Raw genomic sequence first — 115,018 nt, forward strand, 5'->3', positions numbered from 1 at the left:
CGCCGCGTGGTTTTCCTCGCCCGCGGCCGGGCGCCGCGCCCCCCCGCCCCCCCCCCGGCCCCCGGCGGGGGGGGGGCCGCGGCAGGGTGCGGGGGCCCCCGGGCTCGCGGGGAGGCCCCCCAGCGGCTGGGCGGGGCGAGGGCGCGGGGCGAGGGCGCGGGCCGTCCCGCGGTTGTCGGTGGCGGCTGGAAGGATCGCGCGCATGACACCCTTGCTCCTCTCCGACATCGAACGAGCCGTGCGCAGCAGCTGGAGCGCCGAGACCTGCACACCCGAGTACCGGTCCCGCTGGACCGGGGACAACCCCGCGCGGGACCAGTGCGGAGTGACCGCGATGGTCGTGAACGACCTGCTGGGCGGCGAACTGCTCCGCGGCGAGGTCCACGTCGACGGCCAGCGCGTGGACTACCACTGGTGGAACCGTCTGGGCATGGGCGTCGAGATCGACCTCACGCGTGAGCAGTTCGGGCCGGAGGAGACCGTCACCGACGGCATCGTCATCCCCCGCCCGCCCTTCGGCGAATGGAGCCGGCTCCACGAGGAGTACACGCTCCTCCGCACCCGCGTCCTGCACCGCCTCGGCCGGCCGGACGCGCCCGGTGCCGAGGAGGAGCGTCCGGCGTGACCCCCGGGAGGACCGACGTGACGGAGCTGCGCGTCCGTCTGGAGGAACTGGCCACCCCGTCAAGGGTGTTCGTGGCGTCCGGACGGTTCACCGAGCCGGATCCCGACCTGCCGGAGCTGGCGGTACGCATCCGGGCCCTGCTCGCCGAGACGGCGGCGGACGGGGCGTGGCGGCGCTTCCTCCCCGGGTACGTGCCGCCACCCGTCCCGGAGATCTGCGCCGCGCTGGAACCCCTGGAGGCGGCCGAGGCCGTTCCGTTCCTGACCACGCTCGCGACCGTCGACCTGATCTGGCCGAGCCACCGGCACCGGCCGGCCGACGCCGCCGCCCGCGCGGCCGACCGCGTCGTCGCCCTGCTCGGCCCGGAGGGCAGCTGGTGGACGAACCACGACGCCTCGTGCGGCGCGGTGAACGGACTCACCCCGCTCTTCGACAGCCTCCTCGCCGGGACGGACGGCCGCCGCTACGCCCTCGCCCTCCAGATCGCCGACGACTGAGGCGCCGGCCGACCGGGAGGGCGAGGGCGCAGCGGCCCCGCGTCGTCAGTGCATCAGCAGCAGTCGCGTGTTCGACACGAGCTTGCGGTTGACGCTGGTGCTCTGCACGAAGATGGTGAAGTCGGCGTTGTGGTCGGGCTTGACGCGGACCTCCTCGTCGGGGAGGCCGAGCAGCGCCCGCGCCTCGGGCCCCGTGTAGACGCGGTCGGTCTGCTTCTCCAGCACGGCGATCCGCTTCCGGGCCTGGATCTTCTCGGACTTGCTCAGCTGGTAGAAGGCGCACCCGGTCCGATACGTGTGCCCGGACTCGGTCACCCACTCGCGGATCGCCGCGTCGCGCGTCACCGGGAGCAGCTCGTACCCGGCGGAGTCCACCGGGGTGAGGCCGGCCGCGGCGATCGTCTTGCTGTTGACGGCCTCGGCGCCGACGGAGAACACCGCCCGCGAACCCCGGATGCCCTTGGTGCGGCCCACCATGAACTTCTCCGTGGCCTGCTGGATGACCTGCCCGGCCTCCTCCAGGCCCCGGGTGCTGGTGGCGTCCCAGATGGCGACGTTGTCCTTCGGGAAGCCGCAGTTCATGGCCTCGCGCTTGCCCATCTGGTCCGGCACCAGGACGGCCAGCGTCCAGTTGTCGTCCTGCTTCTCGATCATCTCGGCGACGGCCGCCACCAGGGCCCGCGGCTCCTTGCTCGGCGCGTCCGGGCAGCGGTGGCTGGCGTTCTCCTGGCCGTCCGTCAGCACGAACGTCAGGAAGCTGTGGTCGCCGTACAGCTGCGCGGTCTGCGCCAGCTCCCGCTGCGACTTCAAGGCGGCGGCGAGCAGGGCGGTCATGCCCCCGACCCGGTACATCTCCTTCAGGGACGGCATCCGCAGCACGTCCTTGTCGTAGATGACGCACTGCACCTTGTCCGCGAACACGTACACGGTGACCCGGGTCTCCTGGTCCAGCTCCCGCGACCGGCGGGCGAGGTACTCGATCTGCTGGTCGGCGACCTCGACGACCTTGTTCCGCAGGTGCGACATGGACGAGCTCGCGTCCAGCACGAGGGCGACGTGATTGATGTAGTTCTGGCTAACGGACACGGCGAAACTCCCCGTCTTTCTGCCGGCTTGATGGTCCTACCGTCTCACCCGCCACTGACAATCGACCGAGCTCACGAACCGCCCCCACCAGGCCTTCGAGCGTCCGCCCGCACGGGGAAGTCGGCCAGGGCGAGCCGTCGGACACGCACGGCAGCCCTCGTCGGCGGTGCGCGTCACCGGCCCGTCGCGGCGCCTGCGAGCCGGGCTGTCGTCACGGACAGCCAGAGGAGCCCGAGACCGGCGCCGGCCGTGAAGGCGGCGACGGACCAGGCCGAGGCCATGAAGCCCGCGAGGACGCCCACCGGTACGACCCGCGAGGCGATCGCCCAGGCCCGCAGCCCGGCGGCGGCGAACGACCTGCCCAGGACGACGAAGGCCGCGCACAGGGCGACGTAGCCGACCATCCCGGCGAGCATGTGCACGGTGCCGTGCCCGGTCATGACGGTCGCTTCCGGCGCGCCGACGGGGAACCCGGCCCCCGCGTCGGCGGGGAAGCCCGCCGCGACCCAGAAGGACACGCCGAACACCCCGACGAGAGCGGGCCCCCAACTGCCGCCCGGACGTCCGCGGAGCACCCGTCGAAGCCCCCACGCACCGCCGACCAGCAGCACCCCCGTGACGAGGAAGCTCACGGTCTGGATCCATCCCTCCGCACCGAGCGCGAGCTGGCTGAGGGCGTTCCGTCCGAACGAGAACCCGTCCCGCAGCACCCCCTGGGCGACGCCGGCCGCCAGGAACAGCGGCCCGGCCGCGACGCCGCACGCCGCGCCCACCCACCCTCCGGTCGAGGCCCGTGCGGACGGGCCGGCGGAGTCCGCGGCGCGGGGGACGGTGAGCGTCTCGGTCATGACGGAGCCTTCCTGGCGGCGATGGTGTCACTCCTCCGACCGACGGCACGGCCCGCACTCATCGCTCCGCCGCGAAGGAATCCCTCCGCCCGACTCACCCAGGGGTGCTCCGAGGGGCCCCTTGGGCGTCGTTGGCCTCGAAGACCTGGCCGGCGGCGCACGGTTCGCCCGCGAACCGGCCGGTGCTCCCTCCGCCGACTCCCACCCGGTCGCCCTCACGGGCGAAGAGCCTGCCGTCGGCGTCGTACACGGCCGCCTCGCCGTTCTCCTCGCGCACCGACCAGCCGTGGCCCCAGGCGACGGTCGTCGGCTCGTCGCTCCTGGGGGAGGACACGGCGACGCAGTGTGTGTCGGTGACGACGAGACCCCGAGAGGTGGGCGTAAAGGCCCGGGAATCGGTCCCCCGCGCCCCGGGTGATGATCCTCGCGGCGGACTTCCCGTGCGCCGCGGCCCGCGAGTCGGCGGTCGCGGCCTTCACCGGTGAGGGGACAGCCGCCTTCGGCCCCTCCGCGCCGGTCCCTGCGCACGCGGTGATCGCGGCGGCGAGGAGCGAGGCGCCCGCGAGGGCGGTGACGCCGCGGAGGAGGGCGTTTCGCCCCTGCCCGGTGGGCGGGGCCGGGGTGCATCCACCGATGGACATGGGGCTCCTGTCGACGACACCGGCTGAGTCATGGCCATGTGGCCGTGAACCCGCCCTGATGCAAGGCGAGTTCACGACCGACTCTACTTCCTGCGGGGGAGCCGGGTGGGGGCGTCGTCAGCGGCCTCCGGCCGCACGGCGGGCACGTTCCCCAGGGCGGGGCGGTCTCCTCGCGTACGGCGGGCGAGCGGCCGGACGACGAAGCCCCGGGGCACTCGCCCCGGGGCTTCGGACCGAGACGACGGTCAGCGCGCCGGGACACTCTCCGGCGTCGTCGTCACAGCGGCAGACTTGATACGGAAGACCTCAGGCGCGGGCGGTCCCGCCCGCACCCTCGCTGCGGGAGCGGGTCACGCGGCGCCGCCGGCGCCCTCGCTGTCGTCCAGCCCCTCGACGTCGAACGATCCGAAGTCGCCCTCGCCCTCGCCGAGCTCCTCGTCGGTCGGCATCATGGCGTCGGAGAAGGCGCCCATCAGCTCGTCGATCTTCAGATCGGTCGCTCCGGCGGGCGCCACCGGCGTGACGCCGGGGCTCAGCTTCAGCGAGAGGCCGAACTTGTCGACCTTCGCGTTCTCGGTGAGCGGGGCGAGGTCGACGTACACCTCCTTCAGCTCGCCGTTCTTGAGCGTGAAGTCGGCGGTGACCTTGCTGTCGGGGGCGTCCTTCAGGTCGCTGCCCGTGGGCAGCTCCACGCCGGGCGGCAGCTCCTCGGAGAGCGGACGGATCTCGTCGAAGAGGTCCGTGATCAGGGTGCGGAACGACGCCGTGGCCGAGATCCGCTCGGTGCCCTCCTCGCCGCCGGCCGTCTTGAACTCGACGTCACGCGCGACGACCGCGCGCAGGCCCTCCAGAAGCTTCTTCTGGGTCTTCGCGTCCAGCGTGGGCTCCGCCGACGGCTCGGCGCCGCCCGTCTCCCCGCCACCGGCCGCGTCCTCCGCCGGACCGCTGCCCGGGGCCGCGGCGAGCTCCTCGCCCGCCTTCTCCATCTCCTTGGTGTCGAACTTGACCCACTCGCCCTCCAGCAGCTTCTTGAAGGCGCCGGCCTCGGCCGGCAGCTCCTCGGCCGGCGGCATGGGAATGCCCATGGTCTCCGTGAGCTCGGTGACGTCGGAGCGGAGGTACGTGTGGTCGCCGACGACCCGGTACTCCAGCAGGTCGCCGCCGGAGGTGCTGACCTTCATCGCCACGCCGACGTAGTCCTGCTCCCCGGACTCGTCGAGCGGCTTCTTCGACTCCACCGTGACGTTGATCTTCGCCCCGCTGATCAGCTCGGCGACCTCGTCGGGGAGCTCCTCGCCCGGCTCCGGTGCCGACGCGGCGTCGATCTCCTTGAGGGTCCGGGTGTCGACGTCCAGGTCCAGCTCGAAGGAGAGCGACTTCGTCTTCCCCAGCTTCTCGAACGCCTGGTCCAGCTTCTTCCCGGCGGACAGCTGCTCGACCGTCCCGCAGGCGGCCGAACCCGCCAGGACGGCGCCGACGACGGCGGTGGCGGTGATGGTCTTGCGTATGGCGGTGATGATGGTCTCCTCGGTGATCCGACCACGACGTGATCACCGGCAAGACTCACAGCCCGCTCACAGGGTTGCGCGACCGTGACGGACATCACTTCTCAGGCTCGTGCGGCCGTCCGTCCCGTCCGCCTTGTGCGCGGAAGAGCCGTTCCCGGCCACCCCGAAGTGCCCGCGCCGGGGCCGCGTTACAGTACGGCAGCGTGGACCCACTGAGACCCGGCCAGGACCCCGCGCGCATAGGCGCCCACACCCTCCTCGGCCGGCTCGGCGCGGGCGGCATGGGGCAGGTGTACCTGGCCCGTTCGCCGGGCGGCGGGACGGTCGCGCTGAAGGTGATCCGGAACGAGATCACCGGACACCCGGAGGTCCTGGCGCGGTTCCGCCGGGAGGTCGCCACGGTGCGGGCCGTCCGCAGCCCGCACACCGCGCAGCTGGTCGGCGCCTCGCTCGACGAGGCGCCGTACTGGCTCGCCACCGAGTACGTCCCCGGGCCGACGCTCCGTCAGGCGGTCGGCAGGCGAGGCCCGTTCGCGCCCGAGGAATGCCGCAGCCTGTTCAGGTCGCTCGCCGTGGCGCTGGAGAGCGTCCACGCGTACGGGATCACCCATCGCGACCTGAAGCCGCAGAACGTCATCCTCGCCGCCGGAGGCCCCCGGCTGATCGACTTCGGGATCGCGCGCGGCCCGGACGACACGGCCCTGACCCGGACCGGCGCGGCACCGGGGACCCCCGGCTTCACCGCCCCCGAGGTGCTGCTGCGCAACGAGACCTCCGCCGCCGCCGACGTCTTCGCCCTGGGCGCCACCATGGCCTACGCGATGACGGGGCGCCCGCCCTTCGGGGAGGGCCCCGCCGAAGCCGTCTCGTACCGGGCGGTCCACGAGGACATCGACCTCGGTGAAGTCGGCGGCATGGACAGGGTGTTGGTCGATCTGGTCCGGGCCTGCGTGGCGAAGGACCCCGCGGACCGTCCGCGCACGTCGGAGGTGATCGCCCGGTGCGAGGGCCAGGGCCGAGCACCCCTGCCGCCGACCCGCGTCGACCCGACGGACGGGCCGGGCGCACCCACGGGTACGGACACGGGTGCGGTGCCGACTCCCGTACGGCGCAGCCGGTGGGGCGCGGTGGCGCTGGTCCTGGCGTTGGCGGGTGCGGCGGGCACGGTGGCCTGGCAGGAGCGGTACCGGGCGGACACCGGGAGCGGGGACGGCGTCGGCGCGACCGGCGTGATCCCGTCGTCGTCGCCCGGGACGGGGGACGCGGAGCAGCCCACCCGCCCTCCCGCGGAGCCCGGGCCGAAGCCCGCCCCGGAGGTCGCGTCGGACGTGCGGTGGGTCCGCTCGAAGGACCCGAAGCAGGCGAAGCTCGGGGCGGGGGAGTGTGACCGGCTCCCGGAGGCGGGGCCGTCCGGCAGCAGGTCCTCGACCTCGGTCACGTACCGCTCCGGCGCCCCGTCGGCCGATGTCAGCTTCTCCTTCTCCGGAGGCGAAGGAGAGACGTACCGCCTGGTCGCCGGAGTGAAGCCGCCCGGCACGAAGGGTTTCGGCCACACCTCCCGGCCGGTCCGGGTCGGCACGGCCGGGAAGTCGCTGACCTACCCGAAGGACTTCCCGGGAGCCCCGCCCGTCACCGCCAGGGCCGGTGACTGGACGGTGGTCGTGTACCGGGCCGACGGCGATGACAGATCCGCGTGGAAGCGCTTCGGCTGCACGGGCTTCCGGGCGATGTCCGCCGGCGGTCGGTGAGCGGGGGCACGGCCGGCCGCGAGCCGCCGTGCACGCCCGGCGCCCTACCCCTCGACGTCCAGGGCCGTGCCGTACAGACGGTCCACCTTCAGACGGACGACCACCCGGCCCTCCGCCACCAACTGCTCCAGGAACGCGGCCTCGTCCTGCGGTCGCGCCGCCTCCGGGATCATGCCGAGAAGCTCCCGGCCGACCTCGTCGCCGGGGACGGCCGTCCGCTCGGAGACCTCGGCGTCGCCCTCGGCCACGGCGAACGACCACACGTTCCCGCCCTGCACGTGCAGGGCGGCCCGCGGATTGCGCCGCAGGTGGCCGACCTTGACGCGGTCGGCCGTCGTCGAGAAGCGGACCGTGCGCTCCTCGGGGTCCCAGCTGTACATCATGGTGGTCAGGTGGGGGTGGCCACTGCTCCTGACGCTGGCCAGTGTGCCGAACTGCTGCCCGCCGAGCAGGGCGGAGAGGGCGTCGTCGGTGAGCGGGCGCGGCGCCGCGGGTTTCGTCATGCCGGGGTCAACTCCCGTACGTGCCGCACCATTCCCACCCCGCCGCACGTCTCCGGCCGCTCAGGCTTGCCCGGTGCCCGGTGCCCGACCACTCCCGGCCACTTGCCGCCTCCCGTACGAGCCGCCCCCACCGAGCCGCCCCCACCGAGCCTCCCCGCCCGGCAGCGGCCACGTCCAGGCGCGCCCGGCTGCTGGTCGGCGGGCCCGCGGCCCCGGGGTCAGGCGGCGTTCGGACCCACGTCCGACGGGGTCAGCGGGCGACGGACGGGCGCGAGGGCGGAGTACTCGTCGGCGCCGACGTCCCGGGCGCCGGTGCGGGAGTGCCCATCGGCGTCCTCCGCCACGGTGAGCGAGGTGAGGGTGGCGGCGTCGACGGCGGGGCTGCCGGCGGTGAGGCGGTGGACCCCGTCGGAGTCCTTGCGCAGCTGGGGGTCGACGCGGCGGAAGCCGCCGGAGGGAATCGTGCCGTCGGCGGCCGAGCCCCACAGGATGTTCCCCTGCCAGGTGAACCCGCCGGCGGCGCCGAGGTTCACCAGGGTGCCGCCGGTGGCGACGAGGATGTTGTCGGCGACGACCACGTCCCGCGGCTCGTACGTCCGGTTCTCGCCGGAGATCGTGGCGGAGTTGCCGACGAGCGTGTTGTGCGCGATGACGGCCCGGTCGCACGCGTCGTTCCCGCGCCGCTGCTCGGTGGTCTCGCCCGCGTGGTGGTCGCGGACGGTGCCGCTGCCGATGACGAGGCCGCGGGAGGTCGTCCCCGAGATGTGGTTGTTCACCACGAGGTGGTCGTTGCCGTACAGGCGCACGCCGTTCTCGCCGCCGAGGACGTGGTTGCCCTCGACGGTGGTCGCGTTGCCGTGCCGCAGGACGATGCCGCCCTTGCCGTCGCGGAGGGTGTTGTACCGGATCGTGTTGCCGGAGGACTTGACCGAGATGGCCTCGGGGTCGCCGTCGCAGCGCTCGAAGAGGTTGTGCTCCACCACGGCGTCGGCGGTCGACAGGGCGCGGTGGCTGACGCCGAGGCGGATCGCCTCGCCGCCGTTGGCGCCGGTGTAGGAGTGATCGGCGAAGTAGTTCCGGAAGATGTGGGTCCGCTGGGCCATGGCGGTGGTCCCGGGCCCGTCCACGACCAGGAAGATGCCCTGCGAGCTCCGGTGGTGGAAGTGGTTGCGGTCGATCTTGGCGTCGTCGCCGCGGACCGTCACCCAGTCGAGCCCGGCGGTGTCGGCGAGCCTGAAGTCGTTGCGGGTCAGCCGGATGCGGGGGCAGTCCGCGGGGACGGCGAGGGTGGTCGTCTGACGGAAGGCGAAGCCGCTGATCGTGATGTCGCTGGAGCCGGAGAACAGGAAGCTGACCGACCCGCTGAGCACGGCGCCGCCGCGACTGGCGGAGACGATGGTGATGGGGGCGCTCGTGGTGCCGTGCCGGTCGGTCACGCGGATGCCGGCGGACGGGACGGTGTAGGTGCCGTCGGCCAGGACGATCCGGTCCCCCGGGACGGCGGCGTCGATCGCGTTCTGGAGCGCCGCGATGCTGGTCACGGTCACCGTGCCGGCCGCCGCGGCGGTGCCCTGGGCCAGGCCGGACAGCGGCACGGCCGCCGCCGCGCCCATCAGCGTCCCCCTGAGGAACGTACGTCGTCGCATGGTGCCTCCTGAAGTGGTCGGCCTCCACCCTCGACGTCACCCCTGCCGTCTCGCTGACGCCCCGCTAACGCGCCCGCGCCGCCGGTATTCCGCGCGCGTGGGCGCGGACCGCTCAGGGCAGGCATGCCGGTCGTTCGGGGCACGGACGCGGACCGCCCGGAACGAACACGCGGGCCGTTCAGGACAGGGAAAGGATCACGTCAACGTCGGAATTCTGCCGGACAGTGGGATCCGCCCTCTGCTTGTCTGAACTCATGATCCACGCAAGCGATTCCTCGCTCTTCCGCTCCCTGCACACCCCCTCGCGTCCGCTCGCGCTCGCCAACGTCTGGGACGTCGCCGGCGCCCGGATCGTCGAGGCCGCCGGTGCCTCCGCGGTCGCGACCACCAGCGCCGGTGTCGCCTGGTCGCTCGGCGCCCCGGACGGGGACCGCGTCTCGCGGGACCTCGTGCTGGATCTCGTCGCCCGCATCGCGGCGGCGGTCGAGGTCCCGGTCACCGTCGACATCGAGGGCGGCTACGGCCGGACCCCCGCCGAAGTGGCCGACACGGTGGCCCGGTTGGTGGAGGCGGGCGTCGCGGGCGTCAACATCGAGGACGGTACGCGTCCGCCCGGCGACCTCGTCGACCGGCTGACGGCGGCCAGGGCCGCGGCGGAGCGCGCGGGCGCCGACCTCTTCCTCAACGCCCGCGTCGACACGTACCTCAAGGGGCTCGGGGACCCCGCGACCCGGCTCCGGGACACCGTGGACCGTGCCCGCTCCTACGTGGACGCCGGCGCGGACGGCGTCTTCGTCCCCGGCGTCACCGACCCCGCCCTGATCAAGGACCTGGCCGCCGCCCTCCCCGTCCCCCTCAACATCCTGGCGGGCCCCGGGGCCCCGACGGTGGCCGAACTGGGCGCCCTGGGCGTGGCCCGCGTCAGTGTCGGCTCCGGCGTGGCCCAGGCCGCCTACGCCGTCGCCCGCCGCGCCGCGGTCGAACTGCTCGGCACCGGGGGCTACGACTCCCTGCGGGACGGCATCGACTACCCGGAGCTCAACAGCCTCCTCACCCCCTCCGACTGAGGACGGGCACGGCGGGGGAGGCCGTGGGGCCGGCCGGCGCGTGATTCCGGATATCGGACGGACCGATGATCGTCCCGATATGCTGCCTCGTCGTCGAGGCCAGGAAGGAACCGCGCCATGAGCAGCACCACGACCTCCTCCCCGTTCCCCGAGCAGACCGAGCTGAGGGGGGAGGGGCTCGTCCTGCGGGAGTGGACGGAGTCGGACCTGCCCGCGATGCCGGACCTGTTCGAGGACCCCGACGTCGCCTACTGGACCCCGATCGTCTCGCCCTTCGACGCCCGGGCGGCCGTCACGCGCCTGGAGCGGGCCCGCACGCTGCGGGCCGACGGTGAGACGCTGCTCCTCGCGATCACGGTCGACGGCGGCGCGGCGCTCGGCGAGGGCATGCTGCGGCGCATCCCGGGAGGCGTGGAGCTCGGATACGCCATCGGGCCCGCCCACCGGGGGCAGGGCCTCGCCGCCCGCGCGGTGCGGGTCATGGCGGCGTTCGCCCTCGCGGAGCTCGGCGCGGAGCGGGTGATCCTGGAGCTGGAGGCGGAGAACGCCGCCAGCGTCGCCGTGGCCGCCAAGGCCGGCTTCACCCTCCTCGACGTCCCCCTGATCGAGGGGGAGGAGAAGGGTCGCCCCTTCGTCCTCCAGACGTGGAGCCTGCCGCACGCGTCCTGACCGCCCCGCAGCCCGGGCCGCGCGAGGCCGCCGGTTCCTCCCGCCCCTCGCCGTCCCCCGGCGGCGGCCGCGCGAGGCCGCCGGTTCCTCCCGCTCCTCGCCCCCCAGCGGCGGCCGCGCGAATCATCCGTCCCCGCCCGCCGCCCGCCAACGCCCCGCGACCGTCCAGGAGTCGGCCGGTTCCGCCCCGAGCCGGACGAGATGGTAGAACCGGTCCGGCCGCCCCTGCGCGAGGAGTCGTTCGAGGCGGCGCCGCCGGGTGACCGGCGGACGGACGGTGGAGCAGTGCGTGCGGAGAGGGGAACAGGCGTGACCGACGGGGGACGGAATCCGTATGCCCAGGGGGCCGGCGGCGGTCGCGGCCACGGCTACGGACACCCCGCCCGCCCGGCCTGGACGCCGCCCCCGCCTCCTCCCGGCGGGGGCATCCCGCCGCAGCCCGGGTACGCCCCCTCCGCCCACCGGCGTTCGGGCTGGGTCCGCTTCCGGGAGGGCGACTGGCCCGCCCCCATGGACCTGCTGCGGCGGGTACGTCTCCACGGCTGTGTCTGGGCGCTCATGCTGCTCTGCCTCTGGCCGTTGCTGCTGACCGCGCTCTGGTACCCGCTGGCCCGCACGGCGGCCCGCCAGGCCCACCGCAGGTTCCCCGTCCAGGCGTACCCCCGCGTGGTGGACCCGTTCATGAAGCGGGTCCAGGACGCCCGCGCCTGGGCCGCGCTGGCGGCGAGCTGTCTGATCCTCCTCGTCTACGGCACGGGACAGGATTTCGCGGAGCTCCAGGCCCAGTACCTCCTGAGGGTCACGACGACACCCTGGCTGGTGCTCCTCACGGCCCCGCTGATCATCCTGGCGGTGTTCCGCCTCGCACCCCCGTCGGCCCGCCCCTTCATGCGCTCCCACCTGGGCTCCTCGGGCCGCGCGGCGCTCTGGTACTTCGGCGCGTTCACGGCCGTGCCGCTGCTCTTCGCGACCATGGTGGGGCTGAGCGAGCTCTTCGGGTCCATCCGCCCGGTGATCATGATGGGCCTCCTGTTCCCGTGTGTCTGGATGCTCAGCTTCGTGGTCTTCGCCTCCCTCACCCTCGTCCCCTCCGTCTTCGGCCTCTCCCGCGTCCACGCCGCGCTGCCCGCCCTGGTCACCGGCGTCCTCGTCTGGGAACTGGCCGCCGTCAACCTGGCCTTCTCCGGCATGCCGCCGGGTCCCGTCCCCGTCCAGCTCGCCGCGATCGTGGGCGGCCCCGCCTCGGTCACGGCGATCGCCTGGTGGGAGCTCAGACGGCTCCGGGACCGGTACGGGGTACGGCTCCGCGCCGCCTAGGCCGACCCCGATGCCCCCGCTTCCCCACGAGTCCCCGCCCCCCGGCCGGGCCGCGCTGGACCGGCTCGACGCCTACCTGGAGGCCCTCTGGGACGGGACCGCGGAACCGGACGCCCGGCCTGGAGTCGAGGCGGGTGCCGGGCCCGGCGCCGAGGAGCCGGAGCGGCCGCCCGCAGAGGGGGAGGACGACCCGGACGGACTCCACTCCTGGGCCCTCGACCGCCTCCGGCGCCTTCCCCGCACACCCCGGGACGACTTCGTACGCCGGGTCGGCGGCCTGCTGACGGAGTTCCGCGGGCGCCGCGGCCCGTGGAACGCGGCTGCGCTGCGCCTGCTCGACGATCCCTACACCTTCGTCGCGGCCGGCCCCCGGCGGCACCGCGACTGGGCGGACGACGTCCGCGCGGTGATGCGGCGGTCCGTCCGTGACCCCCGGGGTTGGATCCGGCTGGACCGCGACCGTCTCGACGACGTCCGCCACAGCTTCCCCGACCACCCCTTCGACCCCCTGGCCATCGCCGAACTCCCCGCCCGCCTTCACCCCGTGGGCCTCGACACGGCGGTCGCCGCGCTCGCCGTCATGTCCGAGGAGTGGCAGGCGGAGCCCGCGCCCGTCCGCTCCCGTCCGAGTCCCGACCGGGCCAGGATCCTGGCGGACGCCCGTACCCTCCTCGACCGGTACGGCCCCGCCGCCGGCCTCTGGACCAACGCCACCGGGGCCGCGGACGGCGCGAGCCCCGACTTCGTCGCCGCGGGACTCGCGGGGACCCGCTCGCACCGCTGCGCCACCACCGAGTACGTCAAGGGGCTGGACATCGTCGACGACCTGGGCGTGATCGCGGTGAACGAGGACGAGGTCGGCGTCTTCTGGTCGTTCGGCGCCTGCTGACGGCGAAGCGCCGCACAGCGGGGAGGGTCCGCGGGGCCGGCGCGTCGTGCGGTCCGTGTCATCCGCACGGCCCCCGCGAGGATGCCCCGCGCGCCGGAAGTGGGCAGGCTGGTGCCTCGGACCGGCTCACGGGCGGGCGGGGAGAGGACACCATGATGGAGGCGCGGACGACGGGCCACGGGACGAACCGGGCCGCGCGGCTGTGGGCGAGGCTCGCCCTGCTCGCGGCGGCCGGTTCCCTGGTCGTGCTCGGCCTGGCCGTCGGCGAGGGCGGGCTGACAGTGATCCTGGCCGGGTTCCTCGGGATCGTGCTCTGCGCCGCCGGCGTGTGGTGGCTGGTCGCGCACCGGGGCGCGATGCGGCTGCTCGGGGTGCTCGTCGCCGTCGCGGCCCCCGTCGGCGTGCTCGTCCTCTTCGCCCGCGACGGGCTCTGGCTGACGGCCCTGGCCCTCGTCCTCTGCTGGGGCGTCGCTCTGGCCTGCGCCCGGGCCGCCCTGCGCAGGTCGCGCCCGCCCCGACCGACACGGGCCGTGCCCGCGACGCCGCTGGCCCGGCCCGTCCTCATCATGAACCCGAAGTCCGGAGGCGGGAAGGTCGACCGCTTCGGCCTTGTCGAACGGGCGGAGGCGCTCGGCGCGCGTGTCGTCCTGCTCGACCCGTCCGCGCCGGCCGATGTCGCCGAACTGGCCCGGGAGGCTGTGGCGGACGGGGCGGACCTCCTGGGCGTGGCCGGCGGTGACGGCACGCAGGCGCTGGTGGCGGCGGTCGCGGCCGAGCACGACCTGCCGTTCCTCGTGGTTTCCGCCGGCACCCGGAACCACTTCGCGATGGATCTGGGTCTCGACCGCTCCGACCCGGCGCGGTGCCTGGACGCGCTGACCGACGGCGAGGAGCTGCGGGTCGACCTCGGCGACGTCGACGGCCGGCCCTTCGTCAACACCGTCTCCTTCGGGGTCTACGCCGATGTCGTCCAGCGCCCCGAGTACCGCGACGACAAGGCCGGTACGGCCCTGGCCGTCATGCCCGACCTGCTCGTCGGCGAGGGCGTGCGCCGACTCGACGCGCGGGTCGACGACACGGAGCTCTCCGCCCAGCAGGCGCTGCTCGTCAGCAACAACCCGTACATCTCGCCGGACGAGCTGAGCGGCGGCGGCCGCCGCCCGCGGCTCGACGACGGCGAGCTGGGCGTGCTCGGCATCCGGGTGGAGGACGCGGCGCAGGCCGCCGACCTCGCCGTGCGGGGCTCGCAGTCCTCGGGCCTGACCGTCCTGTCCGCCCACCGCGTCGAGGTGACCTCGGAGGACGAGGAGATCCCGGTGGCGGTGGACGGCGAGGCGCTGCGGATGCCCACGCCGGTGGTGTGCACACTCCGCCCGCTCGCCCTGCGGGTCCTGGTCCCGCGCGACCGCCCCGGCGTCGCGCTCCCCACGCCGCCGGTGCGGTGGCGGCGGATCTTCGACCTGGCCTTCGGACGTACGGTCGCGGGCACGGGAGCGGGCACCGACACGGGAGCGGGCACAGGCACCGACACGGGCAGCGGCGAGGGAACCGGCACCGGTTCCCGGTCCCGTCCCGGTGGATCGTCCGGCGGGTCCGGCGCTGCTCCGGAGGGGTAGCGCGCAGGGGACCGGCGTCTACCGTACGCACATGACGACCGCGCTCTCCTCCTTCGCCTTCGTGCGCCACACCGACGGCCTCCGCCACCTCTTCACCCGCGACGGGGAGCACCACGGCCGCGCCGCCTTCCGCAGGACCGACGGGGCCGTCCGGTGCGTCTGGTCGCCGGCGGAGGGGTGGCACTGCGCGATCGGCGGCGGCCTCGTCACCGCGTACCCGCTCGACGGGCGTGCCGACGGCCCCGAGCCGCCGGCGGGAGTCTGGCGCAGCTTCAAGGGCGACCGCTCCTACCTCTACGACCTGCGGGTCCACGACCCGGAGGCCTGACGGGCGGTCGAGGAGCGGCGCGCGACCGGGGCCCGGACCGGGGTGACGAAAATTCCTTCGACATCCGTCCCCGAGATCGGGGAGGCTGCGCGCGATGACCAGAATCGACGACACACCGCCCGCGTGGGACGAGCGCAGCCAGCTCACCACGTTCCTCGACTACGCACGCGACACCGCCCGCGCCAAGTGCGACGGCGTCTCCGCGGAGGACGCCCGCCGGGCCCTTCTGCCCGGCTCTCCGCTGATGACCATGAGCGGACTCGTGAACCATCTGCGCTGGGTCGAGTACTACTGGTTCCAGGTGGTCTTCCTGGGCCACGAGGACGAGGGTCCCTGGACGGACGAGGACCCCGACCGCGAGATGCGCGTCGCGGTCGACTTCCCGCTCCCGCGGCTCCTCGACGAGTACGCCGAGCAGAGCGCCCGTCATCGCGCCCTCGTCGCCGGACACTCCCTCGACACCCGCGCGCAGCGCCCGGTCCGGAGTGGTGTCCACGTCGACCTGCGCTGGATCCTGCTCCACCTCACCGAGGAGACCGCCCGCCACAACGGCCATCTGGACATCCTGCGGGAGATGCTCGACGGCACGACCGGCTAGACGCGTCGATCACGAGCGTCGCCGACGCTCGTGATCAGCACACCTGAGGCCGGTACACGAACCCGTTCAGCGGGGCGAGGACCTTCCAGCCGAGTGTTTCGTACAGTGCTCGGCCCGGGGCGGTCGCGGCCAGGAGACCCGAGGCCGCCCCGCGCTCGACGGCGGCCCCGGTGAGCGCGCCCATCACGAGCGTGCCGAGGCCGAGGCGCCGGTGCGCCGGCTCGGTGACGATCCGGTCGAAGACGCAGACGTCGCCGGTGAGTCCGGCGAGTCCGGCCGCGGCGGGCTCCCCGCCGGCGCTGTGGACCCGCACGGAGGCGACGCCGCCGGCGACCTCGACATCGACGGCGTACCCCTCCGGCGCGCGCACACGCGCGGGGCGCAGCGGGGCGGCCATGAGGAAGCAGGGCTCGACCGGCTCCCAAGCGGACGTGAACCAGGGCCGCATGGCCTCGGACGTCATGAACGCCTTGACGCACGTGGTGGGTTCGGCGACGGCCCCGATCAGCCCGCGTACGGCGGCGTCATCGGCCCCGAGCAGCACGTGCCGCACCACCTGGGTGGGCTGCCCCACCTCGACCCGCAGCCCCCAGGGCACCTCCACCGGCGCGGCCACCCGCCGCGCGACGGCCCACCCCTCCACCCACGAGCGCCCTGTCTCCCGCATGCGTTCCCCCTCGCCGTCCGCCCTCGCGGGCCGTTCGCCCACCAAGCTACTTCGCGGTGGCCGCGGTGCGGGGGCGCAGGGCCAGGGCGAGCAGGGGACCGGCCGCCAGGAGGAGGGCGAGGACCGCGTAGCCGAACGTGAGGGTCGAGACCGTGGCGACGGCGGCCACGAGGAGCGGGCCTCCGGCGTCGCCGAGTTCGCGGCCGAGTTCGGCCGATCCCATGGTCTGGCCCATGCGTTCCTCAGGGGTGGAGGCGGCCAGGGCGGCGAAGCCGAGCGGGGTGATGAGGCCGGTGCCGGTTCCGATGAGCGCAGCGGCGAGGAGGACGCCGGCCAGGCCGGGCAGGGTGGCGGCCGCGAGGCCCGCGGCGGTGACGAGGAGGCCGGTGAGCAGCCCGGTGCGGGTGGTGAGGCGTCCGGCGTCGAGAGCGCGGCCGGCCCGGGGCTGGACGACGGCGGCGGTCGCGGCGAGGACGGAGACGGCGGCCCCGGTGGCGACGGTGCCGAGTCCGGCCGCGGCTCCGGTGACGGGCAGGAAGCCCACGCCGACCGAGAGGGCGGCCGTGGCGGCGGCGAGCGCCGCGGTGGGGGCGAGGAAGGAGCGGTCGGCCAGCCGTCGGGCGAGGTCGGCGACGGTCTGCCGCTCGCGGGGCAGGGGCGGTACGGCGGGTACGGCGAGCGCGGCCCAGACGGCGACGGCGGCGGCGCAGAGCGCCATGACCGTGAACAGCAGGCGCAGGCCGCCGGCCCAGACCAGCAGGCCGCCGAGCAGCGGGCCGAGGGTGTAGCCGAGGGATTTGTGGAAGCCGTACGAGCCGAAGGCACGGCCGCGTCTGGCGCCGGGGTTGAGGCGGGCGACCATGGCGGACGCCGAGGGGGAGAAGGCGGAGGCGGCGGCGCCCTGGCCGAGCCGGGCCGCCCACAGCCAGCCTGGGCTGTCGGCGACGGCGTACAGGGCGGAGGCCGCGGCGAAGGCGACGAGGCCGCCGAGAAGGACCGGCTTGCCGCCGACGCGGTCGGCGAGCGAGCCGAAGACGGGTTTGAGGAGGACCTCGGCGCCGTCGTAGAGGGCGAGCAGTCCGCCCAGGACGAGCAGGGAGGTGACGGCGTCCTCGGAGAAGCCGCCGAGGTTGGCGGCGATGCCGTGGGCGCCGAAGGCGGTGGTGAACCCGGCCGCGTACAGGGGCCACATGGCCCGTCGCGGTGCGGCGCCTGCCGGAGCGGGGGGCATCAGTCGGTCCTCGATTCCCACGGTCGAGAATGTAGCAGGCGTTACACACGTGGACCATCCGTCCGCGAACCGGATCGCGCGACTGCCGCCAGGGCAGCTCGGTGCCCTCCGCGCACCGGTGGGTGCCGCCCGAGGTCAGCGGCGAGCCGTGAGGCGGCCGCGCCGGATGCCGTAGGCGGCCGCTCCGAGGGCCAGCACCGCGGCGCCCGGGACCACCGAGGAGAGCGGCAGGGCGAAGGCCAGGACGAGGCAACCGGCCAGCCCGAGGACGGGGACGACCCGTGCGGGGCGGCCCTCCTCCGGGGTCAGGGTCCACGCGGAGGCGTTGGCGACGGCGTAGTAGGCGAGCACGGCGAACGACGAGAAGCCGATCGCCCCGCGCAGATCGGCTGTGGCGGCCACCGTCGCCACCACCGCGCCGACCGCGAGCTCGGCCCGGTGCGGCACCTGGAACTTCGGGTGGACCGCGGCCAGGCCGTGCGGCAGGTGACGGTCACGGGCCATGGCCAGAGCCGTACGCGAGACGCCCAGGATCAGGGCGAGCAGCGAGCCGAGCGCGGCCAGCGAGGCGCCGACGCGGACGACGGGGACGAGCGGGTCTGCGCCCGCGGCTCGTGCGGCGTCCGACAGGGGCGCGGTGGACTCGGCCAGCCGGTCCGGGCCGAGCGTGATCAGCACGGCGACGGCGACGGCGGCGTACACGGCCAGCGTGATGCCCAGGGCCAGCGGGATCGCCCGCGGGATCGTACGGCCCGGGTCGCGCACCTCCTCGCCCAGGGTGGCGAGGCGCGCGTAGCCGGCGAAGGCGAAGAAGAGCAGGCCCGCCGCCTGGAGCACCCCGCCGACGCTCGTGCCGGAGCCGACGTCCAGCCGCGCGGCGTCCGCCGACCCGGAGGTGAGGGTGACGACGACCAGGGCGGCGAGCACCGCCAGGACCGTGGCGACGATCACCCGAGTGAGCAGCGCGGACTTCCGCACCCCGGCGTAGTTCACCGCGGTCAGCGCCACCACGGCGGCGACCGCGACCGCGTGGGCCTGGTCCGGCCACGCGTAGGAGCCGACCGTCAGGGCCATCGCGGCGCACGAGGCGGTCTTGCCCACCACGAAGGCCCAGCCCGCCAGGTGGCCCCAGAAGTCCCCCAGCCGTTCGCGCCCGTAGACGTAGGTGCCACCCGACGCCGGGTACCGGGCCGCGAGCCGGGCGGAGGACGTGGCGTTGCAGTAGGCGACCGCCGCCGCGATCGCGAGGCCGATCAGCAGCCCGGAGCCAGCCGCCCGCGCCGCCGGGGCGAGCGCGGCGAAGACGCCGGCACCGATCATCGACCCCAGGCCGATCACGACGGCGTCGAGCAGGCCGAGGGTGCGCCGCAGCTCCTGGGCACCGCCGGCGGCCGATGGCTCGTTCATGGACGCGTCCCGCCTCCGGGCAGTTTTACGGGGGTTCTGGACACCTGTGCGTGCCCGGGTCGGCGTACGAGGCCGGGTATCGGGCTCACGGGGTCGCCTCGTCGGTGCTGTGGAGCGCGGTGAAGACCTCCTCGGCGTAGTCCTCGCACACCGCCACGCACTCGCGGAGGCGGGTGCCGGCCTCGGCGGCCTCCGGGGCGCCGAACACGTCGCGTGCGGTGAGGTCGCGGTGCCAGCGGCGCAGCCGTTCCAGGCTCTGCTCCTCCTCCTCCTCCAGCTCCGCCAGCGTGAACTTGGCGTTGCGGATCTCCTTGGCGATCTCGTCCTCGAGCTTGCCGCAGTCGGCGAGGAACTCCGCCCACTCCTCCGAGCGCGCGGCGGTGAACATCGCCTCGAAACGGCTGGCGTCCTCGGCGGTGCGACCGGCCGCCCGGAGGGTGACGGCCTGGCCCCCGGCGCCGTCCGCCAGGGCCAGCGCGCGCCGCACGCCGTCCGCGAAGACCGGTACGTCCGGCACCGCCCAGACGCCCTGCCCCAGGGAGAGGGCCCCGATCTTGCGCAGCTCCCGCCACACCGCGACACGATGCCGGGACGGGTCCGCGGGCAGCTTGATCACCAGGACCAGCCACGGAACTGTCTTCTCTGCTCTCGTCACAGAGGCGAAGCTATCAAGCGTCACATCTCCCGGCGTGACGGGACCGGAGCGGTGCGCGAGCGGTCAGGGCGGTCGGCACCTGCCCTGTCGGGGAGGAAAGTTGAGGCTTCGAGGGGTCGATTTGCACTTTTCGCACGGGTGTTGACTTCTCTACCGACCGGTACGGATGATCTCGGCCATGGCCGCTACCCCGGATGCCCTTCCGAAGTTCCCGCCCGGTTTCCTGTGGGGCGTGTCCACCGCCGCCCACCAGATCGAAGGGGCCGTCTCCGGGCGGTTGCCGTCCGTCTGGGACGCGTTCAGCGCCGAGCCCGGGCGGATCAGGGACGGGTCCACGGCGGAGGTGGCGTGCGACCACGTGGCCCGCTACCGGGAGGACGTGGCGCTCGTGCGGGACCTCGGGGTGGACGCGTACCGCTTCTCGATCTCCTGGCCGCGCGTCCTCGCGCCGGGAGGACTGGACTTCTACGACCGGCTGGTCGACGAGCTGTGCGCGCAGGGGGTGCGTCCGGTGCCGACCCTCTTCCACTGGGACCTCCCGCTGGCGGTCGAGGAGGCGGGCGGCTGGCTGGAGCGCGACACGGCCTCCCGCTTCGCCGCGTACGCGCAGACCGTCGCGGAGCGGCTCGGCGACCGCGTGAAGAAGTGGATCACCCTCAACGAGCCCGCCGAACACACCCTCCTGGGGCACGCCCTCGGCGAGCACGCCCCCGGCCGGAAACTCCTGTTCGACGCCCTGCCGGTCGCCCACCACCAGCTCCTCGCGCACGGCCTCGCCGCCGGCGCCCTGCGCGCGGCCGGCGCCACCGACATCGGCATCGCCAACTCGCACGGACCGACCTGGCCGGCCTCCGCGGATCCGGCCGACGCCGGCGCCGCCGACCTCTACGACATCATCCTCAACCGGCTCTTCTCCGACCCGCTGCTCCTCGGCCGCTACCCGGACGGGTTCGGCGAGCTCATGCCGGGCGCCGACGTGGCCGCCGACCTCAGGCTCATCTCCGAGGGCACGCTCGACTGGTACGGGATCAACTACTACCAGCCGACGAAGGTGGGCGCGCCGCGCGCCGAGGACGTGGAGTTCTCCGGCCTCACTCTCCCCGCCGAACTGCCCTTCTCCGTCCGGGAGATCGAAGGACACCCGCTGACTGACTTCGGCTGGCCCGTCGTCCCGGACGGTCTGACCGAACTCCTCACCTCCTTCCGCGACCGGTACGGCGACCGGCTGCCGCCCGTCGTGATCACCGAGAACGGCTGCGCGTACGAGGGCGTCGACGACCAGGAGCGGATCACCTACCTCGACGGGCATCTCCGGGCGCTGCACCGGGCCCTGGAGGCGGGCGTCGACATCCGCGGCTACTTCGTGTGGTCGCTCATCGACAACTTCGAGTGGGCCGAGGGCTTCACGAAGCGGTTCGGGCTCGTGCACGTCGACTACGCGACCCAGGAACGCACCCCGAAGGCGTCGTACGGCTGGCTGCGGGACGCCCTGCGGGCCCAGCGGGCATGACCGCCCTCGCCCTGGAGGAGCCGGCCGAACGGGTCGGACGCGGCTGGACGGCCACGCTGTCGCTGGCCAACGGCGCGATATGGGTCGGCTGGTACGGGCCGCTGCAGATCCTGCTCGCCCAGCAGGCCGAGGGGTTCGCGCCCGGCTCCGGCCTGTCGAAGGAGTCGCTGCTCGCCTGGGTGACCGGCGTCGGCGCGGTGGTGTCGCTGGCCGCGAACCCGCTGTTCGGGGCGTTGTCGGACCGCACCGTGTCCCGCCACGGGCGGCGCACGCCGTGGATCGTGGCGGGGTCGGCCGGCGGCGCGCTCTCCCTGCTGCTGCTCGGGGCGGCGGACGCGGTGTGGATGCTCTTCGTCGGCTGGTGCCTGGTGCAGCTGACGCTGAACGCGGCCTTCGCCGCCGTCACCGCCGCCGTGCCGGACCGGGTGCCGCGCGGCCAGCGCGGCGTCGTGGGCGGCTGGCTGGGTGCCGCGCAGATCCTCGGGGTGGTCGCCGGCACGGGTCTCGCGACGGCCGTCGGCGGGATCGGCGCCGGATACGCGGCCTGCGCCGTGTTCACCCTGCTGGGCGTGGCCCCGTACGTACTCCGCCACCCGGACCTGCGGCTCGACGCCGCCTACCGGCCCGCCTGGTCCTGGCGGCGCTTCGCGGCCGGGTTCTGGCTGAGCCCGCGCGCGTACCCCGATCTCGCGTGGGCCTGGCTGACCCGCTTCCTGATCAACCTGAGCAACGCGCTCGTCCTGCTCTACCTCTTCTACTACCTGCGCGACCGGCTGCACCACCCCGATCCGGGCACCGGGGTGCTGATCCTGACGGCGGTCAACGGCGTCACCCTCCTCGCCACCGTGGTCGCCGGCGGGGTCTGGTCGGACCGGATCGGGCGGCGGAAGCCGTTCGTCCTCTGGTCCGGTGTCCTGATGGCCGCGGCGACCGGGATGCTGGCGGGGTGGCAGACGTGGAACGGGGCGCTGGTCGCCGCCGCCCTCCTCGGGATCGGATTCGGCGTCTTCACCTCCGTCGACTTCGCGTTGATGACCGACGTCCTGCCGACCGCCCACGACCGCGGCAAGGACCTCGGCGTCATCAACGTGGCCAACGCCCTGCCCCAGGTGGCCGCCCCCGCCCTGGCCGCCCCGCTCGTGACCCACCTGGGCGGCTACCGGGCGCTGTACCTGGTCTCCGCCGCACTGGGGCTGGCCGGCGCGGTCCTGGTCAGGCGGATCAGGGACGTGGACTGACGACAGGCGCTAGCCGGCCCGCCGTCGGTGGAGGTGGCCGTCGAGGGGGAAGTCGGGTGGAGTGGCGGGCAGCGTGCGGTCGTAGGCGTAGCCGCACTTCTCCGCGACGCGGCAGGACGCCTCGTTGTCCACCTGATGGAGGGCTTCGAGCCACAGCAGGCCGTCGTCGGCGAAGGTGTCCACGGCCCACGTGGTGAGGGCGGCCAGGGCCCGGGGGGCCACACCCCGGCCACGGGCGCGGGCCGCCGTCCAGTAGCCCACCTCGGCGGAGGGCCTGCCGGGGGCGAGGTTCTTGAGGACGGTCCCGCCGACGAGGAGCGGGGACGTGCCGTCCCCCGTCACCTCCAGGACGGCGAAGCCGAACCGCAGGCCCCCGGCCCAGTCCCGCTCCTGCCCCCGGATCCAGCGCGCCCCCTCGTCCTCGCGTTCGAACGACAGGCTCGTCCAGCGGCGGAGGGCGGGATCCCCGGAGATCCCCACCAGGGCGGCGGCGTCCTCCGCGCACCAGGGCCGGAGAACGAGCGCCGGAGCGCGCGGAGTCGGGGCCACGTGGAGCGTCACAGGTGCTTGCATCGCTCGATCGTACGCGGCACCCCGCCCGCCGACCGGGTGGTTCGGCGGGATGAACGGCCGTCCACCGGACCGGTGGCCCGGGCGGCGGCCTCTACGGTGCGCCGGGCAGCAGGACCGTGACCAGGAGACCGCCGGCGGGGCGGGGGACCAGGGAGAGCGTGCCGCCGTGGGCGCGGACGATGCTGTGCACGAGCGCGAGGCCGAGGCCCACGCCCGCGTGCTCGCCGGTGCGGACGCGTTCCGTCCCCCGCTGGAAGGGCTCGGTGAGGGTCGGTACCAGCTCCGGCGGGAGCGGGGCGCCCGAGTTCTCGACCCGGATCTCGCTGACGCCGTCGCGGGCCCCGGTGCGGACCGTGACGGTGCCGCCGGACGGCAGGTTGTGCACGACCGCGTTCTGGACCAGGTTCGTCACCATCCTCAGCAGCAGCTCGGGGGAGCCGGAGGTCCAGGCGGCCGCGCCCGTCACGTCGAGCGCGATCCCGCGCCGCTCGGCGAGCGGGAGCAGCGTCTCGGCGGCCTCCTCGGCGACGAGGGAGAGGTCGACCCGGTCGCGGCCGACGAGTCCGCGGTCGCTGCGGCCGAGCAGCAGCAGCGCCTCGGTCAGGCCGATCGCGCGCGTGTTGGCGGTGCGCAGCCGCGCGAGGAGCGCGTCGCGGTCCTGGGCGGGATCCTCGCGGGCGAGGTCGAGCAGCGCCTGCGAGACGGCGAGCGGGGTACGCAGCTCGTGGGAGGCGTTCGCGGCGAACCGCCGCTGCTCGGCGACGTGCGACTCCAGCCGGTCGAGCATGGAGTCGAAGGCGTCGGAGAGCTCGCGGAACTCGTCCTCCCGGCCCTCCATCCGGATCCGGTGGGAGAGCGAGCCGGTCCCGGCCGTCCGCGCCGCGGCCGTGATCCGGGTGAGCGGCGCCAACATCCGGCCCGCGAGCAGCCACCCGCCGACGAGGCCGAACACGAGGAGGAAGCCCATCGCCACCGCCGCCGCGGGCGCGAAGGTCCGCACCAGCAGGTAGCGGTTCGGGGAGACCCCCAGGAGGCCCTGGGAGTTGTCGGGGACGTACCGCAGCAGGAACCCCCACACGACCGCCAGCAGGAGGGCGCCCGCGACGGTCAGGAAGCCGGCGTAGCTGAGGGTGAGCTTCAACCGGACGCTGAGGCCGGGGCGCCTACCCACCCGCGGGCTCCGGGCCCGGCGAGCCGGTGTCGATGCGGTAGCCGACCCCCGGCACGGTGGCGATGATCCACGGCTCGCCCAGCCGTTTGCGCAGGGCGGAGACGGTGATGCGGACGGCGTTGGTGAACGGGTCGGCGTTCTCGTCCCACGCCCGCGCCAGCAATTCCTCCGCGCTCACGACCCCGCCCTCGGCGGCGACCAGGACGTCGAGCACAGCGAACTGCTTGCGCGTCAGCGCCACGTACCGCCCGTCACGGAAGACCTCCCGGCGGAACGGATCGACGCGCAGGCCGGCCAGCTCGCGGACCGGGGGGCGCGCGTACGCCCGCCTGCGGTCGAGCGCCCGCAGCCGCATCACCAGCTCCCGCAGCTCGAACGGCTTCGTGAGGTAGTCGTCGGCGCCGAGCGCGAATCCGGACGCCTTGTCGTCGATCCGGTCGGCAGCCGTCAGCATGAGGATCGGGATGCCGCTTCCGGACGCCACGATCCGGCGGGCGACCTCGTCGCCGGACGGCCCCGGGATGTCGCGGTCGAGCACGGCGAGGTCGTAGGCGTGGACGGCGAGCAGTTCCAGGGCGGTGTCGCCGTCACCGGCGATGTCGGCGGCGATCGCCTCCAGCCGGAGACCGTCCCGGACGGCCTCGGCCAGGTCCGGCTCGTCCTCCACGATCAGTACACGCATGCCGGAAGCCTAGGGCCTGCCTTCGGACCCCGGTCCGCCGCGCGGCGCCACCAGCGGCGGGACGCGAGCCCGGCCAGGACGGCGCCGGCGGCGTTGACGAGGACGTCGTCGACGGACGACACCCGGTCCAGCCGGAGGACGTACTGCGCGGTCTCGACCAGCACCGAGCAGCCCGCCCCGAGCGCCAGGATCCTCGGCACCGACGCCAGGGCCGCGTACCGCATCGGCGCGAAGAAGCCGAGCGAGGCGAAGACCAGCAGATTGCCGCCGATACCGAGCGGGCCCATGGTGACCAGGTCCCGCAGGGGTACGAGGCTCACCCGCGGCGGCGCCACCCCGGCCCCGCCGCCCGGCATGAGCGTCAGCCACAGGAACGGCACCGTGCCGTGCACCATGCCCACCTCGGCCAGCGACCTCCGCCACGGGTCCGCGACCCCGGCGCCCCGTCGCACCCGCGCCAGGCCCCACGCCACCAGCAGGGCGACCGGCACCGTGACCAGCGTCATCAGCACCACGCCGTTGAACGTGCCCAGGCAGTGGTCCCACCGCCCGGCCACGCACGCGGGCGCGGACATCAGGAGCGGCCCGCGCAGCGCGTACAGGGCACCCGCCAGGCCCAGGAACGCCAGGCCCGCCCCCACGGTCGCGCGGGTGCGGCGTAGCGGGTCCGGCGGTGCGGTGTCGTCGTTCATGCGCCCATGGGACACGGCGGGGGGTTGCACCGACGTATCCGCTTTCCGATACGCCGGCGATAGGCGCCCCGTCCTCCCACACCGCCGGACGCGGCGCGCGTCAGCGCAGCCGGCGCGCCCGCAGCACGATGTCGTGGTGGTGGTGCGCGCCGGCGCCGCCGTCGGGCGCCACGCGGGGACGCTCCTCGTCCACCTCGACCCGCCAGTCGTCGCCGAGCAGCGCGGAGACCATCGAGGGCCAGACGTAGTCCGCGGGGTCGAAGCCGCTGTCCTGCTCCGCGTGGTGCTCGTCCATGCCCGCGTGGTGCACGACCAGCAGCACGCCGCCGGGGGCGACGGCGGCGAGCAGCGCGTGCTCGGCCGCGGCCTCCGGGGTGCGGAGCAGGGCCGGGTACTGGGCGGAGACCAGGTCGAAGGAGGCCGGCGGGAGCGCCGCGTCGGTCAGTCCCGCGTGGACCCAGCGCACCTCCGCACCGGCGTCCCGCGCGTGGACGGCGGCCCTGCGCAGCGCCACGCCCGAGACCTCCAGGGCGGTGACGTCCCAGCCGGAGCGGGCGAGCCAGATGGCGTCCGCCCCCTCGCCGCAGCCGACGTCGAGCGCCCGGCCGGGGGAGAGGTCGGCGACCTCCGCGACCAGGGCGCCGTTGGGCTGCCCGCTCCACAGCCGTTCCCGCTCGGCGTAGCGCGCGTCCCACTCGTCGCGCACGGCGGGGTCACCGACATAACCGTCGGCGATCGCGGGACTGTCGGAGGAGGGGAGGCGGTCGGCGGCGGGGGCGTCGGTGGCGATGTCATCAGGCATGGGCCCACCGTCGCCCAGCCTTCCGGGCCCGGGCCAGTCCTCTTGCCGAAACGGCAAAACGAGCCCCACGCGCGCACGTCCGGGTCGCGGCCCCGGCACGTCCCGGGGCGGTCGACCCAGGGACCCGCGTCGCGGGGCGGACGGGAGTTCGACGCCAGGACCTAGGGTCGGGCCATGACCGACGACGCGCTGCGGATCACCGTGCTCGGCTCCGCCACCCCCTTCCCCCGACCGGGGAACGCCTGCTCCGGCTATCTCGTCGAGGGCGGTGGCGCCCGGGTGTGGGTGGACGCCGGAAGCGGCACGCTCGGAGAGCTCCAGAGGTACGCCCACCTCGGCGAGATCGACGCGATCTGGATCTCCCACCTGCACGCCGATCACAGCGCGGACCTGCTCACCGCCTACTACGGACTGCTGTACGCGGGGCTCGAACTCGCCCTGCCCGTGCCTCTCTTCGGGCCGCCCGGCACCGCCGACCGGCTCGCGGCCTACCTCACCAACGGCCCCCGACGCAGCCCCGTCGAGCGGGCCTTCGCCTTCGAGGAACTGGCCGACGGGCACGTCGCCGCCGTCGGCGGACTCACCCTGCGGGCACGGGCCGTCGAACACGGCATGCCCGCGTTCGCGCTCCGCGTCGAGGACGCCGGGGGCCGCTCGCTCGTCTACTCGGGGGACTGCGAACCCTGCCCGGCGCTCGTCGAACTCGGCCGGGACTGCGACCTCTTCGTCTGCGAGGCCGACGGGGAGGCCGCCGGACACCACTCGGCCGCGCAGGCCGGGCGGAGCGCCGCCCTGGCGGGGGCGCGGCGGCTCGTCGTGACCCACGTGGGGCCCGGGACGGAGCCGTCCGAGGCGGTCGCGCGGGCCGCCGCCGGATTCCCGGGGGAGGTCCGGCACGCCGACCCCGGCGCGTGCTTCAGGGTGTGAGGCGCGCGGCTCTGGTCACGGTCTTGGCTACAGGCGTCCGAGTCTCCCGGCCCCTGCTCAAAAGGGCGTCCGAGTCTCTCAAGGGCGTCCGAGCCTCAGGGCCCCGGCTCCAGGAGCCCGAGCCTCAAGGCCCCGGCTCCAGTCGTCCGCGTCTCACGGCCCCGGCTCCAGGCGTCCGAGCCAGGCCGCGAGGAGGGGCTCCAAGGCCTCGGCCTCGTCGGGGGTCAGCAGGTCGAGGAGCCGGCGCTCGTTGCGCATGTGGTCGGTGAAGGCGCGGTCGATCAGCTCACGACCGGGGCCGGTCAGGGCGACGATACGGCCGCGCTGGTCGTCGTCCGCGCGGCGGCGGGCGACGAGGCCGGCGCGTTCCAGCCGGTCGATGCGCTTCGTCATCGCGCCCGTCGTGACCATGGTGTGCGCGGCGAGCTCACCGGGGGCGCGCTCGAAGGGGGCGCCGGCCCGGCGCAGGGCGCACAGGACGTCGAACTCCCCCTCGCCGAGCCCGTACCGGTCGTAGACGAGGCGCAGCTCGCCGTCGAGGCGGTCGGCCAGCCGGTGCAGCCGGCCGATGACGCCCTGGGGGGAGACGTCGAGGTCGGGGCGTTCGCGGCGCCAGTCGGCCTGGATGCGGGCCACGCGGTCCCGCGGGGGTGGATCGTCCATGGCCGCCATCATAGCTTCCGTGGAAGATATATATTGGCTTCCATGGAAGCCAATCGCTGGGTCGTCCTGACCGCCGTCGCGCCGGTGGCCTGGGGGGCGAACTACTTCGTCACCCACGAGTTCCTGCCCGCGGACAGCCCGTTCTACGGCGCCGCCCTCCGCGCGCTGCCCGCCGGAGCCGTCCTGCTGGCCCTGTCGAGGAAGCGGCCCCGCGGCGACTGGTGGTGGCGCTCCGCCGTACTCGGACTGCTCAACGTCAGCCTCTTCTTCGTCCTCGTGTACGCCGCCTCCCAGCAGCTGCCGACGAGCGTCGCCTCCACGGTCATGGCGGTGTCGCCGCTGGCGATGATGCTCATCGCGTGGGCGCTGATCGCGGAGCGGCCCGGTGCCGCCCACCTGGCAGGGGCCGTCGTCGGCCTGACGGGAACGGCCCTCATGCTGCTCACCGGGGACGGCACCGTCAGCACCGGCGGGATCCTCGCCTCCGTCGCCGCCATGCTCGTCTCGGCCTTCGGCCACATCCTCGCGAAGCGGTGGAGCACCGACGTCGACGTGCTCGCCTCGACCGCCTGGCAGCTCACCGCCGGCGGCCTGCTCCTGCTCCCGCTCGCCGCGGTCGTGGAGGGCGCGCCGCCCGCGCTGTCCCCCTCGGCGCTCCTCGCCTTCGGATACGTCTCCCTGGTCGCCACGGCCCTGGCCTTCACCGCCTGGTTCGCCGGACTGCGGCACCTGCCCGCCGCGACCGTGGGCCTGCTCGGGCTGCTCAACCCGGTGACGGGCGTCCTGCTGGGCGTGGCGGTCGCCGGGGAGACGCTGACCCTCCAACAGCTCGGCGGCCTGGGGCTCGTCCTCTGCGGCGTCGTCCTCGGCAGACCGGGGCGGGCCGGGCCCCGACGCGGCGGACGCGCCCCCGGACCGCCCTCCGCCTCCGACTCCCGCGCGCTCCCGGGGCCACGGCCCACCGGCCGGCCTCCCGCCGGATGACCACGGCGCGGACGGAGGCGGCGAACGCCTCGGGCGCCCGGACCGACGGGGCCGAGGGGACCGCATGGGCGTGGCGGCGGTTGTGGGGACCGCATGGGCGTGGCGGCGGCCGAGGGGACACCGCCGGTCCGATCGGCCGAGGCCCAGGAACCGCGAGCACCCGTAGGCCGGTCTCCCCGCCGTCCCGCCACTATCCTCGTCCGCTGTGACCGGCTCCCAGCGGCTCCCGCTCCTCTTCCTCGACGTCGACGGCCCGCTGATCCCGTTCGGCGCCGATCCCGGCCGGTATCCGACCTTCGCACCGGCCGAGCGCACACTCCACGGCGCCGACGTGAACCCGCTCCTGTCGAGGATCGACCCGGCGCACGGAGCCCGGCTCGCCGCGCTGCCCTGTGAACTGGTCTGGGCGACCACGTGGATGGACGACGCGAACACGTGCGTCGCCCCGGTGCTCGGGCTCCCGCCGCTCGCCGTCGTCGCCTGGCCGGAGCCGTCCGACGCCGACGCCGAGGACGACGGGCGCGAGGGACTCCACTGGAAGACCCGTCCGCTTGTCGCCCTGGCGGCGGGCCGGCCGTTCGTCTGGATCGACGACGAGCTCACCGACCGGGACCGGACCTGGGTCGGCGCCCACCACCCGGGCCGCGCCCTGCTCCTGCGGGTGGACGCCCGCGTCGGCCTCACGGACGTCGACTACGCGGCCTGCGACGCGTGGCTGCGCAGGGAGGGGGACCGGCCGGCCTGAGCGGCGGAGGACCGTCAGGCCTGTGCCGCGGCGGCCCGCGGTACGAGGAGGGGCGCCGCGGTGGCCGCGAGGACCTCCTCGACGGTGACGCCCGGAGCCCGTTCGACCAGGGCGAAGCCGTCGGGGGTGACGTCCACGACGGCGAGGTCGGTGATGACGCGCTGGACGACCGCGCGGCCCGTCAGCGGCAGACCGCACGTCTCGACGAGCTTCGGCGTGCCGTCCTTCGCGGTGTGCTCCATCAGGACGATGACCCGCCCGGCGCCGTGGACGAGATCCATCGCCCCGCCCATGCCCTTGACCATCTTGCCGGGGATCATCCAGTTGGCGAGGTCGCCCGCCGACGACACCTGCATGGCGCCGAGCACGGCGGTGTCGATGTGCCCCCCGCGGATCATCCCGAAGGACAGGGCCGAGTCGAAGAAGGAGGCGCCGGGCAGGGTCGTCACCGTCTCCTTGCCCGCGTTGACGAGGTCCGGGTCGAGTTCGTCCTCGGTGGGGTACGGGCCCACGCCGAGGATGCCGTTCTCCGACTGGAGCACGACCTCTACGCCCGGCGGGAGGTGGTTGGGGATGAGCGTGGGGAGCCCGATGCCGAGGTTCACGTAACTGCCGTCGGTGAGTTCCCGGGCGGCGCGGGCCGCCATCTGCTCGCGGGTGAGGGTCATCAGGCGTCGCCTTCCTGTCGGACGGTACGGCGCTCGACGCGCCGCTCTGCGGCGGGGTCGCCGGGCGTCACCCGGACCACGCGCCGGACGAAGACGCCGGGCAGGTGGACCTCGTCGGGGTCGAGCTCGCCCGGTTCGACGAGGTGGTCGACCTCGGCGATCGTGACCCGCCCGGCCATCGCGGCCAGCGGGTTGAAGTTCCGCGCCGAGGAGCGGAAGACGAGGTTGCCGTGGCGGTCGCCGACGGTCGCCCGGACCAGCGCGAAGTCCGTCGTGATGCCCTCCTCCAGGAGGTACGGTCGCCCGCCGAACTCCCGCGTCTCCTTCGGCGGGGACGCCACCGCCACGCTGCCGTCCGCCGCGTACCGCCACGGCAGCCCGCCCTCGCCGACCTGCGTCCCCGTGCCCGCCGGGGTGTAGAAGGCGGGGATGCCCGCGCCGCCGGCCCGCAGCCGCTCCGCCAGTGTCCCCTGCGGGACGAGCTCGACCTCCAGCTCGCCGCTCAGGTATTGCCGGGCGAACTCCTTGTTCTCGCCCACGTACGAACTCGTCATCCGGGAGATCTGCCCCGCCGCGAGCAGCAGGCCGAGCCCCCAGTCGTCGACGCCGCAGTTGTTCGACACGATCCTCAGAGCGTCGACCCCCCGCTGCCACAGGGCGTCGATCAGCGTGCCGGGTATCCCGCACAGCCCGAAGCCGCCCACCGCGAGGGAGGCGCCGCCGGGGATGTCGGCCACCGCCTCCGCCGCGCTCGCGACCGTCTTGTCCAGACCCATACGGACCCTTTCCCTCGGGCGACCGGGAGACCTCGCAGGTCAGCGCCGGTGGCCGATACGACCGATGGGCAGCGAGCCTAGGCAGGCGCCCCCCGGCCCGCCCATGGCTGCCGTCCACACACCGACCCCGGGGGAGATGGTGACGACCACCTTCCCCGGGTCGCCCCCCGCCCTCGGAGCTGGAGCGTCCCCCGACCCCGGGACACGGTCCGCCCCTCGGCCTCCGGACCCGGTCCGCCGCGCATCCGGTCCGCCCCCGGTCCCCGGATCCGGCCCACCGCGGACCCGGTCCGCCCCCCCAGGCCCCTGGACCCGCCCCGCTCCGCCCCGGCCTCCGGATCCGGTCCGCCCCCGACCCATGGACCCTGTCCGGCCCCGATCCCCGGGCACGAGACCGTCCGTGGGCGCGCCGGAGGCGGATGGTGCCGCCCACCACCACCGGACGGCCAGGAATGGGCGATACGCCCATGTGTCGGGCCGAAACGGCGTCGTAGCCTCTCGCGGGTCCCCGCAACCCGACCCCACGGAGGCACCCCGTGCGACTCTCGCCCGGCTCCCCACCCCGCGCCCCGCGCCGCAAGGCTCTCGCCGCCCTGGCCCCGCGCCGCAAGGCCCTCGCCGCCCTCGCCGTCGCCGTCCTGGCGGTCACCGCCGTTCCGGCGGCGGCCGTACCCGGTCCCACCGCCCGGGGAGGCGACGCCGGTCACTGCGCCCGCGTGCACCAGCTCCGCGTCCCGGGCGCCGAACTCCAGCGGGCGGCCTGTCTGGACGAACTGACCACGGCCGGCACCGTCGCCACCGGACACTCCGACCCGGCCGACTGGGCGGGACTCACCCCCAAGGACCTGCCCGTCCCCACCGGCGTCCCCGGCATCCAGATCGACGGCTACTTCCCCGACACCTCCACCACCAACACCAACCACGGCTGGAACCACGACGCCCAGTTCGTCATCCGCCTCCCCGACCGGTGGAACGGCGGCCTCGTCGTCGCCGGCACCCCCGGGAACCGCGAGCAGTACGCCAACGACCGGGCCATCGCGGACTGGGTGCTGGCCCGCGGCTACGCGTACGCCGCCACCGACAAGGGCAACACCGGCCTCGCCTTCCACCGCGACGGCCGCACGCCCGGGGACGCCGTCGCCGAGTGGAACGACCGCCTCACCCAGCTCACCCGCGCCGCCCGGTCGGCCGTCGCCCAGCGCTACCACCGGCCCCCGGCCCGCACCCTCGCCACCGGCATGTCCAACGGCGGCTACCTCGTGCGCTGGCAGCTGGAGAACCATCCCGAGCTGTACGACGGCGGCGTCGACTGGGAAGGCACCCTCTGGCGTGCCGACGGCCCCAACCTGCTGGACTTCTTGCCCAAGGCGCTGCGCGCCTACCCCGTGTACGCGGCCGGCGGCGACGGCGCCGAACAGGCCCGCCGCGACCTCCACGCGGCCGGCTTCCCGGCCGGCTCCGAGTTCCTGTGGCCGTACCACCACCAGGTCTACTGGGACCTCACCCAGCGCATCTACCGCGAGGAGATGGACCCCGGCTACGACGGCGCGACCGAGGCCGGGACCCCGTACTGCGCGACCGGCACCCCGGGCTGCGACACCGACTACGACTACGCGGCCAGGCCCGCCGAGGTACGCCGGGCCGTCGCGAAGATCGCCCTCACCGGCCGCATCGGCAAGCCCCTGATCACCCTTCACGGCACCCTCGACACGCTCCTGCCGATCGGCGAGGACTCCGACGTCTACGCCCGCATGGTCCGGGACGCCGGCCGGGGGCCGCTGCACCGCTACTACCGCATCGAGGGCGGCACCCACACCGACTCGCTGTACGACGTCTTCCCCGACCGGCTCAGGCCCCTCGCGCCCTGCCACCGCAGCGGCTTCACGGCCCTGGAGAAGTGGCTCTCCCAGGGCACCCGCCCGCCCGGCTCCAAGACCGTCGCCCTGCTCGCCGACGCGGACCCCGCGACGCTCGTGAACCACTGCCCGCTCGGCCGCTAGCGGCCGTCGACGGCGGGGCCGGCGACCGACGGCGCCGGGCCCCGTCCACCGGAAGTGGTGGACGCCACCACAGGAACGCCTCACTTTGTGGTGACCTCGTCCATGGGAGGGCCCCGGGGCGCTCCCTACTGTTTCCCGCCATGATGAACACATTTCCCACCCCGACCGTCCTGCCGGCCGGCGCGGCGACCGACCTGAGCGGACGCACCGCGCTGGTGACCGGCGGTGGCGGCGGCATCGGCCGGGCCTGCGTGCTGGCCCTGGCGGAGGCGGGGGCCACCGTGCACGTCGTGGACCGGGACGGCGCCGCCGCCGAGGCGGTCGCCGAGGCCGCCGGCGGAGTGGCGCACGTGGCCGACCTCGCGGACCGGGCCGCGATCGACCGCCTCCCGGCCGACGTCGACATCCTCGTCAACAACGCGGGCCTCCAGCACGTCGCCCCGCTCACCGAGTTCCCCCCGGAGCGCTTCGAGCTCATCCAGAAGGTGATGGTCACCGCCCCGTTCCTGCTCATGCGGAGGACGCTGCCGCACATGTACGGGCGGGGCTGGGGCCGTGTCGTCAACGTCTCCAGCGTCCACGGCCTCCGGGCCAGCGCCTACAAGGCCGCCTACGTCGCCGCCAAGCACGCCCTGGAAGGGCTCAGCAAGGTCGCCGCGATCGAGGGCGCCCCGCACGGCGTGACCAGCAACTGCGTGAACCCCGGATACGTCCGCACCCCGCTGGTCGAGGGGCAGGTACGGGACCAGGCCGCCGCCCACGGCATCAGCGAGGGCGACGTCCTGTCGAACGTCATGCTGGCCCGCTCGCCCGTCAAGCGGCTCCTGGAGACCGAGGAGGTCGCCTCCGCCGTCCTGTGGCTCTGCGGCCCGCACTCCGGCTACCTGACGGGCGCCTCCCTGCCCCTCGACGGCGGCTGGACCGCGGGCTGACCCCGCGCGCCCCGCCCCATTCCGCGCTCGCCCGGTCCCCGCCGTCTCCGGACGCTCGCGGAGTCCGACAGCCGACCACCGACACCCCCGCCCGGGCGTCCTCGGCGCCGGCGGACGAAGCCGGTCCCTCCCGGGGCAGGGCGGAGGGAACGGCTTCGGCCCTGTGCGCCGCGTGCCGCGTCGGATGCCCGACGCGGCACGCGTGCCGGTGGATCCCGCTGACCGGGGGAGCGGTCCGGTTACTTGGGCATCAGGACCGTGTCGACGATGTAGACGTTGGCGTTGGCCGTCTTGACGTTGCCGCAGACGACCTTGGAGGAGTCGTTCACGGTGAACTCCTGGCCGGAGCCCTTGGTGGTGATCATGCCCTTCTGGAGGGTCTCGAAGGAACCGCTCTCCAGCTGCTGGGGAGCGAGCTTCTCGCCGACGACGTGGTAGGTGAGGATCTTGGTCAGGGTGGCCTTGTCGGCCAGGACCTTGTCGAGGTCGGCCTTCGGGATCTTGGCGAAGGCGTCGTTCGTCGGCGCGAAGACGGTGATGTTCTCGGCGTTGTTGAGCGTGTCGACCAGACCGGCCTGCTTGACGGCGGTGACGAGCGTGGACAGGGCGGGGTTGTTGGACGCCGCCGTGGCCACCGGGTCCTTCGCCATGCCGTCGAAGGAGCCCGCGCCGTCCTTCGGCACACCGGCACACGCCGGGCCGAAGGGCTGGTCCATGGCCGTGGCGTCCTCGGTGGGAGCCTCGTCGGCCGTGCTGGAGGCGGCGGCCGAGGACGGCGCGGACGCCTTGCCCTCCTCGCCGGAGTCCGAGCAGGCGGCGAGGGAGAGGGGGAGGACGGCGGCCGCGGCCACCGCGACGGCGCCACGACGGATACGGAGAGAGTTCATGGTGGTGCTCCTTCGATGAATGATCTGGATGTGTACGACAGGGCTGGTCATGCTCCGTGGGCGCGGTCGCGCCCACGGTGGTCTAGGTGACGGTGACGAACACGCTGTGCCGGCCGCTCGCGCCGTCGGGGACGGTCCTGGTGCGTCGCTCGGTCTGGACCCGTCCCGTGCCGTCGGTGGCGCGGACGGTGAGGTTGTGTCCGCCGGGCGCGGCCTGCCAGCGGTACGACCACTGGCGCCAGGTGTCGACGGTGTCCTGTGCGGCGAGGTCGGCGTCCTGCCAGGGGCCGTCGTCCACCTGGATCTCGACGCGGGTGATGCCGCGGTGCTGCGCCCAGGCGACCCCGGCGACGGTCACGGTGCCGGCGGCGGGACGCGCGAACGGCTTCGGCGTGTCGATCCGGGACTGCGTCTTGACGGGGGCCCGGCGAGCCCACTTCCGCTTGACCCAGTAGGGGTCGTAGGCGTCGAACGTGGTGAGCTCGATGTCCTCGATCCACTTGCAGGCCGACACGTAGCCGTACAGGCCGGGGACGACCATGCGGACGGGGAAACCGTGGTCGAAGGGAAGGGGTTCGCCGTTCATGCCGACGGCGAGGATCGCGTCGCGACCGTCCATGACGTCCTCCACCGGCGAGCCGAGCGTCATCCCGTCGACGGAACGGGCCACGAGCTGGTCGGCCCGGCCGCCCGCCGACGGCGGTCTCACCCCGCACTCGGCCAGCAGGTCCGAGAGGCGGACCCCGAGCCACCGCGCATTGCCGGCGTAAGGGCCACCGACCTCGTTCGAGACGCAGGTCAGCGTGATGTCCCGCTCGATGAGGGGCCGGCCCAGAAGGTCGTCGAGCGTGTAGGTCCGGGCGCGGGGGACGCCCTTCCCGTGGATCCTCAGCCGCCAGCTCCCCGCGTCGACCTTGGGCACCACGAGCGCGGTGTCCACGCGGTAGAAGTCCTTGTTGGGGGTCGTGAACGGAGTGATGCCCGAGACCCTGAGCTGGACTCCCTTCGGCACGGGCGGAGCCGGCGAGGCCGGCGCGGGAAGCACGAGGCCCTGGCGGGAGGCGACGGCCCCCCGCGCCTGACGGCCGGTGAGGTACCTGCCGAGCAGCCCGGCCGACGTCGCGCCCACGGCTGTGACGCCCGCCGCGACGAGGAAGCCACGCCGGTTCCAACCCCCGCCGCCCCCGCCGCCCTCGGGGGCGAGGGGACGGGAAGCCTGGCCCGCCAGGACGTGAAGGACCAGCGCGCCGGCCAGCGCCCCGAGAAGCGACGGCAGGATGTCGCCGATTCCCCGGGAGTCGGGTCGACTCACGGCGGCCGTCGCCCCGACGAGCCCGAACAACAGGACACCGCATGAGCCCGTTCGCCGGTGCCGGAGGGCGACAACGCCCAGCGCGGCCGCGATCAGGGCCAGGACCACGAGGATGCCGAGCTGGAGGACCGTCTTGTCGTCCTCGCCGAACGTGCGGATCGCGAAGTCCTTCACCGCGGCCGGAGTCCGGTCGATGACGGCACCGCCGACGACCGTGACGGGCCCGGCGGCGGGCCGGACGAGACCCGCGACCAGCTCGGCGACGGCCAGCGCGGCGAACCCGGCGAGAAGCCCGGCCATGGCGCCCGGCGCGGTGCGGGAGAGGTTGCTGCGGAATCTGCTCACGTGCGGTATTCGGTGAGCTCCGCCGAACGGATTGGTCGGTCACCCGGATCGGTGACCGTCTGATGTTCTGTGCGACTCGGGTGCGAGTGGCGGCGGTTGCGCACCCGCCCGTGCGGCGGTCGCCGTCGCCACCGTCCCCGGTGGGACCGCTGAGCCCTCCTTTCTCGCGCGGGCCGAGCGGGCCGTCCGTGGCCCGGATCGGTGCGGGGAGCCCGGCGGCTCCGCGCGGGAACCGGCCCCTCGCGACGGCGGCTGCTCCACGCGGGAACCGGTCCGTCGCGGCGGCGGCCGCTCCGTGCGGGAACCGGTCCGTCGCGGCGCCGGGCACTCCGCCCTCCGCTCCGACAGGGCCTCGGTCCTGCCCGTCGGGGGCGAGGCGGCGCGCGGCAGGTTCACCCGGCCGGCGCAGGCGGGGCGAGGTCCGCTGAGCCGTGCGGGTGGCATTCCTCCCGGAACCCGGTCCGCCGCGACCGCGGTGACGAAGCCCTGACGAGTCCCGGCCTCCCGGCAGGGACCGACGAAGGAGTGACATGCGCAACCGCACCACCACCGCGGCCTCCGCGGCCGTTCTGGCCGCCCTGTGCGCGGCGCCGGCACTGGCCGCGGCTTCCGGCCCCGTTCCTCAGGTCCAGCCCGCTCGCGACCACAAGGCCCTGCACGCGATCGGCCTCACCGGGGACCAGCGCCTGGTCGAGTTCGACGTGCGCAGCCCGTCCAGGGCCTGGTCCCTGGGCAGGGTCTCGGGCCTGTCCGGTGACACCCGGCTCGTCGGGATCGACTTCCGGGTGCAGAACGAGAAGCTGTACGGCGTCGGCGACAAGGGCGGCGTCTACACCCTGAACACCGGTGACGCCAAGGCCAGGAAGGTCTCCCAGCTGACCGTCGCCCTGGCGGGCAGCACGTTCGGCGTGGACTTCAACCCCGCCGCCAACCGCCTCCGGGTCATCTCGAACACGGGCCAGAACCTGCGGCACAACATCGACGACCCGGCCGCCCCGCGCACGACCACCGTCGACGGCACCCTGACCAACCCGACGACGCCCCCGTCGACCGCCACGGGGGTCACCGGCGCCGCGTACACCAACAACGACCTGAACACCGCGACCGCGACCACCCTGTTCGACCTCGACACGATGGCCGACCGGGTCTCCCTGCAGTCCCCGGCCAACGCCGGCACTCTCGCCCCCACCGGCAACCTGGGCGTGGACGCCGCCCTCGACGCCGGTTTCGACATCCACCACGACCCGGCCGCCGGTACGAACCACGGTTTCGCGACCCTCCGGAGCGGTGCCTCTTACCGTCTCTACGCGGTCGACGTACTGACCGGCAAGGCCACCGGCCTGGGCGCCTTCCCGAGCAGGCTCCAGGTCACCGACCTGGCCCTGCCCATCGACCAGAGGTAGCGACACCCCGGTCATGCCGGTGGCCCCGGGTCCTTCGGGGAAGGCCCCGGGGCCACCGCCACCTCCGGTCGGCGGTGGCCGCCCCGGCATCAAGAACTCGTCAAGATTGCCGGAGTAAGGCAATGCGACCCTCGCCGTCGGCCCATCAGAATGGCCGAGGCGGCGATGGGGCGCTGCCAAGAATGCCGGAATCCGGAAGCCTCCCGGCCGTGCCGGCACTCTCCTGGCTGTTCGTCAGGTGCCTGTTCGGGCCGCGGCGCCGGGCGTTGCCCTCCGATCCGCGCCGGGGCGCGGTCGGTGGCGCTCCGTCAGGCCCGGATCCCGCGCGCACCGCCGTCCGAGCGGCGGGGTCTCCACTCTTCGATCGACACGGGGTTTCTCATGGATGCCATCACCTCGGGCATCGGCGTGCTCGTCGCCGTTGTCCTGCTCGCCGCCGTCGCGGCGCTGTTCATGGTCGGCAGACTGTTCCGCAAGGTGGAGCAGGGCAAGGCGCTGATCGTCTCCAAGATGCGGAAGGTCGACGTCACCTTCACCGGGCAGGTGGTCCTGCCCGTGCTGCACAAGGCCGAGGTCATGGACATCTCGGTGAAGACCATCGAGATCTCGCGGACCGGCCGTGACGGTCTGATCTGCCAGGACAACATCCGCGCGGACATCCGGATCTCGTTCTTCGTCCGCGTCAACAAGACCGTCGAGGACGTCATCAAGGTCGCCCAGGCCATCGGTACGGCCCGGGCGAGCGACCAGGCCACGCTCCAGGAGCTGTTCAACGCCAAGTTCTCCGAGGCGCTCAAGTCGGTCGGCAAGCAGATGGACTTCACCGACCTCTACACCAAGCGCGAGGAACTCCGCTTCCGGATCATCGAGTTGATCGGCATCGACCTCAACGGCTACAGCCTGGAGGACGCGGCGATCGACTACCTGGAGCAGACCCCGCTCACCCAGCTCGACGTCGGCAACATCCTCGACGCCCAGGGCATCCGCAAGATCACCGAACTGACCGCCGTCGAGAACGTGCGCACCAACGAACTGCGGCAGCACGAGCAGAAGGAGATCACCCGCCAGAACGTCGACGCCCGCGAGGCCATCCTGGAGCTGGAACGCCGTCAGGCGGACGCCGAGATCAAGCAGAAGCGCGAGATCGAGACGGTCCGGGCCCGCGAGGAGGCGGAGACGGCGAAGGTCGTGGAGGAGGAGCGGCTGCGGGCGCAGAGCGCGTTCCTGCGGACCGAGGAGCAGCTCGGTGTCCAGCGCGAGAACCAGGCGCGCGAGGTCGTCGTCGCGCAGAAGAACCGCGAGCGGGTCATCGCCGTCGAGAACGAGCGGATCGAGAAGGACCGCCTCCTGGAGGTCATCGCCCGCGACCGTGAGACCGAGCTGACCCGGATCGCGGCCGAGAAGGAGGTCGAGGCCCAGCGCCGGGACATCGCCGAGGTGATCCGGGAGCGGGTCGCCGTCGACCGGACCGTGGCCGAGCAGGAGGAGTCCATCAAGCGGCTGCGGACCGTGGAGGAGGCCGAGCGGGAGCGGCAGGCGCTGGTCATCGCCGCGGAGGCCGAGGCCCAGGAGAAGCTCGTCAAGGACATCAAGGCCGCCGAGGCCGCCGAGCAGGCCGCGATCCACCGGGCGGCCGAGGAGCTGACGCTGGCCGAGGCCCGCCACAAGGCCGCCGACATGGACGCCCGCGCGAAGATCCGGCTGGCCGAGGGGGTCCAGGCCGAGGCCGCCGCCGAGGGACTCGCAGCCGTCCAGGTCCGCGAGAAGGAGGCGGACGTCATCGAGAAGGCCGGCCGAGCCGAGGCCGACGCCACCGAGGCCCGGCTGCGGGCCGAGGCGGAGGGACTGCGGGCCAAGGCGCTCGCCGAGGCCACCGCCATCGGGGAGAAGCTCAAGGCGGAGGCCGAGGGCCTCAACCAGAAGGCCATCGCCGTCGCCGCGTTCGACGAAGCGTCGCGCACCCACGAGGAGTACCGCCTCCGCCTGGAGGCGGAGAAGGACATCCGGCTCGCCGGCCTCGACGTGCAGCGGCAGGTGGCCGAGGCCCAGGCCACCGTCCTGGCCACCGGGCTGGAGAACGCGGACATCAACATCGTCGGAGGCGAGTCCGTCTTCCTCGACCGGCTCGTGCAGTCCATCGCACTCGGCAGGTCCGTCGACGGATTCGTCGACCACTCCGCGACGGCACAGGCGCTCGCCGGCCCGTGGCTGAACGGGGAGGGCTCCTTCACGGAGGACCTGACCAAGGTGCTCGGATCGCTGTCCAGCACCGACGTGCAGAACCTCAGCGTCTCCGCGCTCCTCGCCAAGGTCATGAAGTCCGGTCTGCTGGACGCGACCGTACCGGCCACCGCGCCGACGGAGACCGCCGCGCTGAACGGCGCGGCCACGAACTGACCGCCCACGGGGGTGTGGTCAGAGCGGGCCCGGTGCCGGCGAACGGGGGAGTCACCGGCACCGGACCCGTCCCTCACCACGGTACAAGGAGCGCACGAGGATGAGCAGCGGAATCGACCAGGACACGTACAGGGTGCTGCGCGACCGCCTCACCGCCCGGTCCGGCGAACTCGCCCGCCGCGCCGAGGCCCTGAACGAGGCGCGGATCGCGGAGTTCGGATCGGGACACCTGACCCTCACGGGTACGGCCCGCCTCCGGACCGAGCGCGCCGGTCTGCCCAGGGACGTCGCCACCGTGGGCGACGGCCTGCTGCTTCTCGGCCGCCACACGCCGACCGCGGGCGGCGCCGAGCCGTCGGTGGCCGACGTCTTCACCCTGTACGACCGGGACCTCGCCCCGCTGCCCGAGGACGCCGTGCCCGGCCTCCTCGACGATCCCGGCTTCCGGCGCGAGTTCACGGCGCTGCACCGCTACTTCCGCGGTGCCCGCCTGCTGCGCCTGCGGCGGGTCGAGGACCGCCTGCTCGCCGTCTTCCGGACGGGCGAGAAGCCGGGCGACCTTCGCGTGTTGCGCTGGACGACCGGCTCCTCGGACGGGACGCGGTTCCTGGACGCCCAGGGCGAGCGGGACCACTTCATGCCCCCGTCCCAGGAGCTCGACTGGGTGGAGACGACGCGGGACGACCACGTGGCGGGCCGTTTCCCCCACATCGCGATCGACGGCCGGATCTTCGTCTCCACGGTCGGCGGAGCGCTGACGCTGAAGACGGAGGACGACACCGAGACCTCCGAAGGCGTCCACTCCGAGCCGGTGGACGAACCGCTCCAGTCGCTGGCCGACGCCGAGGTCGCGTACGCCACTGTCGGCCCCCTGACCGTCGTGCGCGTGCGCCCCTACAAGGAGCGGACCCGCAGGCATCTCGTGCTCAACGCCCTGACCGGGGCGGTGGTCCGTCTCGACGGCCTGGGACAGGCGTGCCTGAGGCTGCCCGACGACGCCGGCCTGGTGTTCCCCGGCGGATACTGCCTGGCCTCCGGCACGGTCAGGACGTTCGAGGGCGAGACCGCGGGCCTCGCCTTCGACCGCGCGATCCGCTCGCCCAACGGAGAGGACATCCTCTACGTCTTCCAGGACGAGTCCCAGGGCCGAACCCTGCTCCTTCCGTACAACCTCGTCCGCAAGGAGATCACCAACCCCCTCTCCGGTCACGGACACGCGCTGCTCGACGACGGGACGATGCTGCTCCTGCGGGACGGCGGCGGAGAACCCGCACGGGTCCACCCGGTGCAGCTCTGGCGGACGCCGTACGTCGCCGACACCCACGCGGCACCGGTCGAAGGCGGCCCGCTGAGCCGCTTCGGCAACGCCGACCTCGTCCGGGGGATCTCCGACTGCCTGTCGATCGCCCGGCAGGTCACCGAGCTCACGCCGGCCGGCGAAGTGTACGAGGCGCTGCGCGCCGCCTGCGTACGCGCCGGAGACACCCACCACTGGCTCGGCGAACCCGAGACCGGAGACCTGCGCGCCCCGCTGGACGAACTCCTCAGCACGCTCACGCAGGTGCTCGACGAGTTCGAGACCGTGTCGACCCTGCGCCGACAGGCCGCGGAAGCCCTCGCCGAGTCCACCGAGGACATGGCCAGGCTGGTCCGGCGCATCCAGGGCGAGACCCCCGCGACGGCCGAGGAGTGGATCTCCCGGATCACCGGACTGCGCCAGGCTCAAGGCCGCCTGACGACCCTCAAGGAACTGCGGTACGCCGACACGGACGCCATCGACGCCCTGGCCGCCGATGTCGGGTCCGACATCGCCTCCGCGGCCCGCCGGGCCGTCGCCTTCCTCGGCCGCGAGGACGCCTTCACCCCTCACCACGCCGAGGCCGAGAGCCTGGCCGCGCGGGCCGCGGAGCTCGCCACCGCGGCGGAGTCGGGCCCAGTGGCCGACCGGATCGACGAGCAGACCCTGGCCCTGCGGACCCTCAGCGAGATCATCACCGGCCTCGACATGGCCGACGCCACCGTCCGCACCGCGATACTCACCCGGATCGCCGATGTCCTCGGTGCGCTCAACCGCGCCCGCTCCGTCCTCACCGTCCGGCGGACCGCGCTGCTCGAACGGGAGGGCGCGGCGGAGTTCGCGGCCGAACTCGCCCTGCTCGGCCAGGCCGTCACCGGCGCGCTCGCCGCGGCCCCCACACCGGAGGCGTGCGACGACCAGCTGGGCCGCCTGACGGTCCAGCTGGAGAACCTCGAAGCCCGCTTCGGGCAGTCGGAGCGCTTCCTGGAAGCCCTCGCGGAGAAGCGAGGCGAGATCCGGGACGCCTTCACCGCGCGCGGGCAGTCCCTCCAGGACGCTCGTGCCCGGCGGGCGGAACGCCTCACCGAGTCCGCCGCCCGCGCGCTGGACACGATCGGCCGCCGCGCGTCGGACCTGGCCGACCTCGACGCGATCCACACGTACTTCGCGTCGGACCCGATGGTGGCCAAGGTCCGCCGCACGGCGACGGAGCTGCGGGACCTCGGTGACCGGACCCGGGCGGAGGGACTGGAGAGCCGCCTCGCCACGGCCCGTCAGGAGGCGGGCCGCGCACTGCGGGACCGTACGGAACTCTTCTCCGACGCCGGCGACACGATCCGCCTCGGCCGGCACCGCTTCGCCGTCAACCGCCGGACCCCCGAACTCACCCTCGTCCCGGACGGAGACGCCCTCGTCCTCGCCCTCACCGGCACCGACTACCGCGCACCCGTCTCCGACCAGGCCCTCGCCGGCGCCCACCGCTTCAGGGACCGGCCCCTGCCCTCCGAGTCACCGGACGTCTACCGGTCCGAGCACCTGGCCGCCCGCCTCCTCACCGAGCACGGAGCCGACCGACTCGCCGGGGAGGACCTCCACGCGCTCGCGCGGCGGACGGCGGAGAGCGCGTACGACGAGGGGTACGAACTCGGTGTCCACGACCACGACGCGGCGGTCATCCTGCGAGAGGTCCTCGGACTCCACGGCACCGCCGGCACACTCAGGCACTCCGGCCGGGCACGCGCGGCCGCCCAGCTCCACTGGGGCCTCACCCTCACCGCCGCCGACCGCGCCCGATGGACCGAGCGGGCGATCTCCCTGACGCACGCCCGCGACCTCTTCTGCGCGCCCTCCGCGCTCGACGGACTGCGCGGCACGCTCGCGCGGGAGACCGGGGATCCGGCCGCTGCGGCGTACCTCGTGGAGGAGCTCGCCACCGAACCCGCGGGCTTCGCCCTGTCCGCCCCGGCCCGCACCCTCCTGGAGAAGTTCCGCCGCGCCGTCGGCACCTCCCGGTACGACGACTCCCTCACCGCGCTCACGGCCCCGGACGTACGCCGACAGCACGTCGAGGCATGGCTCGGCGCCTACCTGGCGTCGTCCGGCGAGCCCCACGACGAGGACGTTCTCGCCGAGGCGGTCGCCGTCGAACTCTGCCCCGGTCTCGAACGGTACGACGTCGAGGGCCCGACCACGGCGCGCGCGACGGGCCTCCTGGGCGCCCACCCCCGGATCAGGGACCGCGCCCTGGCACTCCGGCTCGACGACTTCCTGGCCCGCACCGAGGCGTTCGCCCGCGAGGACGTACCCGCCCACCGCGACCACCGGCAGCGACGTACGGCCCTCGTCGCACAGGAGCACGCCCGGCTCCGCCTGGACGAGTACCGTCCCCGGACGACGGCGTCCTTCGTCCGCAACCGGCTCGTCGACGAGGTCTACCTCCCCCTGGTCGGAGACAACCTCGCCAAGCAGCTCGGCGCGGCCGGCGAGGCCGAGCGGGGCGACTCCCAGGGCCTGCTGCTGCTCCTGTCCCCGCCTGGCTACGGCAAGACCACACTGATCGAGTACGTCGCCGACCGCCTCGGCCTGCTCCTCGTCAAGATCGACGGACCGGCCCTCGGGCAGCGCACGGTCTCGCTCGACCCCCACGAGGCGCCCGACGCCACCGCCCGCCGCGAACTGGAGAAGGTCGCCTTCGCGCTCGCGGCGGGCGACAACGTGCTGCTGTACCTCGACGACATCCAGCACTGCTCGCCGGAGTTCCTCCAGAGGTTCATCCCGCTGTGCGACGCCACCCGGACCCTGAACGGCCGCGACCTGCGCGGCAAGCGCTTCGCCGTCTGCATGGTCGGCAACCCCTACACGGCGTCCGGGCACGCCTTCCGGGTCCCCGACATGCTCGCCAACCGCGCCGACGTGTGGAACCTCGGAGACGTCCTCACCGGCAAGGAGGACGTCTTCGCCCTCAGCTTCGTCGAGAACGCCCTCACCTCCCACCCCCTCCTCGCCCCCCTCGCCGGTCGCGATCCCGCCGACGTGGACCTCTTCGTCCGCCTCGCGGCAGGGGATCCGACCGCCCGCCGCGACCGGCTCACCCACCCCTACGCCCCGGCCGAGTCCGACCGGATCCTGGCCGTCCTGCGTCATCTCCTCACGGCCCGCGAGACCGTCCTGGCCGTCAACGCCGAGTACATCGCCTCCGCCGCCCGCTCCGACGCGACCCGCGCCGAACCGCCCTTCCGTCTCCAGGGCTCCTACCGCACCATGAACAAGATCACTGCCCGTCTCTCGCCCGCCATGAACGACGCCGAACTCGCCGCCGTCATCGACGACCACTACACCGCCGAGGCCCAGACCCTCACCACCGACGCCGAGGCCAACCTCCTCAGGTTCGCCGCTCTTCGCGGGACCCTCACCCCCCGGCAGGCCGACCGATGGGCCGAGATCCTCACGGCCCACGCCCGCACCCAGGCGCTGGGCGGCGCCTCCGACGACCCCCTGTCCCGGGCGGTCGCCGCCCTCGGCACCCTCGCCGACAGGATCGCCGCGATCGAGACCGCGATCACCCGGGCGTCCGACCCCCGCCGGTTCCTCGCCGCCCCCGCCGACCCGCCCGGCGCACCGGTCCCCGGAGCCGAAACCCCGCCGCCCGGCCGGAGCTGACCATCAGAGGGGGCGCGGACGGCGGCGCGTCACCCGGCTCCGCCCGGAGCGACGGCGGCGGGGGATGCGCGTCGCGAACCGCTGACCGTCCGTCCTTGTCGTGGGAGGGTGCTTCGCGTTGGATGGGGACAGCGCTGTCGGGCAGGAGGAGCAAGCCGTGGGACGCCGAAGCAAGTGGGCACTGTGGGGAGGCGTCGCCGTGGTCGCGGCGGCCGCGGTCCTGATGTGGTTCAAGCCGTGGGCACTGTGGGTGGACGAGACGGTGGACGAAGCCCTTCCCACGAGCGCGCCGACGACGCTTCCCAGCGAATCCGCCGGTGGTGAGCCGCCTTCGCCCGCCCCGGCGCCCGCCGGTCCGACGACCGTGGCGCAAGGTGAGTTCATCAGCCACGAGCACGAGACCGCCGGCACGGCGAAGGTGGTCCGTCTCGCGGACGGCACCCACACCCTGCGGATCGAGGGACTCGACACCAGCAACGGGCCCGACCTCCGGATCCTCCTGAGTGACGCCGCGGTGGTGGAGGGCACGGCGGGCTGGCACGTCTTCGACGACGGCCGGCACGTCACGCTGGCCAAGCTCAAGGGGAACAGGGGAAATCAGAACTACGCCCTGCCCGCCGATGTCGACTGGTCGGACTACAGCAGCGTCAGCGTCTGGTGCGACCGCTTCGACGTCTCCTTCGGAGCCGCGTCCCTGGCGCGTCTGTGACGGGGGCCTCCCGCGGTGCCCTCCGCAGGCCGTGCCGCCCCCCTGCGTCGATGGGGAGGTCCGTGACGAGCACGGCACGGCCCTCCCGACCGGGCGGGTCGGCGAGATCCGCGGGCGCGCCGAGGGCGTGACGGAGGGCTGCTGGAAGAACCCCGGAGGGCCGCAGCCCAGCCAGGTCGAGCGGTCCTCCTGAACTGCGGAGGTCGGCGGCGAGGCGTTCCGGGAGTTCGAACGTGGCGGAGGACGGCTGCTCACGTCCGGGCAGCCGTCCGGAGTCGCGCTCGAGCGAGGCCCGTCCCCGCCGACCGCCGTCGCCCGCCCGCCGCCCGGGGAGTTCCGCTCCGGGGGAGCCGGGCCGGTCAGCCCTGTGAGGCCTCGCCGAGCAGGTCGCGTGCCCACGCCGCCCGTCGTGTTCCGGCCGGATACGGCAGGGCCTCGGCCGATGCCTCGGCCCGGGCCAGCTCCTCGGTGCCCTCCGGGGCCCTGCCGAGCCGGTGCAGGGCCCTCCCCCAGGCGATCCGCGCCTCGACCTCTGCGAGCCGTTCGCCCGTGCGCTCGGCGCGCGCCGCCTCGGCCCGCGCCAGTCGCATCGCGATGTCGGGGCGTCCCGACAGGAGTTCCGCCCAGGCCACCAGGACCGGGGCGTCGTCGGCGTGGCCGTCCAGAGCCCGCAGCGCCTCCTCCGGGCGGCGCGCGTACAGCGCCAGTTCGGCTTGTGCCGTGCGCGCCTCGTGTCCCGCCTGCCGGTCCCCGAGCGCGGTGGCGACCACCTCTGCGTGGTGTGCCACCGCCGCCGCTTTCGCCGCCTCGCCCAGGAACGCCCACACGCGTGCCATCGTCGCCAGCGCGTGTGGAAGGCACCAGGCGTCGTACGCCTCGGCGCCCGACACGGCCTGCTCGGCCAGGGCCCGGGCCGGCTCGGGTTCTTCGAGCAGGAGACGGAGCTCCGCGAGGTTCGCCCGCTCGAAGGCGGCGGCGACCGGATCGCCGGACTGTTCGGCCAGGGCGAGTGCCCGGCCTCCGATCTCCACGGCCTCGCGCAGGCGGCCGGAGCGCCGCGCGTTCTCGCGCAGTGTCGACAGGACCGATCCGAGCAGAGTGGGATCCCCGTACGCCTCGGCCGGTGCCAGGGCCTGGTCGCCGGCCTCGCGTGCCTGGTCCAGGCGTCCGGCGAGGCCGAGACTGGCGGCCTGCAGGGCGAAGGCTCGGGCCGTCAGCCCCTGTCCCCGTGTTCCCGGGACCTTCCGCGCGGCCGTCAGGGCCTGCCGGGCGGCCTCCGCTCCGGCCGCGTACCGCCCCTGGGTGCAGCGGACGACGGCCAGGGCGAGGCAGTGGCCGGCCGCCGGTTCCGGTGCGGTGTCGGTGGTCACCGGGTGCTCGCGCAGCGTCCGGTCGGCGGCGCCGGGGGCCCGGGTCTTGGCGAGGGCCTCGGCCAGCAGGGCCGCGGCGAGGACCGTGTCGTCGGGGTCGCCGCGCCGCTCGAACTCGGCCAGGGCGAGCCTGAGGGCATCGGCGGCCTCCTCGAAGTGGCCCATCCTGCGCAGGACGTGGCTGTGCGCGAGGCGTGCGCGGGCGGCGTCGACGTCGAGGCGGGCGACGAGGTCGCGGTAGTAGCGGTCGGCGGTGTCGTTCGCGTACAGCGCGGCGGCACGTTCGGCGGCGCGGCGCAGGTACCCGGCCGCGCGTGGGTCGTCCGCGCGCGCGAAGTGCGAGGCGAGGGCGTCGACGGCGTCCGGCCGCCGGCGCAGGACCGCCTGGGCGAAGGCGGTGTGCAACCGTCGGCGGCGGACCGCGGAGAGCTGCTCGTAGCAGGTGAGGCGGACGAGGGGATGACGGAAGGCCACCCCCGCCTCGGGGCGTCCGGCCATGACCACCTGCCGTTCCTCGACGAGCGAGGCGGCGATGGCGCGCTCCACGGCGTCGGTGGCGGCGGCGCCGGACACCGGGGGGTGCAGGGCGTGTGCGGCGACGTCGAGCAGCTCGGTCAGCGCGGCCTCCCCGCCGGCGACGGAGAGCGCCTGGACGACCCGTCGCGTGTCCGCGTCGAGCCGGAGGAGCCGGTCGGCGACCAGTTCCCGCACGCTGTCGGGGGCAACGTTGTCAAAGGATCCGTCGTAGGGCAGGCCGCGGGCGAGTTCGAGGGCGAACAGCGGGTTGCCGAGGGAGAGTTCCCACACCCGGTGGGCCCGGTCGTCGCCGGTGACGTCGGCGGTCGCGTCGCGCACCATCGCCAGGCACGCCTCCTTGCCGAGCCGCCCCAGCTCCTCACGCGCGCAGAGCCGTTGGCGCGTGAGCGAGGCCATGACCGAGCGGCGCGCGTCGCCCTCGGGAAGTTCCTCCTCCCGGTACGTCACCAGGAACCGCAGCGGTGTGCCGCGTTCCGCCGCCCGCCGGGCGAGATGGCCGAGGAGTTGGTACGAACCGGTGTCGGCGGCGTGCAGGTCGTCGAGGACGACCAGCACCGGGCGGAGCGCGGCCAGGTCGCCGAGCAGGGCGGTGCTCGCCCGGAACAGCCGGTCCCGCTCCTCCTCCGGGCTCCGCTCGTCCGCCGCCCGAAGACGCCCGAGCGACGGCAGGAACGCCGCCAGCTCGGGATACTCGGCGCCGACCCGGGCGCGCTCCGCGGCGTCCCGTTCGGCCAGCCAGCCGTCCAGGGCCTCGGCGAACGCCCCGTACGGCGTGTGCCCCTCCGCTTCGTGTCCACCGCCCCACAGCACGGCCGTGCCGGACCGCGCGGCCCGCCGCGCGGTCTCGCGGGCCAGCCTGGTCTTGCCGACGCCGGCCTCGCCGGTGAGCACGGTCACCGGTGACCCGGCGGCCGAGAGCAGCCGCGCCAGCACTTCGTCGCGGCCCCGCAGCGGTGCCGCGGAGGGGGCCCGCAGGGGCGCCGGCAGGGACGGCGCGGGCAGGGTGGGTGCGGGGGCGTCGGTGAGTGCCAGCCGGTGCAGCCGTTCCGTCTCGGGCCTCGGCCGCACTCCCAGTTCCGTGTCGAGCGCCTCGCGGCACAGGTGGTACTGGCGCACCGCGAGCCTGCGCAGCCCCCGACGCAGGTACGTCTCCATCAGGATCCGGTGGGCGGCCTCCTCGGCCGGGTTCGCCGCGAGCACCCGTTCGGCGGTGGCGGCCGCTTCCTGATGTCCGTCCGCCGCGAGCTGGGCCGTCGCGAGCGCGAGCAGCACCCGTTCCCCGAGCCCCGCGAGCCGGTCGCGGCGGGTCGCCGCCCACGTGGCGTAGCGGTCCTCGGGCAGCAGCTCACCGGCGAAGTTCCGTACCGCGTCGGCCAGCGCGGCGATGTCCCCGGCGGCGAGGGCGGCGAGGGCCGTGTCCTCCGCGTGATCGGTGTCGATCCACACGGTCCGCGGATCGAGCAGCAGCAGTGAGCCGTCGGAGACCAGGTACGACGAGGCGGTGCGGGGGGCCAGCTCCGGTTCCAGTGCGTGGCGTGCGGCGTGCAGGGCGACGCGCAGACTGCGCAGCCCGGCTCGCGGATCGGCGTCGGGCCAGCAGATGTCCACGGCCTGGTCGCGGTGCAGGCGGTGTCCGGGCGTGACGGCGAGCAGCTTGACCAGGGTGCGGGCGCCGGGCCGTGGCCAGCGTTCGGTGAGGGCGGGGCCGTGGTCACGTGTGGCGCGAAAACCGCCGAAAAGGTGCAGCCGGAGCAGTGGAGCGGCGGATTCCGGCCGGTTGGTCTGTCGCTCGCTCATGTGGGCGCCACTGTAACCGAGCACGCCTGGGCCCCCCTGGGCGGTGTGCCAGGGAGGCCTCGGCGTCAGCGGTTCACCTCAGCGGGAGCTCAGGAGAGCTTGTACGTGGTGACCTGGTGGATGCCGTTGTCGGTGACGAAGTAACCGCCGCCGAACAGGGCGGCTGCACGGTCCCGTCCGTGGTCGTCGCTGTTGAGCGAGAGCAACTCGTCGACGCCGTCGCCGTCCAGGTCGCCCGCGAAGTGGTTGCGGGCACCCGTGAGGCCGATGCTGCCGACGGACGGAGCCCAGGAGTCCTCGGAGTCGAGGATGCTCGGGTCCCAGAGGTACAGGCCGCCTTCGGAGCCCGCTCCCAGGAGCTCACGCCCGCCGGGACCGGTCACGAAGCCACCGCCGTACGACTGCGGCGTGACGAGTTGCGTCGTGTCGTCGCCGTTCGCCCGGTAGCGCCGGAACGAGGCCGTACCGCCCTCGTACAGCACGCCGTCCTTGGCGAAGTAGCTGTTGTGCGTCCACAGGCCGCCCGCGAGTCCGGAGTGGAGCACCTCGCCGGTGCGGCCGTCGCGGATCTCGAAGAAGTTCTGCGGGCTGAGCGCCGCGGTGTCCCACTTGATGGGCGCGCTGACGGCCCACAGGTAGACCACCGCGTGCCCGTCGGCGTAGGGGATCTCCTTCGAGGCGAAGACGCCCTCGTTCGGGATGGCGGTGCGGATGCCGCCGACCGCCGTGGCGGGCGCCGTCGGCGCCACGGACCAGCGGACCTTGCCGGTGCGGGCGTTCAGCGCGACCGCGTTCGTCACCGGGGTGTCGAGGTCGAAGGCGTTCAGGCTCGCGTACGAGGCGTACACCCTGCCGTCGTTCACCGACGGGTCGGTGAACCGCACGTCGCCGGCCCCGGTGGGAGCGCGGTACGTCCACAGGGCGTGGCCGTCGCCGTGGTAGGCGCGGACCGCGTCCGTCGGGACGAGGAGGTCCAGTTCGCCGTCGCCGTCGAGGTCGGCCAGGGTCGTCGAGCGGACGAACTGGCCCTCGGGGGCCTCGACGGTGGTGAGCGTCCGGCCCGTCCTGCCGTCGAGGACGACCGTCGCGGTGTCGGCGGCGACGACGATCTCGGTCCGGCCGTCACCGTTCACGTCACCGGTCCGGATGTCGTGGACCGCGCCGGGGACGGTGGCCTGCCACAGCTTCCGCGGCTTGCCGCCGTCGACGAGCGACGGGCCCGAGTAGGCCCACACACCGTTGGACGAACCGCCCATGATCAGGTCGGACGTGCCGTCCTTGTTCAGGTCGGCGCTCTCGGCGTAGGCGATGTCGCCCTGCAGCGGCGTGACGTTCTCCGCCTTGCCGCTGCCCAGCTTGAACGTACGGACGTTCTGCGACTGGTCGACGACGCGCACATGCGTGCCCCGGGCGTCGGTGAAGACGTCCTGGTACATGGGCGCCGCGGCGACGCCCTTCGACTGCCACTTGACCGCGCCCTTCCCGGAGTACACGGTCAGCGAGGCGTAGCGCAGCCCGCCGCGGTTCTCGGCCTCGTCCATGGCGCGGTCGTCCTGGGCGGAGGTGATCAGGAAGCCGTCGGCCACCCGAAGACCCCAGACGCTGGGCGCGTCCCTCCCGTTGCCGGCGTTCCGCTTGATCGTGCTCGACCACAGGACCCTGCCCGCGTCGGTGCCGTCGACGGCGCGGACGGTGCCGGCACTGATGTACAGGTTCTCGTCGAGCGAGGACTCCGCGACGGCGTACTCGTCCCCCGCCTTCGCGCCGAGGTCGCCGACCGCGAGCGCGGTCGGCACCACGTTCTCCCGGCTGTCCAGCGTCGAGCGCAGCCCGGCCCTGAGGTCGTACGCGGCGACCTCGTAGCGCACGGCGTCGGTGGTGTCCGCCTGCTCGATCGCGACGATCCGCTCGCGGCCGGTGTCCACCCGCAGCTGACGGGCGTACAGCATGCTGTCGCTCTGCCAGGTCACCGAACCGTCCGCGGTGTCGAGCACGAGGACCCGGCCGCGGGCGGAGACACCGGTGGTCTTGGCGAGGTTCCAGGACACGGCGACCTTGCCCCTGCCCAGGTCCTGGATGTCCCCCCAGTTGGCGCGCCGGGCCTCGCCGGTGTCGTACGTCCATGTCCGGGCCGGGGTCAGGGTGCCGTCGGCGGCGGCCGAGAAGCCGATGCCGGTCAGGGTCATGGTGGCGGCGGCCGGGACGCGCGGGTCGCCGCTCATCCGGGGTGCGTCCGCGACCAGCAGGGTCCCGTCGACGATCTTCACCAGGGAGGCGCGGTTGTACAGCTTCGACCACAGCGTCCGGCCGGTCCTTCCGTCGAGGACGGTGACGAAGGTGCCGGTGTTCAGCGTCGAGCCGGGCACGGTGAAGGGGCGCGGGTAGGGGGTCGTGCCGACCTGGGCGGAGAACACCAGATCCGGGCTGCCGTCACCGGTCAGGTCACCGGTGGAATAGCCGGAGTCGGAGTTGGCCGAGAACGGCGAGACCGCGTTGTAGCCCATCAGGATCTGCGCCGGGTACGGCTCCACCCGCCACACCTGGGTCGGCTTGACCTGCCAGTCGGTGAAGAAGGAGCTGCTGGTGCGGGCCCACGTCTCGCTGCCGTCGGCGGCGTGACGCTGCACGTACCCCATGCTGTTGACGGTGAAGTACTCGCCCCTGGTGCCGATCGGCACGGTGGCGCCCATGCCGCGCACACCCTCCAGCGTGGACTTCGCGGTCATGGTGACCTTGGTGGCCGGGTCGACGGCGCTCGTCGACGCGTCGCCCGTCACGGAGCCGCCGGCCATGGTCTCCGGGGAGCTGTCGGCCCGCGGGGCGATCGTGTCGTCGTCGGCGGCCCCCTCGTACGGGTCCAGCGCGGCGCGGGCGGCCAGCGCCTCGGCCTCGGTGCTGCTCAGCTTCATCGCCGGGCCGCTGTCGTCGGTGGCGGCGGCCAGGGCCGTCGGGGCGATGCTCAGGCACAGGCCCGCCGCGACCAGGGCGGAGGCGAGCCGGAGGCCCCGCCGCGAGAGGTGGGTTCTCATCACTTGACTCCCTGCGAGAAGCGGACGGCGGTGCCCGCGGTGAGGACGGGCTGGTTGTACGCGTACTGGAGGGCGTCGGCGCCGGACTGGTCGGCGATGCCGACGGTGGCGCCCGCTCCCTTGTCCGCCACCGCCTTGTACTGGAGGGTCACGGCGCCGGTGGCCTCCTCGAAGACGATCTCGAAGGTGGAGCGGCCCGGCGTGCCGTCGGCGTAGGCGGCGTCGTTCCAGACGACGGCGAACCTGCGGTCGCCCGCGGTGCCGGTGGTGACCGTCTGCACGGACGACTTCCTGTCCAGCGTCAGGTCGTCCCACAGCGGGGCGACGATGCCCTTGACGCCGTTCGTGCCGGTCGTCGGCAGTGCGGTGTTGTGGTAGTCGCCGACGCGCGGGGAGAGGAAGTTGAGCAGGCCGTCGGTGGTGACCGAGGCGGAGGTGTACGAGACGCCGTAGTGCCTCACCGGGAAGGGCAGGGTGATCCTGGCGGAGTCCTCGTCACCGGTGAGCGCGACCTTCTTGGAGCCGGCGATCCAGGAGTACGCCGCCGGGGCGCAGCTGTTGCCGCTGGTGTCCGCGCGGTTCGGGACCCGGACGTTCTGCTTCAGGCCGGCGGTGCCGACGGTCACGGTGCCGTTGTGGACGCCGTTGCACAGGACCGGCGCGGCGGGCCTCACGATCAGGCGGTAGGAGCCCTCGGCGACCTCGGCGAAGCCGTACGCGCCCTTGGCGTCGGTGGTGACGGTGGCGAGCGGCGAGCCGTTCAGCTCGACCGTCGCGCCCGGCAGCGCCTTGCCGGTGACGTCGAGGACGGTCCCGGTGACCTGGTGCGAGGGGACCGCGGTCAGGGCGACGTCCTGGGTGAGCGGCGTGCCGGTGGTGAGCTGGACGCCGGTGACCGTACGGGGCGCGTAGCCGTAGCCGCTGAGTGCGAAGTCGTACGTGCCGGGGGCCAGGGAGAGGCGGTACGCGCCGTCGGAGCCGGTGCTGACCGAACGCGCGCCGGTGGCGGTGCTCGTGGCCTTGACGGTGACGCCGGAGACGGCGGCGCCGGTGTCCTCGTCGGTGACCTTGCCGGAGACGGTGACGGCGGTGTGCGGGGCCTTCTCGATGGAGGCGAGGATGTCGAGCTTGCCCTCGCCCCACACGTTGTTCGTGCCGGCGGTGCCGCCGCAGTGGGTGTCGTCGACGTCGCGGGCGCCCTGGTTCAGGAGCGCGCGGGTCGCGTCGATGTCGCCGATGAGCGAGGGGGCCGCCGACCAGAGCAGTGCGACCGCGCCCGCGACGTGCGGCGTCGCCATCGACGTGCCGTTGATGGTGTTGTAGGACGAACCCGGCCAGGTGGAGCGGATGTCGACGCCGGGGGCCGAGATGTTCGGCTTCATCGAGCCGTCGACGAGGGACGGACCGAAGCCGGAGAAGTTCGCGATCTTCCCGGAGACGTCGTACGCGCCGACGCCGTACGCCGGGGCCTGCGCGCCGGGGGCGCGGGTGGTGGAGCAGGTCGTGCCGTCACCGTCGTTGCCGGCGGCGAAGGCCTCGAAGATGCCTGCGGCGTTCCACGCTTCGACGATGTCCTGGTAGAAGGTCGTGTTGCCGCCGCCCCAGGAGTTGTTGACGATGTTCGGCGCGAGATCCGGGCGCGGGTTCCGGCCGTTGCGGTCGGTCGGCGCGAGGATCCACTGGCCGGCGGCGAGGAGCGACGCGTCCGAGCAGGAGGACGACTCGCAGCCCTTCGCGGCGATCCACTCGGCGTTCGGAGCGACACCGACGCCGTTCGCGCCGACCATCGTGCCCATGGTGTGGGTGCCGTGGCCGTTGTTGTCGCAGGGGACGCCGCCGGTGCCGCACTGGCCGGTCGGGTCGTACCAGTTGTAGTCGTGCGTGAAGCCGCCGTTGCCGTTGTTGCCGCGGTAGCGGGCGACCAGGTCCGGGTGGTCGTACTGCACGCCCGAGTCGACGTTGGCGATGACGATGCCCTCGCCGCGGTCGTCGTACCCGTTCCAGACGTCGTCGGCGTTGATGTCGGCGACGCCCCATTCCGGAGTGACGGCCGCATCGGCGGCCGAACCGGAGGAGGCCGTACGCGCCGTGGTGACCGGGCCGTCGGCGGCCTCGACGTCGTCGAGCGCGTACTGCTGCTCCTTGACGATCGAAGCGACGTCCGAGCGCTTCGCCAGCCGCTCCACGAGCTTCTGGCCGCCGTGCACCTTGACGGCGTTGGCGATCCAGTACGCCTCGTGCCCGACCTTCTCCCGGTCGAGAAAGGCCGTCAACGACTCCTGGGAGGAGTCGGCGTGTGCGCGCAGCTCCTTGTACGCGGCCTTGGCCTTCGCCGCGTGCGTCCGCTGCTTCCTGACGCCGGACAGGTCGGCCTGGTCCTTGAGGACGACGAAGAAGGACGCCTCACCGCCCTCGTCCACGGCGTCCAGCAGGGCGGCGTCCACCGTGGCGGACGGCGCGGCGTCGGCCGCGACGGCGGGCGGGCCGGTCAGGACGGCTGCGGCGACCAGAGCGGCCGCTGCCCAGGCGGTGGATCTGCGCAGGGGAGATCGTGGCAGGTGCATCGGGATGCTCCTCGGGGAAGGTTCGGGGAGCCCGGACGCTAGACAGCCGCCGTTACTCGGGAATTACAGCCCTCCGCCCGGGCCGCCCGGCCCGCGCGGGGGCATGCCGGCCGGGCGTCCTCGCCCGTACGCGCGCACCCCCGTCGGGCCGCGCGCCCTCGCGGCGGAGGCGATCGCCATGACCGGCACCCACGAGGGGACCAGTGCCCGAAGCTCGTAGGGCGTGATCGTCATGGGCGGGCCCCATGGCTGTCGACACATCGGGGTCCGTCATGCCCAGCACATGGACGAGGAACTCCGTCAGAGGCGAGGAAGCGACCGGATTGGCGTTCGTGGCGCCGGTGGAGGCGCCGACGCCGGCGAGCCAGGACAGGGTGCTTTCGCTGCCTCACCGGCGGCAGCCCTCGACCATCCCCACAACCGGCTCCGCCTACGACGCGCTGGAGCAGATGGCCTCGGTCCAGGTCGCCTGGAGGTCACGGCAGACAACGGCGAGAGTGCCCTCCCAGCAGGCGATCTCATGGCTGCAGCCGTCCTTGTGCGGCAGGATCTCATCGAGGATCACTGTCCCGAGGTCCGTTTCTCGGCCCTCGTCGACGGGATCGATGACGAAGCTGGACACCCCCGCGTAGCGGATCAGCAGGTCTTGGTCGTGCTTCCAGCAGTTGTGCCGGAACTCGATCTCCATGTCCTCGCCGCCGGCACCCCGGACGGCCCGAAGCGTCAGGTCCTTCACACATCGCCTGCTGTGGAAGTCGTAGTGGTCCGTGTCCATGGCGAAGGCCCGGGCGCCTGGCGGCAGGTCACCGGAGATCGAGGACAGACGGCTCAGGTAACGAGCCGGGTCCAGGACCCCTGACAGCTCACCGACCTGAGCATCGAGAGTGACGTACTTCATCGGCCTGCGCCCCCGCTCACGAGTTCCCACTGGCCGACGAATCGTCGCACGGACTCACCGAATGAGTTGACGTCTCGGAGGGCTACACGGATCAGGGGTTCCCCGGGGCGGGGGCGAGTCGGGCGGCGGCCGCTTCCCAGGCGGCGCCGTCACCTTGGGGGGTGTAGTGCCGCAGGTGCTGGGTGGAGGCGATCAGCCGGCGCATGTCGGCGAGGTCGCCGACCAGGCCGGCGGTGCGGGCCTGGACGAGGATGTTGCCCAGGGCGGTGGCCTCGGTGGGGCCCGCGACGACGGGAAGGCCGGTGGCGTCGGCGGTGAGCCGGCAGAGCAGGTCGTTGCGCGATCCGCCGCCGACGAGGTGGACGCGGGTGATGTCCCGGCCGGCGAGCTCGGCGGCCTGCCGCAGGACGCGGCGGTGGGCGAGCGCCAGGCTTTCCAGGATGCAGCGCACCACCGCGCCCTGGCTGCCGGGAACACGCTGCCCGGTGCGGGCGCAGTGGTCCCGGATGCGGGCCGGCATGTCGCCGGGGGCGAGGAACTCCGGTGCGTCAGGGTCGACGAGCGAGGCGAAGGGCTCGGCGCGGGCCGCGTCGGCGAGGAGCGTCGGGATGTGCGTGGGGAGGTTCTCCTTCTCCCAGGTGCGCCGGCACTCCTCCAGGAGCCACATGCCCATGATGTTGCGCAGGTAGCGGATCGTGCCGTCGATGCCGCGCTCGTTGGTGAAGTTCGCCGCCCGGGACTCCTCGCTCAGGACCGGGGCGTCCAGTTCGAGGCCGGCCAGGGACCAGGTGCCGCAGGAGATGTAGGCGAAGTCCGGCTCGGTCGCGGGCACGGCGACGACGGCCGAGGCGGTGTCGTGCGAGGCGACCGTCGTCACCGGGGTGCGCGGGTCGAGGCCGGTGTACGCGGCGACGTGGGGGAGCAGGGTACCGGCCGGGTCGCCGGGGGCGCGGAGCGGCGGGAACAGGGTGGGGTCGAGGGAGAGCCGGTGCAGGAGGTCTTTGGACCAGGTGCCGGTGCGGGCGTCGAAGAGGCCGGTGGTGGAGGCGTTGGTCTCCTCGGCTCCGATCGAGCCGGTCAGCCAGTGGATCAGCAGGTCGGGGATGAGCAGCAGGGTGCGGGCCGCGTCCTGCTGGGCGGTTCCTTGGGCGGAGGCGAGCTGGAAGACCGTGTTGAACGGGAGGTGCTGGAGGCCCGTGATGCCGTACAGCTCCTCGGGACCGACCCTGGCCCAGACGGAGGCGGCCGCGGCGTCGGTGCGGTCGTCGCGGTAGTGGTAGGGGTGGCCGAGCAGAGCGCCGTCCGTGTCGAGGAGTCCGTAGTCCACGGCCCAGGTGTCGACACCGATGGAAGCGACACCACCGCGGCGCGCGGCTTCGCGTAGTCCGTCGAGGGTGCCCTGGAAGAGGGCCAGGACGTCCCAGCGCAGCCCGTCCGGCAGCCGCACGGGTGTATTGGGGAAGCGGTGGACCTCGGTGAGGTCGAGGTTGTCCGGGCCCACGCGGCCGACGATCACCCGTCCGCTGGTGGCGCCGAGATCGACCGCGGCGAACGCGGACGCGAAGGCGGAGGACGGTGGAGTGGTGGTCACGTGGATACCTCTGTGCGACGGACGGGGCGTCAGTGAAGGACAGGGAAAGAGCGGACCGGCGGCACCTGGGGCACGGTGTCAGGGCCGGTTCCCGTACGGCTTCGCGCCGCCGGTCCGCGGGTGCGCCTGGGGCGAGTGCGTCAGTCACCCACCCCAGGCGCGGTCGAGGGGCCTTCAGCGCAGGAAGGCGGCGGCGACGCCGGCGTCGACGGGGATGTGGAGTCCGGTGGTGTGGGTGAGGTCGCCGCCGGTGAGGGCGAAGACAGCGCCCGCGACGTGCTCGGGGAGGACCTCGCGCTTGAGCAGGGTGCGCTGGGCGTAGAACGCGCCGAGCTCCTCCTCCTCGATGCCGTAGGTGGCGGCGCGCTGCGCGCCCCAGCCGGCGGCGAAGATACCGGAGCCGCGGACGACGCCGTCGGGGTTGACGCCGTTGACGCGGATGCCGTGCTCGCCGAGTTCGGCGGCGAGCAGGCGGACCTGGTGGGCCTGGTCGGCCTTGGTGGCGGAGTAGGCGATGTTGTTCGGCCCGGCGAAGACCGCGTTCTTCGACGCGATGTAGACGATGTCGCCACCGAGGCCCTGTTCGATCATGACGCTCGCGGCCTCGCGGGAGACCAGGAAGGAGCCGCGGGCCATGATGTCGTGCTGGAGGTCCCAGTCCTTGGCGGTCGTCTCCAGTAGGGGCTTGGAGATCGAGATGCCGGCGTTGTTGACGACGAGGTCGACGCCGCCGAAGGCGAGGACGGCCTCGCGGAACGCGGCGCTGATCTGCTCCTCGGAGGTCACGTCCACCGTGACCGCCACCGCCTTGTCCGGCCCGCCCAGCTCCTCGGCGACCGCGGCGGCGTTGTCACCGTTCAGGTCCGCGACGACCACGCAGGCGCCCTCGGCGACCAGCCGCTGCGCGATGGCCCTTCCGATGCCCGAGCCCGCACCCGTCACCAGCGCCACGCGGGTGGCGAGCGGCTTCGGCTTCGGCAGGCGCCGCAGCTTGGCCTCCTCCAGCTCCCAGTACTCGATGCGGAACTTCTCCGCCTCCTCGATGGGGGCGTACGACGACACCGCCTCGGCGCCGCGCATCACGTTGATCGCGTTGACGTAGAACTCGCCCGCGACCCGGGCGGTCTGCTTGTCCTTGCCGAAGGAGAACATGCCGACGCCCGGAACGAGGACGATCGCCGGGTCCGCGCCGCGCATGGCGGGGGAGCCGGCGGTGGCGTGACGGGCGTAGTAGGCGGCGTACTTCTGCCGGTACTCGACGTGCAGCGCCTTGAGCCGGGACACGGCCTCCTCCAGCGGGGCCGTCGGCGGCAGGTCCAGGACGAGGGGGCGGACCTTGGTGCGCAGGAAGTGGTCGGGGCAGGAGGTGCCCAGAGCCGCCAGACGCGGATGCCGGTCGTGGGCGAGGAAGTCCAGGACGGTCTCGGAGTCGGTGAAGTGCCCGACCTGGGGACGGTCCTGGGAGGCGAGGGCGCGGATCACCGGGGCGAGCGCGGCGGCCCGCTCACGGCGTTCGGTCTCGTCCAGCGCCGCGTAGTCGTCCAGCGGGGCGCCGAACGGCTGCTCCTTGCCTCGCTCGGTGAGGAACGCCTCCGCCGTGCGGATCATCCACAGCGCGTTGGCCTCGCACTCCTCGGAGGTGGCGCCCCAGGCGGTGATGCCGTGCCCGCCGAGCACCACGCCGACGGCCTCGGGGTGGGCCTCCTTGATCGCCGCGATGTCCAGGCCGAGCTGGAAGCCGGGCCGCCGCCACGGCACCCAGGCCACCTTCCCGCCGTAGCACTCCGCCGTCAGCTTCTCGCCGTCGGCGGCGCAGGCCAGCGCGATGCCGGAGTCCGGGTGCAGGTGGTCCACGTGCGCGGCGTCCACCAGGCCGTGCATGGCGGTGTCGATGGACGGAGCGGCCCCGCCCTTGCCGTGGAGGCAGTAGTCGAACGCGGCGACCATCTCGTCCTCGCGCTCGACGCCCGGGTACACGTCCTTCAGGGCCCGCAGCCGGTCGAGGCGGAGGACGGCGAGGCCGTCCTCGGTGAGGGTGCCGAGGTCGCCCCCGGAGCCCTTCACCCACATCAGCTCGGTGTCGGATCCGGTGACGGGGTCGGTGACGGCGCCCTTGGCGGAGGCGTTGCCGCCGGCGTAGTTGGTGTTGCGGGGGTCGGAGCCCAGCCGGTGTGCGCGCCCGAGGAGGGCTGCGACTTCGGGATGCGTGGCCATGGGAGATCGGTCCTTCGGTGTGAAGCGTGCGGAGGAGGAAGTGAGGGGCGCCTGATCGGCGCGAGAGCCGTTCAGATCGGCGGGCCTGCGGGAGGAGCAGCGTGCTCAGGCGCCCCAGCCGGCCTGTTCGCCGCCGACGCGCTCGGAGGCGATCCGCTCCTGCCACCCGGACGCCGCGTACGCGGCGACGGGGTCGGGGTCCAGTCCCTGCTCCTCGCGGACTTCCCGCAGCAGGGGGCGTACGTCGGTGTTGTACGCGTCCATGAGCACCGCGTTGGCGGCGAGGACGTCACCTGCGGCCTGGGCGGCGATGAGCGCGTCGCGGTCGACGAGGAGGGCCTTGGCGGTGGCTTCCTGGACGTTCATCACGGAGCGGATGACGGCCGGGATCTTCGCCTCGATGTTGTGGCACTGGTCGAGCATGAAGGCCACGTTCGTCTCGGACCGCAGTCCACCGTTCCTGGCGACCTCATGCATGATCCGGAAGAGCTGGAAGGGATCGGCGGAGCCGACCATCAGGTCGTCGTCGGCGTAGAAGCGTGAGTTGAAGTCGAAGCCGCCGAGTCGTCCCTCGCGCAGCAGCAGGGCGACGATGAACTCGATGTTGGTGCCCGGCGCGTGGTGACCGGTGTCGACCACGACCTGTGCCTTCGGGCCGAGCTTGAGGCAGTGGGCGTAGGCGGTGCCCCAGTCCGGCACGTCGGTGGTGTAGAAGGCCGGCTCGAAGAACTTGTACTCCAGCAGGATCCGCTGGTCGTCGCCGAGCCGCGCGTACACCTCGGCGAGGGACTCGGCGAGCCGGTCCTGGCGGGCCGTGATGTCGTCCTGGCCGGGGTAGTTGGTGCCGTCGGCGAACCACAGCTTCAGGTCCGTGGAGCCGGTGGCGTCCATGATGTCGACGCACTCCAGGAGATGGTCGACGGCCTTGCGACGCACCCGCGGGTCGGGGTGGCAGACGCTGCCAAGGCGGTAGTCGTCGTCCTGGAAGGTGTTGGAGTTGATCGCGCCCAACTCCAGGCCGCGCTCCTGCGCGTACGCGGCGAGGCCGGCGTAGTCGTCGACCCGGTCCCACGGGATGTGCAGGGAGACCTTCGGCGCGACACCGGTGAACTCGTGAACCTTCGACGCGTCGTCGAGCTTCTCCCACGGGGTCCTCGGGACGCCGGACTGCGCGAACACTTTGAAGCGGGTGCCGGAGTTCCCGTAGCCCCAGGAGGGGGTCTCGATGCGCTGGGCCTTGAGCGCGGCCTTCGCGGCGTCCCGTACGACAGTCATTGGGCAACCTCGGAACCAGGGCCGCGCGCTGTGCGACGGCGTTATGAATCGTTTCACCTCTACCGAAGCATCGAATCGATCGCTGGTCAAGGGTCTGCGATCAACTCGATGTGAAACGATTCACCCAGTCATGTGACGGCACTCTAGGATGTCGGGCATACGGATTTCGATGCGAACGGATGGTCGGCAGTGGTGGGCATCAAGGACGTGGCGCGCCAGGCGGGGGTGTCCGTGGGGACGGTCTCCAACGTCCTGAACAGGCCCGAGCGCGTCTCCCACGAGATCCGGGCCCGTGTCCACGCGGCGATCGACCTGTTGGGATATGTCCGGAGCGAGTCCGCGCGGCAGCTCCGCGCGGGCCGCAGCCGCATGCTGGGGCTGTTGGTCATGGACACCGGCAACCCCTTCTTCGCCGTCCTCGCCCGAGGAACCGAACGGGTGGCCGCCGAGGCGGGCCTGGGAGTGATGGTGTGCAACAGTGCCGAGAGCGCCGCCGCCGAACAGGGCTATCTGTCGCTCTTCGTCGAGCAGCGTCTTCGCGGTGTCCTGTTCGCGCCGGTCGCGTCCGACGGTGAACCGTGGCAAGCGCTGCGGCGCGCGAACATCCCCTTCGTCGTCGTCGACCGAGCGGTCGACACGCGCACCGCCTGTTCAGTGGCCGCTGACGACGTCCTGGGAGGCAGTCTGGCGGGCAGGCACCTGCTGGCCGCCGGTCATCGACGCATCGCCTACGTACACGGTCCAGGCCATCTGCGGCAGGTCCGGGACCGGCGCGAGGGGCTTGCCCGCGCGGTGGAGGAAGCGGGGCTGGGCAGCGACACTGTCGTCGACATCCCTGCCGAGAAGCTGGACGTCAGCGCCGGCCGGGACGCCGGAGCACGGCTCCTCGGGCTCTCCCCCCGGCCGACGGCTGTTTTCTGTGCGAACGACCTCCTGGCCCTCGGTGTCATGCAGACGACCTTCGACGCGGGCGTACGTGTCCCGGACGACCTCGCCGTCGTCGGCTACGACGACATCGAGTTCGCGGAGGCGAGCCTCATCCCGCTGACCTCGGTACGCCATCCGGCCGCGGAGATCGGCCGCCTCGCAGCCGGGCTCCTGCTGCAGGAGATCGAGCCGTCGGACCCGGAGCGCGACCATCAGCACACCGGCATCGTGCTCCAGCCGGAGCTCGTCGTCCGCAGGTCGAGCATCCCGCAGCCCTGATCTCAGATCCTGCTCGCCCTCTCCCCGGAGCGTCAGGCGGCACCGCCGGTCCGCACGGGCCCGCGCTGGGCGAGGCGGGAGAGGACGCGCAACACCTCGTCCCACTCCTCGTACGGAAAGACGGCGAGCAGTTCACCGTTGATCCTTTCCGCGGCCGGAGCGAGGGCGGCATGCAGGTGCTTTCCCTCATCGGTCAGGGCCAGCAAGGTCCGCCGTCGGTCCGCCGGGTCCTGCGTGCGGCTGAGGTGGTTCTGGTCGCTCAGCCTGCGCACGATGTGATGGGCCGTGGACCTGTCCAGCGATGTCAGCTGCGCGACGGTGCTCTGGTCGATTCCCTCCCTTTCCCGCACTGCGTTGAGCACGGCGAACTGCTGCGAGGTCACCGTCTCGGAGACGAACTTGCTCCAGAGCGACGTGTGGACCTGCTCGGCGCGCCGGATCAGGTGGCCGGCGTAGCGGTCGAGATCGAGGGCCCCGCTCATGCTTGGCTCCTGTGGGGACGAACTTACGCGGGGCGGTGCCGGACCGACCTTTCGGATTCGGCTCCGCCCCGCGCGGGACATGGACGTGTCACCCGCGGCGGTGCCCGGGGCGGGACGCGTACGGGGTGGCCCGGGATCCGTCCACTCCGACTTCGAGCCTGCCGATCCTCTCGATCTCGACGACGACGCGGTCCCCGTCGCCGAGCGGGCCGACTCCGGCCGGGGTGCCCGTCGCGATCACGTCGCCGGGGTACAGGGTCATCACCGAGGAGGCGTAGGCGACCAGCTCGCGCACGCCGAAGATGAGGTACTCGGTGTTGGTGCTCTGCCGGGTCTCGCCGGCCACGTCGCAACGCAGGTCGAGCCGGTCGGGGTCCTCGATCTCGTCGGCGGTGACGATCCACGGGCCGAGGGGGGTGAAGGTGTCGAAGGACTTGCGGGTGGAGCGGTCCTCGCCGGAGCGGACGGTGATGTCCAGCAGGCAGGTGTAGCCGAAGACGTGGTCGAGGGCCTCGTCGGCGCCGATGTGCGACGCGGTCCGGCCGATGACGACGGCGAGTTCGCCTTCCTGGTCGGTGCGGACGTCGGCGTAGGGCAGGACGACGTCCTGGTCCGGGCCGATCACGGACGAGTTGGCCTTCAGGAAGACGCCGAGGTCGGCGATGGAGGTGGGGTAGTCCATCTCGGCCTTGTGGTCGAGGTAGTTGACCGGGGCTCCGATGATCTTGCCGGGGCGGGGCAGCGGGGCCTCCAGTGACACGTCCGCGAGTGCCAGGCGGCGCCCGACGGTCGGGTCGAGTACCGGACCGGAGGCGTCGGACAGCGCCTCGATGTACTGCTGGAGCGCGCCGGCCGGACCGGCGGGGGAGCGGGTGACCTGGTCGGTCACGTCGGTGAGGGTGTCGCCGTCGACGACGCCGAGGCGTCCCTTGTCGAACAGGGCAAGGCGCATCGTGGCCTCCTTGGTGGTGGGGAAGAAGCAGGGGAGTGATCAGGCGCCGGGGTCGGTGCTCTCGCTGCGGTAGAGGCCCAGGGACCGCATCACGGGCTCGTCGCTGTACGAGAACAGGACCGCGTCGGCGGACTTCGAGGTGTTCAGGTGCCGGTAGGAGGCCCAGCCCGGGATGGCGAAGGTGTCGTTCTCGGCCCAGTCGAGGCGCGTGCCGTCGACGATGGTGGCGCCTTCGCCGCGGACGACGCTGAAGACGGTGGAGGCGGTGTGGCGGCTGCCCGCCCCCTGGAAGCCGGGGCGCAGCCGTTGGATCCGGCAGGCGATGGTGGGCATGACGGGGCCGCCGGTCCAGGGGTTGGTGTACTCCAGGACGATGCCGTCGACGTCGCTGCCTTCTGCGGTGTCCGCGATGGCCTCCAGGGCCCGGCTGGTCTCGGTCCAGGTGTAGCGGGTGACGGGTGAGTTCGGCCCGTCGGGCGTGATCCAAGCGGGAGTCAGGCGGCCGTGGAGGAACTGGCGGCTGCCGGCGTCGTCGGGGCGGGTCACGGGCTGGAGTCGCTGCGGGTACTTCTCGTAGAAGCCCGCTTCCAGCGCGTTGACCAGGGGGTAGTCCAGGGCGTCGAGCCAGATCATGGGCGCGTCGCCCTCGTGGGTGTGGTCGTGCCAGTGCCAGCCGGGGGTGAGCAGCAGGTCGCCGGGGGCCATGAAGACGCGCTCGCCGTTGACGGTGGTCCAGGCGCCGTCGCCCTCCAGGATGAAGCGGAAGGCGTTGGAGGTGTGCCGGTGGGCCTGGGCGGTCTCGCCGGGCAGGATGATCTGCAGGCCTGCGTACAGGGTGTTGACCGTGGCGGGCGGGTCGGTGAGCCCGGGGTTGACGAGCATGAGGACCCGGCGTTCGGCCTCGTCCAGGGACAGGGTCTGCGAGAAGTGCAGCAGGTGCGGCCGCAGCTCCTTCCAGCTCCACCGGTAGGGGACGGCCCTGCTGCGGGGCTGGGCGGGGAACAGGTTGCCGTAGAACCGCCACAGCGGTGCGGCGCCGAGCTTGTCGAGGGCCTGGTAGGCGGGGTCGTCGGTCACGGTGTCTCCTCGCGGTGGTCGCTCACGGGGTGGGTGCGGGCCGGGGGTCGCCGGCGGGGGTCCACACCCAGGCGATGTCGTCGAAGTCCTCGGGGGTGCGGTCGGACAGGAGCTGGTTGCGCAGGAAGGCACCCATGCCGTCCAGGTGGCAGATCTCGCCGAACCGTCGCGCGTTCGTCTGGATCGACGCGGCCCGCTCGGTCCGCAGGGCGGCGTACGACGCGAACGCCTCCTCCGGGCGGCCGTGGTCGCGCAGGGCGCGGCCGAGGGCCACGGCGTCCTCCAGCGCCTGGCAGGCACCCTGGGCCAGGTACTGCAGCATCGGGTGCGCGGCGTCCCCGAGCAGCACGATGCGGCCGTGCACCCAGTCCGTGATCGGGAGCCGGTCGAACAGCGGCCAGCGCCGGTCGCGCGCGATGAGCGGCAGCGCGTCGCGCACGGTGTCGCAGGCGCCGGTGAACCGTTCCTCCAATTCGGCCTCGGTTCCCCAGTCGTCGGAGTCGGGGTCGTAGTGGTCGCTTTCGAAGACGGCGACCTGGTTGTAGAGCTCGCCGCGCCGTACGGGGTACTGCACGAGGTGCATGCGCGGCCCGGCCCAGACGATGACCGACTCCGTGGTGGCGTGCCGCGCCATCGCGCCCGTCATGCTGCTGACGGGCAGGGCGCCGCGGTAGGCCACGTACTTCGAGCAGACGGGGGCGCCGTCTTTCACGAGGCTCTGCCGGAGCCGTGAGTGCAGGCCGTCGGCGGCCACCACGGCGTCCGCCGCGAGCCGTTCCGGCGTCTCGGCGAAGTGCAGGCGCACCTCGGCCGGTGTCTGGACCGCGTCGGTGACGGTGTGTCCGGTGCGCAGGGTGATCGACGGGTGCTCCTCGCAGGCGGCGAGGAGGGCGCCGTGGAGGTCGGTGCGGTGGGTGACGAGGTAGGGGTGCTCGAAGCGGCTGCGGTAGGCGTCGCCGCCCAGGTCGAGGGCGGTGATCTGCCGGCCGGTGAGCGCGTCCATCATGACGAGCCGGGGCGGGGCGACGGCGGAGCGCCGCACGGCGTCGAGGACGCCGAGTTCATCCAGTGCCAGTGAGGCGTTCGGGGCCAGCTGGAGGCCGGCGCCGATCTCGCCGAACCGGGCGGCCCGCTCCACCACGGTCACGCGATGGCCGGAGCGGGCTATGGCGAGGGCGGCGGCCAGGCCGCCGATGCCGCCGCCGACGACGGCGATGTGCAGGGGCGAGGACGTCATGGGCAGGTGCCTCCTTGATGGGCGGGATCAGTCCGCCTCCCGAAGCAAGAGGTTCTGCGTCGGGATCATTGGTGTACGGACGGCCGGGGCGGGAGCGGGCCCTCGACGCGGGTCCGCGCGCGGACCCGCGGGGGTGTGGCAGCGGTCAACAGGCAGCTGTGGCGCTGCCGAAGTGCACGGGTGCCCCGGTGCGGGCATGAATGTCCTCGACGGTGACGCCGGGTGCGGTCTCCACCAGGGCGAGCCCGCCCTGGGTGACGTCGAGGACGCCGAGATCGGTGATGATCCGGTCGACGCAGGCCCGGCCGGTCAGCGGAAGGGTGCACTCGTCGACGATCTTCGGGCTGCCGTCCTTGGCGGTGTGTTCCATCAGGACGATGACCCGGCGCGCTCCATGGACGAGGTCCATGGCCCCGCCCATGCCCTTGACCATCTTGCCGGGGATCATCCAGTTCGCCAGGTCACCGGTGGCGGAGACCTGCATGGCGCCGAGGACTGCGGTGTCGATGTGACCACCGCGGATCATGCCGAAGGAGAGGGCGGAGTCGAAGAACGAGGCGCCGGGCAGGACGGTGACGGTTTCCTTGCCGGCGTTGATGAGGTCGGGATCGACCTCGTGCTCCTGGGGGTAGGGGCCGGTGCCGAGGATGCCGTTCTCGGAGTGCAGCACCACATGTACGTCGGCCGGCACGTAGGCGGGGATGAGGGTGGGCAGGCCGATGCCGAGGTTCACGTACGAGCCGTCGGCCAGTTCGGAGGCGGCTCGGGCTGCCATCTGGTTGCGGTTCCAGGCCATCAGGCGCGCACCGTCCTCTTCTCGATCTGCTTGTCGGCCGCCTGGGCGGGAGTGAGGGGCACGACGCGCTGGACGAAGACGCCGGGCAGGTGGACCTGGTCGGGGTCGAGGGCGCCGGGTTCGACGAGTTCCTCGACCTCGGCGATGGTGACGCGGCCGGCCATGGCGGCGAGCGGGTTGAAGTTGGCGGCGGCGCGACGGAAGACGAGATTGCCGTGCCGGTCGCCGCGCCAGGCGCGGACGAGGGCGAAGTCGGTGGTGATGCCGTGCTCCAGGACGTGGGGGCGGCCGTCGTACTCCCGGGTCTCCTTGGCCGGGGAGGGGAGGGCGACGCTGCCGTCGACCGCGTAGCGCCAGGGCAGGCCGCCGTCGGCGACCTGGGTGCCGACTCCGGCCGGGGTGTAGAAGGCGGGGATTCCGCAGCCGCCGGCCCGCAGGCGCTCGGCGAGCGTGCCCTGCGGGACGAGCTCGACCTCCAGCTCTCCGCTGAGGTACTGGCGGGCGAACTCCTTGTTCTCGCCGACGTACGAGCCGGTGACCCGGCTGATGCGGCCGGCGCCGAGCAGAATCCCGAGTCCACGGCCGTCGATGCCGCAGTTGTTGGAGACGACCTGGAGGCCGGTGGCGCCCTGGGCGTGCAGGGCGCGGATCAGGGTCTCGGGGATGCCGTTGAGCCCGAACCCGCCGACGGCGAGCGAGGCGCCGTCGCGGATGTCGGCGACGGCATCGGCGGGTTTCCGGATGACCTTGTCCACGGTTCCGCGTGTCCTTTCAGGTGAGGGGGCCCGGCAGTACGGCGGACCATCCGCCGTCGGCGACGAGATGGGCGCCGGAGACGTAGGAGGCTTCCTCGGAGGCGAGGAAGGCCGCGACCCGGGCGATGTCCTGAGGGGTTCCGAGACGGCCGAGGGGGATGTGCCGGGCGGCGTGGCGCAGGGGATGGGTTTCTGCGAGAAGGTTGTCGCGTGCGCCCTCGGTGTCGATCAGGCCCGGGCTGACGCAGTTGGCGCGGATGCCGTGCGCGGAACCCTCGGCGGCGAGCTGGCGCGTCAGGGCGATCACCCCTCCCTTCGCGGCGGAGTGTGCGGTGCGGTGGTTGGACAGCGAGGCCCTGATTCCGGCCGTCGAGCCGATGGTGACGATGCATCCGCGGCTGCGGGTCAGGTGGGGCCACGCGGCGCGGGCGGTGAGCCACACCGAGTCCAGTTCGGAGCGCACGGTGGTCATGTAGTCGGCATAGGGCTGCTCGGTCAGGGATCCGAAACGCACCGAGCCGGCGTTGGTGAGGACGATGTCGATGCCGCCGAACGCCTCGGCCGCTTCCGCCACCCAGGTCTCGACGGATTCGGGCCGGGTGACGTCCAGGGGCCCCGGAGTGAGCGCGGTGCCGCCCTCACGGCCGATCTGCCGCTGCGTCTCCACCGCCTCGTCGTGCAGCAGGTCTCCGCCGACGACCAGAGCGCCCTCGGCGGCGAAGTGGAGCGCCACGGCCTTCCCAAGACCGCGGGCGGTACCCGAGATCAGAGCGACCTTGCCCTCCAGCCGCTTCACCGGACCGACCCGTCGAGCAGTGCGTCGGACACCGACTTCACCCCGCCGTGTGAGGTGAGGCCGCCGTCGACCGGTATCTCCGCGCCGGTGATGAACGACGAGTCGTCGCACAGGAGGAAGACCACCAGAGGGGTGACCTCCTCGACCGTGCCCACACGGCCGAGGGGTGTCTCGCGGATGTTCGACTCCCGGAAGGCCGGTGCGGCGGAGGCCGTCATCTCGGTCTCGATGAATCCGGGGTGGATGGTGTTCACCCTGATCCCCCGTGGGCCCAGCTCCAGAGCGGCGGTCTTCGACAGCCCGCGCAGCGCCCACTTGCTCGTGGTGTACGCCACCGGGTAGTGGGCGGTGAGCGCGGCGGAGGACCCCACGTTCACTACGGAGGAGCCCGGCGGCATCAGGGGAGCGAGGTGCTGGATGCCCAGGAGCGGGCCGTTGACGTTGACGGCGTGGACGCAACTCATGTCCTTGGCGGTGACCTCGTCCAGCCGGGCACGCCAGGTGATGCCGGCATTGTTGACCAGGCCGTGCACGGCGCCGTAGGTGTCCCGGAGATGGACGGCCAGGTCGGCCCAGTCGTCGGCCAGGGTGACGTCGAGCCGGCGCACGCCCTCTCCGCTGTTCACGTCCGTGGCGATGACCGTGGCACCCTCACGCTCCAGGGCTGCCACCTCGGCCGCGCCCTGGCCGCGGGCGGCGCCCGTGACGACGACGACCTTTCCCGCCAGGCGCCCGCCGTTCACGGCCGCTCCCGGTTGCGGCGCCGGCCCTTGGGCAGCGCGACCGGCTCGGTGCCGGGAACCACTCGGCTGGTGAGGGAGCCGATGGCCTCCACCGTCAGCGTCACGGTGTCGCCGGGCTTGAGTGGCGGCGGGACCTGCTCGCCGTTCCGGCCCCACAGTTCGGCGAGGCAGCCGCCGTTGCCGCAGGTGCCGGAGCCCAGGACGTCGCCGGCGACGATCCGGGTGCCGCGCGAGGCGTAGGTGGCCATCTCCTCGAACGTCCAGCTCATGTTGGACAGCAGGTCGCTGCCGACCTTCTCGCCGTTGACCTCGGCCGTCAGCGCAAGCCTCAGGAAGCCCTCGCCGTCCCGGTGGGGCTCCAACTCGTCCGCGGTCACCAGGTACGGTCCGAGGGTGGTGGCGGTGTCCTTGCCCTTGCACGGGCCGAGCCCGACCTTCATCTCGGCGGACTGCAGGTCCCGCGCCGACCAGTCGTTGAAGATCGTGTACCCGACGATGTGCTCCCGCGCCTGCTCCGGGGTGAGGTCACGGCCCTCGCGGCCGATGACGGCCGCCACCTCCAGCTCAAAGTCGAGCACGGACGAGCCGGGGGGCATGGGGACGTCGTCATGGGGGCCGAAGACGGCGTGGGGGTTGGTGAAGTAGTAGGTGGGTGCCTCGTACCACTGGGCGGGCACACCGGACTCGCCGCTGACGGAACGGCGCACGCCCTCGACGTGCTCCTCGAAGGTCACGAAGTCCCTGATGGAGGAGGGCTGGAGCGGCGAGAGCAGCCGGACCTCGGAGACGTGCGGTCCGGGCGGGACGTCCAGGGCCGCGGCCCCGGCGGCGAGAAGGCCCGGCAGACCGTCGGTGTCACGGATCAGGTCCGTGAGCGAGGTGACTCCGGGCAGCGGGAACAGCGTGCCGTCGTCCTCGACGACGGCGACGCGGTTCCGGTGCCGGTGTTCGTAAGCGGCGAAGCGCATGGTGCGGCTCCCAGATGGAGGAACGGGGGACACGGGACCGGGCCGTCCGGGACGGAGAGAAGGCCCGTTGCCGGCCTTCTTCGGGCGGCCCGGTCCCGTGGACCGGGGCCGGGAACACGACGGTGGCAGTCAGGGCGGACATGGTCCGCCGCGTTCCCGGGGATCGGGCGGCCGGAGGCCGGGCCGACTGGACGCCGGCTGCCGGCCTAGACCGGCGGGGCGAGGAAGCAGCCGCGGTCGGGGTCGTTGAACGACTCCTTCGCGACGAGCTCGTTCATCGCGTTGGCGGTGCCCCACTGGTCGGTGACCTCGGGCTGCGAGAAGTCGTAGACGTGGGGGTGCCAGGTGTCCTCGTCGAGGTTCTCCAGCTCGGTGGTGTACTCGACGGTGTTGCCGTGCGGGTCGAGGAAGTAGGTGAAGGTGTTGTCACCTGCCATGTGCCGGCCCGGCCCCCAGATCTTCGTGTGACCGGCCCGCAGGACCCGGCCCGAACCACGCATGTACTCGTCGATGCCGCGCATCTCGAAGGAGATGTGGTGCAGGGAGGTGTGCGGGCCCTTCGCCAGCGCCATCGAGTGATGCTGCGAACTGATCCGCATGAAGTGCATGACCTCGCCCATGTGGGGCGAGCTGAGCGTGTCGGACAGCCGGAAGCCGAGGTGCCGCTCGTACCAGGCGCGGGTGCGCTCCAGGTCGGGGGAGTTGAGCACGACGTGCGACAGCTTGACCGGGATCGCCTCCTTCTCCTCGATCCTGCGGTGCCGGCGGACCGCGACGTCGGCGGAGACCTCGATGGTGCGGCCGTCGACGTCGAAGAAGCGGAAGCCGTAGCCGCCGCCGGGGGTGTCGACCGTGCCGGGCTGCGAGATCAGCTGCACCCCGCCGGCCAGGAGCTGCTCGGCGAGCGTGTCCACGTCGGCCGGGGTCGCGGCGCCGTAGGACACCAGGTCGAGACGCTTCTCGTCGGCCTTGCGCAGCCGGACGACGTACTGCTCGGGGCTGCCCTCGGCGGCGAGGAAGGAGATGCCGGAGTCCTCCGCGACCTTGGTCAGCCCCCACACCCCGGCGTAGAAGTCGAGCTGCTTGTCGTAGTCGGGCACGGCGAGGTCGACGTGCCGCAGGTGGGTGAGCAGGCGGTTGTTCGTCATGGGATGCCTCCTCAGGCGGGGGAGAGGTTGAGCAGGGCGGCGGCGTTGCCGCCGCGGACGGCGTGGAGGTCGGCCTCGGACAGGTCCGCCGCACGCAACGCGCCGACGGGGTCGTCGGACCCCATGTCGAAGGGGAAGTCGGAGCCGAGCACCACCCGGTCCGCGCCGACCGTTTCGATCAGCGCCCGCAGCACCTTCGGGTCGTGCACGAGGGAGTCGAAGTGCAAGCGCCGCAGGTAGGTGCTGGGCAGCTCGGCGCAGCCGGCCGACGCGTCGGCCCGGGCCCGCCAGGCGTGGTCGCTGCGCCCGATGTGGGTGGGCAGGTATCCGCCGCCGTGGGCGGCGACGATCTTCAGCGCGGGGTGCCGGTCGAGGACGCCGGAGAAGATCAGGTGCGAGAGGGCGACGGCGTTCTCGGTGGGCTGGCCCACGGTGTTGGACAGGTACCAGCGGTCGAGGCGCTCGTCGAGGGTGCAGCCGAAGGGGTGCAGGAACACGATCGCTCCGGTCTCCTCGACGCGCGCCCACAGCGGCTCGTAGACCGGATCGGACAGCTCCCGGCCGGGGGCGTGGCTGGAGATCTCCACGCCGGCGAGCCCTTGGTCCAGCGCGTGTTCCAGGGCGGGAACGAGGAGCTCGGGGTGCTGGAGCGGAACCAGTCCCAGCCCCTTCAGCCGGTCGGGTGCCGCCGCGATGTGTGCTGCGGTCGCCTCGTTGGCCAGGCGGTGGATCTTCTCCGCCGTATCCGCGTCCGCCCAGTAGTGGTAATGCGACGGCGAGGGACTGACGAGCTGCACGTCGACGCCCTGCGAGTCCATCCGGGCGAGCCGGACGGCGGGGTCGGTCAGGGCCGGAATGCGGTCGCGGACCATGGGGCCGCTGACGGCAAGGGCATCGGGACCGTTGCGGCGGGCGTCGAGCGCCTTGGCCTCGGCGTGCCCCGGGAGGCCTGCGACGAGGGCCTCGATCTGCGGCAGCAGGACATGGGCGTGGACGTCCACGGTCGGCGCGGTCACGGGAGCTCCCTGAGCATGGTCATGGTGCGGGCCATCAGCCCGGGCACGTCGGCATCACGGACGCCGTCGAGCTGCCACTGGCCGATCTGTACCGAGCCCTCCACGACCGGGCGGACCCGTGCGATCCGGCGTTCGTAGTAGGCCTGGAGCAGTGCGTCGTCCCAGGTGTCCGCGGCGATCAGCATCTGGGCGAGGACCCAGGAGTCCTCCAGGGACAGCGCCGCGCCCTGTGCCATCGTGGGCGGGCAGCAGTGGGCGGCGTCCCCGACGAGCACGACCCGCCCGCGGTGCCAGGCCCCTTCCACCAGCAGCCGGTCGAACCACGTGTAGTTGACCTTCGCCGGGTCGGTGATCGTCGCGGTGATCTCCGGCCACGCGCCCCCGTAGGCCGAGGCGAGGCGGGTCATCTCCTCGGCGTAGGACTCGGGGGGTATGGAGGAGCGGTCGCGGTTCTTCTCGACGACGTACGCGTACAGCGTGGTGTCGCTGGTGGGGCAGTAGCCGGCGATGAACGCGGGGCCGCCGTAGGCGAGGTCGGTGTGCTGGACCTCGGCGGGCCGGGGGGCGGCGACGCGCCAGATGGCCATGCCGGTCGGCTCGGGCTTGTCGGTGATCCCGATCCGCGCCCGCGTGGCGGAGCCCAGCCCGTCGGCGGCGATCACCAGGTCGTAGCGGTGCTCGCTGCCGTCGCCGAACCGGACCGAGACACCGGCTGCGTCCTGGTCCACGATCGTGGCGGTCGTGCCCAGGCGGACGTTCGCGCCACTGGCGCGGACGGCGTCGATCAGGATCTGCTGGAGCCGGGGGCGCTGCATGCCGAGGGTGGCGGGCAGGTCGTCGCCGCCGGTGCGCAGGTCGCGCTGGACGTGCAGGACGGTGCCGTCGGGGGTGGTGATGCCGACCGATCCGAAGGGGAAGCCGGAGGCTTTCACCTCGTCCCAGACGCCGAGTTCACGCAGGACGCGCAGGGCGTTGCCCTGGAGGGTGATGCCGGAGCCGGCGGTGGCGTTCCAGTCGTCCTTCGCCTCGACGAGGTCGACGTCGATCCCGGCGCGGCGCAGCAGGATCGTGGCGGCGTTACCGGCCGCTCCGCCTCCGACGACCAGGACTCTGCGGGGGGTGCTGCTCATGGGGAACTCCCTTGTTCCTCGGGCTGTGGGCCCCGGGACTACTTGACGGCGACGGGGTTGACGGGAGACCCGACGGCTCCGGTGATGGGCAGGGGGGCCGCGGTGAGCCAGAACTCATACACGCCGTCGGCCGCGCAGTCCTCGGCGAGGGCCTCCAGGTCCCACATCTCGCCGATCAGCAGGCCGATGTGCGGGATGACGACCTGGTGCAGGGGCTGGAAGGCGTGGTCGAACTCGTTGGGCCGCACCTCGAAGCCCCAGGTGTCGGTCGCGATCGCCGCGATCTCGCTGCCGTGCAGCCAGGACGCGGTGGTGAACGACAGACCGGGGGCGGCGCCGCCGGCGTAGTCGCCCCATCCGTCCCGCCGTACGCGGGCCAGCTGGCCGGTGCGGACGAGGACGATGTCGCCGCGCCCCACCGTGACGCCGTGGGCCCGGGCCGCGGCCGTCAGGTGCTCCTCGGTGATCGCGAACCCGTCCGGCAGCTCGCCGTCCTCGCCCGCGACGCGACCGACATCGAGGAGCACGGCACGGCCGGCGATGTGCGGGGCCATGTGCTCGATGCCGGTGACCTGGTCGCCGTCGGAGGTGACGACCTGCTCGGCGGGACGCCCGTTCCACGCCTTGCCGTGGTCGAAGATGTGGCCGAGCCCGTCCCACTGCGTGGAGCACTGCAGCGGCATCGCGATCACGTCGTCGGCGCCGCCGATGCCGTGGGGGAGACCCTGGTTGCCCAGGGCCGCGTCCGTTCCGGTGTCCAGCATGGTGTGGACCGGGTTGGTGCGCCGCCGCCAGCCCTTCTGCGGGCCGTTGATGTCGAAGCGCTGCGAGAGCGAGAAGCTGACGCCGCGCCTGACGAGCGCCGCACCTTCCCGGCGCTTGGCCTCGTCCAGGAAGTTCACGGTGCCCAGCCGGTCGTCCCGCCCCCAGCGGCCCCAGTTGGAGCACTCCTCGGCGGCCTGGGCGATCGCGCCCTCGGGATCGGTACGGTTCACGACTCCTCCGCGAGACATCGGGTGCGCTGAGCACCGAGACCGGTGATGGACGCGTCCATGACGTCGCCGTGGCGCAGCAGTCGGCCCCAGTGCATGCCGTTGCCCGCGGGGGAACCGGTGAGCACGAGGTCGCCGGGCAGGAGCCGCGCGCTCTGAGAGGCGTAGGAAACCATCCGGGCGACGTCGAAGATCATGTCCTTGGTGGATTCGTCCTGCATGACCTCGCCGTTGAGCTTGAGGGTCAGTTGCAGGTCGCCGGTGTCGCCGACGGACTCGGCCGGCACGATCCACGGCCCCAGCGGGGTGAACCCGGGCGCGTTCTTGCTGCGCAGCCAGTCCGTTCCGATCTGCGGCATGTCCCTGCGGAACACCGTCGCCCGGTCGGTCAGGTCGTTGGCGATCGTGTACCCCGCGACGTACTCCAGCGCCTCCTCGACGGAGACCTGATGGGCGGGACGGCCGATCACCGCGACCAGCTCCAGCTCCCAGTCGGGCTTCGCCGCCCACGCCGGCAGGGTGACGTCGTCGTAGGGGCCGGTGACCGAGCTGGGCAGCCCGATGAACACGTAGGGCAGGTCCTCGGCGGCGCGGCGGTCCATGATCTCGGCCGCTTCCGCGCGCCGCTCCTCCTCGGAGCGGTCGTCGTCCGGTGCCCGGTGAGCGACGTGCAGGTCGATGACGTGCCGACGATAGTTCGCGCCGGACTGGAAGATCTGCCGCGGCGCGACGGGCGCGAGCACGCGAAGGCCCTCCAGCGGGCACCGTACGGGCCCGGTGTCGGAGGCCAGCTCGCGCAGCCGGGGGAGAACGTCCGTCCAGCGCTCCAGCAGACCCCGCATCGTCAGCGCCGGGTCGGACAGAGCCGTCCGCAGGTCCAGGACCTGCCCCTCGCGGTCGATGAGACCAGGGAAAGCCGGGCCGCCGGCGGCCGAGAAAGTACCGAGAGCGAAAGGCCCCGAGAAAAGCTCGGAAGCGGATTCAGGTTTCACCGACATGTCCTCCTGATTGCGATGGGACTAATCTGGACCCGCCCTACGCAATCAGGGAAATCGATTATATGGATCCTTGGCATTCACCCAACAAATAGTCGCTGACCGACTCGTACCCAAGGGAGGCAATCCCGTGAATCTCGCCCGCCTCGACCTCAACCTCGTCGTCGCCCTCCGCGCCCTTCTCGAAGAACGCAACGTCACGAAAGCGGGACAGCGCGTCGGCCTCAGCCAGCCCGCCATGAGCGCCGCCCTGGGCCGGCTGCGCCGCCACTTCGGCGACGAGCTCCTGTCCAGGGTGGGCAGCCAGTACGAACTCACCGCCCTGGGCCAGGTCCTCCTGGACCGCACCGCCACCGCCTACGACGTCCTCGAACGGCTCTTCACCAGCCAGGCCGCCTTCGACCCGGCGACCGAGACGCGCGAATTCCGCCTCGTCGCCTCCGACTACGCTGTCGACGTCTTCGGCGTGGAGCTCGCCCGCGTCATCCACGACGAAGCCCCGGGAATCCGCCTGCGCTTCACCCGCACCCCCATCACCGTCGTCGATGACACCGCCAGCCTCCTCAGCGCCACCGACGGACTCCTGATGCCCCACGGCGTCATCAGCGACTTCCCCGCCACCGACCTCTACGACGACCGGTGGGTCTTCGTCGTCGCCGACGACCACCCCAGCGTCGAGGACCGCCTCACCCGCCAGGACCTCGCCCGACTTCCCTGGGTGACCTACCAGCGCACCTACGACGCCCCCGCCGTGCGCCAGCTCGGCATGCTCGGCATCGAACCCCGCGTCGAGGTCTCCGTCGACAGCTTCCACGCCCTGCCCGCCCTCGTCGCCGGCACCCGCCGCATCGCCCTCGTCCAGGCGCGCCTCGCCCGCCTCATGGCCCCCCTGGCCCCCGTCCGGCTCCTCGAACCCCCATACGAGGCCGTCCCCCTCCGCGAAGCCCTGTGGTGGCATCCGGTCCACACCCACGACGCCGCCCACATCTGGCTCAGGGAGACCGCGGCCCGTGTCGGCCGACGCATCGCCGACACCTGAACGGCCGGCACGGACGAAACACACCCATGGCTCCGAAAACCCTGGTCAACCCCCATCCACCCGGTGGATCCGACCCATCGTGAACATGGATGACCAGGGGGGTGGGCACCACGCCCACCGGCACGCATAGTCGAGGGCACCTCCGCCCCCGGTCCCGGCACCTCTGCGCCGACCCCTGCCGTCACCGACCGGGCGCCCCCGCCTCCCTCGCGCTCTGGAGTGCCGTCGTGCCCGCACCGCTCGCACCGCCGTCCCCCGACCGCCTCGGCGCCCCCGCCGGGCGCCTCCCCGCCGCCGTCCTCATGACCGGCAGCTGCCTGCCCGTCCTCGGCGCCGTCCTCCTCGCCCCCGTCCTGCCCCGCATGCAGGACCACTTCGACGACGTGCCCGGCAGCGCGGCCCTCGTCCCCGTCGTCCTGACGATCCCCGCGCTGGCCCTCGCCCTCCTCGCCCCGTTCGCCGGCATGATCGTCGACAGGCTCGGCCGCAAGCGTCTCCTCATCGCCGCCACCGCGCTCTACGCGGTCTTCGGCACGGCGCCGCTCTGGCTCGACTCCCTGCACGCCATCCTGATCAGCCGCATCCTCGTCGGCGTCACCGAAGCCGCCATCATGACCGCCTGCACCACCCTCATCGGCGACTACTACAGCGGCCAACTCCGCGACCGCTACCTCGCCCTGCAGACCATGTGCGCCTCCGCCTCCGCCACCCTCTTCTTCCTCCTCGGCGGAGCCCTCGGAGCCGCGAACTGGCGCGCCCCCTTCTGGCTCTACGCCGTGGGTCTGCTCATCGCCCCCGTCATGGCCCGCGTCCTGCCCGACCCCGCTCCGCCCGCCCACGACGGCAAGCCGCAGCCGCAGGCCGCCCCCCGCTCCTTCCCCGTACGCCGCATGGCGGGCATCTGTCTCCTCACCGTCTTCGGAGCCGTCGTCTTCTACACCGTCCCCGTCGAGATGGCCTACCTCCTCGACGACCTGGGCACGGACTCCACCGGCACCATCGGCGCCGTCACCGCCGTCGCCAGCGCCGCCACCGTCCTCGGCTCGGTCCTCTTCACCCGCCTCGCCCCGCACCGGCGGCCCATGCCGGCGCTCCTCGCCCTGTGCGCACTCGGCTTCCTCCTGATGGGACTCGCCGACGACCTGCCCCTGCTGATCGCCGGCGCCGTCCTCAACTGCGTCGGCACCGGCATGCTGCTCCCCTCGCTCGTGACCCGAGCGATGGCCCGGCTGGACTTCGCCGACCGCGGCCGCGGCATGGGGTTGTGGACCGCGGCCTTCTTCCTCGGCGAATTCCTCTGTCCCCTGGCTCTGCTGGCCGGCAAGGAGGCGGTCGGCAGCCTCGCGGCCGCCGTCGGCGTCCTCGGTGCGGTGACCGCCCTGCTCGGCGCAGCCCTGCTGCCCCTGGCCCGACGCCCAGCACACTCGGTCGTACCGGTCGGCGACCGGTGATGACGCTGTCCTGCGACGCAGGCGCGCCCAGTCCAGAGGGCCGTACCGCGATACCGGGCGCCGGCACTTCGTGAGCGTGAACCTGATAGCCCGTCCGGGCCGTCTGCTCCGTGAGCAGACGGCCCGGAAGCATGCCCGCTCCGTCTGCGGGCTCCCGTACCGGCAGCCGCCGCACCGGCGCCGGCGGAGACCCGGCGTCGGCCCGTCGCGGCGGCCGGGCCCGTTCGGGGCAGGTCCGTACCTAGCGCATGCGCGGGGCCCCGGTGCTGCGTCGCACCACCAGCCGGGGAGTCATCGTGGTCCGCATGGCCCGGTCCCGCCTTCCTTCGACCCGCTCGATCAGCATCCTCGCGGCCGTCGCTCCCATGGTGTGTCCGGCCTGATCGACGCTGGTGAGCTGGACAGGCGCGAGCGAGGCGATCGCGGTGTTGTTGTAGCCGACGAGGGAGACGTCCGCCGGGATCGACAGGCCCAGTTCGTCGGCGGCGCGGTAGACGCCGAGCGCCGCGACGTCGGCGCCGGTCAGGATCGCCGTGGGCCGGTCGGGCCCGGACAGCAGGGCGACGCCGGCCGCATGGCCGCCGTCGTCGGAGTACGCGGCGTGGTGAACCCGTGCGTGCCCGGCGAGACCATGACGGTCCATCGCCCGCAGGTATCCGTCCGCCAGCGCGATCTCCGGAGTCCGCTGCCAGCGACCGGTCTTGCTGCCCGCCGCCGCGACCAGGGCGATGTCCCGATGGCCGAGCGCGACGAGGTGGTCGACCACCAGCCCCGCGCCGACATCATCCGCGTCGACGACGGAGTCGTGGACGTCGGAGGCATCGTGGTGACCGATGACCACCGTGGGTGTCACCTGTGCCGTCGCCAGAACCTCGGCACGCGGGGTTCCGGGGGCGATCAGGACCAGGCCGTCCATCTGACGGTCCACCAGCGAGCGGATCGTGCGCGCCTGTTCGTCGGCGCCGAATCCGGCCGCACCGATCAGCACGGTGTACTCGCTGTCCTGCAGCTCCTCGTGGATGCCGTCCAGGATGTCGGCGAAGAAGGCGTTGCGGACGTTGTCGAGCAGAACGCCGATCGTGTACGTCCTGCCGCGCATCCCCCGCGCGGCGGCATGGGGCCGGTACCCCAGCTCCGCCATCGCCGTGCGGACCCGCTCCTGCATGGCCGGGCTCGCGCCGTAGGCGTTGCGCATGACCTTCGACACGGCGGCGGTGGACACGCCGGCATGGCGCGCGACATCGGTGATCGTCACCCGCTTGGTGTTCCTGGACGAGCTGTCCGGAGTCATGAAGGACCCCGCCTCCTTACACGTAGTGCAACGTTCTACACGCTTGGTCCTGAGGGGATCCCCTCATTCGGCCAGGCAAAGGCGATGTTACGCGTCTGTGTCTTGACGGCGCCAGAGGGATGGCGTCATGGTGTTGCCAGTTCAGATGGAGAACGTTCTACACGCTCCGTCTCTGCGCGGCCGGTTTCCCCGCCGCCCCTTGCGCCCGCTGAGCGCCCCTTCTTCTCTCACGATCCTGGGAGTCTCCAGTGCCCCACCGCACGATCCGCGCCCGCCGCCTCGCCCTCGCCTCGGCCGGCGTCATGTCCCTGACCCTCCTCGCCACCGCCTGCGGCGGCAGCGGCGGCGGCAGCTCCGCGGCGCCCAAGGACTTCAAGTACCTCAGCGTCACCGAGAACACGACCACCCGCACGGCGCTCACCACGCTCTCCACGAGCACCTGCAAGGCCGAGAACGAGGCGCTCCCCCTCAAGGTCGAGACCATCCCCCAGGCGCAGCTCGACCAGAAGCTCCAGCTCCTCGCCGGCCAGGACGCGCTGCCTCCGATGTTCGCCGCGGGCAACGCCCCCGCGCTGACCAAGCAGCTGGCCAAGGGCAACAAGGTCGCGGACATCGAGCTGGAGCTGAAGCGTCTCGGAGTGCTCGACCAGCTGGAGCCGGCCGCCGTCTCCACGATCAAGGCGCTGTACGGCGGCAAGCTGATGGCACTGCCGTACGAGTACAACATCGAGGGGATCTTCTACAACAAGAAGCTCTTCCAGGAGAACGGCATCGCCGTCCCCGGGACGTGGGACGCGCTCCTGACCGCCGCGGACAAGCTGAACGCCAAGGGCATCCAGCCGTTCTCCGCCTCCGGCGCCCAGGGCTGGCCCCTCACCCGCCTCATCAGCGGCTACCTGTACCGCAGCCTCGGGCCGGACGCCCTCGACAAGGTCGACGCCGGCACCGCCGAGCTGACCGACCCCGAGTACGTCAAGGCAGCTCAGGAAGTCGCCGCCCTCGGCAAGAAGGGCTACTTCGGCAAGGGCGTCGGCTCCATCGACTACGACACCGCGATGAACCAGTTCCTCACCGGCAAGTCCGGGATGTTCTACATGGGCAGCTGGGCCCTGGCGAACATCGCCGACCCCAAGCAGAACAAGGTCGGCGCCGAGAACGTCGGCTTCATGCCCTTCCCCGCAGTCAAGGGCGGCAAGGGTTCCATCGACCAGTACCCCTCCAACATCGGCCTGGCCGTCACCCTCGGCTCCAAGAGCTTCGACGACAAGACCGGCGCCTGGGTCGGCTGCATCGCCAAGAACTTCGGCAGCACCGCCCTCAAGAACCACGGCACCATCACCGGCTTCAAGGTGAACACCCCGGTCAAGGACACCAGCGAGGTCGCCGGCACCGTCCGCAGGACGATCAGCGGCTCGAAGCAGAACGTCCTGTGGTTCGAGGCGCTGTTCAGCACCAAGGCCACCACGATCAGCAACACCAGCGCCCCCGGCCTCGTCAACGGCAGCATCAGCCCCCAGAAGTTCATGGAGACCGTCCAGGACGCGCTCGGCAGCCAGTGACATCCCTTTGAGGCGGGCGGCCCGCCGGCCCAAGGCGCGCCGCCCGTCATCGTCTGGCCGGCCCTTCACAGAAACGAAGTGGACACCACTCATGCACCGCGTACTCGGTGACCGCAGGGCGATCATGATCCTGCTCGGTCCCGCACTCCTCCTCTACACCTTGATCATGCTCGTCCCGATGGTGTGGTCGCTCGGGTACTCCTTCACCGAGGGCAACTCCATCGAGGGCTTCACCGGCAGCGGCCTGGACAACTTCACCCGGCTCCTCGACGACCCGGCCGTCCACGACGCCCTCTGGTTCACCCTCAAGTACGCGGTCATCGTCACCGCCGGCCAGGTCATAGCCGGCTACCTCCTGGCCCTGCTCTACGTCTTCTTCCTCAAGAAGGCCTCCGCGCTCATCCGCACCCTGGCCTTCTTCCCCGTCATCCTGCCCACCGTCGCCGTCGGCCTGCTCTTCCAGAAACTCTTCCAGGTCGCCCCCCAGCCGGGCCCCGTCAACTCCCTGCTCAACGCCTTCGGCCTGGAGTCCATCGACTTCTTCGGCAACGCGGGCAGCGCCTTCTGGGTCCTGATCATCATGGACATCTGGCGGTCGATGGGCTTCTACGCCGTCCTGCTGTTCGCCGGGCTCGTCGACATCCCCGACGAGGTCCTCGAATCCGCCCGCCTCGACGGCGCCTCCGGCCTCCGTCTGATCCGCCACATCGTCCTGCCGCTCTCGCTGCCCGTCCTCATGTCGTCCCTGATCTTCAGCGTCAACGGCACCCTGAAGGTCTTCGACTCCGTCGTCGCCCTCACCAACGGCGGTCCCGGCACCGGCACCACCCCCCTGACCCTGTACATGTTCCAGTCGTCGTTCACCTACAGCGAGTACGGCTACGGCAGCACCATCGCACTGCTCCTCACCGTCGTCTGCCTCCTGGTGAGCCTGGCGGTCTACCGCGTCTCGCGGCGCGACAACACGGAGAGCTGAACGCCATGGCCATCGACACCCTCCACAGGACCACCGGCACCGGCCACAAGCGCCCGAAGCAGCCGCCGCTCCGCGCCGCCCGCAAGGCCGGCGGCCGGCTGTGGGTCCGGCTCGCCGTCGCCCTCCTCCTCGTCGTCGAGGTCTACCCGCTGATCTGGATGTTCCTGACCTCGGTCAAGTCCAACAGCGACTACCTCGACAACTCCACCTGGAGCCTGCCCACCACCTGGGAATGGGGCAACTACGCCGAAGCCTGGACCACCGGCAACATCGGCCTCTACGTCAAGAACAGCCTTCTGGCCGTCGTCCCCGCACTCGCCCTCATCCTCCTGCTCGGCACCGCGGCCGGCTTCGCCCTGCAGATCATGGTCTGGAAGGGCCGCAGCCTCACCCTCCTCGTCTTCCTCGCCGGCATGATGATCCCCCCACAGATGATCCTGCTGCCCCTGTTCACCATCTACTTCCAGACCGGCCTCTCCGGAACCCTGTGGCCGCTGATCCTCACCTACACCGGCACCGGCCTGCCCCTGACCGTCTTCATGATGGCCACCTACTACAAGACCGTCCCGCGCGAACTCTTCGAGGCCGCCACCCTCGACGGCGCCGGCATCCTGCGTGCCTTCTGGACCATCAGCCTCCCCGTGGTCCGCAACGCCCTCCTGACCGTCGGCCTGGTGCAGTTCTTCTTCATCTGGAACGACCTGCTGATCGCCCTCACCTTCACCAACAGCCAGGACCTGCGCACCGTCCAGGTCGGCCTGCTGAACTTCACCGGCGACTTCGGCGCCACCCAGTACGGCCCCCTGTTCGCGGCCATCTGCATCAACGTCTTCGGCACCCTCGTGATCTACCTCTTCCTCAACCAGAAGGTCATGAAGGGGCTCACCTCGGGAGCGGTCAAGGGCTGAGCACCCGCCCACCGGCCCACCTCCCGAGCACACGAAAGGCCCTTTCCCTTGCACCCCCATCCGCCCTCCCCGGTGCGCTTCGAGCACCTCACGGACGGTCTCGGCATCGGCACCGCCGCCCCCCGGCTCTCCTGGACGCCCGCCGCCGAAACCGGCGACCAGCACGCCTACGAAGTCGAAGTCGAACGCCACGGCCACACCCGCCGCACCGGCCGTGTCACCGGTTCCGACCACGTCCTCGTCGCCTGGCCCGCCGAGCCGCTCGCCTCCCGCGAGCGCGCCGTCGTCCGCGTCCGCACCTGGTCGGCGGGCGACGGCGAGCCGTCCGCGTGGAGCGAGCCCAGCTCCGTCGAGGCCGGTCTGCTCGCCGCCACCGACTGGTCCGCCGTCCCCGTCGGCGCCGCCTGGGAGGAGGACCCCACGGCGGAACGCCGCCCGGCCCGCGTACGCAAGCACTTCCGCGCCGACGCCAAGCCGATCCGGCGCGCCCGCCTTTACATCACCGCCCACGGCCTGTACGAGGCCGAAGTCAACGGCGTCCGCGTCGGCGACGAGGCCCTCGCCCCCGGCTGGACCGTCTACCCCCACCGGCTCCGCTACCGCACCCACGACGTCACCGCCCTCCTCACCCCCGGTGCCAACACCGTCGGCGCCTGGCTCGGAGACGGCTGGTACCGGGGCAAGTACGGCTTCGACGGCGGCACCCGCAACATCTACGGCACCGACCAGTCCCTCATCGCCCAGCTGGAGATCACCTACACCGACGGCACCACCACCGTCGTCGCCACCGATCACACCTGGCACGCGGCTCCCGGACCCCTCCTGACCAGCGGCCTGTACGAGGGCGAGACCTTCGACGCCCGCCTCGACGACGCCGACTGGGCCACCCCGACCGCCTCACCGGACGGCTGGACCCCCGTACGCACCGGTGGCAGGGACCCGGGGACCCTCGTCGCACCCGACGGGCCCCCGGTCCGCTGCACCGAGGAGATCGCACCGGTCTCGATCACCCGCACCGCCGACGGCCGCCACCTGCTCGACTTCGGGCAGAACCTCGTCGGCCGCCTGCGTGTCACCGCCGACGGCCCCGCCGGCACCACCCTCACCCTCCGGCACGCCGAGGTGCTCCAGGACGGGGAACTCGCCACCCGCCCCCTGCGCGAGGCCTACTCCACCGACACCCTGATCCTGCCCGGCACCGGCCCCTACACCTGGGAGCCCCGCTTCACCCTGCACGGCTTCCGGTACGCCGAGATCTCAGGATGGCCCGGCGAGCTCGCCCCGCAGGCCGTCACCGCCCGCGTCCACCACACGGACATGCGCCGCACCGGCTGGTTCGAGTGCAGCGACCCGATGGTCAACCGCCTCCACGAGAACGTCCTGTGGAGCATGCGCGGCAACTTCGTCGACATCCCCACCGACTGCCCCCAGCGCGACGAACGCCTCGGCTGGACCGGCGACATCCAGGTCTTCGCCCCCACCGCGAGCTTCCTCTACGACTGCGCCGGCATGCTCGACTCCTGGCTCACCGACGTCGCACTCGAACAGCTCCCCGACGGCACCGTCCCCTGGTACGTCCCCGTCATCCCCGGCGAACCGATGTGGACCCCCATCCAGCCCGGAGCCGCCTGGGGCGACGTCGCCACCCTCACCCCCTGGACCCTGTACCAGCGCTTCGGAGACCTCGAACTCCTGCGCCGCCACTACCCCATGGGCAAGCGATGGGTCGACCTCGTCGAAAGACTCGCAGGCCCCGACCGGCTCTGGGACACCGGCTTCCAGCTCGGCGACTGGCTCGACCCCGCCGCCCCGCCCGACGATCCCGCCGCCGGCCGCACCGACCGGTACCTCGTCGCCACCGCCTACTTCGCCCACTCCGCCCGCCACCTCTCCCGAGCCGCCCGCGAACTGGGCGACACCGCCGACACCGCCCGCTACACCGCACTGGCCGATGAGGTCACCACGGCCTTCCGTCGCCGCTACCTCCACCCCGACGGCCGCCTGACCAGCGACAGCCCCACCGCCTACGCCCTCGCGATCACCTTCGACCTCCTGGACGCGAGCCGACGCCAGACCGCCGGCGACCGCCTGGCCGAACTCGTCGAACAGGACGGCGCCCGCATCGCCACCGGCTTCGTCGGCACCCCCCTCATCTGCGACGCCCTGACCGACACCGGCCACCTCGACACCGCCTACCGACTCCTGCTCCAGACCGAGTGCCCGTCCTGGCTCTACACCGTCTCCCTGGGCGCCACCACGATCTGGGAACGCTGGGACAGCCTCCGCCCCGACGGCACCCTCAACCCGGGAGGCATGACCTCCTTCAACCACTACGCCCTCGGTGCCGTCGCCGACTGGCTCCACCGGGTCGTCGGCGGCATCGAAGTCACCGCACCCGGTGCCCGGACCCTCGTCTTCCGGCCCCGCCCCGGAGGCGGGATCACCTGGGCACGCACCCGCCACGAGACACCCCACGGCACCGCCTCCCTGTTCTGGGAGACCACCGCGGACGGGATGAAGGCAGAGATCACCGTCCCCCCGAACTGCACGGCCCTCGTCGACCTGCCCGGCGGCGAACCCCGCACGCTCGCCCCGGGCACACACATCCTCCACCCCTCAGACGCCACTCCGAAATAGCGAGCGATATCTCAAGAATTCGAGCGCGCCCGGCATGGATTTCTCACCATGCCGGGAACGCGTGTATGGGCACGGAAAGAGCGTGGCTTCATCCATGCGATCGATGAGGGCTATTCGGTAGGTGCATGGTGATGTGGAAGTGTCTCGGCAGGACCTCGCTGAAGACTTTTACTGCCTTGAACGAGCGGGGTGTCTGTGCAGCTCAGAGTGTCTGTGCCGAATTAGTGGAACCTCACGGGTTGACCGGGGATACCCGTGGTCATATTTTTCGGCTTGCGTGAAGTGCTGATTGAAGCGCCTGAAATTCCTGGAGGCTCCCGCGGGACTCGGGAAGGCTTTCCAGGAGGGTGCTCAGCAGCCTGGCGTAATACCCACGGGCTGGAGAACAGCAGCCGATTCTGCGGCGCCAGCCCCTCCGCCCCCACCGTCCGGAGAGTCGCCGTGAACCGACGTACCTTCCTGTCCGCCGCCATCGCCACAGCGGCAGTCGCCACCCTGACACCTGGAGCCACCATTCAGGCCTTCGCCGCCACCGATCCCCGCGCCTTCGACCGCGCCGACGCCCTCCTCGCACGGATGACGGCCGCCGAGAAGGAGGCGCTCGTCCGATGCGACTTCGCCTCGCTGGCCCACCTCGGCATCCCCGCGCTGGCCATGGTCGACGCCTCCGCCGGACTGCGGGGCGAGCAGAACGTCACCGCCTTCCCCGTCCCCCTCGCGCAGGCCGCGGCCTTCGACGAGGACCTGGCCCGCCGCATCGGCACCGCCATCGGCACCGAAGGACGCGCCAAGGGCTACAACACCCTCCTCGGCCCCACCATCGACCTCACCCGCACCTGGCACTTCGGCCGCCAGGCCGAGAGCCTCGGCGAGGACCCGCTGCTCGCCGGCCGGCTCGGCGCCGCCCTCACCACCGGCATGCAGAGCCGTCAGGTCACCGCCACCGTCAAGCACTTCGCCGCCTACACGCAGGAGGTGAACCGCTTCTTCACCGACACCCTGGTGTCCGACCGGGCCCTGCACGAGACCTACCAGAGGCCCTTCCGCCAGGTGATCGCCGCGGCCCCCACCACCTCGGTGATGATGGCCTACCCGAAGATCAACGGCACCTTCGCCACCGAGAGCCCCGCACTCTTCGCCGATGTCAAGAACCGCCTCGGCCTGCAGGGCTACACCGTCCCCGACTTCTGGGCCGGCGCCGACCAGGTCGCCGCCGCCAAGGCGGGCATGGACCTCGCCGGCCTCGGACCCGCCGGAGTCAAGCTGGCCCCCGGCGCGCTCACCGACGGCTCCATCCCGGCCGCGCGCCTGAACGACGCCGCCCGCCGCATCCTCCTCACCATGTTCGCCAACGGCCTCGTCGACAACCCCCTCCCTGCACCGGCCCAGGACGTCAGCACCGCCGAACACAAGAGCCTCGCCCACGAGGCGGCCGTCGGCTCCACCGTCCTGCTCACCAACCGCGCCGCGGCCCTTCCCCTGCCCGCCACCCTGAGGTCCGTCGCCGTCATAGGCCCCGCGGGCACCGACGCCCTCACCGGCGTCGCAGGCTCCACCTACGTCGACCCCGGCGCCTGGACCACCCCCCTCCAGGCCATCAAGGCCCGCGCCGGCAGCACCATCACCGTCACCCACGCCCAGGGCACCACCGGCGACATCCCGCTCACCACCGTCCCCTCCACTGTTCTGCGCACCCCCGGCGGAACCGCCGGCCTCACCGGCCGCTACTACGCCTCCGCCCAGCCCACCGGCACCCCGGTCGCCGCTCGCACCGACGCCGTCGTCGACTTCACCAGCACCCCGGTCGAGAGCCTTCCCACCGTCTGGTCCGCGACCTGGTCAGGCACCCTGACCCCGACCCACACGGGCCTGCACCGCTTCTCCCTCCTCCCCGCCGGCACCGCCACCCTCAAGATCAACGGTGTCACCGTCGTCTCCGGCTCCCGAGGCACCCGCCGCTTCTTCCTCGGCACCCACGACTACCCCCTCCAGGGCACCATCGAGCTCACCGCCGGCCGGGCCGCGACCGTCGAGCTCACCTACGACAACGCCGACGCCGACCCGGACGCCATGGGGCAGAGCACCTGCGGACTCACCCTCGGCTGGCAGCCCGTCTCCCTCATCCCGGCAGCGATCCAGACCGCCCGCGCCGCCGACGCCGCCATCGTCTTCGTCAACCGCATGGCGGGCGAGGCGATGGACCACGAGCAGCTCACCCTCCCCGCGGACCAGAACCGACTCATCACCGCCGTCGCCGCCGCCAACCCCCGCACCATCGTCGTCCTGAACACCGACGGCCCGGTCGCGATGCCCTGGCTCGGCGACGTCGAAGGCGTCATCCAGGCCTGGTACGGCGGCCGAGGCATGGGCACCGCGCTCGCCGCCGTCCTCTTCGGCGACAGTGACCCCTCCGGCCGGCTCCCCGTCACCTTCCCCGCCGGCACCGCGCAGGGCCCCGGCGCCACCCCCGCGACCTACCCCGGCAAGAACGCCACCGTCTCCTACGACGAGGGCACCGCCATCGGCTACCGCTACTACGACGCCAAGGGACAGCAGCCCCTCTTCCCCTTCGGGCACGGCCTGTCGTACACCTCCTTCGCCCACGGCTCCCTGGAAGCCTCGTACGACACCGTCGCGAAGACGGCCACCGTCTCCCTCACCGTCACCAACAGCGGCACCCGCCAGGGCACCGACGTCGTCCAGGTCTACGCGACCCTCCCGGCCGCGGCCGCGGCGGAACCGCGCCGCCTCGTCGCCTTCCGCAAGATCGCCCTCGCTCCCGGTGCCAGCCAGCGCCTCACCTTCACCATCCCCGCCGACGACCTCACCATCTGGAGCGCCGGCACCTGGAAGCTCGTCCCCGGCCTCCACACCTTCGCGAGCGCCCGCGACTCCCGCACGATGACCGCACAGCGGGCTGTCGCCATCGACTGACCGACGCGGAGGGCCGGCGGGCCCGACAGCTGACGTCTGCCGGCCACCTGCCGACGTCAGCTGTCGACGCCCGGCCGTAACGCCTCAGCGCCTCCGGCCTTCGTGACCGCGCGCTCAGCGACTTCAGGCCGGCACCGACCCGGCACGGGAACAAGCATCACCCCCCGAAGCAGGGCGCAATGCGCATACGCGGCACCGGCCCGCGGAGGGCGGGCCGGCGCCTGTGCGCAGCCCTGGCGGGGAGGGCATGGTGGTGGCCCGCATGCCGGGGCGGTGAACTATGGTGTGCAGCCACATACACGCGTGACCAGGGGGTTTCTACGGTGTGGCGACACGAACACGTCCCCATCACCTGCTCGGAAGTGGTGCACATGGCCGCCGCAAGACCCACTGCCACGTCCCCCGGATCCATCAAGCGCATCGTCGCCGCCAGCCTCATCGGCACCACCATCGAGTGGTACGACTTCTTCCTCTACGGATCGGCCGCCGCGCTCGTCTTCAACACGCTGTTCTTCCCCAGCGCCGACCCGCTCGTCGGCACCCTGATCGCCTTCATCACGTACGCCATCGGGTTCGCCGCCCGTCCGCTCGGCGGCATCGTCTTCGGGCACTACGGGGACAAGATAGGCCGCAAGAAGCTCCTCGTCCTCAGCCTCCTGATGATGGGCGGCGCCACCTTCGCGATGGGCCTGCTGCCCACGTACGAGACGATCGGCATCGGCGCGCCGATCCTGCTGACCGTGCTGCGCCTGATCCAGGGCTTCGCGCTGGGCGGCGAGTGGGGCGGCGCCGTCCTCATCGTCTCGGAGCACGGCGGCGACAAGCACCGCGGCTTCTGGGCGTCCTGGCCGCAGGCCGGCGCCCCCGGCGGCAACCTGCTCGCGACCGGCGTCCTGGCGCTGCTGGCCGCCGTCCAGTCCGAGTCCGACTTCCAGGCGTGGGGCTGGCGCATCCCGTTCCTGCTGTCCGGCCTGCTCGTCGTGATCGGCCTGTGGATCCGCGTCTCCGTCTCCGAGTCCCCGGTCTTCCTGGAGGCCCAGGCGAAGGCCGAGGCCGCGGCCGCCTCGGGCGTCAAGGAGGAGGCCCCGGTCGTCGAGGTCTTCCGGCGCAGCTGGCGCGAGGTGCTGTCGGCCATCGGCACCCGCTTCGGCGAGAACATCTCGTACTACATCCTCACCTCCTTCCTCCTCGTGTACGTCACCCTCCACCTGGAACTCCCCAAGAGCACCGCGCTGAACGCCGTCCTCATCGGCTCCGCGATCCACTTCGTCACCATCCCGCTGTGGGGCGCGCTCTCCGACCGCATCGGCCGCCGCCCGGTCACGCTGATCGGCTCCGTCGGCATGGCGGTGTGGGCGTTCGCCTTCTTCGGCCTCGTCGACTCGAAGTCGTTCGTCGTGATCACCCTGGCCGTCACCGCCGGCCTGCTGCTGCACGGGGCGATGTACGGCCCCCAGGCCGCCTTCATCTCCGAGATGTTCGACACCAAGGTCCGCTACTCCGGCGCCTCGATGGGCTCCCAGCTCGCCTCGATCGTCGCCGGAGCCCTCGCCCCGATCATCGCGGTCGAACTGCTGAAGGAGTACGACTCCTCCACCCCCATCGCCGTCTACCTCTGCGTGGCGGCCGTGGTCACCACCATCACCGTCGCCGTCACCCGCGAGACCCGCGGCCGTGACCTGGCCCGCGGCCGGGACGAGCAGCCGGCGGCAGCGCAGCCCGTCGTCACCGCGGGCGACCGCGCCTGACCCCGCGGCACCACGGGCCCGGTCCGCCGCCCCCTCCCGGGAGGGAGGACGGCGGACCGGGCCGTGCGTCCCCCCACTTCCTTCTCCGCACCCCCATACCTCCACCCTCACACCCCCTGGCATCACCGCGAGGAGCCCCATGACCACCGGCCGCCGCACCGACGCCCGGACGTCCCCGTCCACCGAGGCGGCCCGCCGCATGCTGGACCTGCTCGCCGCCGACGCCCCCGCCGAGACGGTCGCCGCCCAGCCAGCCCGCTCCCGGGCCGACGGCGCCGGCCCCGCGGAGCTCGCGTGGATCGAGGAGACCACCCAGGTCGCCCTGTCGGTCCGACGCGTCCTCGACCAGTACCGCCGCCGCGAGGCCGAACTCGTGGCGCTGTTCGACACCGCCGGCGACCTCGCCCGGCTGCGGGACCTCGACGCCGTGCTGCGCGCCATCGTCCGGCGGGCCCGGACGCTCCTCGGCTCCGACGTCGCCTACCTCACCCTCAACGACCCGGCCGCGCGGGACACGTTCATGCGCGTCACCGAGGGCTCCGTCTCCGCCGCCTTCCAGCAGCTCCGGCTCGGCATGGGCGAGGGCCTGGGCGGCCTCGTCGCGCAGACCGCCCGCCCGTACGCCAGCACCGACTACCACGGCGACCGCCGCTACCGGCACACCGGCGCTATCGACGACGGCGTGGCCGAGGAAGGGCTCCGCGGCATCCTCGGCGTCCCGCTGCGCCTGGGCGAGGAGGTGATCGGCGTCCTCTTCGCGGCGGACCGCACCCCGCGCGAGTTCACCCCCGACGCGATCGCCCTCCTCGCCTCCCTCGCCGACCACGCCGCCGTCGCCATCGACAGCGCACGCCGACTGGAGGCCACCGGTTCCGCGCTGGCCCGGCTCGAAGCCGCCAACGCCACCGCCCGCGCCCACAGCGAGGCCCTGCACCAGGCGTCCGACGCCCACGACCGGCTCTCGAAGCTGGTGCTGCGCGGCGCCGGCACCGACGAGGTCGCCGCCGAGATCGCGGCCCTGCTCGGCGGGGGAGTGGCCGTCCACGACACGGACGGCAGCGAACTCGCCCGGGTCGGCACCGGACCCGTCACCCCCTCCACCGCCAGCCTGGCCGCCTCCCGCACCGAAGGTCGCGCGGTCCGCGCCGACGGCGTCTGGACCTGTGCCGTCCTCGCCGGCGCGGAACCGCTGGGCAGCATCGTCCTCACCGGCCGCGGCGACCTTCCGGAGGCCGACCGCCGCCTCTTCGAACGGTCGGCGCTCGTCACGGCGATGCTCCTGCTCGTCCGCCGCTCGGTCGCCGAGACCGAGGACCGGGTACGCGGCGAGCTCCTCGACGACCTCCTCGCCGGTCCCGCCTCCTCCGCGCACTGGGACGGCGGCAGCCTCGCCCTCCGGGCCCGCAGGCTCGGCCTCGACCTGACCCGGCCGCACGCCGTCGCCGTCCTCGACTGCGCACCCGCCCTGCGCTCCCGGCTCGCCGCCGAGAACGCCCGCACCGCCCGCCGGCTCGGCGGGCTGGCCGGCACCCGCCACGGCCACGCCGTCCTGCTCGCCCCCTGCGACCGGCCCGGACTCCTCGCCCACGGCCTCGCCGCCGACCTCACCCGGGCCGTCGGAGCACCCGTCACCGTGGGCGCGGCAGGCCCCGGCACAGGCCCCGACCAGCACGCGGCCCGCCACGCGGAGGCCGTGCGCTGCCTCACCGCGCTCCACGCCCTGGGCCGTACCGGCGAGGGCGCCGACATCGCCGACCTCGGCTTCATCGGCGTCCTCCTCGGCGACCGGGCCGACATCGGCGCGTACGTCGAACGGGTCCTCGGCCCCGTCCTCGCATACGACACCGAGCGCGGCACCGAACTCGTCCGCACCCTGCACGCCTACTACGACCAGGGCTCCAGCCTCTCCCGCGCCAAGGACGCCCTCCACGTCCACGTCAACACCGTCGTGCAGCGCCTCGACCGCGTCGCCCAGCTCCTCGGCGCCGACTGGAACACCCCGGCGAGCGCCCTGGAGATCCACCTGGCGCTCCGTCTCCACCACCTCAGCCGCGGCGGCACCGGGACGTTCCCGTCGCGGTGATCGCGGTCGTACCTGCCCGGCTGGAGCAGGTGGAGTCCGACCACGCAGGGCCCACGACCCACGGCGCCGGCCTCGTCGTCCGGCACCTCGCCGCCCGCGCCGAGAGCGCCAACCCCGTCCTGATCCAGGAGGGTCACGCCGCAGCCTGCCGCGAACGGAGAGGCTGAGAGATCGAGCTAGCCCCGGTGGCCGAAGAACTCGACCTCGGCCAGGGCCAGATGGCGGCCTCGGGCCGTGCCGTAGGCGGTCTCGGGCGTGATGCGGACGTGGGTCACCTTCGAGCCGCGCAGGGTGAGGGTCTGCTGGCCCGGCTGGTCCTTGAGGGTGAGGCGGCGGGTCCTGGTGTCGCCGTCCGCCGACACCAGTTCCACCAGGATGCGGGCCGGGCGGGCCTGCGTCAGGAACTCGTCCTTCTTCGCCGAGGTGCCCGCGAAGACCACCAGCTTCGTCACCCGGACCCCCGGGAGCGGGAAGTCGGCCTCCAGCGTCGCACCGGGCTCGGGTGCCGCCCAGTAGCGGTTGCTGAAGCCGTCGAAGGCCGCGGTCGCCGGATGGTCCTTCAGCGACCGGGAGGCGCGGACGGCCGACGGCGGCAGCGACTCGGGCGGGCTCGTCTCCTCGCGCGCCAGGCCGAGGAGGCGTCCCGCGTGCGGCAGGCCGAACCAGAGGCCCGCGGCCAGGAGGACGAGCACCAGCGGCAGGACGATCCGGGGCCTGCGCCGGGACCGGCGCGGACGGGTGCCCGCGAGCGGCGCCTGCCGCCCCCGGCGGCGCGGCAGTCGGCGCCACCACGGCGGCGTGGCCGCGGGAACGGGCCCCGGAGCCAGCGGCAGCGCGCACCGTACGCACAGGGTGCGGGCGGCCTCGTTCCCCGTACCGCAGCCGGGGCACCGGACCGTCGAGGCGACCGGCTCCGCGGGCGAGTCCTCGACGGACTCCGGCGGCGGTGTGTCGGGCGGCGGTCCCGGCGCCGGCTCGTCGGTCTCCACACCGGGCCGCCGCGGCCCGGCCGGCGCCACCGCCTCGACCGGAGCGGCGGGCGGTGGCGGGGGATGCGGTACGGAGGCGGGCAGGGCGGCGGACGGTGGCGGTACAGGACGGGACGCGGGCGGCGGCGGAACGACCTCCGGAGCGGTCTGCGGTACGGGCCGGGCGGCGGACGGCGGCGGTACGGCCTCCGGAGCGGTCCGCGGTACGGGGCGGGAGACGGGCGCCGGAGTCGGAGCGGGCAGCGCCGGCGGAGGCGCCTGCGCGGGGCCCGTACCGGAGTCCCTGACCGGCGCCGTGGCGGGGGCCGCGACCGGCGCCGTACCGGCGTCCGCGACCGGCGCCGCACCGGAGTCCGCGACCGGAACCGTGGCGGGGGCCTCAGGTCCCCTCTCGTCCTCCCAGTCCAGGAACGCCCCGCAGGAGTCGCAGAACGGCGTCCCGGGTGCGTTGCGCCGGCCGCAGGTCGCGCAGGTCATCTCGTACCCCCGGGCATGAGCTCCAGCGTGAGGCCGACGTGGGCGGGGAGTTCCGCGGCGATCAGTTCCTCCAGACGGGCCCGGTGGGCACGGGCCGGGTCCGGGAGGGCGATGCGGACCGTGACCCAGGGGCGGCCGGTGCCGGGGAGGGGCGTGCCGGGAGTGGGGGACCAGACCGTGCCGCCGCTCTCGGCCAGTTCGACGCGGGCGCCGCCCGTCTCCAGGCGGAGCGCCTCCGCGAGGCCGTGGAGCGTGCCGCGCGCCCGGTGCCGGTCGACGGCGCCGAGGACGGCGGCGCGGCGGCGTTCCGGGGGGATGTCCTCGTGGAGCTCCGCGGCCACCCAGCCGGCCAGCCAGTCGAGGAAGTCCTCGGGCGCGGTGCGCGGGTCGAGGTGCGCGGGCAGGTTGTCCAGGCTGAGCAGCACCGGTGCGAGGACCTCGTCGAGCGCGGCGAGGAAGCGGGTGAGGAAGTCGTGCTCCAGGTAGACGGCGGGCAGGAGGTCGATGAGCGGGTGGGGGCTCGGCAGCCCGGGGACGTCGGTGCGCACGGCGGTCAGACCTCCCGGACCCGCAGTTGGTGCTCGTACGAGAAGACGAGGGCGTGCCGGTCGAGCGGGATCCGCCCGTCGGGGACCTCGGTGCGCTGACCGGTGACGGGGTCGGCGCGGTAGAGGCGCACGGTGTCGACCAGGTCGACGCCGGGGACCCGCTGGAGCACCGCGTACGCCTCGCCCGTCTGGACCGGGCGGCCGAAGGGCCAGCCGTCGCCGGTGGGGCCGCCGGTGAGGGCGTTGAAGTAGGCGTCGAGGGCCGCGAGGGCCTTCTCCCGGACGCGTTCGGTGGTGGCGCCCCGGCTCGCCTGCACGGTCGCGACGAAGGTGACGCCCTGGTAGAACGGCGGCTCGACGACCAGCCTCGCCCCGACGGGGCGGCGGGCGTCCAGATGCTGCGCGATCCGTTCGAGGGTGCGGGGCGGCGGGATCAGTTCGTCGAAGGCGATCCGGCCGTGGGCGTCGCCGCGTCCGGACGGCACGACGAGCAGGCGGACGCCCGCCTCGCCGTCCTCGGGGACGCAGTGCACGCGGGCCGCGTCAGGGGCCACCTCGCGGGCCAGGAGTTCGTAGTCGCGCGGGACGACGGCCCGTTGCAGTGTCCGGAGGGTGAGCGGGCCGCGGATCCGGGCGCTGTCCACCGTCTCGCCGTCGACGCCGCCGAGGGCCGGCCGACGGTTCTCGACGCGTGCCACGAACGGCACGGTGCCGCGCAGCACCCGCAGCGTGGAGCGGGCGACGTTCCCCCGGAGGCCGCCGCCGGTGCGGTAGGCGCGAACTCGGACGGTCGCCCCCTTCGCCGGGACGGCGCCGAAGTTCCGCAAGCTGCCATCCCGTTCGCGGACGGCCGGTCCGAAGTCGACGCGTCCGGTGCCCTCGTCGAGGGTGAAGTGCCGGTCGAGCGGGCCCGAGTGGGCGAAGTCGTCGACCCGGGTCCAGGGCCGCTCGGAGTCGTCGCCGGCGTCGGGCGACGCCACCTCCAGGGTGAACTCCCCCGGTACGACGGGGGACCGGTCGACCGTGAAGGACTGGCCGGCCACCCCCTCGGCCGTCCCCAGGACCTCGTCGGTGATCCGCTCGGCGTGCTCGGCGGCCACGGTCGCCCCGATGGTGAAGGCCGTGATCCCGCGGACCACCGGGGGCGCCACGTACGTCGGCTGGTCGGCGGCCGCCGCCACGAGCCGGCAGCGCAGCCAGCCGCCGGGCCGCCGCACGACGCTCAACGCGGTGTGCGTCGCCGGCAGGTGCAGGATGAGCTCTCCGGAACGGTTGAAGCCACCCGTGTCGTCCTTCTCGATCTCGCAGGCCTCCCACCGCCGCCCGTCCCACGCCTCCCACACGAGCGGCGGGCGCAGCGGGTCGACGCCCACGCCCTGCACGCCGCAGTCCAGGCGCAGTGCCACCACTCCGGCGGGGACGGCCGTCGACAGGCCGACGTAGAGGGCGTCGCCGACGGCGGGCACGGCGGAGAAGCAGGGGACGTCGCGGCCGAGGCCGAGGTCCCCGGTGCGGTCCACCGGATCCGCTCCCGCGCCCGCCCCCGCGGCCGTGGCGGGCAGCGTCGCGAGGGCCGCGTACGCGCACGGCACGATGGACAGGTCCCGGGTGGTGCCGAAGACCACGGCCGGCTCCGTCTCGGTGCGGACCGTCGCCACCTCCGTACCGGCCCGCACGAACACCGGCTCCGGCTGGGGCGCCGACAGGCGGAACGTCACGTCGGTGCCGGCGGCGGTCGGCGGGTGGAGTCGTACGCCGATCAGGTCCAGGAAGGCGCGGTAGCTCTTCTCGGGCACCCGGTTCACCCGGTAGACGAGCTGGTCGACCATGGTCGCGAACGCCTCGATGAGGGTGACGCCCGGGTCGGACACGTTGTGGTCCGTCCACTCCGGGCAGCGCCGCTGCACCAGCCTCTTGGCCTCGTCCACCAGGCTCTGGAAGTGCCGGTCGTCCAGATGGGGGCTGGGCAGGGTCATGAGCGGTCCTCCTCGGGACCGCCGGGCCGGGACGTCCCCGGGCCGGGCGGCGGGGCGGTGTCGTGACGGGGGATCACATAGAACGGGAACACCAGGTTCCGGGGGTCGTTGGCGCCGCGCACGGTGTAGCCGATGTCGATGTACAGAACGCCGTTGTCGACCTCGTCGAAGCGGACCGCGACCTCCGTCACCTCGATCCGCGGCTCCCACCGCTCCAGCGCGAGCCGCACCTCGTACGCGAGCTGCCCCGCCGTGCCCGCGTCGGCCGGAGCGAACACGTAGTCGTTGACGGCACAGCCGAACTCGGGCCGCATCGGCCGCTCCCCGGGCGAGGTCGCGAGGATGAGCCGGATCGACTCCTCCAGCTCCCGCTCGCCCCGGACGAGCGCGATCGACCCGGTGGCGTCCGTGCGCGGCGGGAAGGCCCAGCCCGCGCCGATGAACTCCTGGCCCATGGTTCTCCTCAGCCTCCGATCAGGACCGACGAACAGCCCGACACGATCGCCGAGCCGCACCCCGACCGGTCGCCGACCCGGGCGGCCGGGCGGCCCCCGATCAGGACCGTCGCGGATCCGGGCGGCGCGAGCGGGGACGGCGGGTGGGCCGCGGGCGAGGAGCACTGGTGAGCGGTGCCGACCGTCGCGGCGGGCTGCCCGCCGATGAGGACCGACGACACGCCCGGTGGGCCGATCACCCCCGGATGCACGGTCGGGTCGCCGACCCGTGCGGCGGCGGCTGCCTGTGCCATGGATCCCCCTGTGTCCGTCAGTTGATCTTCACGAGGGGCGCGCTGACCGAGAGGGTGCTGCCGCCCTTCAGCTCCGTGCGCCGGGTGCCGTCCAGCGTGACCGTGGAGCCCCGCACGTCGAGCGCTCCGCCGGTCGCCAGCCGCACCTCGCCCTGCCCGCCGTCCACGCGCACACCCTGACGTGCCGTCACCGACACGCTCTCCCCGCTCAGTTCGAGGGCGCCGCGCTCGGCGTCGACGCTCACCCCGCCCGATGCAGTGATCGACACCTTCTCCTTCGCGGTGATCCGTACCGCCCCGTCGCTGCCGATGGTGACGGACGTCCCCGCCTGGTCCAGGTCGATCGTCAGCTTTCCGTCGCCGGTGCGCAGCCTCACCCCCCGCGGCCCGCCCGCCGCGTCGAGCAGCTCCAGCTTGTGCCCGCCCTTGGAGGCGAAGGCCCGCCGGTCCACGGCGCCCGACGTCGGGTCCACGGAGCCGCCGCCGGACGGCCGGTCCTGGCCGTTGTAGAGCCCGCCCAGGACGTACGGCCGGTCGAGGCGCCCCAGCTCGAAGCCCACCACCACCTCGTCGCCGACCTCCGGGATGTACGGTTCGCCGCCCCCCGTGCCGGCCGCCTGCGCGGTCCGCGCCCAGTCGCTCGCGTACTCGTCCGACAGCCACGGGAACGTCACCTTCACCCGGCCCGAACCCTCCGGGTCCTGCGTGTCCGTCACCGTCGCGTTGACGAGGCCGCCGGACCGGTGCCCGGTCGCGGGACCCCCGCCGGTGAGCCCGTACAGCGAGCGCTCCTGCTGCCCCGACACGCTGATCCAGGTCTCGTACCCGCGCAGCGCGTCGAAGACGTGGCGCGACGAGGTCACCGTGTACCGGCCCTCGAAGGGCGCGCCGACCGCGTTCAGCGCCACCGCCGTGCCCGCCCGCACCTCAGGGTTCCCCCGGATCACCGCCTCCAGTTCCGCGAACGAGCCCGCGATCCGCTCCGCGAGCGCCTTCGCCGCCCGGTCCACCCGCTCCTGCGTGCCGTACCCGCCGTCCGTCACCACGTGCCGGGCCTCCCCGAACGGCTCCGTCACCTCCGCGGCCGTCACCCCCAGCGCCAGCGTCGCCGACGCCCCCGCCGGGGCCCGCCCCACCAGGGCCCGCTTCCCCCGCACGTCCCAGCCCCGCACCTCCACCTCGGACACCTGCTCGGCCGCCGACACCGACGCCCGGCAGCGCAGCAGGTTCGCCCCCCGCTCCAGGACCAGCGGATCCCGGTCCGCGCGCGCCGAGGCGTCCGGCGCCCCGCCCGCCTCGGCCGGTCGCACCACGTGCAGCCGCCCGTCCCGTACGTACGCCTGCGCCCCCGCCTCCTCGGCGAGCCCGCGCACGAACTCCCAGTCGCTGACGTTCGCCTGCGCCACGTGGTCGAGCACCGGCCCCGCCACGTCCACCGTGCCCGGCGCGAGCCCGGCCCGCTGGGCGACCTGGGCGACGATGTCGGAGAGCGTCATGTTCTGGTACCCGGCCACCCGTGCCCCGCGCAACAGCCGGTACGTCTCGTCGAGCCCGCGCACCACGGTGTACGTGCCCGACTCGTCCAGCTCCAGTTCGAGCGCCGTCACCACCCCGTCGAGCAGCGGCCGCGGCTCCGTCCCGCCACCGCCCCGCGCGAGCAGCCGGATCTCCGCGCCGACCGCGATCCCGGCCCGCGCCAGCAGCGTGCCGTCCGGGTCGCGGAACCGCAGCAGGAACAGGTCCGGCAGCGTCCGGCTGTCGTCCACGTACCCCTCGACCAGGGTGTTCATCAGCCGGGCGGGCAGCGGACTCCCGCCGACCTCGACGACCAGCGCCGAGGCGACACCGGGCCCCGCCATCACCACCCCCGCCGGACCGGAGCGGACTCCTCGCGCAGCCGCCCGAGTTCGTCCGGCGCGGGGAGCAACAGACGTGTACCGGGCGCGAGTCGGAGCGGATCATCGATGCCGTTGGCCTCCGCGATCACCCGCCACGCCGCCGGGTCCCCGTACTCGCGCTGCGCGAGCGACGGCAGCGAGTCCCCGGCCGCCACCCGATGCGTACGCCGGGCCGTGAGCGCCCCCGAGGTCGGGTTCTGCCCGGGCGTCTCCCCGCTGATCTCCTCCATCGTCACCAGGCACACCGCCCGGATCGGCACGCCGGAGGTCGTGAACAGTGTGTATTTCGCCTGCACTTGGCTGACGTATCCGGGGAAGCCGGTCAGCCCGCCCCAGTGGAACACCACCCACGGGGGCGACGACCGCTGCTGCTGCCGTGACTCGCTCGTCGGCACGCAGCACGCGAACAGCTGCTCCACCGAGGTCACCACCCGGGTGTCCTGGGTGTCGGCCGCGTCGAAGAACATCTCCACCGTCAGCTTGCTCGGCTGCGGGCCCTGGTACTCGGGCGGCCCCGCGCTCTTCGCGCCCTTCGCCGGCGTCCGCTTCCACGCCGCCGCCTTGGTGAGGCTCAACTCCTTGGGGTTGAACTGGAAGTCGATCCTGCCGCACGGCGCCCCGGGGGTGAGGCCGCCGCCCGACGGCGGCGTCCGCAGCTCCAGATACGCGTGCTCCAGCTTCGGCCGGGCGGAACCACCCTTCCCTGCGGAGGCGACCCCGGACGTGCCGGCCGCGCTGAAGGCGATGGGCGCGCTCATGCCGCTCAGACCTCCATCACATAGCCGTGATGGGCGATCTCGATCGTCTCGATCGCCACCTTCGGCGACTCGGGCGTGAACGACGGTCCGGTCCACCGCACCGGCACCACCTCGAGAAGCCCCCACTGGGCGACCTTCCGCCCGTCCCCGGTCCGCGCCTCGATGTGCGCGGTCCTGCGGGTGAACCCGTTCGTCATCCCGGCGAACCAGCGCGCCACCTTCTCGGTCTCCCGGGTGAGCGGGCGCGACAGCTTCACGTGGGAGTACTTGAGCCGGGTCGGCAGCTGCCACACGTGCCCGTTGTTGCCGCCCTCCTCCCGGGTCTCCAGGACGACCTCGCAGCCCAGGCCCTCGCAGGTGTTGAAGGACCCGAGCTCGATGTCGTCGATGGTGACGACGAAGCAGACGCTGACGGCGGGGTCGTCGTTCTGGGCGGGGGTGGCCATGGAGCCGCTCCTTCCGGTGTTCGTTGCCTCACCCGGTCAGAACCGGGTGTCGATGAGCCGGCCGGCCCGCTCGCGCTCCAGCCGCAGCTCGGCCTTGAGGAGCCGGGCGAGCGAGGGGTACAGGGCGCGGACGAACTCGTCGGTGACGGGGGGAGTGCCGGGCGCGGTTGCCCCGGAGGCGGACTGAAGGGCGGCGGCGCCCGGATCGGACAGGCCCTCGGACGAGGCCTCGGACGAGGCCGGGGGCGGCGGGTCGGGCGCGGGATCCGGTGCCGCCGCCGTCGGGATGTCCTCCGGAGGCGGGGGCGGGGGCTCCTCGACGGCGACCTCGCGCTGGACGAAGGGCGCCGGGGACGCGGGACGCCCGGGGCCGGGTCGGCGCACCGGCGCCGGCGGGGCGAAGACCACGCTCCCGTCGGCCATGCGCTGGGCGATCCCGGCGGCGACGGCCACGTCCCCGGCGTCGCGGGGCGGCGGGGTCGTGATCGGCGAGAACGGGGCGGACGGTGCGGCGGGACGGGCGGCGGAGCCCGGGGCGGAGGCACGCTGGAGGGTGGTGGCCGCTCTGGGCGCGGGAGTGCGGCGCTGTACGGCGGGGGTGGGGGTCTCCCACCGCACGGGGACGACCGGCGGCGCGGGGACCGGGGCCCGGTGAGGGGCGCCCGCACCGGGCGCATTCGAGACCGGTGCTCGGTCCGGGGCGGGGGCGGGGGCGGGGGCGGCCGAGACGGTGCGCAGCACCAGGGGGCGGTCGGCGAGGAGCGGAGCCACAGGCTCTGGTACGGGCGCGGACTCCGGTGCCGGGGTGGGGAGCGGGGACGGCGCGGATTCCGCCGGTACGCGGGAGGGCACGGGGGCGGTCGGCGGTGGTGCGGGGAGAGGGTCTGAGGTGTGGGCGGCTTCGCGCTGGGCGGTCGCCGGGAGCGCGGGGAGCGGCGCGCCGAGGCCGGGCGTGCGGCGGGGCGCTGGTGCGGGAGGCTCGGGCGTTCCCGTGGGCGGGAGGGACCGCTGGACGGGAGAGAGGGTTCCGGGGCTGGTTCCGGGGCCGGTTTCGGAGCCGGGGACAGGTGCGGCGCCGTGGTCGGCGTCGGGGGTGCTCTCCGACCGAGGGGAATCGAGGAGCGGCTGCCCGCCGACCAGCGGGCGTACGGAGGATCCGGTGGTGGCCTCCGTCGTCAGGGCCCCCTCGGCGTCGACCGGGGCGGGCCCGTCGTACGCACTGGCCGCGAGCTCCGCCGGTGCCGAGGTGGCGGAGTCGGCCTTGCCCCCCGGAGGCTCGTACGACCGCTGAATCGCCGGGCCCGTCGCCTGACCTGAGGACTCCCGCCCAGGAGAGGACGGTACGCGGCCGGGGATCCGCGTGGCACCCTCGCGCTGGACCTGAGGTCGCACCGGTGCGAGGGCTGCGGGTTCGGCCGCCACCGCCGGCGGGTTGCCTCCGGCGCGTACCGGGAACCGCACCACCGACCGCTGGACGGGTGTCGTCACGCCCTCGACGACGCCGCTCGGCGCCTCCGCGCTGACGAGGTGGCCCAGAGGGGTGGAGAGGGCGGTCGGCTGCCGGGTGGGCAGTCCGCGCTCGAAGGCGGAGGGATCGGTGACGAGCGTCGGCGCGGTCAAGGTGCGCTGGATCGGCGGGAGTTCGACGACGTCGAAGCGATCCGCCCGGGACGGGGACGCCGGAGTCGCCTCCTGCGCGCCCGGGTGCGGCGGGCGGTCGGCGCCCCGTCCGCCGCGCAGCCAGGACAACAGTCCCATCGTTCCGCTCCCTCCCCGTCGGTCATCCTCCGCCGAGACGCGTCACATGGGCGACGAACCTCTGGCGTTCCGCGTGCTCCAGGTCGAGGAGCTGATCCAGCGGCCAGTGGAAGTGGTAGGCGAGGTATGCGACCTCCTCGTACAGCTGGTCGGCCGCGTACGTCACGATTCCCCCAGGCGGCCACCGGCGAGATCCACCGCGAACTCCTCCTGGCAGGACGGACAGGTGACGGCCGCGCGGGTGTGGCCCTCGGCGTTGATCCGCCGGTAGAAGTCCTGGAGGAAGGCCAGGTCGGACGCGAACAGGTCCTCGACGACGCCGGGATGGATGTCGTCGACGGTGCCGATCCGGGTGACCACGCGGGAGATGAGCACCACCGAGAGATACGCGGAGTTCTCCCGCACCCGGTCGTCCCGGAGCGGCACCAGCTCGTCGCGGGCGGTCGCGAGCCGCATGACGCCGTCGCGGTGGACGGTGCCGTGCTCGTCGACGTACCCGCGGGGCAGCCGGAACGGGAACTCGGTCCGCAGGCCCGCTTCCGCTCCGCCGGTGCCGTGATCGGCGGGAGACGGCGCGGCCGCCGTCGTCCGCCGCATCAGTCGACGTCCATGCTCTCGTAGGTGATGACCAGCTTCTCCGTCAGGACGGAGGTGTCGCCGGCCTTGAGCGCGCCGATCTCCAGCGACTTCGGCCAGGCGTTGATCAGCTTGTAGCGCTTGATCGGAAGGCCCTCGTAGTCGTAGACGATGATGGCCCCGTTCCGGCGCGCGTCGCCCATCCGGCCGAAGCGCGAGTCCTTGATCCACCGTTCGAAGCTGCTGTCCTCGGTGAGGCCGCGGGAGACGGTGACCTCTCCCGCCTTGGGCCGGCCGGGCAGCTTCTTGATGGCGTACTTGCCGTCGGCGGTGTTCTGCTTCAGCTCGATGACGTCCTGCTCCATCTTCAGGCCGCTGACCTCGGTGATCTGCCTGATGATGACGCTGTCGAACTCCAGACCGAAGGAATGCCCGACGGAACTGTCGAGATCGGGAAGGGGCACGAGGGACTCCTCACTCGTCGACGGCACCGGTGCCGCTGGTCAGCTGGGACAGGCGGAAGACCACGAACTCGGCCGGCCGGACCGGCGCCACCCCGATCTCGCAGATCACATGGCCCGAGTCGACGCTCTCCGGCGGGTTCGTCTCGCGGTCGCACTTCACGTAGAACGCCTCCTCGGGGTTGAGCCCGAACAGGGCGCCCTTGCGCCACTCGTTGACGAGGAAGGCGGCGACCGTGCGGCGGATCCGCGCCCACAGGGCGTCGTCGTTCGGCTCGAACACCACCCACTGGGTCCCGGCGAGGATCGACTCCTCCAGGTAGTTGAAGAGCCGCCGTACGTTGAGGTAACGCCACGACGGGTCGGAGGAGAGCGTCCGCGCGCCCCACACCCGGATGCCCCGGCCGGGGAACGCCCGGATGCAGTTGACGCCGATCGGGTTGAGCCGGTCGTGCTCGCCCTTCGTCAACCGCGTCCGGAGCGCGACGGCTCCCCGGACGACCTCGTTGGCCGGCGCCTTGTGCACCCCGCGCTGGTCGTCGTTGCGCGCCCACACCCCGGCGATGTGCCCGCTCGGCGGCACAGGGGAGATCCGTCCGGTGGACGGGTCCGCCACGTCGATCCACGGGTAGTACAGCGCCGCGTACTTGGAGTCGTACCCCGCCCGCTCGGAGCGCCAGCCGGCGACCTCCTGGGGGCTGAGTCCGGGCGGCGGATCGAGGACGGCGACGCGGTCGCCCATCAGCTCGCAGTGCGCGATGAGCCCCAGCTGGACGGCGATCACCCCGTCGAGGTCGATCAGCCCCCGCTCGTACGCGCTCATCAGGTCCGGCACCGCGACGGTCGTGACGTCCTCGACCGCCTCCAGGCCGCCGAGTCCGGAACGCCGGTCGGCGTCGCCGACGTACACCTCGGGAGTGAGGGCCGGCGCGGGGCCGTTCGCGGGGACGGGCAGCGCGGGAGCGAGTGTGACCGTCTGCGGCGCGGGGCGGGCCGGCGCGGCGCCGGTACCGGGCTCCGAGATCTCGATGAGCGCGGAGGAGGCGTTGACGCGGGTGGCGACGTTCTCCTTGCTGCGCTTGGTGGTGACGGAGGGGTACGTCTCGACCGGCTCGCCGTTCCGGGCGACGATCAGCCGGAAGGTGTCCGAGGGCGGGTCGTCGCCCTCGACGTCCGCGATCTCGACGGTGATCGTGCCGGTGACGCCGGGGCGGGCGACGACCGAGTACGCGCCGATGGCCGTGGGGCCGGTGGGGGCGTCGTCGTCCGTGGCGGTGACCTCGGAGGGCGCGGTGGTGCCGTCGTCGACGCGGACGACGTAACAGGTCCCGCCCCCGTTCGCGAAGAAGCCGTACACCGAGGACGCGAGGTACGTTCCCTCGACGAAGTCGCCGAAACGGCTCACGAACTGGCTCCAGTTCGTGATCAGCGTCGGCTCGTCGAAGGGCCCCTTACGGGCGAAGCCGACGAACGCGGCGACCGAGGTGCCGACCCCCTCGATCGGCCGCGAGCCGGACTGGACCTCCTCGACGTACACGCCGGGGGACAGATACGACGGCATTCGGTGCTCTCTCTCCTCGACGTCACTCTTCGACCGGGAAGCCGCTCCGCTCGAACCGCTCCCCTGGAACCACTCCCTTGCAACCGCGCCCTCGGGCAGCGCCTTCACAACCACGCCTTCGCCACCGCGCCCTCGGGCAGCGCCTTCACAACCACGCCTTCGCCACCGCGCGCTCGGGCAGCGCCTTCGCAATGGCGCCCTCGGACAGCGCCTTTGGAACCGGGCCATTCTCACGAGCGGTTCGATCACCCGGAACGGATGATCGGCCGCCCGCCCGGGCAGCGTGAACTGCCCGAAAGTGCAGGGGAGTCGGGAGTCCGACGCTCCCTCGTCGCCCTCCGTACGGGGACGGGCCGGCGGGCAGCCTGGCCGTGCGGCCACGGCGACCGGGGGAGGCGACGGATGAAGGACGTCCCGGAGAAGAGGCCGACGAGCGACCGCCCTTCCGGCCCGGCCCCGTCCGCCTCCCGGGCGCACGGACTCGCCCCGCACAGCGTCCAGCGCCTGCAGGGCGCGGTGGGCAACGCGGCGGTTGCGCGTCTGGTGGCCCAGCGGTACGTGGCCCCGGTGAAGACCCCCGCGAACGCCGCGCCCGGGTTCCGGCGGGTGGGCGCGGACGTGGCGGCGAAGAAGCGGACGATGGCGGCTCACGCCCCGGCGGCGGTGGAGTCGAAGTCGGCGCAGGACGCGGCGGTGGCGCCCCCCGACGACAAGGAGGCGCAGGGCAAGGCCGCGAACGCGGAGAAGATGAACGCCGCGAAACCCGGAGAGTTCGACAAGGCGGCGTTCGTCGCGGCGGTCGACAAGGCGATCGAGGCGCAGGCGCCGAAGAACCTCGACGAGGCCGACAAGTTCTCCAAGTCCGGTAAGGCCGACAGGGTGAAGGCGGAGGTCGACGGGAAGGTCGGCGAGGGCAAGGACACCTCGGCCCAGGACATCGAGACCGCGACCAAGGCCCCGCCGGACACGTCCGCGGCCAAGGACAAGCCGGTCACCCCGCTCGCCCCCGACAGCCCGCCGTCGAACCCGGGCGCGCCGTCCGCGTCCGACGCGATCCCGGAGAAGCAGCCGCCGGCGGTGACGGACTTCTCGCAGGGCCCGGCGGAGAACGACAAGGCGATGGCCGACGCCGAGGTCACGGAGGAGCAGCTGGCCAAGGGCAACGAGCCGGAGTTCGACGACGCGCTGAAGGCGAAGAAGACGGCGGAGACGGACTCCGCCAAGGCCCCCGGCAAGGCGCACTCGGCCGAGGACCAGCAGTTGGCGACGGCGAAAGCGGGCGCGGCGGCGGCCGGCGCGCAGGCGATGAACACGCTCACGGCGACGCGGACGGCGGCGGGCAAGGCGGTCGACGGCGGCAAGGGCGAGACGAAGTCGAAGGACGAGCGGAAGCGGGCCGAGGTCACCGCGAAGCTCCAGAAGGTCTTCGACACGACGAAGAAGGACGTCGAGGCGACCCTGACGGGCCTCGACCAGAAGGTCGACACGGCCTTCACGTCGGGCGAGAAGTCGGCGCGCGACGCCTTCACGGCGGACCACAAGACCCGCATGAAGAAGTACAAGGACAAGCGCTACAGCGGCTTCCTGGGCAAGGGCCGCTGGCTGAAGGACAAGTTCGCGGGCCTGCCGAAGGAGGCGAACGACCTCTACCAGGAGTCGCGCAAGCTGTACGTGGCCCGCATGCGCACGGTCATCTCGTCCGTGGCGGACCTGATCGGCGTGGAACTGGGCCGAGCGAAGGCGCGCATCGCGCAGGGCCGGACCGACCTCAGGGCGGAGGTCGACAAGCTCCCCGCCGACCTGAAGGCCTTCGGCGAGGAGGCGCAGCAGGACTTCGCCGGCAAGTTCGAGGACCTGGAAGCGAGCGTCGACGAGAAGTCGCAGCAGCTGGTCCAAGACCTGGCCAACAAGTACACGGCCGCTCTGAACGCGGTGGACGAGGAGATCAAGAAGCTCCAGGAGGCCAACAAGGGCCTGATCGACAAGGCGAAGGACGCCATCGTCGGTGTCATCAAGACGATCAACGAACTGAAGAACCTTCTGCTGGGCATCCTGGCGAAGGCGGCCTCCGCCATCATGAAGATCATCAAGGATCCCATCGGATTCCTGGGAAACCTGGTGAAGGCGGTAGGAGCCGGCCTCAACCTCTTCATCGCGAACATCGGCACCCACCTGAAAACGGGCCTGGTCTCCTGGCTCCTGGGCACAGCGACGAAGGCGGGCCTCGAACTCCCGCAACGCTTCGACCTCCGCGGCGTCATCACCCTCATCACCTCCCTCCTGGGCCTCACCTGGGACAACATCCGCACCCGCATCACCCGCAAGGGCGTCCCCGAAGAGGCGATGACGGCGGTGGAGTCGACGGTCCCGGTGGCCCAGTCCCTGGCGAGGGAGGGCCCGGCGGGCGCGGTCGAGCAGATCCAGGCGGAAACGGGCGACCTGAAATCCACGATCCTGTCAAAACTGACGGAATACCTGGTCCCCACCGTCATCATCGCCGGCGTCACCTGGATCCTCTCCCTCCTCAACCCCGCCTCCGCCTTCGTCCGCGCGGTCAAGGGCATCATCGACATCGTCACCTTCGTGGTGACCCAGGGCGCCCAGATAGCCGATTTCGTGAACGCGGTCCTGGACGCGGTCATCCAGATAGCCAACGGCGGCGCGGCCGGCGTCCCCAAAATGGTCGAAACGGCCTTGGCCGCCAGCATCCCCCTCCTCATCGGCTTCCTGGCCGCCCTCCTGGGCATAGGCAACCTCGCCCACAAGGTCCGCTCGGTCTTCCAGTCGGTCTCCCGCCCTGTGAATCGCGCGATCGACAAGATCGTCGACTTCCTGGCCAAGAAGGGCAAAGCGCTCTGGCAGAAGCTGAAGGAGACGAAGGGCCGAAGGGGCGACGGTAGTGATAAGGGCAGTCGGGACGACACTCCGCAAGGGAAGCAGAGAAGGCTCGACCAAGGGGTCCGTGAGGCGCTCAGGACGGTCAACGCCTATGAAGGGAGGCGTTTCCGGGAGGAGGAGGTCAAGCCCGAACTGGAGCGTATCCGCAGGAAGTATGGGCTCACCGAACTCAGGGCCGTGGAAGGGAGCGGCGAGTGGACGGTCGAGGGCGCTGTCAACCCCAGATGGAGGGGTAGTTCCCGAGCTCCGACGGACGAGGTCATCGAGCAGAGCATCAAGGATGTTCTTGCTAAATACGGTCCCAAGCGTGCGGCGTTCATTCACGAGCGATGGGGGAGTCGGCTCTCTCGATCCAAGATCGACGGAAACTCGATATGGACGGTGGCAGACCTCCGGGGGACCGATGCGGAGGCCCTCGCTGAGTTGAGCCTGCCGGCCACGCGAGCGAAACTGATCGACTACTTCAATGAGCCGCGTGACCCGAAGCTGCTGGCGGATACGAACAGGTTCAGAGATTTCGCGCTGATCAACAACCCTGCCGATCCGCCACACGACGTCCGTGAGACGTTCAACGACAATCTCGGAAAGGAGGCGCTCAAGGTCCTCCAGGGCTCCAGCAGCGCGGCGCGGATCAGGGATCTCGCCGCGGACACGAGCGACGAAGCCCTGGTGGGCAAGCTTTCGGAGATAAAATTCGACCCCAAGCACGACGACTTCGGAGGGTTTGTCAACCTTCCGGGAACGCATGCCTCTGCGGACATCGAACTCAAGGACGCGGTGGAGGCATCGAAGAACTTGGGGACAGAGAAACCCATCATCAACTTCCTCAAAGCCATGGTCGAGAAGGGTGAAGCGGGTGGGATGAAGTCCGACAAGTTCCTTGAGCTGTGGGGGGTCGGAGCCAACGCGGAGTGGGTCAAGGACAGATTCCGTGATGTGGCGTCGGGGCGTCATGAATGGATCCCGTCGAACTACATCGGGCGCGTCCTCGAAATCGCGATCAAGGCCAAGGAATCCCATCACGTGGATGTGGCGAAGGGGTGGATCACCCTTCAGAGCTCTCTTCGGTCGTTCACCTGTGACGTCATCTGGGATCTTCGTGTGCATAGCGAGACCACCGCTGTGAACGCCGGAAATCTTCACGCTCACACAGGTGCCTTCACCGAGAACACCTACAGCGCCCACGCTGACCCTGTCTATCATGGCGACCCGGACAAGCGTGAGGGGGCCGAGTCACAAGGGTCCGGGATACCCGTGGTAGGAGAGGTCAGGATCGCTCCCGGTGGACTTCGGGGCATCTTCGAGAGCTATCTGGACTCGGAGGGGATTGAGGGCGCGACCCCGAAGGGGTTTCTCGCCCACTTGCGCGGCCTGCTTGAGGGGGGCGCTCTCATGTGGGACGGAGGACTGCACCCCGACCTTCCGTCAAGGGTCCGCGATCTCCCCATATCGGGCACATATAAGAAGAAGACCGTCGAGGTAGGAGACGTCAATACTGCTACGAACGTGACGATCGAAGAAATGAGTGGGCTCACGGTGGGCGGACTGGCTGCTCTGCAGAAGGAGAACTACCTGAGAGTCGTCGCGAACTTCAGCTACGCCAGACAGCAATTGGGTTGACGGATCGAGATGGTGGAAGGTGGATCGATGTCGGATTCAGCAGTACGCGAGGCGATCGAGGCGAAGCTGGGGGAGGGATTCGAGCGCTCGCCGGAACGCGTGCGCGCTCTGGACGTCCTGACAGTCAACCATGCCCGGGGCCTTGACGGCCTCGCCGCATGCGAGAACCTTGCCATTCTGGTTTTGGCCGGGTGTGAGCCGGCGAACCTCCACGAGCTCTCACGGCTCGCGTCGCTCGGGCTCGTCTCCTTCGCGGACTCCGCTGTCGGGAGTATTGGAGCCCTGAGCGGGCTCGCACTTCACACCGTGCACATCGAGCGGTCCGAAGCCCTGGACATCACGCCCCTCCTTGACTGCTCCGGGCTGGTAGAGGTTCATCTGAAAGGATCGGCTCTGGCCGATCACGCCTACGACACCGTCATTCCGCAACTGAGGGAGCGCGGCATCGACGTGGTGTGCCCGGACGCCACAGAGCGAGAGCTCACGGCGCTGCTCCGGGACAAGGGGCTGCGCATGAACTACTACCGGCGCGGCCAGGAGTATCGGCTGTGTCGGCCCGGTCTCTCGCTCACCGAGCGCCCGGAGGTCAATCATCCCCCCATCGCGCCCGACGACCTTCGCGCGATGGTGGCATCGGACCCGGCCGGGGTCGCAGCTCTCTTCGACCGCACCCTCTGATCCTCAGCTCAGCATCTCCAAGTACCGCCCGAACTCCGAGGCAAGAGTCAGCCGGCCCAGTTTCTGGTACTCCCGCTGCACCGCATGGATCAGCATCGGCATGGTCAGGGGGCCGGCTGCCTCCGCCGCCAGGTACGCCGCCGTCACCGCGATCGAGCGGATGTTGCCGCCCGACAGTTCGAAGGCTTCGGCGCAGAAGGCGAGGTCCAGGTCGCCGGCGCGGGGGAGGTGGGGGCCGAGGGTGCGGTCCCACAGCACACGGCGTTGGGGGGCGTCGGGGACCGGGAAGTCGATGATCAGGTCCAGGCGGCGGGTGAAGGCGTCGTCCAGGTTCGCGCGGAGGTTGGTGGCCAGGATGGCCAGGCCGTCGAAGGACTCCATGCGTTGCAGGAGGTAGGCGGACTCCACGTTGGCGTAGCGGTCGTGGGCGTCCTTCACGTCGGAGCGTTTGCCGAAGACGGCGTCCGCCTCGTCGAAGAGGAGGACGCCGTTGACGCCGGCCGCTTCCGTGAAGATGCGTTCCAGGTTCTTCTCCGTTTCGCCCACGTACTTGTCGATGACCGTCGCCAGGTCGACCGTGTAGAGGTCCAGGCCCAGGTCCGCCGCGATCACCTCCGCCGACATCGTCTTTCCCGTGCCCGAGTCGCCGGCGAACAGGGCCGCCACGCCCCGGCCCCTGCCGCCGCCGGGGCGCATCGACCAGGTGCCCAGGACGTGGTCGCGGTGGCGGGCCCGGGAGGTCAGTTCGCGGAGTTGGGTCTCCGTGTCCGGGGGGAGGACCAGGTCGGGCCAGCCGACCGTGGGTTCGATGCGGCGGGCCAGGCGGTCCAGGCCGGCCGCGTTCTGGGCCCGGGCGCCCTGGCGTATGTGGTCGGCGGTGACGTCGGTCGACTCCAGGCCCGCCTTCTGCGTCGCCGCCCTCGCCGAGCGGACGATCTGCTCCGGGGTCAGGAGGAAGGGGGCCAGGATGTCCTCCACCGGGAGCCGCACGTCCCCGCCCGCGCTCTCGCGCCACAACTCCGCCCGCGCCTCCGGGCCCACCCTCGGGGCTCGTACCAGCAGCGGCGGTGCCGTCGACCAGGCCGCGTCCCAGGGGGCGCGGCCCACCAGGGCCACCTGCACCGGCAGGTCCGTCACCGCGCGCAGCAGGCCCGGGTGTTCCCGCGCCACCGCGTCCACGGGTGCGCACACCAGGCCCGCGCGCGTCAGGCGTGCCTCGCGGAGGAGGCAGCGGACCGCTTCCCTCGGCGCGGGGTCCTCGGCGAGGCGGGCCAGGTCGACGCCCAGGACGGCGCGGCCCGCCGCCGAGAGGGCCGACGCGGCCAGGGCCGTACCCGCGCCGCCCTGGTCCTCCTGGAGGTAGAGCAGCGCGGAGGGTTCTCTCAGGAAGCGGGCCAGTGGCGCCGGGTCGCCCACGCCGCGTACCGGCTCCCAGGGGGCTCGTACGTCGGTGAGGCGGGGGTCCGGGGTGTCGTCGCCCAGGAGGTGTGCGGTCACCCGGTCGGGGACGCGCAGCGCGCGGCCGAGGAAGGGGCGGTCCCGGTCCTCGACCAGGAGGAGGCCGCCCGCTCGCAGCGGGGCGCGTTCGCCGAGTCTCGCCCTCGCCTCGCGGTCCGCGTGCGGCAGGCCGCACAGACCGAGGGCCAGGCCCGCCGACGGCCTGCGCCGGGTCACGTCGTCGTTGAGGTAGCCGTAGAACGCCTCGAAGCGGTCGTCCAGATCCGGCAGCAGCGCGATCAGCAGGATGTCCACGTCCAGGGCGGACAGACCGAAGTCCGCGGCCAGCGTGCCCAGTCGGGAGCCCGCGGGCGGCGGCGGCAGGGGGTCCGCCCGGGGGAAGGGGCGGGGTGCGTCCAGCAGGCGCTCCACCGCCTCCTCCGTCAGGTACAGGCCTCGGAACGCGTCGTCCGGATCCGGGTCCACCGCCCGCCGCGCCTCCACCGCCCGGCGGACGCGTAACTCCATCTCCCTTGCTCTGGACAGGAGTTCGGCCGTCACCGGGTGGGCCCGTCGCCGAACCGGACGTCCAGGCCCTCCTCGCCGACCGGCGGACCCGCCGCGTACCTCGGCGACGCCGTCACCGGCACGCTCACCACCAGGTCGAGCGACGGTTTGAGTTCGCCTCCCAGCGCGCTCCACACATCCGCGAACGAGCGGTCCTCCGGGGGCGGGAGGGCGATGGACAGGGGCACCGGCGCCCCGATCTCCGCGAGCGTGCCGGTGAGTCGCGCCGGAGGCAGCGCCTCGTACCGCAGCAGACAGGCCAGGAGCGAGGACAGCAGGCGGTGTTCGTCCTCGGGGCGCTTCGTCCACGCCGTGATGAGGTACGAGAGCTTGAAGTAGCGGGGTGGGCGGCGGCGGGCCACGACCACGCCGCGCTCGTCGTACTCGTTGTGCAGGCCGCGCTCGCGCCGCCGCATGTCCTCGCGGATGTCGTACAGGTACAGGTTCACCATCGGCGCGTTCACCTTCGCCGCCCATTCGCGCGTGGGCGCGTCGAAGACCACGGCCACCTGTCCGCCCTCCAGGACCTCCGCGCGGATGAGCGAGCGCAGGACGTCGTCGACCTCGTGGATCAAGGGACCGTCACCCCCGGCCCGCGAAGTCCGGCGGCTGGAGGGCGTGTCGCACCACCAGCACGGGCGCCTCCAGGCGCTCCAGGCGGGCCACTTCCGCGCGCAGCAGCCGCGGTCCGGTCCGGTCCTTGCGCAGCACCAGCACCTGTGTCTCGAAGCGGCCGTCGCGCCCCACCGTCAGCGGGGCCGTGTCGGCCGTCAGGCCGGTGGACCAGACGAGCCGCACCCGTTCGCCGGGCGGGAAGTCCGTCCCCCGTACGAAGACGGGCTCGCCGGGCCTGACCACGCGCGGGGTCACCTCCAGGCGCGGCTGCGCCACCCGGAGCGAGGCCGTCGCCGTGTTGTCCTCGGGCTGCGGGTCGGGCAGGCGGTCGCGGACGGTGGCCCGGACCGCACCGGTCACCGACTCCGGGTAGGTGGCCGTCTGGGTGACGACCACCCGACCGCCGGGCGGGAGGGTGCAGGGCGCGGCGGTCGTGCAGCGGTCGGTACGGGACAGGGCGCGGCCCGCGCCGGTCGGCCACGAGGTGTCGAGGGTGACGTTCCGGGCGGTGTCCGGACCGGCGTTGGTGAGCGTGTAGCGGGCGACGACCGCCCTGCCCGTGTAGGCGCGCCCGGGGGAGAGGGCGAGGGACACGGCCACGTCCGCCACGGACGGGGGCACGGGCGGCGAGGGCGGGTCACCGCCGGGGGGTACGACCGGGGGCGACACGCGGAACTCTGCCGTGTCGCTCGCGGTGTTGCCGGCCGCGTCGGTCGCCGTGCAGGTCACCGTGGTGGTGCCCACCGGGAAGACGGAGCCCGACGCCGGTACGCAGGTCGGCGTCAGCGGTCCGTCGTGGGCGTCCACGGCGGTCGCCGTGAACGCGATGGGGGCGCCTTCGGGACCGCCGGCCCGAGCGGTGCGGTCGTCGACGGTGACGACCGGGCCGGCCACGTCGTTCACGGTGATCGAGATCCGCTGCTCGTACCCCGGGTCGACCGCCGCCGTCCCGATCGCCGGGGTGTCCGGGGCCTGGGTCCCGAGCAGGAACTCGACGGTGCAGGTGAGGGCGGCACCCTGGGGCGCGTCGGGTGCGACCGTGATGGTCTCGGTGAAGGCGGCGGTCTCGCCGCTGACGACATCGCGCGTGGGCGGGTCGAGGGAGACGGTGAGCCCGGGGTCGCAGGAAGCCGGGCGATGGCCGACCCGGGTGGGGAGGTTGCCGAGTCCGTCGACGATGGCCTCGGCGACCCGGTCGGGGTCGATGCCGCTCAGCTTGCGGCCGCCGGTCGCCTCGATGATGCGGGTGGCCTGGCCGGGGGTGGTGCGCGGGTTCTCGATCTGGGACGGGTTGCCGGCGTATCCCGTACCGTCGAGGCCGTCGCCGACCGAGGTGTCCACGTCGATGCCGAGGACTCGGGCGTTCGCGTCCTGGAGGGCGAAGATCGTGTCCTCGATGGTGTGGCCGTCGCTGGGGTTGTGGCTCGACGCGTCGCTGACGAGGACGATCACCGGGCTGGAGTTCTCCCGGAAGACGGTCCGGCCGCCGGCTCCGTTCGCGATCTGCCACAGGCCGTTGATCCAGTCCTCGGAAGGCCCCATGCTGCCGTTGCCCAGGGCGGTGCCGAGCAGGTTCACCCCGGTGCGCAACCGCTCCTCGTCCTGCGTGAGTTCGGCCGTGACGTCGAATCCGGCCCCGGGATCCACCTGCTGGTCGCCGAAGGTCGCCACCGCGAACCTGGCCTCGGGCTGGTTCGACCGCACCTTGTCGATGATGCTCGAAAGCCCGCTCCGTACGTCGGTGATGACCGGGTTCATGCTGAAGGTGCCGTCCACCAGCAGCACCACCTCAGGCATCGGCGGCACCGGCGGCGTCAGGACCCGCTTGTCGACCGTGAGCGAAGCACCCGGGTCCAGCGCCTGCGCGACGCTCGCCGGCGTCACCGGCTCGACCGGCACCGGCACCGCCGTCGCGGACGTCGACGCCGGGACGACCCCGGCGAGCAGCAGCAGCGCGAGCCCGGCCCGGGCGGACGTGCGCCGACCGGGCCGGCGGGGCGCCGTCGGCCTCGTACGCCCGGACGACTGGAACCAGCGCACGGCACAACCCCCTCGGCCTCACGTCGCTCGACGGCCCGAGGATGCCGTACCGCGCCGTCGTCGTCAGCGCGCCTCAAGTCACCGTCGGGGGAAGCGACTTCTGCCCCTTGAGGCAGGAGGCGGCGGGCGGACCGTCCCCGTCTCAGATCAGCCCCTGGCGCATCGCGTACGCCACCGCGTGCGACCGGTTGCGCAGTTGGAGGCGGGTGATCACCGCGTGCAGCACGTTCTTGATGGTCCGCTCGGAGTACGAGAGCTTCGCGGCGATGTCCGCCGTGTCGTAGCCCTCCGCCACCAGGCGCAGCACGTCCACCTCGCGCGCCGCGAGCCCGGTGAAGTGCAGCCCGCGCGGGCCGAGGACCTGGCCCTGGAGCCGGCCGACCTCCTCCAGGAGACGTCCGACCAGGTCGGAGGGGAGGTGCCCGGCGCCCTTGGCGACCGTGCCGATGACGTGGACGAGATGCTCGGGGGTCGCCTCGGAGCGCCGGATCACCCCGGCGACCCCGCACTCCGCCGCACTGACCAGCTTCTGTTCGTCGATGTCGGTGGTCACGAGGACGGGGCGGGAGGTGCTGGTCCTGCGGATGTGACGGAGCAGCCGCAGGACGTCCTCGTCGACGGTGTCCACCACGAGCACGACGACCTCGGGCGCCGGATCGGCGGTCTCGCTCCACTCCGTCACGGAGATCTCGGGCCGGGTCCGTAACTGACTCGTCACCCCGGCCTGGGAGATCGGGTCCTGCGCGCGCAGTGCTACAGCCGTACGTTCCATGGTCGTGCTCCCCCCCGGGGCAAACGGCGAACGACGCGCGGGACGTACGGTCTCCATGGACGACACGTGAAGACCGAGAGCC

Annotated in this window: 93 protein-coding genes; 34 read left to right on the forward strand and 59 right to left on the reverse strand. The window is 72.8% G+C overall.

Features of this window, described 5'->3' with window-relative positions; all coding sequences use genetic code 11:
- The first annotated feature begins 202 nt into the window (after positions 1 to 202).
- Entirely contained in the window at positions 203 to 625 is a 423-nt protein-coding gene (locus ACF1BN_RS07490; RefSeq protein ID WP_392330633.1) for a hypothetical protein, read from the forward strand.
- Positions 622 to 1,122, forward strand: coding sequence for a hypothetical protein (locus ACF1BN_RS07495; protein WP_392330634.1), 501 nt, complete (start codon positions 622 to 624; stop codon positions 1,120 to 1,122). The genes ACF1BN_RS07490 and ACF1BN_RS07495 overlap by 4 nt, the downstream gene beginning before the upstream one ends.
- A gap of 45 nt (positions 1,123 to 1,167) precedes the next feature.
- On the opposite strand, the gene ACF1BN_RS07500 is transcribed toward ACF1BN_RS07495, so the two are convergent.
- From ACF1BN_RS07500 to ACF1BN_RS07515, 4 genes are all read right to left on the reverse strand, one after another.
- Complete coding sequence (locus ACF1BN_RS07500) at positions 1,168 to 2,208, reverse strand: vWA domain-containing protein (protein ID WP_392330635.1); 1,041 nt, start codon at positions 2,206 to 2,208, stop codon at positions 1,168 to 1,170.
- A 173-nt stretch (positions 2,209 to 2,381) separates the two neighbouring features.
- Positions 2,382 to 3,056: a DUF998 domain-containing protein gene (locus ACF1BN_RS07505; protein ID WP_392330636.1), complete on the reverse strand. Its 675-nt coding sequence runs from the start codon at positions 3,054 to 3,056 to the stop codon at positions 2,382 to 2,384.
- A gap of 94 nt (positions 3,057 to 3,150) precedes the next feature.
- Complete coding sequence (locus tag ACF1BN_RS07510; protein WP_392330637.1) at positions 3,151 to 3,390, reverse strand: hypothetical protein; 240 nt, start codon at positions 3,388 to 3,390, stop codon at positions 3,151 to 3,153.
- A 657-nt stretch (positions 3,391 to 4,047) separates the two neighbouring features.
- Positions 4,048 to 4,935, reverse strand: a complete 888-nt coding sequence (locus ACF1BN_RS07515) for a hypothetical protein (RefSeq protein ID WP_392330638.1) — start codon at positions 4,933 to 4,935, stop codon at positions 4,048 to 4,050.
- Between the two features lie 473 nt (positions 4,936 to 5,408).
- Here ACF1BN_RS07515 and ACF1BN_RS07520 point away from each other — a divergent pair, with 473 nt between their 5' ends.
- Entirely contained in the window at positions 5,409 to 6,953 is a 1,545-nt protein-coding gene (locus ACF1BN_RS07520; RefSeq protein ID WP_392330639.1) for a serine/threonine-protein kinase, read from the forward strand.
- Positions 6,954 to 6,997: 44 nt separating this feature from the next.
- Here ACF1BN_RS07520 and ACF1BN_RS07525 read toward each other — a convergent pair whose 3' ends face one another.
- Together ACF1BN_RS07525 and ACF1BN_RS07530 are read right to left on the reverse strand one after the other, a co-directional pair.
- Positions 6,998 to 7,456, reverse strand: coding sequence for a pyridoxamine 5'-phosphate oxidase family protein (locus tag ACF1BN_RS07525; RefSeq protein WP_392330640.1), 459 nt, complete (start codon positions 7,454 to 7,456; stop codon positions 6,998 to 7,000).
- A 218-nt stretch (positions 7,457 to 7,674) separates the two neighbouring features.
- Positions 7,675 to 9,102, reverse strand: coding sequence for a chondroitinase-B domain-containing protein (locus tag ACF1BN_RS07530; protein ID WP_392330641.1), 1,428 nt, complete (start codon positions 9,100 to 9,102; stop codon positions 7,675 to 7,677).
- A 254-nt stretch (positions 9,103 to 9,356) separates the two neighbouring features.
- On the opposite strand from ACF1BN_RS07530, the gene ACF1BN_RS07535 reads away from it, so the two are divergent.
- From ACF1BN_RS07535 to ACF1BN_RS07565, 7 genes are all read left to right on the forward strand, one after another.
- On the forward strand, positions 9,357 to 10,169 hold the full coding sequence (locus tag ACF1BN_RS07535; RefSeq protein ID WP_392330642.1) for an isocitrate lyase/phosphoenolpyruvate mutase family protein: 813 nt from the start codon (positions 9,357 to 9,359) through the stop codon (positions 10,167 to 10,169).
- 117 nt (positions 10,170 to 10,286) lie between these two features.
- Complete coding sequence (locus ACF1BN_RS07540; protein ID WP_392330643.1) at positions 10,287 to 10,838, forward strand: GNAT family N-acetyltransferase; 552 nt, start codon at positions 10,287 to 10,289, stop codon at positions 10,836 to 10,838.
- A 309-nt stretch (positions 10,839 to 11,147) separates the two neighbouring features.
- Complete coding sequence (locus tag ACF1BN_RS07545) at positions 11,148 to 12,155, forward strand: hypothetical protein (RefSeq protein WP_392330644.1); 1,008 nt, start codon at positions 11,148 to 11,150, stop codon at positions 12,153 to 12,155.
- Between the two features lie 10 nt (positions 12,156 to 12,165).
- Positions 12,166 to 13,044, forward strand: coding sequence for a hypothetical protein (locus tag ACF1BN_RS07550; RefSeq protein WP_392330645.1), 879 nt, complete (start codon positions 12,166 to 12,168; stop codon positions 13,042 to 13,044).
- 152 nt (positions 13,045 to 13,196) lie between these two features.
- Positions 13,197 to 14,660: a diacylglycerol/lipid kinase family protein gene (locus ACF1BN_RS07555; protein ID WP_392330646.1), complete on the forward strand. Its 1,464-nt coding sequence runs from the start codon at positions 13,197 to 13,199 to the stop codon at positions 14,658 to 14,660.
- A gap of 31 nt (positions 14,661 to 14,691) precedes the next feature.
- Positions 14,692 to 14,988 (forward strand): hypothetical protein, encoded by a 297-nt coding sequence (locus ACF1BN_RS07560; RefSeq protein ID WP_392330647.1) that lies wholly within the window; start codon positions 14,692 to 14,694, stop codon positions 14,986 to 14,988.
- Between the two features lie 94 nt (positions 14,989 to 15,082).
- Complete coding sequence (locus tag ACF1BN_RS07565) at positions 15,083 to 15,586, forward strand: DinB family protein (protein WP_392330648.1); 504 nt, start codon at positions 15,083 to 15,085, stop codon at positions 15,584 to 15,586.
- 34 nt (positions 15,587 to 15,620) lie between these two features.
- Here ACF1BN_RS07565 and ACF1BN_RS07570 read toward each other — a convergent pair whose 3' ends face one another.
- The 4 genes from ACF1BN_RS07570 to ACF1BN_RS07585 form a co-directional block, all read right to left on the reverse strand.
- Positions 15,621 to 16,253, reverse strand: coding sequence for a GNAT family N-acetyltransferase (locus ACF1BN_RS07570; protein ID WP_392330649.1), 633 nt, complete (start codon positions 16,251 to 16,253; stop codon positions 15,621 to 15,623).
- Between the two features lie 46 nt (positions 16,254 to 16,299).
- The gene (locus ACF1BN_RS07575; RefSeq protein WP_392331005.1) at positions 16,300 to 17,445 is read right to left on the reverse strand and encodes an MFS transporter; all 1,146 of its coding nucleotides are present in this window, start codon (positions 17,443 to 17,445) and stop codon (positions 16,300 to 16,302) included.
- 174 nt (positions 17,446 to 17,619) lie between these two features.
- Positions 17,620 to 18,891, reverse strand: coding sequence for an APC family permease (locus ACF1BN_RS07580; protein WP_392330650.1), 1,272 nt, complete (start codon positions 18,889 to 18,891; stop codon positions 17,620 to 17,622).
- An 85-nt stretch (positions 18,892 to 18,976) separates the two neighbouring features.
- Positions 18,977 to 19,546 carry a Chromate resistance protein ChrB gene (locus ACF1BN_RS07585; RefSeq protein WP_392330651.1) on the reverse strand — a complete coding sequence of 190 codons (570 nt, stop codon included), beginning with the start codon at positions 19,544 to 19,546 and terminating at the stop codon, positions 18,977 to 18,979.
- A gap of 166 nt (positions 19,547 to 19,712) precedes the next feature.
- Here ACF1BN_RS07585 and ACF1BN_RS07590 point away from each other — a divergent pair, with 166 nt between their 5' ends.
- Together ACF1BN_RS07590 and ACF1BN_RS07595 are read left to right on the forward strand one after the other, a co-directional pair.
- The gene (locus ACF1BN_RS07590) at positions 19,713 to 21,056 is read left to right on the forward strand and encodes a GH1 family beta-glucosidase (RefSeq protein WP_392330652.1); all 1,344 of its coding nucleotides are present in this window, start codon (positions 19,713 to 19,715) and stop codon (positions 21,054 to 21,056) included.
- Positions 21,053 to 22,294 (forward strand): MFS transporter, encoded by a 1,242-nt coding sequence (locus tag ACF1BN_RS07595; protein WP_392330653.1) that lies wholly within the window; start codon positions 21,053 to 21,055, stop codon positions 22,292 to 22,294. Before ACF1BN_RS07590 ends, ACF1BN_RS07595 begins: the two co-directional genes overlap by 4 nt.
- 9 nt (positions 22,295 to 22,303) lie before the next feature.
- Here the strand turns inward: ACF1BN_RS07595 and ACF1BN_RS07600 are convergent, their stop codons facing one another.
- From ACF1BN_RS07600 to ACF1BN_RS07620, 5 genes are all read right to left on the reverse strand, one after another.
- A complete protein-coding gene (locus ACF1BN_RS07600; RefSeq protein ID WP_392330654.1) occupies positions 22,304 to 22,867 on the reverse strand; it encodes a GNAT family N-acetyltransferase in 564 nt (187 codons plus the stop codon).
- A gap of 91 nt (positions 22,868 to 22,958) precedes the next feature.
- Positions 22,959 to 24,038 carry a sensor histidine kinase gene (locus ACF1BN_RS07605; RefSeq protein WP_392330655.1) on the reverse strand — a complete coding sequence of 360 codons (1,080 nt, stop codon included), beginning with the start codon at positions 24,036 to 24,038 and terminating at the stop codon, positions 22,959 to 22,961.
- Positions 24,031 to 24,720 carry a response regulator transcription factor gene (locus tag ACF1BN_RS07610; RefSeq protein ID WP_392330656.1) on the reverse strand — a complete coding sequence of 230 codons (690 nt, stop codon included), beginning with the start codon at positions 24,718 to 24,720 and terminating at the stop codon, positions 24,031 to 24,033. The genes ACF1BN_RS07605 and ACF1BN_RS07610 overlap by 8 nt, the downstream gene beginning before the upstream one ends.
- On the reverse strand, positions 24,708 to 25,412 hold the full coding sequence (locus ACF1BN_RS07615; protein ID WP_392330657.1) for a VanZ family protein: 705 nt from the start codon (positions 25,410 to 25,412) through the stop codon (positions 24,708 to 24,710). The genes ACF1BN_RS07610 and ACF1BN_RS07615 overlap by 13 nt, the downstream gene beginning before the upstream one ends.
- A gap of 100 nt (positions 25,413 to 25,512) precedes the next feature.
- On the reverse strand, positions 25,513 to 26,214 hold the full coding sequence (locus tag ACF1BN_RS07620) for a class I SAM-dependent methyltransferase (RefSeq protein WP_392330658.1): 702 nt from the start codon (positions 26,212 to 26,214) through the stop codon (positions 25,513 to 25,515).
- 174 nt (positions 26,215 to 26,388) lie between these two features.
- On the opposite strand from ACF1BN_RS07620, the gene ACF1BN_RS07625 reads away from it, so the two are divergent.
- Positions 26,389 to 27,141, forward strand: coding sequence for an MBL fold metallo-hydrolase (locus tag ACF1BN_RS07625; protein WP_392330659.1), 753 nt, complete (start codon positions 26,389 to 26,391; stop codon positions 27,139 to 27,141).
- 153 nt (positions 27,142 to 27,294) lie between these two features.
- Here ACF1BN_RS07625 and ACF1BN_RS07630 read toward each other — a convergent pair whose 3' ends face one another.
- A complete protein-coding gene (locus ACF1BN_RS07630; RefSeq protein ID WP_392330660.1) occupies positions 27,295 to 27,804 on the reverse strand; it encodes a MarR family winged helix-turn-helix transcriptional regulator in 510 nt (169 codons plus the stop codon).
- A 42-nt stretch (positions 27,805 to 27,846) separates the two neighbouring features.
- Between ACF1BN_RS07630 and ACF1BN_RS07635 the strand changes: the two genes are divergently transcribed.
- Both ACF1BN_RS07635 and ACF1BN_RS07640 read left to right on the forward strand, forming a co-directional pair.
- Positions 27,847 to 28,788 carry an EamA family transporter gene (locus ACF1BN_RS07635; RefSeq protein ID WP_392330661.1) on the forward strand — a complete coding sequence of 314 codons (942 nt, stop codon included), beginning with the start codon at positions 27,847 to 27,849 and terminating at the stop codon, positions 28,786 to 28,788.
- 205 nt (positions 28,789 to 28,993) lie between these two features.
- The gene (locus ACF1BN_RS07640; protein ID WP_392330662.1) at positions 28,994 to 29,533 is read left to right on the forward strand and encodes an HAD domain-containing protein; all 540 of its coding nucleotides are present in this window, start codon (positions 28,994 to 28,996) and stop codon (positions 29,531 to 29,533) included.
- Between the two features lie 14 nt (positions 29,534 to 29,547).
- On the opposite strand, the gene ACF1BN_RS07645 is transcribed toward ACF1BN_RS07640, so the two are convergent.
- Positions 29,548 to 30,201, reverse strand: coding sequence for a CoA transferase subunit B (locus tag ACF1BN_RS07645; protein ID WP_392330663.1), 654 nt, complete (start codon positions 30,199 to 30,201; stop codon positions 29,548 to 29,550).
- On the reverse strand, positions 30,201 to 30,977 hold the full coding sequence (locus ACF1BN_RS07650; RefSeq protein WP_392330664.1) for a CoA transferase subunit A: 777 nt from the start codon (positions 30,975 to 30,977) through the stop codon (positions 30,201 to 30,203). Before ACF1BN_RS07650 ends, ACF1BN_RS07645 begins: the two co-directional genes overlap by 1 nt.
- Positions 30,978 to 31,570: 593 nt before the next feature.
- Here ACF1BN_RS07650 and ACF1BN_RS07655 point away from each other — a divergent pair.
- Complete coding sequence (locus ACF1BN_RS07655) at positions 31,571 to 32,977, forward strand: tannase/feruloyl esterase family alpha/beta hydrolase (protein WP_392331006.1); 1,407 nt, start codon at positions 31,571 to 31,573, stop codon at positions 32,975 to 32,977.
- Positions 32,978 to 33,117: 140 nt separating this feature from the next.
- Positions 33,118 to 33,909 carry a 3-hydroxybutyrate dehydrogenase gene (locus tag ACF1BN_RS07660; RefSeq protein WP_392330665.1) on the forward strand — a complete coding sequence of 264 codons (792 nt, stop codon included), beginning with the start codon at positions 33,118 to 33,120 and terminating at the stop codon, positions 33,907 to 33,909.
- 239 nt (positions 33,910 to 34,148) lie between these two features.
- Here ACF1BN_RS07660 and ACF1BN_RS07665 read toward each other — a convergent pair whose 3' ends face one another.
- Together ACF1BN_RS07665 and ACF1BN_RS07670 are read right to left on the reverse strand one after the other, a co-directional pair.
- Positions 34,149 to 34,796 carry a fasciclin domain-containing protein gene (locus ACF1BN_RS07665; protein WP_392330666.1) on the reverse strand — a complete coding sequence of 216 codons (648 nt, stop codon included), beginning with the start codon at positions 34,794 to 34,796 and terminating at the stop codon, positions 34,149 to 34,151.
- An 82-nt stretch (positions 34,797 to 34,878) separates the two neighbouring features.
- Positions 34,879 to 36,408 carry a molybdopterin-dependent oxidoreductase gene (locus tag ACF1BN_RS07670; RefSeq protein ID WP_392331007.1) on the reverse strand — a complete coding sequence of 510 codons (1,530 nt, stop codon included), beginning with the start codon at positions 36,406 to 36,408 and terminating at the stop codon, positions 34,879 to 34,881.
- A 575-nt stretch (positions 36,409 to 36,983) separates the two neighbouring features.
- Here ACF1BN_RS07670 and ACF1BN_RS07675 point away from each other — a divergent pair.
- The 4 genes from ACF1BN_RS07675 (at position 36,984) to ACF1BN_RS07690 (ending at position 45,919) form a co-directional block, all read left to right on the forward strand.
- Positions 36,984 to 37,856: a DUF4394 domain-containing protein gene (locus ACF1BN_RS07675; protein ID WP_392330667.1), complete on the forward strand. Its 873-nt coding sequence runs from the start codon at positions 36,984 to 36,986 to the stop codon at positions 37,854 to 37,856.
- 381 nt (positions 37,857 to 38,237) lie between these two features.
- Positions 38,238 to 40,253 (forward strand): flotillin family protein, encoded by a 2,016-nt coding sequence (locus ACF1BN_RS07680; protein WP_392330668.1) that lies wholly within the window; start codon positions 38,238 to 38,240, stop codon positions 40,251 to 40,253.
- A gap of 100 nt (positions 40,254 to 40,353) precedes the next feature.
- Positions 40,354 to 45,210, forward strand: coding sequence for a DNA repair ATPase (locus tag ACF1BN_RS07685; protein WP_392330669.1), 4,857 nt, complete (start codon positions 40,354 to 40,356; stop codon positions 45,208 to 45,210).
- Between the two features lie 157 nt (positions 45,211 to 45,367).
- Positions 45,368 to 45,919 carry a DM13 domain-containing protein gene (locus tag ACF1BN_RS07690; protein ID WP_392330670.1) on the forward strand — a complete coding sequence of 184 codons (552 nt, stop codon included), beginning with the start codon at positions 45,368 to 45,370 and terminating at the stop codon, positions 45,917 to 45,919.
- 359 nt (positions 45,920 to 46,278) lie between these two features.
- On the opposite strand, the gene ACF1BN_RS07695 is transcribed toward ACF1BN_RS07690, so the two are convergent.
- From ACF1BN_RS07695 to rhaI, 7 genes are all read right to left on the reverse strand, one after another.
- Positions 46,279 to 49,623, reverse strand: coding sequence for an ATP-binding protein (locus tag ACF1BN_RS07695; RefSeq protein ID WP_392330671.1), 3,345 nt, complete (start codon positions 49,621 to 49,623; stop codon positions 46,279 to 46,281).
- An 89-nt stretch (positions 49,624 to 49,712) separates the two neighbouring features.
- Positions 49,713 to 52,652 carry an FG-GAP repeat domain-containing protein gene (locus tag ACF1BN_RS07700; RefSeq protein ID WP_392330672.1) on the reverse strand — a complete coding sequence of 980 codons (2,940 nt, stop codon included), beginning with the start codon at positions 52,650 to 52,652 and terminating at the stop codon, positions 49,713 to 49,715.
- Positions 52,652 to 55,216 carry a S8 family serine peptidase gene (locus tag ACF1BN_RS07705; protein WP_392330673.1) on the reverse strand — a complete coding sequence of 855 codons (2,565 nt, stop codon included), beginning with the start codon at positions 55,214 to 55,216 and terminating at the stop codon, positions 52,652 to 52,654. The genes ACF1BN_RS07700 and ACF1BN_RS07705 overlap by 1 nt, the downstream gene beginning before the upstream one ends.
- Before the next feature lie 430 nt (positions 55,217 to 55,646).
- Positions 55,647 to 56,114, reverse strand: a complete 468-nt coding sequence (locus tag ACF1BN_RS07710) for a hypothetical protein (RefSeq protein WP_392330674.1) — start codon at positions 56,112 to 56,114, stop codon at positions 55,647 to 55,649.
- Between the two features lie 91 nt (positions 56,115 to 56,205).
- Positions 56,206 to 57,705 (reverse strand): rhamnulokinase family protein, encoded by a 1,500-nt coding sequence (locus ACF1BN_RS07715; protein WP_392330675.1) that lies wholly within the window; start codon positions 57,703 to 57,705, stop codon positions 56,206 to 56,208.
- 174 nt (positions 57,706 to 57,879) lie between these two features.
- Positions 57,880 to 59,919: a bifunctional aldolase/short-chain dehydrogenase gene (locus tag ACF1BN_RS07720; protein ID WP_392330676.1), complete on the reverse strand. Its 2,040-nt coding sequence runs from the start codon at positions 59,917 to 59,919 to the stop codon at positions 57,880 to 57,882.
- Between the two features lie 105 nt (positions 59,920 to 60,024).
- Positions 60,025 to 61,194 (reverse strand): L-rhamnose isomerase, encoded by a 1,170-nt coding sequence (gene rhaI / locus ACF1BN_RS07725; RefSeq protein ID WP_392330677.1) that lies wholly within the window; start codon positions 61,192 to 61,194, stop codon positions 60,025 to 60,027.
- 189 nt (positions 61,195 to 61,383) lie between these two features.
- Here rhaI and ACF1BN_RS07730 point away from each other — a divergent pair, with 189 nt between their 5' ends.
- The gene (locus ACF1BN_RS07730; protein ID WP_392330678.1) at positions 61,384 to 62,400 is read left to right on the forward strand and encodes a LacI family DNA-binding transcriptional regulator; all 1,017 of its coding nucleotides are present in this window, start codon (positions 61,384 to 61,386) and stop codon (positions 62,398 to 62,400) included.
- Positions 62,401 to 62,432: 32 nt separating this feature from the next.
- Here the strand turns inward: ACF1BN_RS07730 and ACF1BN_RS07735 are convergent, their stop codons facing one another.
- From ACF1BN_RS07735 to ACF1BN_RS07800, 14 genes are all read right to left on the reverse strand, one after another.
- Positions 62,433 to 62,882, reverse strand: coding sequence for a MarR family winged helix-turn-helix transcriptional regulator (locus ACF1BN_RS07735; protein WP_392330679.1), 450 nt, complete (start codon positions 62,880 to 62,882; stop codon positions 62,433 to 62,435).
- Positions 62,883 to 62,970: 88 nt separating this feature from the next.
- Positions 62,971 to 63,834, reverse strand: coding sequence for a fumarylacetoacetate hydrolase family protein (locus ACF1BN_RS07740; RefSeq protein ID WP_392330680.1), 864 nt, complete (start codon positions 63,832 to 63,834; stop codon positions 62,971 to 62,973).
- A 39-nt stretch (positions 63,835 to 63,873) separates the two neighbouring features.
- The gene (locus ACF1BN_RS07745; RefSeq protein ID WP_392330681.1) at positions 63,874 to 64,911 is read right to left on the reverse strand and encodes a cupin domain-containing protein; all 1,038 of its coding nucleotides are present in this window, start codon (positions 64,909 to 64,911) and stop codon (positions 63,874 to 63,876) included.
- A gap of 22 nt (positions 64,912 to 64,933) precedes the next feature.
- Positions 64,934 to 66,148 carry an FAD-dependent monooxygenase gene (locus ACF1BN_RS07750; protein WP_392330682.1) on the reverse strand — a complete coding sequence of 405 codons (1,215 nt, stop codon included), beginning with the start codon at positions 66,146 to 66,148 and terminating at the stop codon, positions 64,934 to 64,936.
- Positions 66,149 to 66,293: 145 nt separating this feature from the next.
- On the reverse strand, positions 66,294 to 66,944 hold the full coding sequence (locus tag ACF1BN_RS07755; protein ID WP_392330683.1) for a CoA transferase subunit B: 651 nt from the start codon (positions 66,942 to 66,944) through the stop codon (positions 66,294 to 66,296).
- Positions 66,944 to 67,699, reverse strand: coding sequence for a CoA transferase subunit A (locus tag ACF1BN_RS07760; RefSeq protein ID WP_392330684.1), 756 nt, complete (start codon positions 67,697 to 67,699; stop codon positions 66,944 to 66,946). The genes ACF1BN_RS07755 and ACF1BN_RS07760 overlap by 1 nt, the downstream gene beginning before the upstream one ends.
- Before the next feature lie 16 nt (positions 67,700 to 67,715).
- Positions 67,716 to 68,495: an SDR family NAD(P)-dependent oxidoreductase gene (locus ACF1BN_RS07765; protein ID WP_392330685.1), complete on the reverse strand. Its 780-nt coding sequence runs from the start codon at positions 68,493 to 68,495 to the stop codon at positions 67,716 to 67,718.
- Complete coding sequence (locus tag ACF1BN_RS07770) at positions 68,492 to 69,238, reverse strand: SDR family NAD(P)-dependent oxidoreductase (RefSeq protein WP_392330686.1); 747 nt, start codon at positions 69,236 to 69,238, stop codon at positions 68,492 to 68,494. Before ACF1BN_RS07770 ends, ACF1BN_RS07765 begins: the two co-directional genes overlap by 4 nt.
- Positions 69,235 to 70,206: a fumarylacetoacetate hydrolase family protein gene (locus tag ACF1BN_RS07775; protein WP_392330687.1), complete on the reverse strand. Its 972-nt coding sequence runs from the start codon at positions 70,204 to 70,206 to the stop codon at positions 69,235 to 69,237. Before ACF1BN_RS07775 ends, ACF1BN_RS07770 begins: the two co-directional genes overlap by 4 nt.
- Before the next feature lie 206 nt (positions 70,207 to 70,412).
- Complete coding sequence (locus ACF1BN_RS07780; protein WP_392330688.1) at positions 70,413 to 71,354, reverse strand: VOC family protein; 942 nt, start codon at positions 71,352 to 71,354, stop codon at positions 70,413 to 70,415.
- 11 nt (positions 71,355 to 71,365) lie between these two features.
- Positions 71,366 to 72,370, reverse strand: a complete 1,005-nt coding sequence (locus ACF1BN_RS07785) for an amidohydrolase family protein (RefSeq protein WP_392330689.1) — start codon at positions 72,368 to 72,370, stop codon at positions 71,366 to 71,368.
- Entirely contained in the window at positions 72,367 to 73,500 is a 1,134-nt protein-coding gene (locus ACF1BN_RS07790) for an FAD-dependent oxidoreductase (protein WP_392330690.1), read from the reverse strand. The genes ACF1BN_RS07785 and ACF1BN_RS07790 overlap by 4 nt, the downstream gene beginning before the upstream one ends.
- Positions 73,501 to 73,538: 38 nt before the next feature.
- Positions 73,539 to 74,513 carry a cyclase family protein gene (locus tag ACF1BN_RS07795; RefSeq protein WP_392330691.1) on the reverse strand — a complete coding sequence of 325 codons (975 nt, stop codon included), beginning with the start codon at positions 74,511 to 74,513 and terminating at the stop codon, positions 73,539 to 73,541.
- The gene (locus tag ACF1BN_RS07800; RefSeq protein ID WP_392330692.1) at positions 74,492 to 75,490 is read right to left on the reverse strand and encodes a fumarylacetoacetate hydrolase family protein; all 999 of its coding nucleotides are present in this window, start codon (positions 75,488 to 75,490) and stop codon (positions 74,492 to 74,494) included. Before ACF1BN_RS07800 ends, ACF1BN_RS07795 begins: the two co-directional genes overlap by 22 nt.
- Positions 75,491 to 75,617: 127 nt before the next feature.
- On the opposite strand from ACF1BN_RS07800, the gene ACF1BN_RS07805 reads away from it, so the two are divergent.
- On the forward strand, positions 75,618 to 76,526 hold the full coding sequence (locus ACF1BN_RS07805) for a LysR family transcriptional regulator (protein WP_392330693.1): 909 nt from the start codon (positions 75,618 to 75,620) through the stop codon (positions 76,524 to 76,526).
- Between the two features lie 89 nt (positions 76,527 to 76,615).
- A complete protein-coding gene (locus ACF1BN_RS07810; RefSeq protein ID WP_392330694.1) occupies positions 76,616 to 77,977 on the forward strand; it encodes an MFS transporter in 1,362 nt (453 codons plus the stop codon).
- 241 nt (positions 77,978 to 78,218) lie between these two features.
- Here the strand turns inward: ACF1BN_RS07810 and ACF1BN_RS07815 are convergent, their stop codons facing one another.
- The gene (locus ACF1BN_RS07815) at positions 78,219 to 79,268 is read right to left on the reverse strand and encodes a LacI family DNA-binding transcriptional regulator (protein ID WP_392330695.1); all 1,050 of its coding nucleotides are present in this window, start codon (positions 79,266 to 79,268) and stop codon (positions 78,219 to 78,221) included.
- A gap of 248 nt (positions 79,269 to 79,516) precedes the next feature.
- Here ACF1BN_RS07815 and ACF1BN_RS07820 point away from each other — a divergent pair, with 248 nt between their 5' ends.
- The 8 genes from ACF1BN_RS07820 to ACF1BN_RS07855 all read left to right on the forward strand — a co-directional run bounded on the left by ACF1BN_RS07820 (position 79,517) and on the right by ACF1BN_RS07855 (position 92,280).
- Entirely contained in the window at positions 79,517 to 80,827 is a 1,311-nt protein-coding gene (locus ACF1BN_RS07820; protein WP_392330696.1) for an ABC transporter substrate-binding protein, read from the forward strand.
- 91 nt (positions 80,828 to 80,918) lie between these two features.
- A complete protein-coding gene (locus ACF1BN_RS07825; protein ID WP_392330697.1) occupies positions 80,919 to 81,803 on the forward strand; it encodes a carbohydrate ABC transporter permease in 885 nt (294 codons plus the stop codon).
- Positions 81,804 to 81,808: 5 nt separating this feature from the next.
- Positions 81,809 to 82,711, forward strand: coding sequence for a carbohydrate ABC transporter permease (locus ACF1BN_RS07830; RefSeq protein ID WP_392330698.1), 903 nt, complete (start codon positions 81,809 to 81,811; stop codon positions 82,709 to 82,711).
- Between the two features lie 48 nt (positions 82,712 to 82,759).
- Positions 82,760 to 85,348, forward strand: coding sequence for a family 78 glycoside hydrolase catalytic domain (locus ACF1BN_RS07835; RefSeq protein WP_392330699.1), 2,589 nt, complete (start codon positions 82,760 to 82,762; stop codon positions 85,346 to 85,348).
- Positions 85,349 to 85,789: 441 nt separating this feature from the next.
- Positions 85,790 to 88,282, forward strand: coding sequence for a glycoside hydrolase family 3 protein (locus ACF1BN_RS07840; RefSeq protein WP_392330700.1), 2,493 nt, complete (start codon positions 85,790 to 85,792; stop codon positions 88,280 to 88,282).
- Between the two features lie 371 nt (positions 88,283 to 88,653).
- Positions 88,654 to 90,030: an MFS transporter gene (locus tag ACF1BN_RS07845; RefSeq protein ID WP_392330701.1), complete on the forward strand. Its 1,377-nt coding sequence runs from the start codon at positions 88,654 to 88,656 to the stop codon at positions 90,028 to 90,030.
- 139 nt (positions 90,031 to 90,169) lie between these two features.
- Positions 90,170 to 92,113: a helix-turn-helix domain-containing protein gene (locus ACF1BN_RS07850; RefSeq protein WP_392330702.1), complete on the forward strand. Its 1,944-nt coding sequence runs from the start codon at positions 90,170 to 90,172 to the stop codon at positions 92,111 to 92,113.
- Positions 92,110 to 92,280 (forward strand): hypothetical protein, encoded by a 171-nt coding sequence (locus ACF1BN_RS07855; protein ID WP_392330703.1) that lies wholly within the window; start codon positions 92,110 to 92,112, stop codon positions 92,278 to 92,280. Before ACF1BN_RS07850 ends, ACF1BN_RS07855 begins: the two co-directional genes overlap by 4 nt.
- A gap of 9 nt (positions 92,281 to 92,289) precedes the next feature.
- Here the strand turns inward: ACF1BN_RS07855 and ACF1BN_RS07860 are convergent, their stop codons facing one another.
- Genes ACF1BN_RS07860 through ACF1BN_RS07920 form a run of 13 tightly spaced genes read right to left on the reverse strand, consistent with a single transcriptional unit; the run spans position 92,290 to position 104,309 of the window.
- Complete coding sequence (locus ACF1BN_RS07860; RefSeq protein WP_392330704.1) at positions 92,290 to 93,579, reverse strand: NADase-type glycan-binding domain-containing protein; 1,290 nt, start codon at positions 93,577 to 93,579, stop codon at positions 92,290 to 92,292.
- Complete coding sequence (locus ACF1BN_RS07865; protein ID WP_392330705.1) at positions 93,576 to 94,127, reverse strand: phage tail protein; 552 nt, start codon at positions 94,125 to 94,127, stop codon at positions 93,576 to 93,578. Before ACF1BN_RS07865 ends, ACF1BN_RS07860 begins: the two co-directional genes overlap by 4 nt.
- Before the next feature lie 5 nt (positions 94,128 to 94,132).
- Positions 94,133 to 96,103: a putative baseplate assembly protein gene (locus ACF1BN_RS07870; RefSeq protein ID WP_392330706.1), complete on the reverse strand. Its 1,971-nt coding sequence runs from the start codon at positions 96,101 to 96,103 to the stop codon at positions 94,133 to 94,135.
- Entirely contained in the window at positions 96,100 to 96,558 is a 459-nt protein-coding gene (locus ACF1BN_RS07875) for a GPW/gp25 family protein (protein ID WP_392330707.1), read from the reverse strand. Before ACF1BN_RS07875 ends, ACF1BN_RS07870 begins: the two co-directional genes overlap by 4 nt.
- Positions 96,559 to 96,566: 8 nt before the next feature.
- Entirely contained in the window at positions 96,567 to 96,851 is a 285-nt protein-coding gene (locus ACF1BN_RS07880) for a PAAR domain-containing protein (protein ID WP_392330708.1), read from the reverse strand.
- Between the two features lie 17 nt (positions 96,852 to 96,868).
- Positions 96,869 to 98,710 carry a VgrG-related protein gene (locus tag ACF1BN_RS07885; RefSeq protein WP_392330709.1) on the reverse strand — a complete coding sequence of 614 codons (1,842 nt, stop codon included), beginning with the start codon at positions 98,708 to 98,710 and terminating at the stop codon, positions 96,869 to 96,871.
- Positions 98,710 to 99,507 (reverse strand): LysM peptidoglycan-binding domain-containing protein, encoded by a 798-nt coding sequence (locus ACF1BN_RS07890; RefSeq protein WP_392330710.1) that lies wholly within the window; start codon positions 99,505 to 99,507, stop codon positions 98,710 to 98,712. The genes ACF1BN_RS07885 and ACF1BN_RS07890 overlap by 1 nt, the downstream gene beginning before the upstream one ends.
- Before the next feature lie 5 nt (positions 99,508 to 99,512).
- The gene (locus ACF1BN_RS07895; protein WP_392330711.1) at positions 99,513 to 99,953 is read right to left on the reverse strand and encodes a phage tail protein; all 441 of its coding nucleotides are present in this window, start codon (positions 99,951 to 99,953) and stop codon (positions 99,513 to 99,515) included.
- Between the two features lie 36 nt (positions 99,954 to 99,989).
- A complete protein-coding gene (locus tag ACF1BN_RS07900) occupies positions 99,990 to 101,711 on the reverse strand; it encodes a hypothetical protein (RefSeq protein WP_392330712.1) in 1,722 nt (573 codons plus the stop codon).
- A gap of 22 nt (positions 101,712 to 101,733) precedes the next feature.
- Entirely contained in the window at positions 101,734 to 101,877 is a 144-nt protein-coding gene (locus ACF1BN_RS07905; RefSeq protein WP_392330713.1) for a DUF6760 family protein, read from the reverse strand.
- Positions 101,874 to 102,308, reverse strand: coding sequence for a hypothetical protein (locus tag ACF1BN_RS07910; protein ID WP_392330714.1), 435 nt, complete (start codon positions 102,306 to 102,308; stop codon positions 101,874 to 101,876). Before ACF1BN_RS07910 ends, ACF1BN_RS07905 begins: the two co-directional genes overlap by 4 nt.
- On the reverse strand, positions 102,308 to 102,751 hold the full coding sequence (locus tag ACF1BN_RS07915; RefSeq protein WP_392330715.1) for a phage tail protein: 444 nt from the start codon (positions 102,749 to 102,751) through the stop codon (positions 102,308 to 102,310). Before ACF1BN_RS07915 ends, ACF1BN_RS07910 begins: the two co-directional genes overlap by 1 nt.
- 10 nt (positions 102,752 to 102,761) lie before the next feature.
- Entirely contained in the window at positions 102,762 to 104,309 is a 1,548-nt protein-coding gene (locus ACF1BN_RS07920; RefSeq protein WP_392330716.1) for a phage tail sheath family protein, read from the reverse strand.
- Between the two features lie 402 nt (positions 104,310 to 104,711).
- Here ACF1BN_RS07920 and ACF1BN_RS07925 point away from each other — a divergent pair, with 402 nt between their 5' ends.
- Positions 104,712 to 108,827 carry a hypothetical protein gene (locus ACF1BN_RS07925; RefSeq protein ID WP_392330717.1) on the forward strand — a complete coding sequence of 1,372 codons (4,116 nt, stop codon included), beginning with the start codon at positions 104,712 to 104,714 and terminating at the stop codon, positions 108,825 to 108,827.
- A gap of 27 nt (positions 108,828 to 108,854) precedes the next feature.
- Positions 108,855 to 109,505 carry a hypothetical protein gene (locus ACF1BN_RS07930; protein ID WP_392330718.1) on the forward strand — a complete coding sequence of 217 codons (651 nt, stop codon included), beginning with the start codon at positions 108,855 to 108,857 and terminating at the stop codon, positions 109,503 to 109,505.
- A gap of 3 nt (positions 109,506 to 109,508) precedes the next feature.
- Here ACF1BN_RS07930 and ACF1BN_RS07935 read toward each other — a convergent pair whose 3' ends face one another.
- The 4 genes from ACF1BN_RS07935 to ACF1BN_RS07950 all read right to left on the reverse strand — a co-directional run bounded on the left by ACF1BN_RS07935 (position 109,509) and on the right by ACF1BN_RS07950 (position 114,936).
- Entirely contained in the window at positions 109,509 to 111,470 is a 1,962-nt protein-coding gene (locus ACF1BN_RS07935) for an AAA family ATPase (RefSeq protein ID WP_392330719.1), read from the reverse strand.
- 29 nt (positions 111,471 to 111,499) lie between these two features.
- Positions 111,500 to 112,084 (reverse strand): DUF4255 domain-containing protein, encoded by a 585-nt coding sequence (locus ACF1BN_RS07940; protein WP_392330720.1) that lies wholly within the window; start codon positions 112,082 to 112,084, stop codon positions 111,500 to 111,502.
- Positions 112,085 to 112,091: 7 nt separating this feature from the next.
- Entirely contained in the window at positions 112,092 to 114,164 is a 2,073-nt protein-coding gene (locus ACF1BN_RS07945) for an HYR domain-containing protein (RefSeq protein WP_392330721.1), read from the reverse strand.
- Between the two features lie 142 nt (positions 114,165 to 114,306).
- Positions 114,307 to 114,936 carry a response regulator transcription factor gene (locus tag ACF1BN_RS07950; protein ID WP_392330722.1) on the reverse strand — a complete coding sequence of 210 codons (630 nt, stop codon included), beginning with the start codon at positions 114,934 to 114,936 and terminating at the stop codon, positions 114,307 to 114,309.
- Positions 114,937 to 115,018 lie beyond the last annotated feature (82 nt).

This window comes from Streptomyces sp. NPDC014861 (genome assembly GCF_043081625.1).
GTDB lineage: Bacteria > Actinomycetota > Actinomycetes > Streptomycetales > Streptomycetaceae > Streptomyces.

Excerpts from the sequence above, each read along its gene's own strand:
- ACF1BN_RS07490 (WP_392330633.1), top strand. The coding sequence starts at position 203 with ATGACACCCTTGCTCCTCTCCGACATCGAACGAGCCGTGCGCAGCAGC.
- ACF1BN_RS07505 (WP_392330636.1), bottom strand. The coding sequence starts at position 3,056 with ATGACCGAGACGCTCACCGTCCCCCGCGCCGCGGACTCCGCCGGCCCG.
- ACF1BN_RS07525 (WP_392330640.1), bottom strand. The coding sequence starts at position 7,456 with ATGACGAAACCCGCGGCGCCGCGCCCGCTCACCGACGACGCCCTCTCC.
- ACF1BN_RS07530 (WP_392330641.1), bottom strand. The coding sequence starts at position 9,102 with ATGCGACGACGTACGTTCCTCAGGGGGACGCTGATGGGCGCGGCGGCG.
- ACF1BN_RS07535 (WP_392330642.1), top strand. The coding sequence starts at position 9,357 with ATGATCCACGCAAGCGATTCCTCGCTCTTCCGCTCCCTGCACACCCCC.
- ACF1BN_RS07540 (WP_392330643.1), top strand. The coding sequence starts at position 10,287 with ATGAGCAGCACCACGACCTCCTCCCCGTTCCCCGAGCAGACCGAGCTG.
- ACF1BN_RS07550 (WP_392330645.1), top strand. The coding sequence starts at position 12,166 with ATGCCCCCGCTTCCCCACGAGTCCCCGCCCCCCGGCCGGGCCGCGCTG.
- ACF1BN_RS07555 (WP_392330646.1), top strand. The coding sequence starts at position 13,197 with ATGATGGAGGCGCGGACGACGGGCCACGGGACGAACCGGGCCGCGCGG.
- ACF1BN_RS07560 (WP_392330647.1), top strand. The coding sequence starts at position 14,692 with ATGACGACCGCGCTCTCCTCCTTCGCCTTCGTGCGCCACACCGACGGC.
- ACF1BN_RS07565 (WP_392330648.1), top strand. The coding sequence starts at position 15,083 with ATGACCAGAATCGACGACACACCGCCCGCGTGGGACGAGCGCAGCCAG.
- ACF1BN_RS07570 (WP_392330649.1), bottom strand. The coding sequence starts at position 16,253 with ATGCGGGAGACAGGGCGCTCGTGGGTGGAGGGGTGGGCCGTCGCGCGG.
- ACF1BN_RS07575 (WP_392331005.1), bottom strand. The coding sequence starts at position 17,445 with ATGTGGCCCCTGTACGCGGCCGGGTTCACCACCGCCTTCGGCGCCCAC.
- ACF1BN_RS07580 (WP_392330650.1), bottom strand. The coding sequence starts at position 18,891 with ATGAACGAGCCATCGGCCGCCGGCGGTGCCCAGGAGCTGCGGCGCACC.
- ACF1BN_RS07590 (WP_392330652.1), top strand. The coding sequence starts at position 19,713 with ATGATCTCGGCCATGGCCGCTACCCCGGATGCCCTTCCGAAGTTCCCG.
- ACF1BN_RS07595 (WP_392330653.1), top strand. The coding sequence starts at position 21,053 with ATGACCGCCCTCGCCCTGGAGGAGCCGGCCGAACGGGTCGGACGCGGC.
- ACF1BN_RS07600 (WP_392330654.1), bottom strand. The coding sequence starts at position 22,867 with ATGCAAGCACCTGTGACGCTCCACGTGGCCCCGACTCCGCGCGCTCCG.
- ACF1BN_RS07610 (WP_392330656.1), bottom strand. The coding sequence starts at position 24,720 with ATGCGTGTACTGATCGTGGAGGACGAGCCGGACCTGGCCGAGGCCGTC.
- ACF1BN_RS07615 (WP_392330657.1), bottom strand. The coding sequence starts at position 25,412 with ATGAACGACGACACCGCACCGCCGGACCCGCTACGCCGCACCCGCGCG.
- ACF1BN_RS07620 (WP_392330658.1), bottom strand. The coding sequence starts at position 26,214 with ATGCCTGATGACATCGCCACCGACGCCCCCGCCGCCGACCGCCTCCCC.
- ACF1BN_RS07625 (WP_392330659.1), top strand. The coding sequence starts at position 26,389 with ATGACCGACGACGCGCTGCGGATCACCGTGCTCGGCTCCGCCACCCCC.
- ACF1BN_RS07630 (WP_392330660.1), bottom strand. The coding sequence starts at position 27,804 with ATGGACGATCCACCCCCGCGGGACCGCGTGGCCCGCATCCAGGCCGAC.
- ACF1BN_RS07635 (WP_392330661.1), top strand. The coding sequence starts at position 27,847 with ATGGAAGCCAATCGCTGGGTCGTCCTGACCGCCGTCGCGCCGGTGGCC.
- ACF1BN_RS07645 (WP_392330663.1), bottom strand. The coding sequence starts at position 30,201 with ATGACCCTCACCCGCGAGCAGATGGCGGCCCGCGCCGCCCGGGAACTC.
- ACF1BN_RS07650 (WP_392330664.1), bottom strand. The coding sequence starts at position 30,977 with ATGGGTCTGGACAAGACGGTCGCGAGCGCGGCGGAGGCGGTGGCCGAC.
- ACF1BN_RS07660 (WP_392330665.1), top strand. The coding sequence starts at position 33,118 with ATGATGAACACATTTCCCACCCCGACCGTCCTGCCGGCCGGCGCGGCG.
- ACF1BN_RS07665 (WP_392330666.1), bottom strand. The coding sequence starts at position 34,796 with ATGAACTCTCTCCGTATCCGTCGTGGCGCCGTCGCGGTGGCCGCGGCC.
- ACF1BN_RS07670 (WP_392331007.1), bottom strand. The coding sequence starts at position 36,408 with ATGGCCGGGCTTCTCGCCGGGTTCGCCGCGCTGGCCGTCGCCGAGCTG.
- ACF1BN_RS07675 (WP_392330667.1), top strand. The coding sequence starts at position 36,984 with ATGCGCAACCGCACCACCACCGCGGCCTCCGCGGCCGTTCTGGCCGCC.
- ACF1BN_RS07680 (WP_392330668.1), top strand. The coding sequence starts at position 38,238 with ATGGATGCCATCACCTCGGGCATCGGCGTGCTCGTCGCCGTTGTCCTG.
- ACF1BN_RS07685 (WP_392330669.1), top strand. The coding sequence starts at position 40,354 with ATGAGCAGCGGAATCGACCAGGACACGTACAGGGTGCTGCGCGACCGC.
- ACF1BN_RS07695 (WP_392330671.1), bottom strand. The coding sequence starts at position 49,623 with ATGAGCGAGCGACAGACCAACCGGCCGGAATCCGCCGCTCCACTGCTC.
- ACF1BN_RS07700 (WP_392330672.1), bottom strand. The coding sequence starts at position 52,652 with ATGAGAACCCACCTCTCGCGGCGGGGCCTCCGGCTCGCCTCCGCCCTG.
- ACF1BN_RS07705 (WP_392330673.1), bottom strand. The coding sequence starts at position 55,216 with ATGCACCTGCCACGATCTCCCCTGCGCAGATCCACCGCCTGGGCAGCG.
- ACF1BN_RS07710 (WP_392330674.1), bottom strand. The coding sequence starts at position 56,114 with ATGAAGTACGTCACTCTCGATGCTCAGGTCGGTGAGCTGTCAGGGGTC.
- ACF1BN_RS07720 (WP_392330676.1), bottom strand. The coding sequence starts at position 59,919 with ATGGCCACGCATCCCGAAGTCGCAGCCCTCCTCGGGCGCGCACACCGG.
- rhaI (WP_392330677.1), bottom strand. The coding sequence starts at position 61,194 with ATGACTGTCGTACGGGACGCCGCGAAGGCCGCGCTCAAGGCCCAGCGC.
- ACF1BN_RS07735 (WP_392330679.1), bottom strand. The coding sequence starts at position 62,882 with ATGAGCGGGGCCCTCGATCTCGACCGCTACGCCGGCCACCTGATCCGG.
- ACF1BN_RS07740 (WP_392330680.1), bottom strand. The coding sequence starts at position 63,834 with ATGCGCCTTGCCCTGTTCGACAAGGGACGCCTCGGCGTCGTCGACGGC.
- ACF1BN_RS07750 (WP_392330682.1), bottom strand. The coding sequence starts at position 66,148 with ATGACGTCCTCGCCCCTGCACATCGCCGTCGTCGGCGGCGGCATCGGC.
- ACF1BN_RS07755 (WP_392330683.1), bottom strand. The coding sequence starts at position 66,944 with ATGGCCTGGAACCGCAACCAGATGGCAGCCCGAGCCGCCTCCGAACTG.
- ACF1BN_RS07775 (WP_392330687.1), bottom strand. The coding sequence starts at position 70,206 with ATGCGCTTCGCCGCTTACGAACACCGGCACCGGAACCGCGTCGCCGTC.
- ACF1BN_RS07780 (WP_392330688.1), bottom strand. The coding sequence starts at position 71,354 with ATGACGAACAACCGCCTGCTCACCCACCTGCGGCACGTCGACCTCGCC.
- ACF1BN_RS07790 (WP_392330690.1), bottom strand. The coding sequence starts at position 73,500 with ATGAGCAGCACCCCCCGCAGAGTCCTGGTCGTCGGAGGCGGAGCGGCC.
- ACF1BN_RS07795 (WP_392330691.1), bottom strand. The coding sequence starts at position 74,513 with ATGTCTCGCGGAGGAGTCGTGAACCGTACCGATCCCGAGGGCGCGATC.
- ACF1BN_RS07800 (WP_392330692.1), bottom strand. The coding sequence starts at position 75,490 with ATGTCGGTGAAACCTGAATCCGCTTCCGAGCTTTTCTCGGGGCCTTTC.
- ACF1BN_RS07810 (WP_392330694.1), top strand. The coding sequence starts at position 76,616 with ATGACCAGGGGGGTGGGCACCACGCCCACCGGCACGCATAGTCGAGGG.
- ACF1BN_RS07815 (WP_392330695.1), bottom strand. The coding sequence starts at position 79,268 with ATGACTCCGGACAGCTCGTCCAGGAACACCAAGCGGGTGACGATCACC.
- ACF1BN_RS07825 (WP_392330697.1), top strand. The coding sequence starts at position 80,919 with ATGCACCGCGTACTCGGTGACCGCAGGGCGATCATGATCCTGCTCGGT.
- ACF1BN_RS07830 (WP_392330698.1), top strand. The coding sequence starts at position 81,809 with ATGGCCATCGACACCCTCCACAGGACCACCGGCACCGGCCACAAGCGC.
- ACF1BN_RS07845 (WP_392330701.1), top strand. The coding sequence starts at position 88,654 with ATGGCCGCCGCAAGACCCACTGCCACGTCCCCCGGATCCATCAAGCGC.
- ACF1BN_RS07850 (WP_392330702.1), top strand. The coding sequence starts at position 90,170 with ATGACCACCGGCCGCCGCACCGACGCCCGGACGTCCCCGTCCACCGAG.
- ACF1BN_RS07860 (WP_392330704.1), bottom strand. The coding sequence starts at position 93,579 with ATGACCTGCGCGACCTGCGGCCGGCGCAACGCACCCGGGACGCCGTTC.
- ACF1BN_RS07870 (WP_392330706.1), bottom strand. The coding sequence starts at position 96,103 with ATGACCCTGCCCAGCCCCCATCTGGACGACCGGCACTTCCAGAGCCTG.
- ACF1BN_RS07875 (WP_392330707.1), bottom strand. The coding sequence starts at position 96,558 with ATGGGCCAGGAGTTCATCGGCGCGGGCTGGGCCTTCCCGCCGCGCACG.
- ACF1BN_RS07880 (WP_392330708.1), bottom strand. The coding sequence starts at position 96,851 with ATGGCACAGGCAGCCGCCGCCGCACGGGTCGGCGACCCGACCGTGCAT.
- ACF1BN_RS07885 (WP_392330709.1), bottom strand. The coding sequence starts at position 98,710 with ATGGCGGGGCCCGGTGTCGCCTCGGCGCTGGTCGTCGAGGTCGGCGGG.
- ACF1BN_RS07890 (WP_392330710.1), bottom strand. The coding sequence starts at position 99,507 with ATGAGCGCGCCCATCGCCTTCAGCGCGGCCGGCACGTCCGGGGTCGCC.
- ACF1BN_RS07895 (WP_392330711.1), bottom strand. The coding sequence starts at position 99,953 with ATGGCCACCCCCGCCCAGAACGACGACCCCGCCGTCAGCGTCTGCTTC.
- ACF1BN_RS07900 (WP_392330712.1), bottom strand. The coding sequence starts at position 101,711 with ATGGGACTGTTGTCCTGGCTGCGCGGCGGACGGGGCGCCGACCGCCCG.
- ACF1BN_RS07910 (WP_392330714.1), bottom strand. The coding sequence starts at position 102,308 with ATGCGGCGGACGACGGCGGCCGCGCCGTCTCCCGCCGATCACGGCACC.
- ACF1BN_RS07920 (WP_392330716.1), bottom strand. The coding sequence starts at position 104,309 with ATGCCGTCGTATCTGTCCCCCGGCGTGTACGTCGAGGAGGTCCAGTCC.
- ACF1BN_RS07925 (WP_392330717.1), top strand. The coding sequence starts at position 104,712 with ATGAAGGACGTCCCGGAGAAGAGGCCGACGAGCGACCGCCCTTCCGGC.
- ACF1BN_RS07930 (WP_392330718.1), top strand. The coding sequence starts at position 108,855 with ATGTCGGATTCAGCAGTACGCGAGGCGATCGAGGCGAAGCTGGGGGAG.
- ACF1BN_RS07935 (WP_392330719.1), bottom strand. The coding sequence starts at position 111,470 with ATGGAGTTACGCGTCCGCCGGGCGGTGGAGGCGCGGCGGGCGGTGGAC.
- ACF1BN_RS07950 (WP_392330722.1), bottom strand. The coding sequence starts at position 114,936 with ATGGAACGTACGGCTGTAGCACTGCGCGCGCAGGACCCGATCTCCCAG.